Source organism: Streptomyces sp. NEAU-YJ-81, from assembly GCF_017592595.1.
In the GTDB taxonomy this organism is placed as follows: domain Bacteria; phylum Actinomycetota; class Actinomycetes; order Streptomycetales; family Streptomycetaceae; genus Streptomyces; species Streptomyces hygroscopicus_B.
This window is the reverse complement of sequence record NZ_JAGFNO010000033.1, coordinates 1-109076: the sequence shown is the minus strand read 5'-3', so window position 1 is coordinate 109076 and position 109076 is coordinate 1. Positions and strand designations below refer to the sequence as shown.

Sequence of the window (109076 nt, the reverse complement as noted above, 5' to 3'; positions counted from 1 at the left end):
GGTTCAGTTTCATAGTGTTTCGGTGGTCATAGCGTTAGGGAAACGCCCGGTTACATTTCGAACCCGGAAGCTAAGCCTTTCAGCGCCGATGGTACTGCAGGGGGGACCCTGTGGGAGAGTAGGACACCGCCGAACAATCTTTAGCCTCGGTCCCGAGCATTCAGTGCTCGGGACCGAGGCTTTTTTGCGTTCGCTTCGATATTCGCCTCGTTGTTCGCCGCGATATTCGTCCCCACCTGCGCACGAAAGAGAGGCCCCGATAAGCACCATCGGATGATGTGCCGACGGCCTCGCGACCGCTTCCGGCTGACGCGAGTCGTCTTCGTCGGCTACGAGCGGGTGTGCCGGGGGCCCGGGAACCCAGGGTGGTCATGGCATACCCGAGGTGTCCCGGCAGCGATCACCCCGTGGCGGCCTCGCGGAGCTTACGAAAGAACTTCCTTACGTCGCCGACCAGCAGCTCCGGCTGCTCCATGGCCGCGAAGTGCCCGCCTTGGTCATACTGCGTCCACTGCACGATGTTGTTCGTGCGATCCGCGATGTGCCGCAGCGGGATGAAGTTGTCCCGTGGGAAGTCGGCCAGCGCGGTCGGCGTTGCAGAGGGTTCGGGGGGTGTGCCCCAGTAGTCGGCGTGCGCTCGCTCGTAGTAGATGCGGGCGGACGAGCCGGCCGTGTGGGTCAGCCAGTACAGCATCACGTTGGTGAGCATCTGGTCGCGGTCGACGGCATCTTCCGGGTACTCCCGTGAGTCGGTCCACTCCTTGAACTTCTCTGCGATCCAGGCCAGTTGGCCCACGGGTGAGTCGGTCAGGGCGTAGGCGAGGGTCTGCGGGCGTGTGGCCTGGATGTCGGCATAGCCCTGGCGGTCACGGTTCCACTGCTGCATGCGTGCCCAGGAGGCCAGCGTGCGCTTGCGCTCCATCGGGCTCAGCGCGTCCAGCTCGTCCGCGTCGGGCTCCTGTGTCGCAGCCGAGTTCGGCAGCAGGTTCAGGTGGACGCCGATGACCTGGTCGGGCCGAGTTCGGCCCATCTCCCGGGAAATGCCCGCTCCCCAGTCACCGCCCTGCACTCCGTATCGCTGATAGCCGAGGCGCTCCATCAACTCGGCGAACGCGGCGGCCGCCCGGCGGAACTCCCAGCCGGTCTCCCTGGTCGGGCCGGACAGTCCGAAGCCGGGGATGCTCGGCAGCACCAAGTGGAACGCATCGGCCGGGTCGCCGCCATGGGGGCGGGGGTCGGTGAGCGGACCGACGACCTTCGCGAACTCGACGATCGAGCCCGGCCAGCCGTGCGTCATGACCAATGGGGTTGCCTCCGGCTCCGGCGACCGTATGTGCGCGAAGTGGATGTTCGCCCCGTCGATCGTGGTGGTGAACTGCGGCCACTCGTTCAGCGCGGCCTCCGCGGCACGCCAGTGGTACTCGTACCGCCAGTACTGCACCAACTCTTTGAGGTAGTCCCGGGGGATCCCATAGGCCCAGCCCACTCCGGGCAGTTCGTCCGGCCACCGGGTGCGGTCAAGACGCTCGTGCAGATCGTCCAGCTCGCCTTGCGGGGTGCAAATACGGAACGGATGGATGCTCTTGTCAGCCAACGTTGTCATGTCGGCGCGTGTTACGTCCGGGTGCCCACCAGCAGATGCCCCGGTCCCCTCCGCGCCGGCCACGCTGCGTGAGACCCGTACTGGTCGTCCTTGGGGAACGTGAACTGGCCGCCGACATCAGCCGTCCATGACCAGGCCGGTGCCGGCGGGGCAGCCGTCGACCAGGTCTGGGCGGTAGTGGATCTGCTTGAGCCTGCGCCTCACGGCCCTGGTGATCTGTCTCAGGTCGGCTGCGGCGAGGTTGCCGATGTCGCGTTTGGCCATCGACCAGATGCCCTCCTGAGGGTTGAGGTCGGGTGCGTACGAGGGCAGCTGGAACACGGTGAGCCAGCGGCCATACCTCCCTCTTCCGCAGCTCCACGGCCGCCTCGTCGCGCTCGACCGCCCGCCGGGCTGCTGCCACGACCAGCCGTGCCGCCCGCGCGGCCCCCGGCATCGGTCAACCCACCGCCCCGTGCGTATCTCACACCCATAGGGCTAACGGACCGACTTGCCCTCGTCGGGCGAACGGGCCCGACATCACCCAATCAAGTTCAGTAGCCCGACTACTGGCCCACCAGGGAGCGGTGGGGCCAGCGGGCTCGTGCTTGTTCCTGGGAGCGCATCAGGGCCAGTGTGGGCAGGCCCTGGGCCGCGCCCTGGGTGAGGAGATCGGGGAGCGCCGGGAGCGGGGCTACGGCGCCGACGTCGTCCAGGACGAGGGTCAGTGGTGGGTCGAGCCGACCGGAGGATGACCGTTCGGCCATGCGCCGGCCGTGCTCGACCACGTCTGAGGCGAGTGCGGTCAAGAGGGGCATCGCACCCGGATGGGCTCGGGGGTCCTCGATGGACTCACCCATCAGATACAGCGTTCCCCCTTCGGCGACGAATGACTCCAGTGCGAGCGTGTCGGCGCGGCCCGGATTGCAGGCGTCCCGGATGTGGATCGAGGACAGTGCGCCGAGGGCACGGGCGGTCAGCTCCTGGGCCATATCGCGGCGTTCACGGTGTGCGGTGAGATTGGCCTCCAGCTCGCCGGCCGCGCCGCCCGCCGCCTTGGGATGCGTACGGAGGATCTTCACGGGCTCGTGGGCCGAGCTGCCCTGCGCCCAGCGGTGCACATGGCGGAAGGGCCGGCCGTCCACCGCGGCGGCATGCAGCCAGCAGCGGAGCATCGTCTCCGCGGCTTCCGCCATGGGCCGGTCCATGGCGTGCATGGGCCGTACGGGGGCGAGGAGGGCGGCGGCGCGGGCGGCCGCGATATCGCGGGAGCCACAGTCCGACGCCGGGTTCCAGCGCAGCCGGGCGGGGGTGTCGAGCAGATGGGACGGATCGAAGACGTGGGTGGGGCCCAGCTTGGCGCGGGCGTCCTTGGTCGTGGACCAGAGCTCGGGATCGCTGGTGACGACCAGGACGGGGCCGACGGCCTCCAGGACGGTGTGGGCCGCGGACTCGCCGCGCTGGGCACCGAAGAGGACACGGGACTGGGCCAATTCGCCGTCGGGAAGGCCGGCTGCCGTCAGCGGGTCGGTGCGGGGAGTGGGGAGCGGTTGAGCGGACACCGGGTCGGGGCCGAGCGGGGCGTACAGGCCGTCGTGGGCGGGCGGTGTGCTCGCGCCGTCCGTGGGGGCGCCCTGCGCGCGGGCTCTCTGCTCGGCGATGTGGGGATGCGGCTGGTGGCCCGTCCCGGTGGCCGCCTCAGCGGCGACGGCCTCGGCCTCGTGGGGGTGACCGGCGACGGGTGCGACGAGGCCGTTGCCGGGAACCGCCTCGGCCGGTGCCGGGGGCCCGACGGAGTGGCCTGGAGCGGCGCTCTCGGGCCAGGAGGCCGAGGCGCCCTCAGAGGGTCTGGCGGCGGGGCCGGAGGCGGCTCCTGCGGCCGCTGGGCCGCTTCCGGGGACCGGTGCGGGCGGGGGTGGCGCCTCGGTGCCTGGGGTCGGCTCCCTCCTCGTACCGTTGCCGGTTCCGAAGCCGTCCTTGGCGGCGCCCGCGCCCGTAAGGCCGAGTCGTTTCGCCTCCGCCGCCTCCGCAGCCTCCGCGCGGGCGGTCGCGCGGTCGGCGCGGCGCTGGGTACGGACCGTCCGGTAGCGGGCCAGTGTGCCGATCACGAAGATCGTCAGCACGATCAGCACCATCAGCTCACTGATGAAGACGCCCCAGAACAGCCCGTACCCCGACAGCTGGTCCTTCGGGGTGCTGGGCCATGCCGCCGCCAGGTCCTGGGGCTCCTGCACCAGATGGCGCAGCGCCACCGGTGTCCGCATGAAGGTCAGGTTGTCCGGCCAGGCGCCGCGGGCGAAGAGCCCGGCCAGCCCGGTCGCCGACCACATCAGGCCGAGCGTGCCCAGCAGGAGGCCGATGGCGCCGATCAGCAGACCGTCCGGAATGCCGCCTTCCGTGGACGGAGGTCTTCCGTGCTCCGCGGACCCGCCGTGGTTCTGTCCCGCTGCCATCTCACGCCACCGTGGATCCGTACGACGGCCCGCCGTAGGTTTCCGCCTCGACCGCCGCGGCGGCTCGCTCCTCGGCCTCCGCCTCGGCCGCCATCTGCACGGCCAGCCCGTCCTCCGTCATCGCCCGGTCGGTGTAGACCAGGGGCCTCTCGGCCTCGGTGATCAGGTGTTTGACGACCTGTACGTTGCCGTTGACGTCCCATACGGCGATACCGGGGGAGAGCGTCGGGATGATCTCGACAGCCCAGCGGGGCAGGCCCAGGACGCGGCCGGTGGCCCGTGCCTCGTCCGCCTTCTGGGCGTAGATCGTCCGTGTGGAGGCCATCTTGAGGATGGCCGCGGCTTCCCGGGCCGCCGCGCCGTCGACCACGTCGGAGAGATGGTGGACGACGGCGACGAAGGAAAGGCCGAGCCGTCGCCCGAACTTCAGCAGCCGCTGGAAGAGCTGGGCGACGAAGGGGGAGTTGATGATGTGCCACGCCTCTTCGACCAGGAAGATGCGCTTCCTACGGTCGGGACGGATCCAGGTGTGCTCCAGCCAGACGCCCACGATGGCCATCAGGATCGGCATCGCGATCGAGTTGCGATCGATATGGGACAGGTCGAAGACGATCAGGGGTGAGTCCAGATCGATTCCGGCCGTGGTGGGGCCGTCGAACATACCGCGCAGATCGCCGTCGACCAGCCGGTCCAGCACCAGGGCGACATCGAGGCCCCAGGCCCGTACATCGTCTATATCGACGTTCATCGCCGCCGCCGAATCCTCCTCGGGGTGGCGCAGCTGCTCCACGATGTCGGTCAGCACCGGCTGGCGGTCGACGATGGTCTCGTTGACGTAGGCGTGCGCGACCTTCAGGGCGAACCCGGAGCGTTCGTCGAGCCCGTGCCCCATCGCGACCTCGATGATCGTGCGGAGCAGGGCGAGCTGACCGGTCGTGGTGATCGCCGGATCCAGGGGGTTCAGGCGGATACCGCCGTCCAGGGCCGCCATGGGGTCGAGCCGGATAGGCGTTATCCCCAGCTCCTGGGCGATGAGATTCCATTCGCCGACCCCGTCCTCACCCTGGGCGTCCAGCACCACCACCTGGCGGTCGCGGAACCGCAGCTGACGCAGGACGTAGGTCTTCTCCAGGGCCGACTTTCCGTTTCCGGACTCGCCGAGCACCAGCCAGTGAGGGGCCGGCAGCTGCTGGCCGTAGAGCTGGAAGGGGTCGTAGATATAGCCCTTGCCGGAGTAGACCTCGCGGCCGATGATCACGCCGGAGTCGCCGAGGCCGGGGGCCGCGGTGGGCAGATAGACGGCCTGCGCCTGGCCGGTGGAGGTGCGCACGGGCAGCCGCGTCGTCTCCACCTTTCCGAACAGAAAGCTGGTGAACGCATCGGTGACGGCGCTCATCGGATCGGCCACTGCGGAGCCCCTATCGTCCCTGTCGTCCCAGTCGTCTCTATCGGCGGATGCCGGTCGCGAACGGCAACGTGTTCACAAAAGCCCGGTGGTGCTCGCGGTCACACCACTCCAGCTTGAGATAGCTCTTCCCCGCCGAGGCCCGGATGGTCCGCTTGTCGCGCGCGAGGGCCTCCGGGGACCGGGAGGACACGGTGATGTAGCCGACGAGGTTGACGCCCGCGGCGCCGCTGGCGAGATCCTCGCCGCGCTGGTCGAGCCGGCCGTGGGCGGCGATGTCGCGCGGGTCGACGGTGCGGTTCATCTTCGCGGCGCGGCTGGCCTCGGCCTCGTCGTTGGTCTTCTCGGTGAGCATCCGCTCGATGGCGACCTCGGTGGGCTCGAGGTCCATACAGACGGCGACCGTACGGATGACATCGGGGGTGTGGACGAGCAGCGGGGCCAGGAAGTTGACCCCGACGGGCGTCATGGGCCACTCCTTCACCCAGGCCGTGGAGTGGCACCAGGGCTCGCGGGTGCTCGACTCGCGCGTCTTGGCCTGGAGGTATGTGGGCTCCATGGCGTCCAGCTCGGCGGGCCAGGCGTTCCGCTTGGTCATCGCCTGGATGTGGTCGATGGGGTGGTCCGGGTCGTACATGGAGTGGACGAGCGACGCCAGCCGCCCCTGCCCCAGGGGCTGCCGCACCCGGATGTCGGCCTCGGCGAGCCGGGCACAGATGTCGGTGAGCTCACGGGCCATCACCACGGCGAGGCCCGCGTCCTTGTCGAGGCGGCGGCCCGCGCCGCTGTGGCGCGCGGCGCGCGCGATGGCCTGGGCCTCGGCGGCGAGGTCACGGGTGTAGTGCATACAGGCGACGAGATAGGCGCGGTGCTGCTCGGAGGAGGTGGAGACCATGGACTGCAGTTGGTCGTAGGAGTCCTTGAGCCAGTTGGGGGCCTGGTGGTCGCCGCGCCGCTCGACGTCCTTGGCGTGCGCGTCGGGGTCGGCGGGGAGGGTGCGGGCCAGGATCTGCAGACGGGTCACGAAACCGTCGCCGTTGGCCACATGCTTGAGCAGGGTGCCGAACCGGTCCACGAGGGCTTCCTGGTCCTCGCTGTCGCGCAGTCCGACGCCGGGGCCCTCGATCTCGATGGCGGCGGTGACGGTGCGGCGGTCGGCGTGCAGGAGCACGGCGATCTCGTCGGGGCCGAAGGGGGCCGCCAGCCAGTTGATCCGGCCGATGCCGGGGGGCGGGCCGACCTCGATCTCCCGGCCGTCGAGGCGGGTGCCGGCCTCCGTGGCGCCGGAGCGGTAGGCGGTGGTGCCCTTACGGACGCTGCGCTTGTAGGAGCGGTTGATCTCGAACCACCGGTAGAACGTCCGCCCGTTGTACGGGACGTACACGGCGGCGAGGGCGAGGGTGGGGAAGCCGACCAGGGCGACGATGCGGAACATCAGCACCTGCACCAGCAGGCCGCACATCATTCCGATGAAGGCTCCCCCGATGATCAGTGCGATCTCGCCGGTCTCGCGGTTCTTGCCGACGACCGCGTTCGGGCGGGGGCGCCCGATCAGATATGTGCGACGGGGCGCGATGGGGTGCGACTGGGCGTCGATCGTCACCGTCGGTCACCTCCCGAGTTGTTGCCGGAGCCGCGGTTAGTGGCGGAGCCGCCGCGAGAGCCTCCGGTGTGGCCGGTGCGGCTGGCGGACGCGGGGCCGCCGCCCCCGCCGCCCGAGGCTCCGCCTCCGCCGCTGGTGCGGGTGCTGTGGGCCGCCACGCCGCCGGAGACGGGGTTGGCGGGCTTGGCCTGCCCCGGGGCGCCGCCGCCCCCACCGGTCTCGCCTCCGCCGCGGGCGCTGTGGGCGTTGATGCCCTGCTTCACCAGGGCGGCGGGGGACGTGATGACGGCGGCGGCCTGGCGAGACGCGGGGTCGGAGCTGGCGCTGCGGGCCTTGACGATCTCGTCGCCGAAGCCGGGTACGAAGCGGTAGATCATCGCGCTGGCGAAGATGGCGAGGATGATGATGGACAGGCCGGAGACGACGGCCGAGAAGGCGTCGGGCTTGTCACCGGAGGTGGAGAGCGCGCCGGCGAGGGCCAGCACGATCATGATCACCGGCTTGACGAGGATCACGGCGATCATGATCCCGGCCCAGCGGCGCACATGCCCCCACATGTTCTTGTCGACGAGGCCCGAGTAGACGGCGGTGCCGAGCAGCGCGCCCACGTAGAGGAGGGCGGCGCGGATGACGAGCTCGAGGCAGAGGACGCCGGCGGCGAGGATCGTCACGAGCGAGACGACGATGAGCATGATCGGGCCGCCGCCGATGTCCTCGTCCCGCTTGAGCGCCTGGGCGAAGGAGCCGAAGAAGGCGTCGTTGTCCGCACCGGTGCCGGAGGCGATGGCTTCGGTGACGGCGTCGGTCGCGGTGACGACCGTATAGAGGATGAGAGGGGTGAACGCGGAGGCCAGGACCGTCAGCCAGAGGAAGCCAATGGCTTCGGAGAGCGCCTCGCCGAGGGGGACGCCGCGGATGGCGCGCTTGGCGACGGCGAGGAGCCAGAGAATGAGGGTGAGGACGGTGGAGGCGGCGAAGACGACGGCGTACTGGCGGAGAAAGGCCTCGTTGGTGAAGTCGACGGTGGCCGTCTCCTTGACCAGCTTGGAGAGCTTGCCGACGAGCCAGGAGGCGGCGTCGGCGCAGCCGCGGGCGAGGGAGGCGGCGGGGTCCAGGGGGTTGGAGGGGTCGGGGGGGCCGCTGGAGCCGCCGGAATCCTTACCGCAGGGTGCGGGGCCGATGATGTCGCCGCAGTGACCGTCGTCCGACGGGGTCGGGGTGGGGCTCGGTGCCGCCGCGGCGCGGCCGGCCAGGAGGATGGCGGCCGTCTGCACGGAAGCCAGGGCTCCGGCGAGGGTGAGAGCGCGTCGGCGGGGGCTAGCGGGCATAGGTGAACCCTCCGTACTGCTCGACTGCCTTGGCGATCTCATCGGCCGTGGACGCGGTGCGGTCGCTGTTGACCGGTGCCGGACCGGCCTTCTGCGAGTAGCTCTCGGCCTTCCAGTCGTTGTTCACCCACCGCAGTTTGAGCGTCAGGGTGAACCAGTCGTTGGTGACCGGGTTCTTCGATCCCTCTCCGGCCGTGCCGAATACGCCGGTGCACCAGACCGCGACGGTCGCGCTGGTGTCCGAGACTTTGCCGACTTTCGTGCCCACGGGGGCGGTACGCGAGACGTAGGTCATGCCGTCGGGCGCCTTACCGTTCGCGTCCAGGCCGATTCTCTCCAGGGATGCCTCGGAGTAGGCCTTGTCGAGCCTGCTCTGGAGCCGGTCGGCGGCAGCGCTGGTGAAGATCTGGGGGACGATCTCATGGCGTCGGTCGCGGTTGTACATATCGGCGGACCCCAGCGCCACCGCATAGTTCGCCGCCGCGCTCTCGGCTCCCTGTTCCGACTTGGCGAAGCCCGAGGCGATGCCCGTGGTGTTGTTCTTGCCGTCGACCGGGCGCTCGCCCGTGGGGGCGGTGGGGCGGGCTTCGGTGCCGGTGCCGCCGGTGTCGTCGCTGCTGGAGTCGCCGTCCTTGCCGCCGCCGCGGTTGACGAAGGCGATGGCCGCGAGGAGCAGGACGACGACGCTGACCACGGTGATCAGGTTGCGGCTGGGCTTGCCGGCGCGGCCGGGGGCTCGGCGGGGTGGGCCGTAGGGGTCGCCGTCGCCCTCGGGCAGGCGGGTGCGCGTCAGGTGATCTCCAGGGGCCGCGCCGCGGCCGCGGCGCGCCTCATGGCCCTCGTAGTCACCGCCGTATCCGTCGTCGCCGCCGAGACTCATCCTGCGTACGCCCCTTCACCCGTGCCGAGCCTGCCGAGACTGCTGATCCCGCCGAGCCTGCCGATCGTGCCGGCCGCGTCATCCATGGTCCCTCTTCCGTCACCCGCATACGACGGTAACGGCGAGGACTGACGCTCGGGCGCGCTGGTGTGAGTGGACATCAAGCTGACACGTCCTCAGCGTGGTGAGCGGGAGCGGGCATCAGGGAGCAGCCTCGGGTACGGGGTGGGGGACCGGTAGGGGGAATCGGGAGCGGGGGCTTGCGGCCAGGGGTGTGCGCCCCGCGCAGGGGGGGGCGGCTCGGAGGCGGGCGGGGGCGCGGCTAGATGGCCATGCCGTACACGATCGTGAAGAGGGTGCCCAGTGATCCGATGATGAACACACCGGTCAGGCCGGCGACGATCAGCCCCTTGCCCTGTTCCGCGCTGAAGGTGTCCCGCAGGGCCGTCGCGCCGATCCGCTGCTTGGCCGCGCCCCAGATGGCGATGCCGAAGCACAGCAGCAGTGCGACCGCCATCACGACCTCGATCATGACGCGGGCCTCGCTGCCCAGACTGCCGAACGGGCCCCAGTCTGGGGCGATTCCACCGATGATGGTGTTGATGTCGCCCTTTTCGGCCGCTAGGAACATGATGAACTCACCGCCCCTTGTGGGTTGTTGTGTCCCCCCGCCGGTATGGCGTGGGTCAGCCTCTATCTTCGCTGATGAATCCGCTTCCGCATGTCGACTTGGCGGCATTTCTTGGCGGATCTCGTGCGTGTTGTGGGACACGGCCGTCTGGCGGACGTGTGAGGCGTGTCAATGGAGGGTCGTATGGTCACTCTGTGTATCACGCGGGTGAGCGTCGGGCAACGATCGGTAAGGGCCGGCGGTGAGGGCCGGCGGTGAGGACCGGCGGTGAAGGCCGTCAGTGAGAGCCAGAGGGGCATCGGTGAAGGGCCATCAGACGCTCACTTCCCCGCGGGCTCGTCGGCCTCCGCGAGGTCGGCGAAGTCGTCGAACTCGCCCGCCTTGACGCCCTTGATGAACGCCTCCCACTTGGTCCGGGTCGTGACGACGACGGTCTCCGGGTCGTTGCTCTCGCGCATCAGGATCTGGTCGTCGGGGCCCACGGCCACCTCGAGGTAGGCGCGACCCTCCTCGCTGTCGGCGGGTGCGGCCCGCTGCCAGTCGAGCTCTTGCCAGTCGCGCCGTGTCATCTGCGGTCCCCAGGGTCGTGGTGCTCGGACGGCTGGACTCTACGCGTTGCGCGACCCCGCGAGAGGCGGCCTGGGCGGAGCGGTGAGGCGCGCGGGGCGGGTGGGCGGCGCATAAGGGGGCGCGCGTCGGCGGCCGCCGTATGGTTTCGGCTGGGGAGCGGCTGATTTTCGCCGTGGGGACGTAAACGCGTTCGCATCGCGGGCGGATGGGGGAGGATGGCCGGGTGCGTAAGGTCTGGCTGGGTGTCAGTGTCGGTATCGGAGTCTCCTTTTCCTTCGTCGCGCTGCTCGTCGTCGGCACCTATATGGTCGCGGCGGATCTCATCGGCGGTGCGGGCGGTAAGGCCGTCGGGCTGGCGAAGGGCTCCGTTCCCTCCTCGTACGAACCGCTGATCCAGCAGTACGGGAACTCCTGCCCCGCCATCAATCCCGCTCTCCTCGCCGCGCAGCTCTACCAGGAGAGCGGCTGGAACGCGAAGGCGCAGAGCCCGGCCAACGCCAAGGGGATAGCGCAGTTCATCCCCGCCACCTGGGCCTCGCACGGGGTCGACGGCAATAAGGACGGCGTCAGGGACATCTGGGACCCGCAGGACGCGATCCCGTCGGCGGCGGCCTATGACTGCTCGCTCGCCAAGTACGTCAAGGATGTGCCGGGCAATCAGACGCACAACATGCTGGCCTCGTACAACGCGGGCGCCTATGCCGTGATCAAGTACGGCGGGGTGCCGCCTTACCGCGAGACCCAGAACTACGTGAAGACCATCACCACCCTCGCCAAGAGCTTCGAGGCGCCGATCCAGAAGGTCCAGCCCTCCCAGCAGTCGGCCGGGGCGATCTACTTCGCGCAGAAGCAGCTCGGCAAGCCCTATCTGTGGGGCGGGAACGGCACGCCGGAGGAGGGCGGGCGGTTCGACTGCTCGGGGCTGACGAAGGCGGCGTACAAGACGGTCGGGATCGACCTGCCGCGCGTCGCCAACGACCAGTGGAACGCCGGACCCCACCCCAAGCGGAACGAGCTGCTCCCCGGGGATCTGGTCTTCTTCGCCTATGACCTCGACGACCCGAGATCGATCCACCACGTGGGGATGTATGTGGGCGGCGGTTACATGATCAACGCGCCCTACACCGGTGCGGTGATCCGTTTTGACAAGATCGACTCGCCGGACTACATCGGTGCTACACGGGTGACTCAAGATGGCGCGAAAGCGCTGCCGCGGGCGAACTCCGCGTAAGGATTCCCCCTGAGCTGCGACGATCGGTCACCCTTCGATAACGTCCCGGTGATCGTTGGGTGGAGTACGGAACCCCCGGCGAGAAGAGGGAGTTCCCTGGAGGTGGATCGGAGCGTGGATCAGCGTGGATCGACGGCGGACTCTCCGGCGCCGGTCGCGATGCCACGGATCGCAAGGCATTACGGGGGGTCGGCAGCTGCACGTAGTGACAGGCAAGAGATAAGGGGCTACGGCACATGGCTGGACTCGCACTGGACGGGTCGAACCCCGATGTCAGCCTTCTCTACGACATCAACGGGCTGGCGAAGGACGCCCCCCACTGGTTCGACCGCGTCATGGAGTTCGTCGGCGAGTACGGGATCATCATCGGGCTCGCCCTGGTGACCCTGGCCGCCTGGTGGAGCGTGCGGAAGCGGCCGCAGGAGGCGCCGTCCGCCGTCGCCGGGCTGGTGTGGGCCCCGCTGGCCGCCGGGCTGGCGCTGATCGCCAACATCCCGATCCGGGGCTTCGTCGAGCGGCCGAGGCCCTTCATGGACCACCAGGGGCTCGACGTCCTGGTGGCGGGCAAGACCGACTTCTCGTTCGTCAGCGACCACGCGACGCTGACCATGGCGGTCGCCGTCGGCGTCTTCATGGCCCACCGCGCCTACGGGGTGGCCGCGATAGGGCTCGCGCTGCTGGAAGGGTTCTGCCGCGTCTATATGGGGGTCCACTACCCGACCGATGTGATCGGCGGGTTCGCCCTGGGGACGGCGGTCACGCTGCTGCTGGCGCCGCTCGCGATGATGCTGCTGACACCGCTGACCACCGCGATCGCGAGTTCGCGCGTCGGCAGGCTGATACGGGCCGAGCCCGCCGCCGACCAGGGCGCGGACGAGGCATGTGCGGAACTCTCCGAGTCCCGCTCAGCGGGCGGCGACCACGGGAACAAGGATCTGGCGGCTTAGCGGCTCCCTTACGGATACGCCTGACGGCCTCCTTACGGATGCGACGAAGGCCCGGCGGCTGCCGGGCCTTCTGTCATCTCCGGCTCCCCTCGTCGGCGAACGGCCTCACAGCGCCTGCGGGAAGTCGAAGAGCCGGTCCGGGTCGTAACGCTTCTTCAGCCGCGTCAGCTTGTCGGCGGCCGAGCCGTAGTAGGCCGAGCGCCAGTCCTTCAGCGACGCGTCCGTGTAGTTCTGGTACGCCGCTCCGGAGGCGTACCGCCGCATCGCCGTATGGGCCCCGTCCAGCCAGGCGTTGCCCGCGGTGCCCGAGCCGCTCGCCGCCCAGGACGCGGTGTACTGCGCGAGGAACCGCGAGCGGCGGTGGACGAAGGACGTGGTCGTGGGCGAGACCCGGTTGACCGCCCCGCCGAGCGCGGTCAGCGCGATGCTCACCGCGCCCCCGCCGTCGGTGCGCCGGCCGTAGCGCTCCACCTGGTCGAGCATCGCCCGTACGCCCGCCTGGCTCAGCGAGCGGTCGTAGAAGTCCGAGCGCGCCGCGTAGGTCTCGCGATTCAGCACCCCGGACGTGCTGTGGCCGGGCTTGTCGCCCGGCAGATGGCAGTTGGTCGTCGAGGTGTCGCCGCAGCCCGCGTACATCCGCATGGCGTCGACGTAGCCGCGGCGGCGCAGGCTGACCTGTGTGGCCGGGCCGGGGCCGCCCGGTCCGTCGGCGAGCCGGTCCACCGCGTTCTGCAGCGCGCTGTAGGTGCCGAGCGAGAAGCAGCTGATGGAGACGGTGGGGGTGCCCCCGGGGGCGGCGGACAGATGCAGCGCCGACCAGATCTCGTCCGGCTGGTCCGGGCCCCACTTCTGCCAGGCGCTCAGCACCTTCGCGGCCTTAGACCATGGCCATGACATATAGCAAGTCACGCCGTCGGCCGCCTCATGCGTACGGAACCGCAGTTCGGTGACGACGCCGAAGTTGCCGTTGCCCGCGCCGCGCAGCGCCCAGAACAGATCGGCCTCGCGGTTCTTGGAGACTTCGAGGGCCTTACCGTCCGCGGTGACGATCGTCGCGCCCGTAAGGCTGTCGGCGGTCAGCCCGTACGCCCGGGAGACCACACCGTGGCCGCCGCCGAGGGTCAGCCCCGATATGCCGACGCTCGGGCAGGAACCGCCGGGGACGGTGACCCCGCGGGCGCCGAGTGAGGTGTAGACGTCGATGAGCTTGGCACCGCCACCGATCCGCGCCTCCCCGGAGGTCGTACGGATCGACGAGAGCGCGGAGACGTCGATGACGAGACGGCCGTCGCCGCTCGACCACCCGGCGTAGGAGTGACCGCCGTTGCGGATGGCGACAGGGGCGCCATGGCGGCGGGCGAAGTCCAGACAGGCGGAGATGTCCGAGGTGTTCTCTATATAGGCGACGGCGGCGGGGCGCAGATGGTCGAACCGGGTGTTGTAGAGCCGGCTGGCGGAGGTGTAGTCGGAGTCGCCGGGGCGCACCAGGTCGCCCTGCAGGTCCTTGCCGAGCGCGCTCCAGTCGGCGGACTTCGGCTTGCCGTCGACGGCGCCGCGCCTGCCGCTCGCGGAAGCCGAATGGGCGTCCGGCGCCGAGGAGGAGGCGGAGTCGGCGGAGGTCCCGTCACCGCCGGCCTTTCCCGCGTCGTCGTCGCACGCGGTGGCCCATGTGGCGGTGGCCGTCAGCCCCGTGCCCGCTGCCAGCAGTGTCCGCCGGTTCATGGCGGTGTCCCCTCCCTGTCGACGCTGTTCTCAACCGTCGACCGGGCCACCGCGAAGCCGGCCCGGTCCCTGGGTCAGAGGGAGGGACCGGGGGATGTGGTTCCGCTCGTTGCCGAAGTGTTGTCGGGGGACGGACAAGCCCCACTAATCGGACGAGTCCGATGAATCGCTTGTGTCGGACGGGGAGTGACGGGCCGTCGCATGAGCCGCCGCGTCGTCGCGGGCGGTGCCTCTGGCGCGACGGGCCGGACCGTACCAGCCGCAGGTGCAGCGGGCGGTGGAGAAGGAGCCCTTCTCCACGGTGGTGGTGCGGTCCTGGCCGGGGCCTATGTCGCCTGAGTCGAGCACATGACCACGCTACCGGGCCGTGACGGGCCACCGGTCCTGATCGTTAAACGAACAAGTATCAAGCGTGGACGAGCGTGGCCAGGGGGTCGGCGGTCGATGGAGTTCCAGCAGCGCGGGCTCGGCGTACGGAGACGACTGAGAGCGGTCGCCGGTGTCGTGTCGGGCGGCCTGCTGGCCGTGTCGCTGGCGACCGTCAGCGGCTGTTCCACCGAGACCGCGGCCGATGAACGCCCCGGCGGCACGGCGCGGGAGAGCGCGGTCACGGTGCTGCACCGGGCCGCGGACGTGCTGGTCAGATCGGGCAGCTCACGGGTCCGCACCACCATGGAGACGGCGACGGGCGGCACCCGCGTGTCCATCCGCGGCAGCGGTGCGTACGACTTCGAGAAGCGGCTGGGTCGGCTGCGGCTGCTGCTGCCGAGGGACGCGATGGGGGCCGCCGAGCATGCGCCGATCACCGAACTCCTGGCCTCCGGGGCGCTTTTCATGCGCAATCGCGGAGCGGGCATTCCCCGCGATAAGTGGGTGCGGGTGGATACGACGGACATTCCCGACGGCAATCTCGTCACCGGCGGGGCCACGGATCCGCTGACCGCCGCCGAACTGCTGCGCGGGGTGCGCAAGGCCAGCCTGGTCGGCGAGGAGGGGCTCGGCGGGGATCTGGTGCGCCATTATCGCGGCATCACCGACATCGGCCGGGCGGCCCGGGTCGCGTCGGAGGGCGCGCGGGGGTCGCTGGTGGCCGCGGCGAGGGGGTTCGACGAGAACACGGTGACCTTCGACGCGTATCTCGACGGGCTCGGCCGGCTGCGCGAGGTGCGGCACCGGTTCACGGTGAGCAGCCGGACCGACGGCCAGGAGGCGACGGCGGGGCCGGACACCGCCGGGCGGCGCGGTGCGGTGGGAGTCGCCTCGACGACGGAGCTGTACGACTTCGGGGCGCCGGCCGTGGTCGAGCTCCCCAAGCCCACGGATATCTACACAGGAAAGGTCGGATCACCTCAGAAGTAGTCGGAGGGGCCCGCTTTGCCCTTCGAAATGGCCCATCCGTGCCATGCGCGGAGTGTGTACCGATCCCTACGCTGGGAAGCCGCTGCTCGAAAGTGCTCGCAGGTGCTCGCTGGAGGAGGTGAAACACGTGGTTGCGCGTCGCGGCTCGTCGGGCCCGGACCCCGTGGCCCTCGTCGAAATCGATCTCTATGGTGACTTGATGATCGCTGCGTCGAGCGCGGACGAGGACAGGCTCAGTACGGACCGTATCGACGAGGTGCTCCGGGTGCAGGCCGACCGATCAGATTCGGCCGAGGGAGCCAAGGGGTCCAAGGGTGCTAATGGCGCCAAGCGGACCAAGGGTGCCAATAACGCTGACCGCGCCGAGGGCGCAAGGGGTGCCGAGGAATCGACGGGCGCCCCGGAGGCCGGGGTCCCGGACGCTCCGTAGCGGAGTCGCCGTCTCGCCGGCGGGTGCCCAGCGGCCCCGTCCGGCGAGCGGCCCTGCCTGCGCCCGACTGCGGTCATACCCCCGCCCGGGACGGGCCGTGCCGGTGGTGCGAGCTCAGGTCCGCAGCAGCCGGGCGATGGCCGCCGTGGCCTCGGCCACCTTGGCGTCGACCTCGCTCGTGCCCTCCGTCTCGCCCTGGGCCGCGCTCTCCACGGCCGCGCTGGCGACGCAGTGGCGCAGATGCTCCTCGAGCAGCTGGAGGGCGAAGGACTGGAGCGCCTTGGTGCCGGCCGAGACCTGGGTGAGTATGTCGATGCAGTAGACGTCTTCCTCGACCATCCGCTGCAGTCCCCTGATCTGGCCCTCGATCCGGCGCAAACGCTTGAGGTGCTGATCCTTTTGTTTGGCGTATCCATGGCCACCGTGGGGTACGGACTCCTGGGCGGAAGTATGCCCGGACGTCTGGCCCCGCTCGTCGCCGTCGGTGGGCGCGGTGGTGTCGGCTGCCGTGGTCGTCATGGCGTCCTCCCGTTGATTACGCAATGTCCGCATATACCCCCAGTGGGTATATGGTACCGGCTTTTCTGGTCGAACCGGGCCCCCGTGCTGAGCACTCTGCCCGATGGGCGACACTGGGATCGCCGGTTACCGTGGCCGGAAGATGCGCCTAGCATCGACGAGTCCCCATCCGCTGCATCCGAGGATCCCCAGTGCGCTTTCGTCTGACCCCCAGGGAGACGAGCTTTTACGATATGTTCGCCGCGTCCGCGGACAACATCGTGACTGGCTCCAAGCTCCTGATGGAACTGCTCGGGGCGGACTCCTCCGCTCGTGCCGAGATCGCGGAGCGGATGAGGGCCGCGGAGCACGCGGGGGACGACGCCACACACGCGATCTTCCACCAGCTGAACTCCTCCTTCATCACGCCGTTCGACCGTGAGGACATCTACCGCCTGGCCTCGAACCTCGACGACATCATGGACTTCATGGAGGAGGCCGTCGACCTGGTCGTCCTCTACCAGGTCGACGAGCTGCCCAAGGGGGTCGAGCAGCAGATCGAGGTGCTGGCGCGGGCGGCCGAACTGACCGCCGAGGCGATGCCGAATCTGCGCACCATGACCAACCTCACCGAGTACTGGATCGAGGTCAACCGGCTGGAGAACCAGGCGGACCAGATCCACCGCAAGCTCCTGGCCCACCTCTTCAACGGTAAGTACGACGCCATAGAGGTGCTCAAGCTCAAGCAGATCGTCGATGTGCTGGAGGAAGCGGCCGACGCCTTCGAGCACGTGGCCAACACGGTCGAGACCATCGCCGTCAAGGAGTCCTGAGCCCGGGCATGGACACCTTCGCGCTTGTCGTGACCATCGCGGTCGCGCTCTTCTTCACCTATACCAACGGCTTCCACGACTCGGCCAACGCCATCGCGACCTCGGTCTCCACCCGGGCGCTGACCCCCAGGGCGGCGCTCGCGATGGCTGCCGTGATGAACCTCGCGGGTGCCTTCCTCGGCAGCGGTGTCGCCAAGACCGTCAGTGAGGGCCTGATCGCCACCCCCACCGGCGACCAAGGCATGATGATCTTGTTCGCTGGGCTGGTCGGCGCGATCACCTGGAACATGGTGACCTGGTACTACGGTCTGCCGTCCTCCTCCTCGCACGCGCTGTTCGGCGGGCTGGTCGGCGCGGCGCTGGCGGGGGCGAGCACGGTCCACTGGGATGGGGTGCTGGAGAAGGTCGTCATCCCGATGATCCTCTCTCCCATCGTCGGCCTGGTACTGGGCTACTTCGTGATGGTGATCATCCTCTGGCTGTTCCGTGGCGCGAACCCGCACAAGGCCAAGCGCGGCTTCCGGATAGCGCAGACCGTCTCGGCGGCGGGCATGGCGCTCGGCCACGGTCTCCAGGACGCCCAGAAGACCATGGGTGTAGTGGTGATGGCCCTGGTCATCGGGGGTGTCGAGGACGAAGGCGACGCGATTCCGGTGTGGGTGAAGATCTCCTGCGCCGCGATGCTGTCGCTCGGCACCTACGCGGGCGGCTGGCGCATCATGCGCACGCTGGGACGGCGGATCATCGAGCTGGACCCGCCGCAGGGGTTCGCGGCGGAGACCACGGCGGCCGGGGTCATGTACACAGCGTCGTTCATGTTCCAGGCACCCATCTCGACCACCCATGTGATCACCTCGGCGATCATGGGCGTGGGGGCGACCAAGCGGGTGAGCGCGGTCCGCTGGGGGGTCGCGAAGAACATCATCCTCGGCTGGTTCATCACCATGCCCGCGGCGGCCGGAGTCGCCGCGCTCAGCTACTGGATCGTCAACCTGGCCTTCGGCTGACCGCCGCAAGCGCTCCGGCCGACCGCCGTACGCGGATACACGAAGCGGATACACGAAGCAGATCCACGAAGCAGATCCACGAAGCAGATCCACGAAGCAGATCCACGAAGCAGACACACGAAAGCGGGCCCGCCCCCGGGAGCCAGGGGCGGGCCCTTCGTCTTGCGGTGGCACCGCCATGCAGCACCGCAGGACGTTCTGTCCTCGCCCACAGTGGGGCGAGGAGCCTGGTCAGCCGAAGCGGCCCGAGATGTAGTCCTCGGTCGCCTGCACCGACGGGTTGGAGAAGATCCGCTCGGTCTCGTCGATCTCGATGAGCTTGCCGGGCTGGCCGACGCCGGCCAGGTTGAAGAAGGCCGTACGGTCCGAGACGCGCGCCGCCTGCTGCATGTTGTGCGTCACGATGACGATCGTGAAGCGCTCCTTGAGCTCACCGATCAGGTCCTCGATGGCGAGCGTCGATATCGGGTCGAGCGCCGAGCAGGGCTCGTCCATCAGCAGCACATCGGGCTCGACCGCGATGGCGCGGGCGATGCACAGCCGCTGCTGCTGACCACCGGAGAGCCCGGCGCCCGGCTTGTTCAGCCGGTCCTTGACCTCGTTCCACAGGTTGGCGCCCTTGAGGGACTTCTCGACGACGGCCTCGAGCTCGCTCTTACGGTACGAGCCGTTGAGCTTCAGCCCGGCGGCGACGTTCTCGAAGATGGACATCGTCGGGAACGGGTTGGGGCGCTGGAAGACCATGCCGACCGTGCGCCGCACGGAGACCGGGTCCACGCCCGAGCCGTAGAGGTTCTCGTCGTCGAGCATCACCTTGCCCTCGACCCGGCCGCCGGGGGTGACCTCGTGCATCCGGTTGAGGGTGCGCAGGAAGGTCGACTTGCCACAGCCCGAGGGGCCGATGAAGGCGGTCACCGAGCGGGGCTCGACCGTCATCGAGATGTCCTCGATGGCTTTGTGGGTGCCGTAGTAGGCCGTAAGCCCGCTGACGTCGATGCGCTTGGCCATGTGAATCACTTCTCTTCTTCTTGGCCTCAGCGGCCGGACTTCGGGGCCTTCCAGCGGGCGATGCCGCGGGCCACCAGGTTCAGGATCATGACGAAGGCGATGAGCACGAGCGCCGCGGCCCAGGCCCGGTTGAAGGAGGCATCGTTGCCGAGCTGCCACTGCTCGTAGATGTAGTACGGCAGCGACGACTGGGCGCCTTCGAACGGGTTGTTGTTGATCCCGGCGGCACCGAAGACCAGCAGCACGATGGGGGCGGACTCGCCGGCGATACGGGCGACCGCGAGCATCACACCCGTGGTGATTCCGCCGATCGCGGTGGGCAGCACCACCTTGAGGATGGTGCGCCACTTGGGCACGCCGAGCGCGAGGGACGCCTCACGCAGCTCGTCCGGGACGAGCTTGAGCATTTCCTCGGTCGAGCGGACGACGATCGGCATCATCAGGATGGCCAGCGCCATGGCACCGGCGAAGCCCGAGTAGCTGAAGTCGAGAATGATGATCCAGAAGCTGAGGATGAACAGACCGGCGACGATCGAGGGGATACCCGTCATCACGTCGACGAAGAAGGTGACGGCCTTGGCGAGCCGGCCGCGGCCGTACTCCACCAGGTAGATGGCGGTCAGCAGGCCGATCGGAACGGCGATGAGCGTGGCGAGGCCGACCTGCTCCAGGGTGCCGATGATCGCGTGGTACGCGCCACCGCCGGGCAGGATCGTCTGCACACCCTCCATGGAGTGGCCCAGGAAGTAGCCGTCGAGCACGGTCCGGCCCCGGTCGATGGTCTCCCAGAGCAGGGAGAGCAGCGGGATGACGGCGAGCAGGAAGCAGACCCAGACCAGGCTGGTGGCCAGCCGGTCCCTGGCCTGCCGGCCTCCCTCGACCACGGCGCCGAGGATGTACGTGGCGATGATGAACACCAGGGCGGCGAACAGGCCCCACTGGAGCGGATTGCCCATTCCCAGGGCGGTGCCGATGCCCGCTCCCACCGCCGCCGAGCCGACGACCAGGGCGTACGGGGTCCACCGCGGCAGACGGGCCTGCTGGAGGCTCGAAGCGCGGTGCGAGCCTTTGCTAACGACTGCGTTACTCATGCCGTGCCCCTTACATTCGCTCCGCTGCGCCAGCAGCTGATGTGACTGTCGCCCGCGCGGCGCAGAGGTGCGGCTTTCGTCGTCTTCTGCGGCCCGGTGGCCGCGCGTGCGTCGCTCATGCCGCGGTCCCCGAGTACTCCTTGCGGCGGGCGATGATCATTCGCGCGGCGCCGTTCACCAGCAGGGTGATGACGAACAGCACGAGACCGGAGGCGATCAGCGCGTCGCGGCCGTCGTTACCGGCTTCCTTGAAGCGGCTGGCGATGTTCTGGGCGAAGGTGCCGCCGCCCGGGTCCAGCAGGCTGGTCTCGATCAGGAAGTTGGGGGACAGCACGGTGGCGACCGCCATGGTCTCGCCCAGCGCACGGCCCAGGCCCAGCATCGAGGCGCTGATGATGCCGGAGCGGCCGAAGGGGAGGACCGACATCCGGATGACCTCCCAGCGGGTCGCGCCGAGCGCCAGCGCCGCCTCCTCGTGCATCTTCGGGACCTGCCGGAACACCTCGCGGCTCACGCTGGTGACGATCGGCAGAATCATGATCGCCAGCAGGATGCCCACGGTGAACAGGGAGCGCGCGGCGCCGCCCTGGTAGCTGAGGATCCCGGTCCAGCCCAGGTAGTCGTCGAACCAGGTGTACAGCCCGGTCAGATGCGGGACCAGGAAGAGCGCGCCCCACAGGCCGTAGACGATGCTGGGGACCGCGGCGAGCAGGTCGATGACGTAGGCGACCGGAGTGGCCAGCCGGCGCGGGGCGTAGTGCGAGATGAACAGCGCGATGCCCACCGCGACCGGGACCGCGATGACCATGGCGATGATCGAGCTGACGACCGTGCCGTAGGCGAGGACGGCGATGCCGAACCGCATCGGCGAGGAGCCGGTGTTCCACTCGAAGTACGTGAGGAAGTTGGCCTCGTCCTTGGAGATCGCGATGACGGCGCGGTAGGTGAGGAAGGCCGCGATGGCCGCCATGATCACCAGCAGAGCGATACCGGAACCCCGCGAGAGGCCGAGGAAGATCTTGTCACCGGCGCGGCCGGTGGAGCGGGTCCTGACCTTGGGTGGAGACCCGGCGGCTGATGATGTGGGTTCTATATCCGTTTTCATGAGTTCTCCGGTCTGCGGAGCCTGATGCGGATGAGGCTCCTGGTGCGGCGGTGCACCGGACAATGCGGCTGACTCCGCCGCGGCGATTGCCGCGGCGGAGTCAGCCGCACTCGGGTCAGGAGAGGCTCTTGACGCTCTCGCGGACCTTGTTGGCGATCTCGGTCGGCAGCGGGGCGTAGCCCAGCTCCTTGAGGGAGGTCTGGCCGTCCTCGCTGGCGACGTAGGTCAGGAAGGACTTGGTCGCGGCGAGGGTGCTCGCCTTGTTGCCCTTGTCACAGGCGATCTCGTAGGTGACCAGGGTGATCGGGTAAGCGCCGTCCGCCTTGGTGTCGTACGCCAGGTCGAGGGCCAGGTCGCTGCCGGTGCCCTTGATCTTGGCCTCGGAGATGGCCTTGGAGGCGTTCTCGACGGTGGCCTGGACCGGGGCGGAGGCGCCGGTGTTCAGGTCGACGGTCTTGATGCTGTTCGCGGTCGCGTAGGACAGCTCGAAGTACGAGATGGCGCCCGAGACCTGCTTGACCTGCGAGGAGACACCGGAGGAGCCGTCGGCCGACTGGCCGCCCTCGCCCTCCCACGCCTTGCCCGGCTCGTGCGGCCACGCCTTCGGGGCGGCGGCCTTGAGGTACTTGGTGAAGTTGTCCGTGGTGCCCGACTCGTCGGAGCGGTGGAACGCCTGGATCTTGAGGCTCGGGAGCTTCGCGTCCTTGTTCAGCGCCTTGATCGCGGGGTCGTCCCACTTCTTGATCTCGGAGTTGAAGATCTTGCCGAGGACATCGGCGTTCAGCGTCAGCTTGTCGACGCCGGGCACGTTGAAGCCCACGGCGATCGGGCCACCGACCATCGGCAGGTCAATGGCCTTGCCGCCCTTGCAGATCTTCTCGGAGGACTTGACCTCTTCGGGCTTCAGCGCCGAGTCGGAGCCGGCGAAGGCGGTCTTGCCCTGCATGAACTCCTGGATGCCCGCGCCCGAGCCGGTGGCCTTGTAGTTGAGCTTGGTGTCCTTGCAGGCCTCGCCGTAGGTCTTGATCCACAGGTCCATGGCGTTCTTCTGCGCGGACGAGCCGGAGGCCAGCAGCTGCCCCTTGCCGTCGCATTTGATGTTGGAGGCGGCCTTGGAGCCGCCGCCGCCCGAGTCACTGTTGTCGTCGGAACCGCACGCCGTAAGGACAAGGACGCCGGAGACAGCAAGGGCACCGGCGGTGATGGCGCGAAGCCGGTTCTTGCGCTGAAGCTTCACTTTCAGGAGTTCCTTCCAGGAGCCGCCGGTTGGGGGACGGCGCGCGAGATTGGGTGGAGCGCACTTGGTGCGGCGTGCGCCGGAGCCGTACTCGGCTCACGCTCAGTAGGGCCGAAAGTAGGCAGATCAGGTGAAGCGGCCTGAGGGGGTGAGTTAACGGATGGTGAACCTCGGCCGTCAGTGTGGTGGCCATGTCACGGCCAGGTCACGGCCTGATCCCGAGCCGGGCGACGTCCTTGCGGAGGTCGCGCCGGGTCCGTCCGACACCTGTGCGACACCCGTCCGGTGAACCGGTTCGGGGTGGCTGCCGGCGTAACCACCGCGTGTCTCTGTCGAATTGCGGTACGGCATGTCACTATCCGTCCCTACGTGCCGGTACGTCAGGTCTGGCGCGCGAGAGGGACAGGAGCGCGCCCGGCCGGAACGGAACGAGAGGAGACCGCGGGTGAGGCGGGACGGGAGAGGGAGGGGTGTGAGCGTCGCCGCGGCCACCGCGCTGGTCTGTGCGCTGGGACTGTCGGCCGTGCCGGAGACGGCGTACGCCGCGCCCGGCGAGCCGGGACCGGCTCCGGGGCCGGGCGGCGGGGCGGATGGCGGCGCGACCGGAGGCCAGAGCCTGGAGGAGGTCCATCAGGAGGTCGACGGGCTCTACCGCAAGGCGGAGTCCGCCACGGACGCGTACAACCTGGCGCGGGAGAAACAGGCCCGTCAGGAGAAGGCCATCCTGAAGATCGCCCGAGCCGTGGTGAAGGCCCAGAAGGAGATGGCCGGGCTGCGCAAGCGGGCCGGGGCGATGGCCCGGGCGCAGTACCGGGGCGGCGGGATGCCGGCGGAGGCGCGGCTGCTCCTCAACGGCGATCCGGGCGAGTTCCTCGACGGTGTGACGCTCGCCCGCAAGGGTGAAAAGGCGACCCACGGCCTGATCGGCCGTCTGGAGCGCACCCAGGTGGCGCTCGACCGCTACGCCGACTCGGCATCCCTGGAGTGGGAGCGGCTGGACCGGAGCCGGGCGAAGAAGGCGGCGGCGAAGAAGGAGATCCTGCGCAAGCTGGCCCGGGCGCAGCGGCTGGAGTCGCGGCTGGCGAAGGACGAACGGGAGCGGCTGCGCCGGCTGGAGGAGGACAAGGCCCGTGGCGCGCAGGCGAAGTGGCTGGACACCGGGATACTGCGGGAGCTCGGCAGCGGCGCCACCGCGATGGGCGGGCGCGCGGTCGACTTCGCGCGGGCCCAGCTCGGCAAGAACTATGTGTGGGGCGCGGTGGGCCCGGACACCTATGACTGCTCGGGGCTGACCCAGCGGGCGTGGTCGGCGGCCGGCCGGGCGATCCCGCGGACCTCGCAGGAGCAGTGGAGGCTGCTGCCGAAGGTGAGCACGAAGGCCATGCGCCCGGGTGATCTGATCATCTACTTCAGGGACGCGAGCCATGTGGGGATGTACGTGGGCAGCGGCGCGATGATCCACGCCCCCCGCCCCGGCCGTCAGGTCACGGTCGCGGGCGCGGGCTCGATGCCCATCCTGGGTGTGGTCCGGCCGGACGCGAGGTAGTACGGACGCGGGGGAGTGCGGCGGGGCCCGGTCCGCTGGTGCGGGCCGGGGTCCGCCCGGTCGCCTCAGGCCGGCGGAAGCCCGTTCAGGACCGTCTCGAAGGCGTCGTACGCGCGCTGGTCGAAGAGGACGAAGCGGGCCTCGGTGACCGCGGCGTCCGCAGCGCGGACGGTGGTGAGCGCGATCCGGGCCGCGTCGTCCAGGGGCCAGCGGTAGGCGCCGGTGGAGACGGCCGGGAAGGCGACCGTACGGGCGCCCAGCTCATCGGCGACCCGCAGTGACTCCCGGTAGCAGGAGGCGAGCGTGGCCGAGCGGTCGTCGGTAGTGGAGAAGACCGGTCCGACCGTATGGATCACCCAGCGGGCGGGCAGTCGGCCGGCTGTCGTGGCGACCGCCTGTCCGGCCGGAAGGCCCTTGCCATAACGCGACGCACGCAGATCGCGGCATTCATCCAGAATGTCGGATCCGCCCCGTCGATGGATGGCTCCATCGACGCCACCCCCTCCCAACAGGGAGGAGTTGGCCGCGTTCACGACCGCGTCGACGCTCTGCTCCGTGATGTCCCCCAGCGCCAGCGTGATGTTCGTCATCCCGGGATTGTCTCCCGGGCCACCAAGTGCCGCATGACGTGCGGCATATGACAAAAGTCGGTGCCTGGAGGTCATTCCATGAAACGGCCGCCTAGCGCTAAGGTCGCCTGGCAATATCCGGTACCCGCGCTCTGGGGTCGCTGAAACCGACCAGTCGGTGTGCGTACCGGAATCCCACTGCGCTCCACCGGTCGGCGGTGCGCGCCCTCGGGGGGAGGGAAGGAATCGAGCGATGTCCGTACCCGTGCCGAGGCAACGGGAGGCACCGGCCCCGCAGGCCGGTCCCGCCGCCCTGCCCGACAACGGGCTCACCCTGCTGGTGATCGAGGACGATCCGTCCGGTGCCTTCAACGTTCCCGAGATGCTGGATACCGAGGGTAACCGAGTCCGTATCCGTACGGCGCGGAATCTCACCGAGGCCAGCCGGCTGCTCACCGACGGGGTGCAGTGCATCCTCCTGGCCCTCCCGGGCCCAGGCCGCGACGGCGCGGACTCGCTGGCCGCGCTGCACGAGGTGCTGCGGCTCGCGCCCTTGCACGCCGTCCTCGTCCTGACCGCGGAGGACGACGCCGAGCGCGCCGCCGAGGCGGTGCGGGTGGGCGCCCAGGACTTCCTCTTCCGCGGCGAGCTGGACGGCCGGATCCTCAGCCGCGCCATCCGCTACGCCGTCGAGCGCAAACGCTCCGACCTCGCCCAGCGCCAGCTCACCGAGTCGCGGCTGCGCGCCCAGGAGAACGCCCGGCTGGAGCGCGGACTGCTGCCCACCCCGCTGCTGGACGGCTCGGGGTTGCGGTTCGCCGCCCGCTACCGGCCCGGCCGCAGCCGGGCCCTGCTCGGCGGCGACTTCTACGACACCGTCCGCACCCCGGACGGCACGGTCCACGCGATGATCGGCGACGTCTGCGGCCACGGCCCGGACGAGGCCGCCCTCGGGGTGGAGCTGCGCATCGCCTGGCGCGCCCTGACCTTCGCCGGGCTCTGCGGCGATCAGCTACTCGGCACCCTTCAGCAAGTGCTGGAGAACGAACGCGCCGACGATGAGATCTTCGCCACACTGTGCACCGTCGACATCGCGCCGGACGGCCGCCGGGCCGGGGTCTGCCTGGCCGGGCACCCCTCACCACTGGCGATCCGCCCGAGCATGGCGCCCCGGCTGCTGCCCACCGACGAGAACGGCCCAGCGCTCGGCCTGCTGCCGAACGCCCGCTGGCCGCGCCGCGAGGTCGAGCTCGGCGGGGCATGGAGCCTGATGATGTATACCGACGGGCTGATCGAGGGTCGCGTCGGAGCAGGGGTGCAGCGGCTCGGCCAGGAGGGAATGGTCGAGATCGTCGCCCGTCAGGTCGCGGAGGGGCGGCGCGGCGAGGAGCTGCTGGACGCGACCGTCACCGAGGTGCGGTCGCTGAACGGCGGGGAGCTGACCGACGATCTGGCGGTGCTCCTGCTGGACCGCGGCTGATCGGCCGCGGCCCGTTCCGCTGTCTGCCGCCCGGCGCCCGGTGCCTGTCTCCCGCGCCGCTTGCAGGCCGTTCGGCCCGTCCTAGTGGCCGTTGAAGGGTCCGTAAGGGCCGTCGGAGCTGGAGCCGCGGCCGCGCGGCCAGCGGCGGCCACCGCCGGAGACCTGCCGCAGCGCGGGCCGGACGTCGACGATGTACACGATCGTCGCGATGAGCCCGATGATCGGCAAGAAGTCCAGGATTCCCATGAAGAAGTTCACCGCGGCGGCGAGGCCAAGGATGATCAGCCAGAACGCCTTGGTCTGCTTGTCCGCCGCCCGGTACGCGTCATCCCGGCGGATCGCCGAGTCGACGAAGGCGAAGAGGCTGAAGAGGAGCAGGGCCCAGGAGACCCAGTACATCAGCTTGCCGAAGCCTTCAACCAGCACGCCATCCACCGCCTAGAAGATATGTATGGGAAGCGTCTCTGCGGGCCACCGTACCCGCACACCGGGCCGGGCACGCAGGGCGTACCCGGCGTACCCGGCCCGGTCGTGGACGTGCGCTCGTCAGCCGGCCGACTTCGGCTCCGGCCGCTTGGCGGGGGTGGCGGGCTTGTTGCCGCGCGCCGGGGCCTTCTTGGCCTGGGAGGACGAAGAGGCCGCGGACGTCTGCGCGCCGGAGTGGCCCGACTGGCCGGAGTGACCCGACTGGCCCGAGTTGCTCGACGGGGCCGGGGTGGCCGGCTTGGCCGCCGACTTCGGCGCCTCCTTGGACGAGTCCATGGAGACCGACTGCGACGGAGCCTTCGACCCGGCCGCCGCGTGGCCGTCCCGCCCCTCGTGGGGCTCGATCGCACCGGCGATGTCGACGACCTCGTCGGCCGCGTCACCGCGCCAGGTCCGCACGACCTCCTGGCCGTGCTCGGCCACCTCGTCGTACCGCTCCCGCGCCTTCACGGCGAGCTCGGCGGCCCGGCCCACACCCTGCAGGGCGAGGTCCTGCGCCGTGTCGCGCAGCCGCTTGATGTCGGTGTCGAGCGAGCCCAGCACCTCGTTGAGCTTGCCCTGGGCCTCCTTGGCCTGCTGGGAGACCCGCTCCTGCACGACCTTGGGGTCGGTGTTGCGCACCGAGTTCAGGCGCTCCGGGGCCTCGGCGACGATCTTCTCGACGAGCGACGGCACCTCCTTGAGCTTCTGGGCGGCCAGATCGGCGGTGCCCGCCATGAAGTACAGCGGGGTCGGGTCGGTCAGGGTCTTGCGTACGTCGTCGGTGATGGCCATGGTGATGGTCCTCCCGGATCAGTTCGAGGGTGTGGCGACGTCGGCGCCGGTGCCGAAGGTGTCGGAGGGAGCGGAGATGTCGTCCGAGGCGGTCTGGAGCCCGTTCTCCTTGCGGAAGGACTCGTAGATCTGGAGCAGTACCTGCTTCTGCCGCTCGTTGATCGAGGGGTCGGCGAGTATCACGCTGCGCACCTCGGTCTCTTCGCGGTCCCGCTCGTCGAGGATCCCCGCCTGTACGTACAGGGTCTCGGCGGATATCCGCAGCGCCTTCGCCAGCTGCTGCAGGATCTCGGCGCTCGGCTTGCGCAGCCCGCGCTCGATCTGGCTGAGGTACGGATTGGACACCCCGGCCGCATCGGCCAGCTGCCGCAGTGACAGCTGCGCACTGCGCCGCTGCTCGCGCAGGAACTCGCCGAGGTTGCCGACGTTGAGTGATGCCATACCTCGATGCTGCAACAGGAGTGCTAACTATTGCAAGCATTTGCTTGCAATAGTGGCGCGTGTCATGGCGGGGCCGGGGCGGTACGGCCTCGGCGAAAAAAATCTGGTGGGGTCTGTCGATCCGGGCGGCGCCCGTTCGACGCAGGGGTGAGAGGAGGGGAAGCCCCCGGCCTCCGTCCCGAATCTCGCTTCGTCTGTCGAATGAGGAGTCACCATGCCGCGCTATCTGTCGATGATCCGCGTCGATGAGCAGAACGCCCCCGCCGAGGGCCCCAGCCCCGAGCTCATGGAGCGGATGGGTGCGCTGATCGAGGAGATGACCAAGGCCGGGGTCATGCTGGACACGGCCGGGCTCACCCCGACCTCCGAGGGCACCCGGGTCACCTGGTCCGGCGGGAAGATGAGCTGCACCGACGGCCCCTTCACCGAGAGCAAGGAGGTCATCGGCGGCTACTCCATCGTCGAGGCCAAGGACAAGGCCGAGGCCGTGGAGTGGGCCAAGCGGTTCCTGCGGACCCATGAGGAGTTCTGGACCATCACCGTCGAGGTCCGCGAGATCGTCGCGGGCTGAGTCGGCAGTGCTTGCTCCGTCCCCGTACGGCTGCTCTGATAGGGGCCGTGACGGCAGCAAGCCCGGCCGATGCGGCGAAAGCGGCTCAAGTAGACGAGACGGCTGAAACCACTGAAATCGCCGCAACGGTCGAAACGGTCTTCAGGATCGAGTCCGCGCGGATCATCGCAGGCGTCGCCCGCATCGTGCGGGACGTTGGGCTGGCCGAGGAACTCGCGCAGGACGCCCTGGTCACCGCGCTGGAGCGGTGGCCGGAGTCGGGAGTGCCGGACAATCCGGGCGCCTGGCTCATGGCCACCGCCAAGCACCGTGCGATCGATCTCGTACGCCGTAAGGAGACCTACGCACGCAAGCTGGCGGAGGTCGGCCGGGCCCTGGAGGACGTCTCACCGCCCGACCCGGCGGATCTCGCCCGCACCGCCGAGGACATCGACGACGATCTGCTGCGGCTGATCTTCACCGCCTGCCATCCCGTGCTGTCCACCCAGGCCCGGGTCGCGCTCACCCTGCGGCTGCTGGGCGGGCTGACGACGGAGGAGATCGCCCGCGCGTTCCTGGTCCCGGAGCCCACGGTCGCCCAGCGCATCGTCCGGGCCAAACGGACGCTCGCCCAGGCCGACGTCCCCTTCGAAGTGCCGTACGGCGACGACCGGACCGCCCGGCTCTCCTCGGTCCTGGAGGTCATCTACCTCGTCTTCAACGAGGGCTACTCCGCGACCACGGGCGACGATCTGGTGCGCCCGGCCCTGTGCGAGGACGCGCTGCGGCTGGCGCGGGTCCTGGCCGGGCTGCTGCCCCAGGAGCCCGAAGTCCACGGACTGGCCGCACTGCTGGAGTTCCAGTCCTCCCGTATCGCGGCGCGCACCGGCCCCGGCGGTGAGCCGGTGCTGCTCGCCGACCAGAACCGCACCAAGTGGAACCGCCTGCTCATCCGTCGGGGCGTCGAGGCCCTGCAGCGCGCGGGCCATGGCCCGTACTCCCTCCAGGCCGCCATCGCCGCCTGCCACGCAGGGGCGATCCGCTACGAGGACACTGACTGGACGGCCATCGCCGCCCTCTACGGCCGGCTGATGGCGCTGGCCCCGTCCCCGGTGGTGGAGCTCAACCGGGCGGTCGCCGTCGCGATGGCGGAAGGGCCCGCGGCCGGTCTGAAGCTGGTCGAGGCGCTGGCGGAGGAACCGGCCCTCAAGGACTACCACCTGCTGCCGAGCGTCCGCGGGGATCTGCTGGAGCGCCTGGGGCGGCATGAGGAGGCCCGGGCGGAGTTCGCCCGGGCGGCGGCCCTGACTCGTAACGCCCGTGAGCGGGCGCTGCTGCTGGAGCGGTCCTCGGGCTGATCCGATCTTGTGGTCGGGGCGAAAAGGTGCGCATGCTGCCCCATGAACTCATCCTCCGCATCCCCCTCATCTCCGTCCTTGTTCTCTCACTCCTCGTCACCGGCCGATCGGCTCGGTTTCGGCGCGATGCAGCTGCCGGGGCGGTGGGCCGGTCCCGCCGTCGAGCGTGCGACGGCCGTGGCGGTCGCACGGCGGGCCGTGGAGCTGGGCGCCCGTCATATCGACACCGCCGCCTTCTACTTCTCCGCCACCGAGCGGGCCAACGACATCCTGCGTGAGGCCCTGCATCCGTACCCCGAGGACGTCACCATCGCCACCAAGGTCGGGCCGCTGCGCACCGCGACCGGCGAGATGTACGCGGAGGCGCGGCCTGAGCAGCTGCGGGGTCTGGTCGAGGAGAACCTGCGGCAGCTCGGCGTCGACGCGCTCGACCTGGTCTACCTGCGGGTGGGGCGGCTCAAGGCGGTGGGCGGGGTGCCGCTCGGGGAGCGGTTCGCCGCGCTGGCCGCACTGCGGGAGGAAGGGCTGGTGCGGCGGCTCGGGGTGAGCAATGTGAGCGCTGAGCAGCTGGCCGAGGCCCGCGCGATCGCGCCCGTCGCGGCGGTGCAGAACCGGTTCGGGGTGCTCGATCAGGCCGATGGGGCGCTGGTGGACGAGTGCGCCGGGGCCGGGATCGCCTATATGCCGTTCTTCGCGCTGGGCGGCGGCCACACCGCCCTGGAGAGCGGGAACCTGCGTACGGTCGCGGAGCGGCACGGCGCGACCGCGCATCAGATCGCCCTCGCCTGGGGGCTCGCCCGCTCGCCCGCGATCATCCAGATCCCCGGCACCAGCTCACTGGCCCACCTTGAGGAGAACATGGCGGCGGCGCGGATCGCCCTCGACGAGGACGACCTGGCGCTGCTGGAGCCGGTGGCGGATTGACGCCGGGCCGGGCGGACCGGCGCCGGGCTGGGCGGACCGGCGCCGGGCTGGGCGGGCTGACGCCGGGCCGGGCGGGCAGAGGCCGGGCCGGGCCGGGGCCTGGGCGCGGCGCCGTTGTCGTACCCCCGTGGTCGAATGGACGGCAACGCGGGCGCAGGGTGTGCTGACGGCGGGAGGCGGCGGATGTCCGGTGGGGCGAGCGGGGTGCGGGTGCGGCTCGAGCCGTGGGAGGACAGCGCGTCCTGCCTCGAGCTGCTGCGTGGCGTCAACAGTCCGGAGATGACGAGCCACCTGGGCGGACCGGAGAGCGAGGAGCAGATCCTGGTCCGCCATCGGCGGTATGCGGAGCTGACGGGGCCGGGCGCCGGGCGGATGTACCGGATCGTGCTGGTGCCGGAGGAGGAGTCGGTCGGCAGCATCGGGTACTGGGAGCGGGAGTGGCGGGGCGAGTCGGTGTACGAGACCGGCTGGGCCGTGCTGCCGCCGTTCCAGGGGCGGGGGATCGCCGCCGCGGCCGCGGGGGAGGTCGCCCGGGCGGCCGCGGCACAGCGGACCCATCGGTATCTGCACGCGTATCCGTCCGTCGGCCACCCCGCGTCGAACGGGGTGTGCCGTAAGGCCGGGTTCGCCCTGGTCGGCGAGTACGAGGTCGAGTACCCGCTGGGGACGATGATGCGGTGCAACGACTGGCGGCTGGCGTTGAGCTTGCCCTCCTAGTCGCTCAAGGCGCCCTGGGCGCGCGGGGCATGGGGCCATGCGTAGTGCACGGAGAGACCGGTCCGGCCCGGCAGGACATCGGGCCGGAGCACCAGGCGCTCGTCGTAGTCTCCGCCGTTCTGCCGGCGGAACGGGATCGGCTCCTCTGTCGGCAGCGCTGCCAGCCGCTTCCGCAGCCCGGCGGCATGGGCGTCGTACGCCTCGTCCGGTACCCGGTCCGCGCCGTAGACCACATGTGGTGGCAGCACGGACATCCCGCTGTACCAGAAGGTGCCGTGGTGCAGCGGGAAGAGCAGATCGCCGATGTCGCCGTTGACGCCCCGCGGCCCCATCGTGTCCTCGGGCGCCCCCGCGGTCAGGACCACCATGGCGCGCTTACCGGCCAGTTTGCCGTCCCCGTAGCGCAGGGTGCGTCCGTCCGGCCCCCTGACCCCGTAGGCGAAACCCTTGACGAAGACGCGGTCGAACCAACCCTTGAGGATGGCGGGCATGCCGTACCACCAGAGCGGGAACTGCACGATCAGCGCGTCGGCCCAGGCGATCTTCTCCTGTTCGGCGCGGATGTCCTCGCTCAGCGTCCCCGCGTCGTAGGCGCGCCGCGAGGCGGCCCCGACGATGAGGCGTTCGCTCGCGTCATGGCGGAAGTCAGCACCGTCGACCACGGGGTTCCAGCGCATCGCGTAGAGATCGGACAGCCGGTGGTCATGGCCCGCCTCCCGCAGGGCGCGCAGACCTTCGTCGCGCAACGCGCCGCTGAGGGACCGCTGTTCGGGGTGGGCGAAAATCCACAGCACATTCATGACCACCATGCTGGGAAACGGGCCCCGGGCCGACGAGTGGCCGAATGGCCAGGATGTGCAAATATCTGGCCAGGCCCTGACGGTCAGGGGCCGGCGGCAGATGCGGCGCGGGTGCGGGGCTCCAGGGCCCAGACGGTCAGCTCCGCGCGCTGACCAGCGCCTCCACCCCGTCGAGAATCCGCTCCAGGCCGAAGACGAACTCGTCGTCCGGGCCGCCCGGTGCGCCGAACTCCCCCGTCCGCAGCGCCGCCGTCACCGCGGGGAAGCGCTCGGCGTCGGTCACCCTCTCCAGCAGCCGGGCCCAGGCCGCCATCGAGGTTTCGAGGCTGTCTCCGGTGCGTCGGTTGGCTGCCTGGAGGTCGGTGGTCAGCCGTGCCTCGTTGCGGACGAAGCCGCTGACCAGCATCAGTACGGAGACCTTCTCGCCCTCGCTGAGGCTGGTGCGGTGGAGGCAGGCCAGTCCGCGCTCCATCCAGGCCACCGAGTTGGGTGTCGAGGGCGGGGTGCTGATCGGGATGCGCACCACCCAGGGGTGACGGGCGAGGGCGGTGCGCAGCCCCCAGGCCCAGTCGGTGAACCCGGCCCGCCAGTCCTCCGCCGGGTCGCCGGGCGGCGGTGGCCCGTAGGCCGCGTCCTCCATCAGCACCAGCAGTTCGTCCTTGGCCGAGACATAGCGGTACAGGGACATCGTGGAGACACCGAGTTCGGCCGCGACCCGGCTCATGGAGACCGCGCCGAGGCCGTCCGCCGAGGCGATCCCGACGGCGGCGTCGACGATCCGGCCCAGGGTCAGCCCGGGGCGGGGCCCCTTGCCCGGGCGTTCCCGCAGCCCCCAGGCGGCCTCGATGCTCGCCGGCAGGCCGGTGCCGTTCTCCTCGGTGGCCATGCCTCGGGACCTCCATGCGTGCGTGTGCTCATGTCCGCTCGGTTGACCGCCATCCTAGAGATGTGTATACCCTACGCAGTAGAGTGTATGCCATACGCAGAAGAGGAAACGGGGGAACCATGGCCCATCAACCAGCCGCCATTGAGGCAAGTGGCCTCGAGAAGTCCTACGGGGCGGTGAAGGTGCTCAGGGGCGTCGATCTGTCGGTCGCACGCGGCAGCGTCTTCGCGCTGCTCGGCCCGAACGGGGCGGGCAAGACCACGACCGTGCGGATCCTGTCCACGCTGACACCGCCGGACGCCGGGCGGGCCCGCGTCGCGGGCTTCGACGTCATCACCGACCGCCGCCGCGTCCGCCGCGCCATCAGCCTCACCGGTCAGTACGCCGCGGTGGACGAGATGCAGACCGGCGAGGAGAACCTGCTGATGATGGGGCGGCTGACCCGGCTCGGCCGCACCGAGGCCCGCGGCCGCGCACGGGAACTGCTGGAGCGCTTCGACCTCACCGGCGCCGCCCGCCGCACCGTGGGCACCTACTCCGGCGGGATGCGCCGCCGGCTCGACCTCGCCGCGGGCCTGGTCGGCCACCCCGAGGTGATCTTCCTCGACGAGCCGACCACCGGACTCGACCCGCGCAGCCGGCAGGCCATGTGGGACGTGGTCAAGGGGCTGGTGACGGACGGGGTGACGGTCTTCCTCACCACCCAGTACCTGGACGAGGCCGACCAACTCGCCGACCGCATCGCCGTGGTGGACGGCGGCCGGGTGGTGGCCGAGGGCACCTCGGCCGAACTCAAGGAGCGCGTCGCCGGGCGGCGGCTGGACCTGGTGTTCTGCGACGTCGCCGGGTACGAGAGGGCCGCGCGCCAACTGGGCGTACGGCTCGTATGGAGCGACGCCGACCGGTTGACGCTGGGCGTCGCGACGGACGGCAGCGCCGCCCAAGTGCGGGCCCTGCTCGACGAGATCGACCCCGAGCGCCGCGCCGTGGACCGCTTCACCGTGCACAGCGCCACACTCGACGACGCCTTCATGGCCCTGACCGGCCACACCGCGGAGGGCGAGAGCCGTACCGCCACGGGCGAGAGCACCGCCGAGGGAGCGAAGGAGGCGGCCGGTGTCTGACGCGATCGTTCTGACCGGCCGCGCGACCCGGCTGACCAGGCGCAATCTCGACGCGGTCGTCACCGCCATGCTGCTGCCGATCATGCTGATGCTGGTCTTCGTCTACTTCTTCGGCGGCGCCATCCACACCGGCACCGAGTACGTCACCTATGTCGTCCCCGGGGTGATGCTGCTGTGCGCGGGCTTCGGCTCGGCCAACACGGCGGTCACCGTCACCCATGACATGACCGGCGGCATCATCGATCGCTTCCGGTCGCTGGACATCGGCGGCACCCCGATCCTGGCGGGCCATGTGGCCGCGAGCGTGCTGCGCAACGCGGTCGCGACCGCGATCGTCTTCGGGGTGGCCTTCCTCATCGGCTTCCGGCCGGACGCCGGTCCGCTCGACTGGCTGGCCGTGGCGGGCATCCTGCTGATGTTCATCCTCGCGATCTCCTGGCTGTCGGCCTGCTTCGGCCTGATCGCCAGGTCACCGGAGGCGGCGGGCGGGTTCACGTTCCTGATGATGTTCCTGCCGTATCCCAGCAGCGCGTTCGTGCCGATCGACACCATGCCGGGCTGGCTGCACGGGTTCGCGGAGCACCAGCCGGTGACCCCGGTCATCGAGGCGCTGCGGGCGCTGCTGCTGGACCGGCCGGTCGGTGACAGTGCCTGGCAGGCCCTGGTGTGGTGCGGCGGAATCCTGGCGGTGGCGGCCGGGGCGTCGGGGGTGCTCTTCCGTCGCCGCACCGCCTGAGCCACGGCCCGGCGGCGCCGCGACGGGGGTCGGCGCCGCCGGTGCCGTCAGGTGCCGTACGGGTGGGTGGTGCGGGCGGTGCGCAGGGCCCGTGCCCACCAGGCGAGCTGGTTGAGCATCGCCCCGGCGGCGGTGTCCGGACCCTCGGAGTCCTTCAGCCGGCCGTCCTCCTCGAAGAGCCCGTGCGCGTTGTGGAAGCTGACCGTGTCCCGGACGGTCACGGCGTGGACCTCGGCGAACACCGGCCGCAGATGCTCGACCGCGCGCAGGCCCCCGGAGATGCCGCCGTAGGAGACGAAGCCGATCGGCTTGGCCTGCCACTGGGTGAAGTGCCAGTCGATCGCGTTCTTCAGGGAGGCGGGGTAGCTGTGGTTGTACTCGGGCGTGACCACGGCGAACGCGTCGGCCGCGTCCAGCCGGGGCGTCACGGCCTCCAGGGCCGCGAGGTCATCGGGGCCGGGCCGGTGGGTGAGGTCCATGGGTAGCGGGGTCTCGGCAAGGTCGATGACATCGACGGTCATATCGGAGCGGAGCGTCGCATGGCCGGCGAACCATTCCGCGACCTTCGGCGCGAAGCGGCCGTCGCGGGTGCTGCCGACGATGACGGCGAGCCGGATGGGGGAGTCGGTGTCGGTAGGGGCTGCGGCCGTGGATACGGCGGTGTCAGTAGCCATGGGAAGAGCCTCGGACTTAAACAAAGGTTGAAGTCAAGCTACCCTCGGCCCTATGACGCAATTGACCTGGAAGACCCATGAGCTCACGGTCGGCGAGCTCTCGCAGCGGAGCGGAGTGCCCGCCTCCGCGCTGCGCTTCTATGAGCGCGAGGGGTTGATCCACAGCCGCCGCACCTCCGGCAATCAGCGCCGCTACACCCGCGATACGCTCCGCCGGGTCGCCTTCGTCCGTTCCTCGCAGCGCGTCGGCATCCCGCTGGGGAGAATCCGGGAGGTGCTCGCGCTCTTCCCCGAGGACCACGTCCTCACCAAGGACGACTGGGCCCGGATCTCGGAATGCTGGCACGCGGACATCACCGAGCGCATCGAACAGCTGGAGAACCTCCGCGACCACCTCACCGACTGCATCGGCTGCGGCTGTCTGTCGATCGACAAATGCGCGCTGGCCAACCCGTACGACAGGCTCGGTGAGCAGGGCGCGGGCGCGCGCCGACTGCTCAAGTCCTGCTGCTGAGCGCCGACCGCCCAGCGCCGACCGCCCAGCGCCGACCGCCCAGCGCCGACCGCCCAGCGCCGGTCGGGCGGGCGCCGGCCACCGGGCCCGGACGCTCCCCGCAACCTCAGAAGCCATCGGGGCACCAAGGGCGTCGCGGCGTCCGGAGCAGCCGGTCCGCCAGGGCGGCGGCGCCCGGGCGCTCCTCGGCTATCCGGCCCAGCGAGGCGAGCCGGACCGCCGACTCGTCGCCCAGCCACAGGGTGCCCAACTCGCCGATGTCCATGGTCAGATCGGCCGGGCGGCCCGTGGTCGCACACGCCGCGCCGTCGGGGCCCGCCTCCAGGAAATAGCGGCCACCGGCCAGCCCGGCGCCGTCGTGCAGCTCGAGCACCAGCGAGCCCTCGACCGGGTACGTACGGGTCTCCAGAAGCTGGGGCACATCCAGCGGGCGCAGCCACAGCCAGTCGGCGTGCTGGGTGACCTGGGCGGCGCGGGGGTCGCCGAGCAGCAGCGGAAGCAGATCGTCCGGGGCGCGCCGGCCGGTGTTGACCCGGGTCACCCAGTCGACCGAGAGCAGGAAGTGCCACAGCGCCCGCTCGGCGGCCGGGGTGACTCCGGTCAGCTCGAGCACGGTGGCCGTGTTGTGCGGCCGCTTGTTGCCCTCCCAGCGGTCGTCCGCCGTATAGGCGAGCAGTCCGTCCACCGAGCCGTCGGGGGAGCGGTAGAGGACATAGAACGGCTCGGTCCAGGGGCGGTTGGGGAACCGCCGCTGACCGGTGCTGATCCGCCACCAGCTGTCCGGGCGGTCGATGACGCCGTGCTGCTGGGTGCGCAGCCGCTCATGCAGTGCGGGGCCCAGCTTCCGCACCTCGTCGGCGTCGGCGAAGTCGACCCGGCCGCCGTCCACCGGAGCCGAATGGCGCGGGTCGAGACCGGCGCGGGGAACGTCCACCTGCCATTCGGTGATCCAGGTGCCCGGGCCGAAGCCGTACCGCCCATAGATCGGGTATTCGGCCGCGATCAGGGTGGCCACCGCGTCGCCCCGCTCCTTGGCGGCGCGCAGATCGTGCTCCATCATCCGGCTGAGCAGCCCCCGGCGGCGGTGGGTGGGCGACACCGCGACATTGCTGACCGCGTCGGCGGGCACGTCCGCCCCGCCGACCGCCGTCAGCCGCTGCGCGAAGCTGCGGAAGGTGGCGACGCAGCGGTCCCCGTCGAAGACCCCCTGCGTACGGGACAGATCTATCTGCTCCCGCCGCAGCTCCACCTCCTCCTTCGGCGCCTCCGGCGGACGCAGAAAGCCGGTGTTGAGCGCGACGGTCCAGCTGGTCAGATCGGAATCGGAGAGCGAGGTGCGGAGTTCGACGGCCATGCGCACACGCTAGGCGTCCGCCGCCACCGGCCGCACGCCGATTTCCCCAGCCTGTGGACCAGGTCCTTTCATCACACCGCACCCTGTGGACCGCTCTGCGAGCACCTGGTGGACGGCTCCCCCGAGCACCCCGCGAACGGCTCCCCGAGCACCCTCCGAGCACCCCGCCGACGCCTACGCCAGCAGGTCGTCCACCTGCGCCTCCCCCTCGCGGTACCGGCGGGCGATCTCCGCGCTGCAGCCGTCCGCCGTCCGCTGCAGCTCCTGCCGCCGCCGCGACACCTGCTGCTCATGGCCGACGAGGCGGGCCATCGCGCCGCGCAGCTCCTCGTCCGTACGGGCCCGCAGATCGGAGAGGCCCACCTCGGCCAGCATCTCTTCGGCCAGCCGCTCGTACTCGGCGCCCTGTGGCGTCCCGAGCGTGACATGGCGGGCCGAGGAGCGGTGCCGTGAGGGGAGGTCCGCGAGGATCTCCGGCAGCCGGTCCACCAGCGCGGCGGACGGCTGTGCCGCGGCCGCCGCGGGCGCCGGGTCACGGCGATGGCCCAGCTCGGCGCGGAGGATGTCGATCCGGCCCTGCAGCAGTCTGCGCAGATAGCTCAGATCCGCCTCCTCGCCCTGTGCCGCGCGGCGCAGCGCCCGCAGCTCCGGCAGCCGCAGTGCGTGCAGAGCGCTCGCCGCCGCGGACGTGGGAGCCACGGTCGGCGCCGTCACGGCGGCGGAATCGGCCAGCCGCCCGCCGCGCTGACTCGGCGGCCGTGGCGGCAGCAGGCCCTCGGTGGCCATGGGCTGGCCGGTGCCCGGTGTGGTCATTGGTGTCCGTCCCCTCCAGCGATGCGTCATTCCCGCAGTTCCTGCCCGCTTGCACCGCCTGCACGCATCGTGCCACCAGTGATGCTCCCTGTGCAGCGGCTCTCCACCCGATCGGCCCCGGATGGACGCACGGCATGATGGTCGGTATGCGTGCTGTGGTACAGAGAGTGGACGGGGCAAACGTCGTCGTGGACGGCGAGACGGTCGGCGAGATCGTCGGCCAGGGGCTGTGCGTGCTGGTCGGGGTGACGCATGACGACACTCCGGAGAAGGCGGCCCAGCTCGCGCGCAAGCTGTGGTCCGTAAGGATCCTCCAGGGCGAGAAGTCCTGCTCGGACACGGCCGCCCCGCTGCTGGTCATCAGCCAGTTCACGCTCTACGGCGACGCCCGTAAGGGGCGCCGCCCCACCTGGAACGCGGCGGCGCCCGGCGGGGTCGCCGAACCGCTCGTCGACGAGGTGGTGGCCCAGCTGCGGAAGCTGGGCGCGCATGTGGAAACGGGCCGGTTCGGAGCGGACATGAAGGTCTCGCTCACGAACGACGGCCCGTTCACGGTGTTGATCGAGGTCTAGCGCGACCTCACCTGGGGGTCTGGTGCGACCGCACCGGTCTCACGGCTCCACGACCGTCTCCTGTGCGGCGGCCGTGGAGTCGGCGATCAGCTCCGCGTCCACCGGCACATTGCGCTTGACCAGCGCGAGCGCGATCGGTCCCAGCTCGTGGTGGCGGGCCGAGGAGGTGATGAACCCGAGCTGGCGGCCCTCCTCGCCCTCCGAGGCCAGTCGTATGGGCGCGCCGTGGGAGGGCAGCGTCACCTCGCTGCCGTCGAGGTGGAGGAAGACCAGCCGGCGCGGTGGCTTCCCCAGGTTCTGCACCCGGGCGACGGTCTCCTGGCCGCGGTAGCAGCCCTTCTGCAGATGGACGGCGGAGCCGATCCACCCCAGCTCATGCGGGATGGTGCGGTGGTCGGTCTCCAGGCCGACCCGCGGCCGGTGGGCCTCGACCCGCAGCGCCTCGTACGCCAGCACCCCGATCGCCGGCCCGCTCGCCTCGGCGAAGTCGGTGAGCCGCACACGCGGCAGGAAGAGATCCCGGCCGTACGGGGTCTCGCGGACGACGGTGTCCTCGGCGGCCTCGGTGATGCTGCCCGCCGGGAGGTGGACGACCGCGCAGTCGTCGGTGCGGTCCGCGATGTCGACCCGGTAGAAGAACTTCATGCTCTCCAGGTAGGCGATCAGATCGCCCTGGCTGTCGGGCTCCACATGGGCCCAGGTCGTTTCGCCGTCGTCGACGAGATAGAGCGCGTGTTCGATATGGCCGTGGGCGGAGAGGATCAGGGCTTCGGTGGCCTGGCCCGGCGGGAGTTCGCTGACGTGCTGAGTGATCAGCAGATGCAGCCAGCTCAGCCGGTCGGCACCGCTTACCGTGACCACTCCGCGGTGCGAGAGGTCCACGAAGCCGGTGCCGTCGGCGAGCGCGCGCTGCTCGCGGAACAGGTCGCCGTAGTGGGCGGCGACGCCTTCGTCGGGGCCCTCGCCGGGGACGGCGCCGGGCAGCGACAGCAAAGGGCTCTTCATGAACTCAGCCTACGACCTGCGGGCTCGGCCCTCACCGGAGCCGTTTTGGCCGTCGTCTCCACGGCGCTGTCGGGCGGAGCACGCGGCACACCGGCCGAAGATCGCGAAGTGCTTCAGATCGGTCTCGAAGCCGAAGTCCGCCCGGAGCTGCCGGGTGAAGGCGTCGGCCACGGAGACATCGGCCTCGATCACATCCGTGCAGTCGCGGCACACCATATGGATGTGATGGTGCCGGTCGGCCAGGTGGTACGTGGGGGCGCCATGGCCGAGATGGGCATGGCTGACCAGGCCCAGCTCCTCCAGCAGCTCCAGCGTGCGGTAGACCGTGGAGATGTTGACGCCGCTCGCGGTGCGGCGCACCTCGGTGAGGATCTCGTCCGGAGTGGCGTGCTCCAGATGATCGACGGCTTCGAGCACGAGCTGGCGCTGCGGGGTCAGCCGGTAGCCGCGCTCCCGCAGATCGCTCTTCCAGTCGGTGGTCGCCACGGTGCAAGTGTAGGCGGGCACGCGGTCACCGGCCGGACGCGCAGGGCAGAACCGGCCGCGGCACGGAAGAGCCGGGCCCGGCGGCAGGTGGAACGGCCCGGACGTGCTCCGAGGCGGAACAGCCCGGAAGCACTCAGCGGAAGAAGGCGATCCCGTCGTCCGGGAGGTCCTTGAGGTCCTTGGCCCACTCCCGGGGGTCGACGACCTTCTTCAGATGCGCGGACATGTACGGGCGCAGCTCGACCTCGGGGGTGGCCTTCTCGCCGACCCACATCAGATCGCTGTTGACGTAGCCGTACAGCCGCTTGCCGCCCGCGTACGGGGCCGCGTGCGCGGTGCGCGCCACCGCGTCCGTCGCCAGGTCGATCTGCGGCTTGCCCTCCGCGAGCTCGCCGTACCAGACCTCGACGATGCCCTGGTCCCGGCTCATCACGACCTCGACCTTGCGGTCCTTGTCGATCCGCCAGTAGCCGGACTCGGTCTCCAGGGGGCGCACCTTCTTGCCCTCGGAGTCCAGCACCCAGGTGTGCGAGACGTACTCGATGAAGTCGCGGCCGTCGTGCGTGAAGGTGGCCTCCTGGCCGAAGTTGCACTTCTCGGCCCCGGGGAAGTCCGATACGCCCGCGCCTTCCCAGTTGCCCAGGAGGAAGGCGAGCGGTACGAGGTCCGGGTGGAGGTCGGAGGGAATCTGGATCATGAATTCAGGCGATCTGTCGAGAGTCGAGCCGTGACGGCCGGGCGGGAGGGGGTCAGCGCTGGCCCTGGTACAGCTTCTTCCAGGTCAGCGCGGCGAAGCCGAGCGTGGCCACGGCGACCAGGATCATCAGGGTGGTGAAGAAAGCCTCAAGCACGAGCGCGCTCCTCGGAACAGATGACGGACGGCACCGAGTCTAGTCGGCGCCAGGGCGGCCGGTGGAGACAGGTCGCCGTGCGGCGCCCGGCCCACCGTGCCGACCCTAAGGTTGGCGTATGGCGAAGAAGCTGGTGATCAAGGTGACGGCGGGCGCGGACGCTCCCGAGCGGTGCTCCCAGGCGTTCACGGTGGCGGCGGTGGCCGCGGCGAGCGGGGTCGAGGTCTCGCTCTGGCTGACCGGGGAGTCGACGTGGTTCGCGCTGCCGGGCCGGGCGGCGGAGTTCGAACTGCCGCATGCGGCGCCGCTGCCGGATCTGATCGACGGCATCCTTACGGGCGGCGGCATGATCACGGTGTGCACCCAGTGCGCGGCGCGCCGGGAGATCGAGGAGAAGGATCTGATCGAGGGTGCCCGGATCGCGGGTGCTCAGGTCTTCGTGAGCGAGATCATGCCCGACGGCGTCCAGGCGCTCGTGTACTAGGGCGGTCCTGGGCGCCCCGGCTACTAGGGCGGTCCCGAACACCCCGGGCTACCAGGGCGGTCCTGGGCGCCCCGGCCGGGGCCCGGTCAGTGGCCCCTGCCGGGCCCCGATCGGCCGGGGCGGTTGTGCTGGTGGTCAATGCCGGTGGTTGTGCTCGTCCAGCTCCCGCCACCACCGGTCGGATTCCTCGTCTCCCGACTCATCCCACCATCGGTCGTCCGGGCCCCGGCGATTGGCCACTATGGCGGCCAGGGGCGGGATCACCATGGCGACGATGCACATCGCGACCGCGGCGGGTACGGACCACAAGCGCACAAAGGCCCACGCCGAGATGAAGAGCGTCAGACACGCGCCCATCAGGAAAAAATATGCGTGGCGGCGTCGCGCGTACATATGTCCAGCGTACGTCCGGGACCGCCGCGCCGACAGATGAAGGACCCGCGCCGATAGAGGACGGGCCCCGCGCAGACAGACGGAGGGCCGCACCCCGCCGAGGCGTCCAACCCCGGGGTGCGGCCCTCCGGCCGTGTGTCACGACGCGCCGTCACGCGTCAGACGGCGATGGCGACCTCCGCCAGCCCGCCCTTCTGGGCGACAACAGTGCGGTCCGCGGTGCCGCCGGGAACCAGGGCACGCAGCGTCCAGGTGCCCTCCGCGGCGTAGAAACGGAACTGTCCGGTCGCGGAGGTGGGGACCTCGGCGGTGAACTCGCCGGTGCTGTCCAGCAGCCGGACGTAGCCGGTGACGGGCTCGCCGTCGCGGGTCACCGAACCCTGGATGGTGGTCTCACCGGGCTTGATCGTCGAGGCGTCGGGGCCGCCGGCCTTGGCTCCACACATGGATGTCTGTCCTTACCTTCGGGGGCGCGTTCGGGGGAGAGGGGTCAGCTGTCGGCGCCGAGCTCGACCGGCACGCCGACCAGCGAGCCGTACTCGGTCCAGGAGCCGTCGTAGTTCTTGACGTTGGTCTGGCCCAGGAGCTCGTGCAGGACGAACCAGGTGTGAGCGGAGCGCTCACCGATACGGCAGTAGGCGATGGTGTCCTTCGCCAGGTCGACGCCCGCGCTCTCGTAGATCTCCTTGAGCTCGTCGTCGGACCGGAAGGTGCCGTCGTCGTTGGCCGACTTCGACCAGGGGATGTTGCGGGCGCTCGGGACGTGGCCCGGACGCTGCGACTGCTCCTGGGGGAGGTGGGCCGGGGCGAGCAGCTTGCCGGAGAACTCGTCGGGGGAGCGCACGTCGACGAGGTTCAGCGAGCCGATGGCCTCCACGACCTCGTCGCGGAAGGCGCGGATGGAGGCGTCCTGCGGCTTGGCCTTGTACTCGGTCGCCGCGCGGGTCGGCACCTCGGCGACCAGGTCGCGGGAGTCGAGCTCCCACTTCTTGCGGCCGCCGTCGAGGAGCTTCACGTCCTGGTGGCCGTAGAGCTTGAAGTACCAGTAGGCGTACGCCGCGAACCAGTTGTTGTTGCCGCCGTAGAGGACGACCGTGTCGTCGTTGGCGATGCCCTTCTCCGACAGGAGCTTCTCGAAGCCGGCCTGGTCGACGAAGTCACGGCGCACCGGGTCCTGGAGGTCCTGCTTCCAGTCGATCCGTACGGCGTTCTTGATGTGGTTCTTGTCGTAGGCCGACGTGTCCTCGTCCACCTCGACGATGACCGTCTTGGGGTCGTCGATCCGGGCCTGGACCCACTCGGCGTCCACCAGGACGTCACTGCGGCTCATGTTCTCTCCTCCGGGGCAGTTGCGGCGGTACGGGCACGCTCGCGACGCGGCGCCGCACGGGGCGTGCGGCGAGCGTACGAGCGAAAGTGCGGGAAGGCCCGGCTGACGGGCCGAGGAGGGGGCCGGTCCGAGGCGTGCCGGACCGCGTCCCGTTCAGACGGGGCGACAGAGCATGGCGGCGACGCGGCACAGGTCGACTGCCCGCCGCTTCGTGAGATCCGCCTGTCGCTTCATGGGTCCGATCGTAGGGACGGACAGGCGGGCATGTCACCGGCGTGTCGAATGGTGAGACATTATCGTCCGGGGAGTGAGATGAGAGAGGGGTGAAGGCCCCGGAGGCGGGGCCGCCCGGGCAGGCGAAGGCCACGGGCGGTCATGTATGCGGACGAGATCGTCTCAGTGAATGGACCTGGGGCGAGATCGGGCGCCCCTGGTGCTGATCGCGTCAGCCCGTCAGTTGGACGTTATTACCCGTGACCGAGACGTCTATGCCGTCCTTGGTGGTCTCCACCTTGTCGAGCCGCATGCCGGTGGGCAGTCCCTCGATCTTCCGCTCGATGTCGGCCTTCTCGCGCACCTTGTCCTCCCACTGGGGGATGCTGCCGCCCGGGATGGACTCGGCGTGCAGCCGGATGGTGGTCCCGTTCACGATGGTGACCTGGGAGTGGGCGGTGAGGGTGAGGCCCAGCAGACTGCCGGTGATCTTGACCTTGTTGCTCCCCGACGGGTCGTAGCCGACGGTCACCCCCGGACCGGCGGCCTGCGAGAGGTCCGCGTAGCTGATGTGGGCCGAGCCGGTGGCGCGGTCGGCGCTGGCCGAGGAGAAGCTGCCCGAGATGCGGACGTTGTGCAGCTTCGCGTCGAGCTCGGTGACCCGGACGCTGCGGCCGTCCCCCGTGGCCGTGGTCAGCCCGTCCACACCGACGTCGACCTCGTCCAGCTCCTTGCCCGCGACCTGGGTGAGGAAGGGGAAGCCCTTGATCGAGACATTGGGCGTGGTGGTCAGGCCCTGCGAACTCTTGATCTTGTCTGCGGCCTTCGACTCCGCGACGTACACCGCGATGCGGTCGGCGGCCACGAAGAGGCCGCCGAGTATCACGACGACGATCAAGGTGATGCGTAGTGCGCGCATGTGCGTGGGTCCCCCAGGCTCTTGCTCAGGCCCTCGCCTGAGGCTGCGAGCCTATCCGGAGCGGCCGAGCGGGAGCCGGGGAGTCAGCCCAGTGCGCGGCCGATCACATAGACCACGGGGGCGGCGGCCGCGAGCGGCAGCGCCACGCCGGCCGTCATATGGACGAAGCGCGAGGGGTAGTCGTAGCTGGCGACCCGGTGGCCGATCAGCGCACACGCCCCGGCCGCGAACCCGAGCAGGGCGGCGGTGGAGGTGCCCGTTCCGGTGAGCTGCCCGGCCCCGACCCCGGCGCCCGTGGCGGCCGCCAGCGCGACCACGACGGCGGCGGCGGTCGGCAGCGGCAGCGCCCGGACGAGCACGGCCACGGCGACGGCGGCCGCCCCCACCACGACGGCGTCCGAGGACTCGGCGACGGCGGCCAGATGGCCGGCCGCGAGCACCGTAAGGGCCGTCGACGCCACAGCGGCCGTCAGCCCGTACAGCCGCTCGTCCGCGGAGGCGTGGCTGCGTAGCTGGAGGATCACCACCAGCAGCAGCCAGACGCCGATGGTGCCGATGAGGACCGTCGGGGCGTGCGCGGGCTCGGTGGCGAGCAGGCCGATGCTGGCGGCCAGACCGCCCGCGTAGGCGAGGGCGATGCCCTGCCGGGCGGGCCACATGCCGTTCAGCCGGAACCAGCCCGCCGCCGTGACCGCCTGCAACACCGCCACCACGACGGCGACCGCCGGGCGGCCCAGCGGCGCGGTGGCCGCGAGCAGGCCGGCGAGCACGGCGGTCAGCGCGGCGGGGACGAGCCCCGGGGGGAGGATCTGCGGACGGCCCTCGGCGCGGGCCTTCTCGGCGGCGGTGAGCGGCCGGTCCGGCTGCGGGGCGGGCGGCTCGGCGGTCGCGGTTGCGGTTGCCGTCGCGGGGGCGGGCGCGGCCTGGGGCTGCTGGGCCTGAGGCTGCTCGGATTGTGCGTGCTGGGCCTGCGTCGCGGTGCGGGGCTGGGCCGGGTGCGGAGGCTGGGCAGGGTGCTGGGCGGCGGGCTGGTACGGGTGCTGCTGCTGATCCCAGCCCTGGGCGTACTGCCCCTGATGGGCCTGGTAGCCCTGGTTCGGGTGCTGGCCCTGGTGCGCCTGGTGTCCCTGGTGCCCCTGCTGGGCGGCGTAAGGATCCGCGTATGGCTGCTGCTGGTACTGCTGCTGCGGGTGCTGGTACTGCTGCGGCTGGGCCTGGGCGTACCCCTGCTGCTGCGGATAGCCCTCGTACCCCGGCCAGTCGGCCGGCTGCTGGGCGCCCTGACCGTGGCCGCCGTTGCTGCCCGGGCCGCCGTTGCCGCCATTGCCGCCGTAAGGATGCGCGCTCTGGTCGTATCCGCCGTAAGGAGCCTCGTACGACCCGTACGGGGGATACGGCTGCTGGTACTGCTGCGGGTTCTGCGGGTTCTGTTGGTGAGGCTCTTGGGGCTCGTTGGGCTGGTGCGGCTGATTGCTCATGAGCTCGGGGTTCACCCTCCTGCGAACGGCGGGAGCACCTCGACCGTGCCGCCCTCGGCGAGTTGGATCGTCTTGTGGTCGCGGGTGCCGACCGGGGTTCCGTCGACCAGGAACGAACAGCGCAGCAGCACGCGCGCGAACTCCGGCCGTGCGGTGTGCCGCTCCCGGGCCGCCTCGAGCGCCTCCGCCAGTGTCCGCGCGGCGTACGGCTCCTCCGCGGTACCGGCCGCGGCGCGGGCGGCGGCCCAGTACCGGATGGTCCCGGCGGGCGTGTTCTTCATCGCCATCGCGATCCCTTTCCCGTCATCTGCCGCCTCCATGATGACGGGTGCGGGCCCGCGCCATGGACCACGCGCGGTTCGTCGAAAATACGGCCGGTTCGGGGCGTGCGTCACTTAAGGTTTCGGTGTGCTGGTACGACTGATACGGGCATATCTGAGGCCCTATACCCGAACGATCACGCTGATCGTTTTATTGCAGCTGGTGCAGACCCTCGCCACCCTCTACCTCCCCGCGCTGAACGCGGACATCATCGACGGCGGAGTGGTGAAGGGCGACACCGGCTACATCGTCCGTGTCGGCGGGCTGATGATCGCCGTCACGTTTGTTCAGATCGTGTGCGCCGCGGGAGCCGTCTACTTCAGCGCCCGTACGTCCATGGCGCTCGGCCGCGATGTGCGCGCCGCCGTCTTCGACCGGGTGCAGTCCTTCTCCGCCCGTGAGATGGGCCACTTCGGGGCGCCGTCCCTGATCACCCGCACCACCAACGATGTGCAGCAGGTGCAGATGCTGTGCCTGATGGCGTTCACGCTGATGGTCTCGGCGCCGATCATGTGCGTCGGCGGTGTGGTCATGGCGCTCAACCAGGACGTTCCGCTGTCGGGGCTGCTCCTGCTCATCGTTCCGGTCCTGGGCGTGGTCGTCACGTTCATCGTCCGCCGGATGCGGCCGCTGTTCCGCCATGTCCAGGACCGCATCGACACCGTCAATCGGGTGCTGCGCGAGCAGATCACCGGTATCCGCGTCATTCGCGCCTTCGTCCGCGACACCCATGAGCGCGACCGCTTCACCGCCGCCAACACCGGGCTGATGGACGTCTCGCTGCGGGCCGGACGGCTGATGTCGCTGATGTTCCCCGCCGTGATGCTGGTGGTGAACGTCTCCAGCGTGGCCGTCGTCTGGTTCGGCGGGCACCGGATCGACAGCGGCGGGATGCAGATCGGCGCGCTGACCGCGTTCCTCAGCTATCTGGCGCAGATTCTGTCGTCCGTGATGATGGCCACCTTCATGTTCATGATGGTGCCGAGGGCCGAGGTGTGCGCCGAGCGCGTACAGGAGGTGCTGGACACCGAGACCAGTGTCGTACCGCCCCTCGTGCCCGTCACGGCCGCGCCCTCCGACGCCGGACGAGGGCTGCTGGAGCTGCGGGGCGTGGAGTTCCGCTTCCCCGGCGCCGACGAGCCGGTGCTGCGCGACATCTCGCTGATCGCCCGGCCCGGCCGGACCACCGCCGTCATCGGCTCCACCGGCAGCGGCAAGTCGACCCTGCTCGGGTTGGTGCCGCGGCTGTTCGACGCGACCGACGGCAGCGTCCACCTCGACGGGGTGGATGTGCGCGACCTCGACCCGGAGGTGATGACCCGGAACATCGGGCTCGTTCCGCAGAAGCCGTATCTCTTCGCCGGCACCGTCGCCTCGAACCTGCGGTACGGCAATCCCGACGCCACCGACGCAGAGCTGTGGCGGGCCCTGGAGACCGCCCAGGCACGGGAGTTCGTGGAGTCCATGGAGGCCGGCCTCGACGCCCCGATCGCCCAGGGCGGGACCAATGTGTCCGGCGGTCAGCGGCAGCGGCTGGCGATTGCCCGGGCCCTGGTCCGCAGGCCGTCCGTCTATCTCTTCGACGACTCCTTCTCCGCACTCGACTACGCCACCGACGCCCGGCTGAGGGCGGCGCTCGTGGACGAGACGGAGAACGCGACGGTCGTCATCGTCGCCCAGCGGGTGTCCACCATCCGGGGCGCGGATCTGATCGTGGTGCTCGACGCGGGGCGGATCGTCGGCACCGGTACCCACGGCGAGCTGATGGCCGGCAACGAGACCTACCGCGAGATCGTGCTCTCCCAGCTCACCGAACAGGAGGCGGCATGAGCGGCACCTCGGCACCCCGCAGGGGCCCGGCGCCCGCCGCCGGACCCGGCCGCTTCATGGGCGGGCAGCCGACCGAGCGGTCCCTGGACTTCCGCGGCTCCGGCCGCCGGCTGCTGGCCCGGCTCCGCCCCGAGCGCGGTATCGCGCTGCTGGTGCTCGCGCTGGGCACGGGCAGCGTCGCGCTCGCGGTGGCGGGTCCGAAGATCCTCGGCGAGGCGACCGACCTGATCTTCGCGGGCCTCATCGGACGGCAGCTGCCCGAGGGGGCGAACAAGGAGCAGGCCGTCCAGTGGCTGCGCGACAGGGACCAGGGCACGGTCGCCGACATGGTGGCCTCGATGGACGTCACCCCCGGCCAGGGCATCGACTTCCACGCGGTCGCCATCGTGCTGCTGTGGGCCACGGCGCTGTACGTCATCGCCTCGCTCCTGGGCCTGGTGCAGGCGCGGGTGGCCACGCGCATCGTCCAGCGGGCGGTCTTCCGGCTGCGCGAGGACGTGGAGCACAAGCTGGCGCGGCTGCCGCTGTCGTACTTCGACAAGCAGTCGCGCGGCGAGGTGCTCTCGCGCGCCACCAACGACATCGACAACATCCAGCAGACGCTGCAGCAGACCCTCAGCCAGATCATGGCCTCGCTGCTGACGATCGTGGGCGTGCTGTCGATGATGTTCTGGATCTCGCCGCTGCTGGCGCTGGTGGCGCTGATCACCGTCCCGGTCTCGGTGTGGGTGACGACGCGCATCGGCAAGCGCGCCCAGCCGCAGTTCGTCGCCCAGTGGAAGACCACGGGCAAGCTCAACGCCCATATCGAGGAGATGTACACCGGCCACTCGCTGGTGAAGGTCTTCGGGCGGGAGAAGGAGTCCGCGGAGCTGTTCCGGGAGCAGAACGACAAGCTCTACGCGGCGGGCTTCAAGGCTCAGTCCATCTCCGGGCTGATCCAGCCCGCGATGATGTTCATCGGGAACCTCAACTATGTGCTGGTGGCCGTGGTCGGCGGGCTCCGGGTGGCCTCCGGCGCGCTGTCGATCGGCGATGTCCAGGCGTTCGTCCAGTACTCCCGGCAGTTCAGCCAGCCGCTCACCCAGGTGGCCTCCATGGCCAACATGGTGCAGTCGGGCGTGGCCTCCGCCGAGCGGGTCTTCGAGCTGCTGGACGCGCCCGAGCAGAGCGCCGAGCCGGTGGACCCGCGGCGGCCGGAGGCGGTGCGGGGGCAGGTCGCGTTCGAGGAGGTCTCCTTCCGCTACCAGCCGGACACGCCGCTCATCGACGGCCTGTCGCTGTCAGTGCGGCCCGGGCAGACCGTGGCCATCGTCGGCCCGACCGGCGCCGGGAAGACCACGCTGGTCAATCTGCTGATGCGGTTCTACGAGGTCAGCGGCGGGCGGATCACGCTGGACGGGGTGGACATCGCCGAGATGTCGCGGGAGGAGCTGCGCTCCCATATCGGGATGGTGCTGCAGGACACCTGGCTGTTCGGCGGGACGATCGCCGAGAACATCGCGTACGGCGCGCAAGGGGCGACCTTCGAGAAGATCGTCGAGGCGGCGAAGGCCACCTATGTGGACCGCTTCGTGCGGACCCTGCCGGACGGCTACGACTCGGTGATCGACGAGGAGGGCTCCAATGTCAGCGCCGGGGAGAAGCAGCTCATCACGATCGCCCGGGCGTTCCTCTCCGAGCCGTCGATCCTGGTGCTGGACGAGGCCACCAGCTCGGTCGACACCCGTACCGAGGTCCTCATCCAGCGGGCGATGGCCTCGCTGCGGAGCGGCCGTACCAGCTTCGTGATCGCGCACCGGCTGTCGACCATCCGGGACGCGGACGTGATCCTGGTGATGGAGTCGGGGCGGATCGTGGAGCAGGGCTCACATGACGCGCTGCTCGCGGCGGGCGGTGCGTATGCCCGGCTGTACGCGTCCCAGTTCGCGGAGCCGGTGGCGGAGGCCGAATAAGAGGCCGAATAAGTGGGGCCGCCTCCTCAGACGTGGGTCGCCGCCCAGTCGGCGATGCGGCCCAGCAGGGCGGGGGAGGCGGCGGTCTCGGCGTGGCCGAAGCCCGGTTCGATCCACAGCTCCGAGGCGGACGGGTCCGCCGCCGACGCCAGCATCCGCGGATGGTCCAGCGGGAAGTACGGATCCCGGTCGCCGTGCACGATCAGCAGCGGCGTCGGCGCGATCAGCGGCGCCGCGGCCACCGGGGACAGCGGATCGACGTCCCAGCCGCGCGGGTCGATCCGGGTGCGCAGCCCGTAGCGGGAGACCAGCCGGCCCGTCGGCCGGGTGATCGCCCAGTGGACCCGCCGCATGGGCGCGGTGCCCCGGTAGTACCAGCGGGCGGGTGCGCTCACCGCGACCACGGCATCGGGCGCCGCGCCGTCGGCCGCCGTGTCAGGCGCGCTGGCCGCGGGGTCCGTGCGCCCCGGTGAGCGCCCTGTGCGCTCCCCATCGTGTGCAATGTGCACCGGCTGAAATTCTTCGTTCTTCCCGTACAGCGCCGCCTGCCGGATCACCACCGACCCGCCCATCGAGAAGCCGACCGTGACGACCCGCCGATGCCCGAGGCGACGCGCCCAGCGCACGGCGGCGGCCAGGTCCAGCACCTCGCGATCGCCGACCGTGGACCGTCCGCCGGACCGGCCATGGCCCCGGAACGAGAACGTGATCACGGCCGTACGCTGGCGAAACGCCGACGCCACCCGGCGCAGCGCGGGGCGCTCCAAGGCGCCGGTGAACCCATGCCCCACCACCAGCACGAGATGGTCGGAGGGTTCGGTGCCGGGCACCGGGGAAGGCTCGTACAGTGCCTCGATCGAGACGCCGTCATCGGTCAGCAGCGTGGCCCGCCGCTCCCCCGTAATGACCTTGGAAGGACAACGGGGAGCAGATTGAGCCTCTCGGGCACATGTCATGTGGGTTATTCTGTCGTGAAGAGGATCCGGGCAACGTAGCCCCCGGGTCCTTTTGCGCTTTCAGGGCGGGGTGCGCGTATGAGCGCACCGTCGCTCCAAGGGCGCGGGGCGTGACTGTACGAAGTAGTAGCCGCATACTCCCCCGGGCACGGCCCGGGAGGTGCCCCTCTCGCAAGGGACCGAGGAGGAACCGACGTAATGGGCGAGCGAAGCGTGCACAACCTCGAGAACATGGCCGGGGCGGGTGGTGGACGATGAGTTCCCTCCTGCTGCTGACAAACGCACTCCAGCCCTCGACGGAGGTGCTTCCCGCCCTCGGCCTTCTGCTGCACGGCGTGCGGGTGGCTCCCGCCGAAGGCCCGGCCCTGGTGGACACGCCGGGAGCCGATGCCATCCTGATCGACGGCCGCCGCGATCTGCCGCAGGTGCGCAGCCTGTGCCAGCTGCTGCGGTCCACCGGCCCCGGCTGCCCGCTGATCCTGGTGGTGACCGAGGGCGGGCTGGCCGCCGTCACCGCCGACTGGGGCATCGACGACGTCCTGCTGGACACCGCGGGCCCGGCGGAGGTCGAGGCCCGGCTGCGGCTGGCCATGGGCCGCCAGCAGATCACCACCGACGACAGCCCGATGGAGATCCGCAACGGCGATCTGTCGGTCGACGAGGCCACCTACAGCGCCAAGCTCAAGGGGCGTGTGCTCGATCTCACATTCAAGGAGTTCGAGCTGCTGAAGTATCTCGCCCAGCACCCCGGCCGGGTCTTCACCCGGGCGCAGCTCCTGCAGGAGGTCTGGGGCTACGACTACTTCGGCGGCACCCGCACCGTGGACGTCCACGTCCGGCGGCTGCGCGCCAAGTTGGGCCCGGAGCACGAGTCTCTGATCGGCACCGTGCGGAATGTGGGCTACCGCTTCGTCGCGCCGGAGAAGGTCGAGCGCGCCGCCGAGGAGGCCCGGGCCAAGGCCGCGGCGCGGGGCGCCGCGGCGGGCGACACGGCGCGGGGCGAGCACCCCGGCGGGGCGCCCGGCTCCGCGGCGAGGCCCGCTGTCGCACGACCGGCCAACAGCTAGCTGGACCCGCGTAGACTTCGCGCGTGGCCAAGGTGACGCGGGATGATGTGGCAAGGCTTGCGGGGACTTCGACCGCGGTCGTCAGTTACGTCATCAATAACGGACCCCGGCCGGTCGCCCCGGCCACGCGCGAGCGGGTGCTTGCCGCGATCAAGGAGCTCGGCTACCGGCCGGACCGCGTCGCGCAGGCGATGGCGAGCCGCCGGACCGATCTCATAGGGCTGATCGTTCCGGACGCCCGGCAGCCGTTCTTCGCGGAGATGGCGCACGCCGTCGAGCAGGCGGCCGCCGAGCGCGGAAAGATGGTGCTGGTCGGCAACTCCGACTACCTCGACGAGCGCGAAGTGCACTATCTGCGCGCCTTCCTGGGGATGCGGGTGTCCGGGCTGATCCTCATCAGCCAGGGCCCGAGCGAGAACGCGGCGGCCGAGATCGAGGCGTGGGACGCCCGGGTGGTGCTGCTGCACGAGCGGCCCGAGGCGATCGACGACGTGGCGGTGGTGCTGGACGACGTCGGGGGCGCGCAGCTCGCGGTGCGGCATCTGCTGGAGCACGGCCATGACTACGTGGCGTGCCTCGGCGGCACCGAGATAACCCCGACCGTCGGCGACCCCGTCACCGACCACGTCGAGGGCTGGCGCCGCGCGATGCACGAGGCGGGGCGCCCCACGGAGGGGCGGCTCTTCCAGGCCCCGTACAACCGGTACGACGCCTATAAGGTCGCCCTCGATCTGCTGGCCGGCCCCGACCGGCCCCCGGCCATCTTCTGCGCCACCGACGACCAGGCGTTCGGGGTGCTGCGGGCGGCGCGTGAGCTGCGGATCGAGGTACCGCAGGAACTGGCGGTGGCCGGCTTCGACGACGTGAAGGAAGCCCACCTCACCGACCCCCCGCTGACCACGGTCGGCTCCGACCGCCCCGCGATGGCGCGCGCCGCGGTCGATCTGGTGCTGGACGACGGCGTCCGCCTGGCCAGCTCCCGCCGCGAGCGGGTCAAGCAGTTCCCTTCGGCACTGGTGGTCCGCCACTCGTGCGGCTGCGCGTAGCGCAACCGCGCGCCTGCCCGGGTCGGGGCCCTGGGGCCCCGACGGCCCCCTCTCGTTTTCGCCGTCCGGCGGGATTTGTGCCGCGCGGGAGGCGCCTGCCTTGCGGTGTGCGTCGATGTGGAGGCCCGTTCTGGGATCGGCGTCCGCCGCGCCTTGTGGGCTGCTTTCCCGGCGGGCCGCGCCCGCGCGCTGTGGGGCCCCGCGCCCCCGCGAACGGACGCCATGCGTGGCGCGCGCCCGACCAGCGGCCTCCCCGGCGGGGAGATTCCGCGCCTGGCGAGGCTTGTGATCCCGGCGTTCCTCGGCTGGGTCCCGGTGTTCGCGGAGGCGCCGTGCCCTGTGGGCGCCGTGCTCCTCCGGGGCGGAGTGTCCGCCTTACGGCGAGGGCCGGCGCGGCGGACCGCGCCTGCGTGCCGGTGGCGGCGCGACGTCCACGTTCTGCGGACGGACTTCGCTGACCTGCGGTGCGGCCGAGGGGGTTCGGGGGCGGCGGGGCCCGAGGGTTACGGCGTTCCTCGGCGCCCGGAGTCGCGCCCCTGCCTGCCGCCTTATGTCGGGCATACCGACTTCTGGTGGGGTTCTCAGCGGGCGCTCAGGGGACTCTCATACTTCGGTCGCACAGTCATAGACATGACGGACAGCACACGCCGTAGCGGCGCAGACGAGCCCTATCCCTTCTCGTACGGCGGTGGTGCGGGGTATCCCGATCCGCCCGCGTATGAGCCTCAGCAGGCGGTCACCACGCCGTCCGGGGTCACCGTGTGGCCGAGTGGTGGCAGTGGTGCTGGGGGCGGGGTCGGGGAGGAGGGCGGGGCGTTCGCGGGTGAGGGGGCGCATGGTGGTGGAGGGCGGCGCAGGGCGCGGGCGTCGCGTCCGATCGCGCTGATCGCGGCCGTGGCGGCGGTTGCGGCGCTCGTGGGCGGTGGGGCCGCCGCGCTGGTCACCAACGCCACCCAGAAGTCCGACACCACGGTCTCCACCCCCGTGGTCAACGCCAACTCCGCCAGCCGCAGCGGGGTTTCGGCCGTCGCGGCGGCCGTCAGCCCCAGCATCGTGGAGGTCAGCGCGAGTGGCACCAGCGGTCAGTCCACCGGCTCCGGCGTGGTCATCACCAGCGGCGGCGAGGTCATCACCAACAACCATGTGGTCTCCGGCGCGGACTCGATCAAGGTGACCTTCAGTGACGGCAGTAAGAAGACCGCGACGGTCGTCGGCACCGACAGCAAGAAGGACCTCGCGCTGATCAAGGTGGAGGGCGCGAGCGGGCTCAAGGCCGCGGCCCTCGGCGACTCCAGCAAGGTCACCGTGGGCGACCAGGTCGTGGCCATCGGCTCGCCGGAGGGCCTTACCGGCACCGTCACCAGCGGCATCGTCTCCGCGCTCGACCGTGAGGTCACCGTCTCCACGGACCAGAGCCAGGGTCAGGGGCAAGGCGGTCAGGGGCAGGGTGGCGGCGGCGGTCAGTGGCCCTTCGAGTTCGGCGGCGGCCGGTACAACGGCGACGTCGGCGAGTCGACCACCACCTACAAGGCCCTCCAGACCGATGCCTCGCTCAACCCCGGCAACTCCGGCGGTGCGCTGATCAACATGAGCGGCCAGGTCATCGGCATCAACTCCGCGATGTACTCCGCGGCCTCGGGCCAGAGCTCCAGCAGCGCGGGCAGCGTCGGCCTCGGCTTCTCGATCCCGATCAACACGGTCAAGTCCGATCTCGCCTCCCTGCGCTCGGGCGGCAGTGACGGCAACGCCTGACCGACCCACGTGCGAGGCTGGCAGCAGCGCGGCGGAGCAGCGACGGAGCCATTCCCGCGGAGCGGCTCGCTCGGCAGCGCGGCCACCTCCCCGCCCACCGTCATCGTGATCGTGAAGGAAACCGACCCATGAGCCCCGCCGACCACGGCGATCAGCCCGCCCGCATCCTGATCGTCGACGACGAGCCGGCCGTCCGGGAAGCCCTGCAGCGCAGCCTCGTCTTCGAGGGCTACGCGACCGAGACCGCCGTGGACGGACTGGACGCGCTGGACAAGGTCGGCTCCTACGACCCCGAGCTGATCGTGCTCGATGTGCTGATGCCCCGGATGGACGGGCTGACCGCCGCGCGGCGGCTGCGCGCCACCGGGGTGACGCTGCCCATCCTCATGCTCACCGCGCGGGACACGGTCGGCGACCGGGTCACCGGGCTCGACGCGGGCGCGGATGACTACCTCGTCAAACCCTTCGAACTGGACGAACTGCTGGCCCGCATCCGCGCCCTGCTGCGCCGCAGCTCCTACGCGGGGCAGCAGGGCGCGGCGCTCCCCGAAGGCGACGTGATGGCCTTCGGCGATCTGCGGATGGACCTGACCACCCGCGACGTCACCCGGGGCGGGCGCCGCGTCGAGCTGACGCGTACCGAGTTCACCCTGCTGGAGATGTTCCTGGCGCATCCCCGTCAGGTGCTCACCCGTGAGCAGATCCTGAAGGCGGTGTGGGGCTTCGACTTCGAGCCGTCGTCCAACTCGCTGGACGTGTACGTGATGTATCTGCGCCGTAAGACCGAGGCGGCCGGTGAGCCGCGGCTCGTGCACACCGTGCGCGGGGTGGGGTATGTGCTGCGGCCCGCGGAGGGCGATCCCTCGTGAGGTTCCACAGGCTGCCGCTGCGCTCGCGGCTGGCCCTGCTGACCGCGGTGGCCGTCGCGGTGGCGGTGGCGGTGTCCGCGTTCGCGTCCTGGCTGATCGTCCGGGAGCAGCTCAGCGCTCAACTCGACTCCTCCCTGCGCAACGTCAAGGTGGACGAGCGCAATGTCCTGAGCATCCTGGAGGCGTGCCAGAGCCCCGGGGGCGCCGACGGCCACACCCCGCGCGCCCTCGGCTCGTACTCCGTGCAGATCGTGCTGGCCGACGGAAGCCGCTGCACCCAGCCCGGGGCCACTCAGCTCCCGGTGACCACCGCCGATGTGGAGGTGGCCGTCGGACAGCGGCCGAGCGCGCTGCATGACGCGACGGGCGCGGGCGGTGGCGGGGACATGCGGGTGTACACCTACCGGCCGACCGAAGGCCCGGGCAGCCCGCTGCCGCGGGGGATCGCCGTCTCCATGGCCCGCCCGCTGAGCGAGGTCGAGCATCCGCTGGGCACGCTCACCCTGGTACTCGCGCTTGTCGCCGGGGTCGGCGTCGTCGGCGCGGGCGCCGCGGGCCTGTGGATCGCCAGGACCGGGCTCAAGCCCGTGGACCGGCTGACCGAGGCGGTCGAACATGTGGCCCGCACCGAGGATCTGGCCGTGCGCATCCCGGCGGAGGGCGATGACGAGATCGCCCGGCTGTCCCGGTCGTTCAACTCCATGACGGCGGCCCTCACCTCCTCCCGCGACCGTCAGCAGCAGCTCATCGCGGACGCCGGACATGAGCTGCGCACCCCGCTCACCTCGCTCCGGACCAATATCGAACTGCTCGCCCGCAGCGAGGAGACCGGCCGCGCGCTGCCGCCCGCCGACCGTAAGGCGCTCATGGGGAGCGTCAAGGCGCAGATGACCGAGCTGGCCGCGCTGATCGGCGATCTGCAGGAGCTGTCCCGGCCCGACGCCCTGCCCGGCAGCGGCCCCCCGCAGGTGATCGCCCTGCACGAGGTGGCGCGGACGGCCCTGGAGCGAGCCCGGCTGCGCGGTGCGCATCTCACGATCAACGCCTCGATCGAGCCCTGGTACGTCCGCGGCGAGGCGGCCACGCTGGAGCGGTCGCTGGTCAATCTCCTCGACAACGCCGTGAAGTTCAGCCCTTCGGGTGGTGTGATCGACGTCGTCCTCAGAAGCGGAGAGGTAAGGGTGCGGGACCATGGCCCCGGCATCCCCGCCGAGGAACTGCCGCATGTCTTCGAGCGCTTCTGGCGCTCCCCGTCCGCCCGCAGCATGCCCGGTTCGGGCCTCGGCCTGTCGATCGTGGCCCGGACGGTCCAGCAGGCGGGCGGCCAGGTGGGACTGGAGGCGGCCCCGGGCGGCGGCACGGTCGCCTGGATCAGGCTCCCGGGCGCGCCTACGGCTCCGCCGGGGATCGACGTCGACTGAGCCCGGCTCCGGCGCGGCCCGGCCCGACGCGGGCTTGGCTCGGCCTGGCCTGGCCCTGGCCTGGCCCGGCGGGGTCCGGCTCGGCTCGGTCCGGCGGGGTCCGGCTCGGCTCGGTCCGGCGGGGTCCGGCTCGGCCCGGTCCGGCGGGGGTTCGGCTCAGCCCGGTCCGGTCTGACCCAGCGCGGGTCCGGCCCGGCCTGGCGCGGCCCGGCCCGGCGCGGCGGGGGTCCGGCTCGGCTCGGTCGGCGCGGGTCCACCCGGCCCGGCCCACCCGGCCCGGCCCACCCGGCCCGGTCCGCTCGGTCCGGTCCACCCGGCGCGGCCCACCCGGCCCGGTCCGGTCCGCCCGGCCCGGTCCGCTCGGTCCGGTCCGCTCGGTCCGGCTGGGCTCGGCGAGCCCAGTCCGCCCCCCGTCAGATCGGCCCGAGCCGGAGCGTCGGCTGAGGCCCGGTGCCGGTGCCGGTGGGGGAGCCGTTCAGAGTGCCGTCCAACGAGTGGCCCTCCAGGGGGCCTTCCAGAGCGCCGTTCCCGGAGCCGTGCAGCCGGGCGTACGTGCCGTTCAGCGCCAGCAGTTCGCGATGGGTGCCGGTCTCCACCACCCGCCCGTGGTCCAGCACCAGGATGCGGTCCGCGTCCGGGGCCAGGTTCAGATCGTGGGTGATCATGAGCGTGGTGCGGCCGGATATCAGTCGCCGCAGCGGCCGGACGACCCGCCGCGCCGCCAGCGCGTCCAGACCGGTGGTGGGCTCGTCCAGGACGAGGACGGGCGCGTCGCGCAGCATCGCGCGGGCGATGGCGATGCGCTGCAACTGGCCGCCGGACAGCCGTGCCGTATGCGGGTCGATCCGGGTGTCGTAGCCCTCGGGCAGCGCCGCGATGAAGTCGTGCGCGGCGGCGTCCCGCGCCGCTCGGACGATTTCGTGCTCGGCGGCCCCGGGGCGGCCGCAGGCGATGTTCTCGCGGATGGTGTCGTGCAGGATCAGGGTCTCCTGCGGCAGCAGCGTCACGTTCGCCCGCAGAAAGCCCAGCGGCATCGCGTACAGCGGGACGCCGTCCAGTCGCACATATCCCTCCGCCGGGTCGTAGAAGCGCGTCAGCAGCTTGGAGACGGTGGACTTGCCCGCCCCGCTCGCCCCGGTGATCAGCACGAACTCACCCGGCCGGGCGGTGAACGAGACACCGGCCAGGGTGCGCCGGTCGCCCCCGGGGTAGCGGAAGCCGACCCGGTCGAACTCCACCGTGCCGTGCACCCGCCACGGCCCCACCGCGGCCCCGGGCGGCGGATCGCTCACGGCGGGCTCGGCGTCGAGGATCTCCAGCAGCCGCTCGGCGCCCGCGGTCGCGGCCGTAAGGGTGAGGCCGAGCTGTCCGAGGTTGCGGATCGGCGGGTAGAGGTAGCCGAGGAAGGCGGCGAAGGCCAGCAACTGCCCGATGGTCATCCGGTCCTGGGAGATCTCCCAGGCGCCGAGCCCGATCACGGCGAGGACGCACAGCGTCTCGATGACCTCGACCAGTTGCTCGTACAGCTCGCTCATCCGGGCACCGGCCACCGACGCCCGCATCCACGCACGGGCCTCCCGGCCCAGCCGCCGCTCCTCGGCGTCCTTACGGTTGTACGCCTGCGTCAGCATGACGTTGCCGAGCGACTCCTCGACGACGGAGGTGATCGCGCCGTCCGCGACCCGCTCGTCCCTCGCCACCGAGCTGATCCGCCCGGAGAAGCGCCGCGCGGCCAGCCAGAAGAGCGGTGCCAGGACGAAGGTGACCAGCGCCAGATCCCAGCGCAACTGGAAGGCGGCGACGGAGAAGAAGACCGTGCTGAAGAGGGCGGAGACGGTGCTCACCACCCCGGAGACCACCATCTGCTCGATGGACTCCACGTCCCCGGTGAGGCGTTCGACCAGATCGCCCTGGCGGTGGCGCTGGAAGAAGTGCGGCGGCAGATCCTGCACATGCGCGAAGACCCGGGCCCGCAGCCGCAGCACGAACCGCTCGGCGGTCCATACGGCGAGCGAGTTGCCCGTATAGCCGACGGCCGCGCCGAGCACCGCGACCGCGAGCCACTGCGCGGCGGGGACCCAGAAGGCGCCGAGCGAGCCCTGCCGCAGGGCGTTGTCGGTCAGATCGGAGAACAGCAGGATCGCGGCGGTCTCGGCGAGCGCCGCGGCGACGACACAGGCGCAGATGAGCACCAGCCAACGCCGGTCGCCCTTGGCGAGCGGCCAGAACCGGCGGAACGCCTGCCGCGCGGGCAGCCGCGGAGCGGTCCCCTCGGCGCCGGGCTCGCCGTCCTCTACGTCTACGGGCAGGTACTCCTCGGGGAGCTGCGGGGCCGCCTTCGGCTGATGACGACCGTAAGGGCGCGGCCGCCCGGTGCGCCGATGCCGGCCGAGGCCGGAGGCCGGGTCGGCCCCGAGCGCGCGAAGCTGCATGGTGGGCTGGTCTTCGTACGAGGTCACGGTCGGTCTCTCCCGCTCGGCTCCGGACATGGCCGAGGCGGGCCCGCGGCGCGATGCCGCGGACCCGCCTCCGGGGTATGGGTCAGCCGCCGATGGGGCGACGGTGGGGCTTCTTCGGGCCCTTCTTCGGGTCCGGCTTCGGGGCGTGGTGCTTCTTCTTCGGCTCGGCCTTGCGGGCGGGCTTGACCGGGACAATCTTGTGGAAGCTCATGATTCTGCCTCTCGGAATTCGGTGTTTCTTTTCCTTTGCCGGAGCCGTTCGGCTTCGACACGGAAGACATTAGGAGCGATATCCGTGAGGAGGATCGGGCTGAGCTGTGCGTTTACCAAGAACGGTTTCAAGGAATTCTCATGCCGATTGGGGAACCGCACCGCCTACGGTCCGGAGAGTGCGGCCCGGGGTGCGAGCCGGGCCGCGCGTACGGCGGGCCACAGGCCGGCGAGCGCGCCGATCGCCATGGTGGCGCCGACTCCCACACCCAGTGCCCAGGGCGGGACGACCACCTGCCAGTTCTGGGAGAGTGCGTATCCCGCCGACGCTCCCGCGCCGAGGGCGGCGCCGCTGATGCCGCCGAGGGCGGAGAGCATGACCGACTCGGTGAGGAACTGGGTGCGGATCTGGCCACGGGTGGCGCCGAGCGCACGGCGCAGGCCGATCTCGCCACGCCGTTCGAGGACGGCGATGACCATGGTGTTGGCCACGCCGACACCACCGACCAGCAGGGCGATGGCGCCGATGCCGACGAGCAGGCTGGTGAAGGCCCGGTTGGCGGCCTGCTTGGCGCTCAGCGCGTCGGAGGGCCGCGAGACCGTGACCTCGTTGGGCGCCTCGGGGTTGACGGTGGCGGCGAGGACTCCGCGTACCTGGTCGACCTTGCTGTCGGCGGTGCGGGTGTAGATCATCGTCGGGCGGCCGTCGAAACCCAGGTGGGTCTTGGCCGCGTCCCAGCCGATGAGCGCCGCCGAGTCCAGCTCGGGGGCGAGCGGCGCCTTCTGGAGGATTCCGGTGACGGTGAACCACTGCTCCCCGAGCCAGATTTGGGCACCGGGGGTGGTGATACCCAGATTCTCGGCCGCGGTGGTGCCGAGGACGACGGCCGGGTAGCGGCTCTGGGCGCCGTTGAGCCACGTTCCAGCGGCCATGTGGAGCCCCACGGTCCTGGGCAGGTCGAGTCCGGCCCCGAGGACGCCGATGCCTCTGCTGGCGGCCTTGGGAATGCGGTCGTTGCGGTAGACCTTGGTGTCCTTGACGCTGCCGGTGGCCGCGGCGTTCTCGACCGGGGCGATGTGCCTGACCATTTCGGCGGCGTTTTCGGGCAGTGGCGCGGGGTCGCCGACGAAGTCCTTTCCGGGCGTCACGGTGAGCATGTTCGTACCCACCGAGGCGAGTTGGGCGTTGAACGCGGCCTGGCTGGAAGCGGATACGGCGACCACCGCGACCATCGCGGCGATACCGATCGCGATACCCAGCGCCGACAGCAGCACTCGGGTGGGGCGGGTGCGCAGTCCCACGCTGCCCACCCGCAGAGTGTCGGCCAGGCTGAGCCTGCGGGGGGTGAGACGGGTCGCGGTGAGGCGCCGCGGGTCGAGGCGGCGGCTCACCGCAGTACCCCTTCGGTGATCCTGCCGTCGCGTACGCGGATGCGGCGGGGCAGTGCGGCGGCCAGTTCCTGGTCGTGGGTGATGATCAGCACGGTCGTGCCGGCCGCGTTGAGTTCCCGCAGAAGTTCCACCACGGACGCTCCGGACGTGGTGTCGAGCGCTCCGGTGGGCTCGTCGGCCAGCAGCAGCGGCGGGTCTGCGACCACCGCGCGGGCGATGGCGACGCGCTGTTTCTCGCCGCCCGACAGTTCGTTCGGGCGGTGGTCGAGGCGGTGCCCGAGGCCGACCCGGCGCAGAACCTTTTCGGCCCGCGCGCGGCGTTCCTTGCGGGGGACGCCCAGGTAGAGGAGTCCGTCGGCGACGTTGTCCAACGCGCTGACCCCGTCGGCCAGGAAGAACTGCTGGAAGACGAAGCCGATGGACCGGGCCCGCAGCGCGGACAGCCTGTTCTCGCTCAGGCCGGCGATGTCGTGACCGTCGATGCGTACGGTGCCGGACGTCGCCACGTCCAGCGTGCCGATCAGGTTGAGCAGGGTGGATTTGCCGGAGCCCGACGGGCCGACGACGGCGAGGAGTTCGCCCCGATCGACGCGGAAGGACACCTGATGGAGCACCTGTACCCCGCCCGGATACACATGGTCGACGTCTTCGAGTTCCACCAGCGGCGTGTCTGTTGGCGCGGGCCCGGTCGGCCCGGGCCCCGCCAGTGTCTGCGTCATGCGGCGACCCCGACCCTGGTGCCGGCCGTAAGGCCGCTGCCGCTGACCTCGACCCTGCCGCTCGCGAACATGCCGAGCTTCACGGCGCTGACCGTGCCCTTACCGTCGGCGCCGATGACCTCGACGCCGTAGCCGCCCTCACGGAGCGCGAGCAGTGCGGTGATCGGCACGGTCAGGACGTTCTCCTTCTTCTCGCTCTGGAGCCCGACGGTGACCGGCGCCTCGGTGATGTCCGCGACGTCGTCGTCCAGCTCGATGTCGACCCCGATGGTGGATTTGTCCGCGGCGCCGTCCGTGCCCGGCGTCTTCTTCACCGTCGTACCGACACTGATGATCGTGCCCTTGACCGTTTTGCCGTCGGGGAGGGTGACGGTGGTCTTGCCGTCCTTCTTCGCCAGCGACCGGTCACTGATGTCCAGGTCGACATGGACCTGGCGCTTGGACGAGGTGCCGGTCAGCACGGGTCCGCCCGGCCGGACGTCCGAGCCGACCGGGGCCTTGTGCGCGCCGATCCTTAAGGGCCCGGAGGCGAACACGACCCGGCCGTCCTCCACCTTCCCGGTCTGGAGAAGACCGAGAGCCTTCTGCCAGCGTTTGACCGCCTGCGCGGTGAGGTCGGTGAATTCGCTGTCGGGGGTGAAGCCGCGGTAGCCGAGGGCCTGGAGGTTCTCCTCGAGCTGACGTACGTCCTCGCCCTTGTCGCCACTCTTCATGTCCCGGTACGCGGGCGACTTCCCGTACAGCAGGACCACGGGTTTTCCGTCCACGCCGTAGAGCTGCTCGCCGCGCGAGACGGTGCTGCCGATGCCCGGCTGGCCGGTGACGGTCCCGGCCAGCCTGCCCATGACCGAGGTGCTGCCCTTGAAGCCGAGCGTTCCGTCGACCTGCTTGCTGTTGATGAGCGTCTGGCGGGTGACCTTGTCCGTGTGCTGCGTCGGCTTGTCCGAGCCCGCCGCCGGGGCGGTGCCCGTGCCGCAGGTCGCGTAGTACACGCCGCCGACGGCCGCCGCGACCAGGACTGCGGCGATGATCCAGTGGCCGCGGCGCCGACGACCGCGTGGCCGGTGGCGCGGGGCGGCGTCGGGGGAGCCGTCCCCGCTCTCTTCGCTCTGCGGCACGGTGCCGCTCTCCGTGGCGGCGGTCACTGGCCGGTCTTACCGCTGGACATGGCGCCGCATGCCTTGAGGGCGTCCTGCGTCTTCTTCGACCCACCGTCCGGGATGTTCATCCTCCCCTCGTCGGTCGGGTCCTCGGCCTCGACTCCCTTGTCGCGCAGGCACTTGGCCAGCTTCACGTCCTTCGCCTTCTGCTCAGGGGTGTACTTCGGGGCCTGGCCGTCCGCGTTCGGCATGAACTGCTTGCACTGTTCGAGCGCCGCCTGGAACTTCTTCGGGTCGGAGGGCTGGACGAATTTCGCCCCGTCGGCGTCCGGGTCGGGCATGTCGATGCCCTGTTCGCGCATGCAGGCCGCGTACTTCAGCCGGGCCTTCTGCATCTCCTCCGGGCTCTTCGGCTTCTGGGAGGCGCTCGCGGACGGCTTCTTCTCGCCGCCGGCGCTGGCGACATCGTTATCACCGCCGCCTCCGCCACAGGCCGACAGGACGAGGACCATGCCCAGGGCGGCCGAGGCCAGGGCACAGTGCTTACGCAGAGAGAGGACAGGCATGGGGACCTCACGGTTGGGGTAAGAGCCGGTACTTGCTCCATGAGAGAACCAGCCGACCGTGCGCAGGGAGGTAAGCGCGGGAGGCCGTCGCGCCCCGCCACGCTTATCCCTCTGCAATCGCCTCCCTGCTTGCATGGCTGGGCCGGGGTCCGATCCACCCGGTTTGTTACCTTCAGTAACTGCCGCGTACCACCCCGAGGAAGCTCCCCCATGAGGGTCCTGATCGCCGAAGACCACCACATCCTGGCCCGTACGATCGCCACCGGCCTGCGCCGCGAGGCCATCGCGGTCGACCTGGCCGGCTCCGGGGACGTGGCCGAGCGGATGTGCCTGCTCAACGCCTACGACATCATCGTCCTGGACCGGGATCTGCCCGTCATGAGCGGCGACGAGGTGTGCCTGCGCCTGCGCGCGCTCGAGGACCCGCCCCGCATCCTCATGCTCACCGCCGCCGGTTCGGTGGAGGACCGGGTGTCCGGGCTCGATCTCGGCGCCGACGACTACCTGGCCAAGCCCTTCGACTTCGCCGAACTCATCGCACGGATCCGAGCGTTGAGCCGACGCGTACCCACACCCCCGCTGATGATCCTGCGGCACGGCGGCATCGAGCTGGACCGGGGCCGTCGCGAAGTCCGCATCGACGGGCGGCCGGTGGAGCTGAGCCCGAAGGAATTCGCCGTCCTTCAGCTCCTGATGGAGGCGCGCGGCGAAGCCGTGACCCACCGTGCCCTTCTGGACCGTGTGTGGGACGAGCACATGGACTCGCGCACCAGCGCCGTACGCGCCACCGTCAGCCGGCTGCGTGGCAAACTCGGCCGCTCCGACGCGATCTCCGTGGACGACGGCAAAGGTTACCGGCTGTGCTGAATCCCCTGTCCCTCGTCAGCCCGCGGGCCCTGCGGGCCGCGCTGCGCGACCGTCTGACCTTCCGCGCCAAACTCGCCGCCGCTTTCACCGCGCTGTTCTTCTGCGCCGGAGCCGCACTACTGATCTTCGTCACGGTGCTGGCCCGGCAGGGAACCATGGAGCAGTTCGCAAGCATCACGACGGACCCCACCGGCGGGCCAACCGCTCCCCAACCCACCTCGTCGGCCACCGCGGGCCCGACGAGTCCCGACCCCACCGGCTCGACGTGGCTTCGAGAACAGGCCGAGGACGCCCGGCTGGCCAGGATGGAAGTCACCAACAGGCTCCAGGAGACCGCCGTACGGCAGATGGTGGTGTGGTCGGCGGTCGGCCTGGCCGTCATGGCCGTACTGTCCGGCGCCATGGGCTGGTGGCTGGCCGGCCGGGCCCTGCGCCCGGTACGCAAAGTGATCCTCGCGGCCCGCCGGATGAGCGAGGAGAACCTCCACGAACGCCTGCAACTCACCGGACCACAAGACGAGTTGCGGGAACTGGGCGACACCTACGACACCATGCTGGACCGCCTGGAGAGGTCCTTCACCAGCCAGCGCCGGTTCGTCGCCAACGCTTCCCACGAACTGCGCACCCCCCTGGCCGCCCAGCGCACCAGCATCGAAGTCGGCCTCGCCGAGCCGCTGCCCGCCCACCTGATCCCGGTCCGCGAGGACCTGCTCACCACCAACCGCGAGGCCGAACACCTCATCGCCGCACTCCTGCTGCTCGCCCGCAGCGACCGCGGGCTCGACGAGACCAAGGACACCGACCTCGCCGAGCTCACCCGGCAGGCCGCCGACGAACTCAGCTCCCTCGCCGCCGAGCACACCGTCGTCACGGCGGTGCACACCACGCCCCTGTCCGTGAACGGAGACCCGGTGCTCCTCAAGCATCTGGCTTCCAACCTGGTACGCAACGCCATCCAGTACAACCACCCGCAGGGCACGGTCACCGTGCGCATCGACGATGCCCGCCGACTGACCGTGACCAACACCGGCCCCCGCATCGACCCCACCCGCGTGGACAGCCTGTTCGAACCCTTTCGCCGCCTCGACCGCGATCGCACCGCCGTTCACGGCCACGGCCTGGGCCTGTCCATCGTCCGCTCCATCGCCACCGCCCACGGCGGCACGGTCACCGCCGCCCCGGGCCCTGCGGGCGGTCTCCGCATCGAGGTACGGCTGCCGACGACGCGGTGACTCACGGCGCCGGGACCGGTCGCAGCTTTGCGTCCGACCGCGTCCGCGACCAGGTGCTAGCGGGTCTTCCCGAATGACAGCCCCGCGCCGGTCAGATCGGCCCGAATCCCCTCCGGGGAGACACCGATGTTCGCCAGCTTGATGCCCTTGGCCTTTCGGGGCAGCTGGAAGGAGAGCTCCAGCTTGTCCGTCAGCTCCGGCACCTTCATCCGCGTCAGCGCCGCGGCCACCGTCGGGTCGATGCCGAGCTTCCTGGCCAACTGGGGATGCTCGTTGGCCGCCTGGACGAGGTTGACCGCGAGCAGCGCGGGCACGAAGCGCGGCGACCCCGTGATCCGGTCCAGCATCCGGTCGTCGTTCCGCGCCTGCCCCGCCTCCGCCGGCGACACCCCGAGCTTCTCCGCCACCGAGGGGATCGACAGCAGCGCCCGCGCCTTCTCGGAGTCCTCGCTGATCTGCTTCGCCGCCTTCTTGTGCAGATACAGCCCGGCGCGCGGCTCGGGGCCGGGCCGGTAGGTGGCGATCCCGGGGATGTCCAGCCGCATATCGGTGACGCTGGTGGAGATCCCACGGTCTCCCTGGCGCCGGATTTGTGCCTGGGCGTGCAGCGACACCTGCTGGCCGGCGACCGGAAGCTTCCCGTCCGCGCGCACCGAGCTGGGCCCCAGCGCCTGGAACCGCACCTGGGAGGCGCCCAGTTCACGGCTGAGGTCCTCGAAGGACAGCAGCACATCGCCCTTCATCCGGCCCACCGTCGCGCCCCGGAAGGAGCTGGGCAGATCCCCCACGATCCGGATGTCCTGGGCCTGGGCGCGCACCTCGGCGAGCGATACCCGGTCGGCCGCCACGTCCGGGACGGCGATGTCGACCTGCTGCAGATCCTTGCCGAGCACCTGGGTGAGGAACGGGAAGCCGTGGATCGTCACATTCGGCGCCGTGGCCAGATCCAGCCTCTTCTGCAGCTCCTGCTCGGCCTTGCGCTCGCTGTACATCACGGCACAGCGGTCGCCCAGCACCAGCAGCAGGCCCAGCACGAGCAGCCCGATCAGCGCCTTCGCGGTGAGCGGTATCCCCCTGAAGCGCCCGCGCCGACGCCGGGACGAACGGCGGTGGTTGGGCGGTGACCACGCCGCGCCGTCGTCCCCGGAGCCCGAGCCGGACCCCGAGCCGGACCCCGAGCCGACCGGCTCACCCCTGCGCCCGCCGCCGTCGGCGTCGTCGTCATCCGACGCCAGGCCGAGGCCCAGGGGGTCGTCCGGATCGTACGGATCGGCAAGCTCGGCGAGTTCCTCGTAAGGGTTGCTGTAATGAACGCCGGGTGAACCGTCGTGAGGATGTGAGGGCCGCGGTGAAGATATGCGTGTGGGGGATCGCATTAAGCCATACCACCACGCCACACTGCTCCACCCGCAAGTCCTAGCGGCGATACGTGGCGAACCGCACGTTCCGATTTCGCCCTCCGTACACGTGCCGTTTCTCAGCGCGTGCCGCGTGAGACCGCCCTCGCCTCGGTGACGGTGACGGCCCTGCCGTCCATCTCCGTGCCGTCGAGCTGGGCCATCGCCTTCTCCGCGGCCGTCTCGTCCATCTCCACGAACCCGAACCCCCGCGAGCGGCCGCTCTCCCGGTCGGTGATCACGGTGACGTCCAGCACCTCGCCGAACTGCCCGAACAGGGTCGCCAGGTCCCTTGTCGTCGTCTGGTAGCTCAAGTTGCCCACATGCAGTCGTTTGGACATGACCGGCTCTCCTTGTTCTCCGTGGTCCCCAGTGCAGCGAACCGTGTCAATCCTCTCAGCGAGGTACGAAACGGGCCATCCGCATGGGCTGAACCGGTCATACGGCTCAGTGCAGCGTGCCGAGCTGTTCCTTGGAGAAGGGCACCAGCTCCGCCGTACGCCCGCTGAGCACCTTCGCGGCCCACTCGGGGTCGGCGAGCAGGGCGCGGCCGACGGCGACGAGATCGAACTCGTCCCGCTCCAGCCGGTCCAGCAGATTCTCGATGTCCGCCACCTGGGTCTGCTCACTGCCGGTCCCGAGGACGAACGTCGGCAGGAAGTCCTGGTTGAGCCCAACCGAGCCGACCGTGATCGTGGACTTCCCGGTGAGCTTCTTCGTCCACCCCGCGAGGTTCAGATCCGAGCCCTCGAACTCCGGTGTCCAGTAGCGCCGGGTGGAGGAGTGGAAGACATCCACCCCCGCCTCCACCAGCGGGGTGAGCAGCGCCTCCAGCTCCTGCGGGGTCTCGGCCATCCGCACGTCGTAGTGGTCCTGCTTCCACTGCGAGGTACGGAAGATGATCGGGAACTCGGCGGAGACGGCCTTACGGCAGGCGGCCACGAGCTCGGCCGCGAAGCGGACCCGGGACGCCGGGTCGCCGCCGTAGTCATCACTGCGCCGGTTCGTCGCGCCCCACAGGAACTGGTCGATCAAATAGCCATGGGCGCCATGCAGTTCGACCCCGTCGAAACCGATCCGCTCCGCGTTGGCCGCCGCGTCCGCGAAGGCGGCGATCACCGCGTCCACGTCGTCCTGCGTCATCGCCCGCCCGACCGGCTCACCGTTCAGCCCGATCCCCGACGGGCTCAGCACGGGCGCCTCGGGGTGCGGCGGCGCGCCCTCCTCCCGCGACACCCCCACATGCCAGATCTGCGGCGCGATCCGCCCACCCGCGAGATGCACCTGCTTCACGACCTCGGCCCACCCCGCGAGGGCGTCCTCCCCGTAGAAGCGCGGCACGCTGTCGCTCAGCCCCGCCGAGGGGTGCTCGATGTAGGTCCCCTCCGTAATGATCAGCCCCACGCCGGCGGCGGCCCGGCGCGCGTAGTACGCCACCACATCCGCGTTGGGCACGCCCCCGGGCGAGAACATGCGGGTCATCGGCGCCATGGCGATCCGGTTGGGCACGGTCATCCCGCCCACGGTGAACGGCCGGGACAGAACCTGGGCCGCGCGCTCAGCACTCCCGTTTATGGACACGTTGATACTCCTTGACCGGACGTCGTCACAGTGCGGAATCGCGCTGCCCGGCCAAACTAAAACCTGACGTCAACGTGAGGGTCAAATACCGGAGGCCGCCTCCGGCCAGCCCCTGCCGGGGTGCAGGCGCACGGCGGCACAGTCTGCCTCCGATGGGTGCCTACGCGCCCTCCCGTCAGCCGGCAGGCAGGCCCACACTGGCCGCTTGACCAATGATGCGAGGGGGCCCGACATGGGAACGCACGGCAAGTGACCGACCTGGAACGGCTACACACGCGGGCGGCCGAGGCGCTCGACATCACCGAGCCGTGGGTACGGCGGGCGTTCGAGGCCGTCCCGCGACACGAGTTCGTCCCCGGCACCGTATGGGTGGTGGACGACGGTGTGTACCGGCCGCTCCGACGAGCGGACGACCCGGACCGGTGGGCCCGCATGGTGTACGACCCCGCGCAGGCCATTACCACCCAGGTGGACGACGGGGCCCCTGCCCCTGCCGGCGGCGATGTGCCCACCAGCTCCATCTCCGCGCCGACCGCCGTCGTGACCATGCTCGCCAAACTGGATCTGCGGCCGGGGCACGGGGTGCTGGAGATCGGGGCGGGCACCGGGTACAACGCGGCGCTGATGGCCGAGCGGACGGGTGTGGGGCGGGTGACCACGCTGGAGATCGACCCCGACGTGGCCGACGGCGCACGGGCCGCGCTGCACCGGGCCGGGTACGGCGGAGTGACCGTGCTGGAAGCGGACGGCGAGCAGGGCTGGCGGCTTGGCGCGCCGTACGACCGGTTGGTGGCGACGGCCTCGGTGACTTCGATCCCGTGGGCATGGGTGGAGCAGGTGCGGCCCGGCGGCCTGATCCTGGCCCCCTTCCGAACCGCGTTCTGCTCGCACGGACTCGCGCGGCTGACCGTCTCGGACGGCTGCGCCGAGGGCCGGTTCGCGGGCGCGGTGACATTCATGGCGGTGCGAGGCCAGCGGGCGCGTCCACGCATCGATGGGCTCTTCTCCACGGAGGCGTGGGAAGAGAGCCGCGAGAGCAAGGCCGACCTGGACGTCACGGTGCTTGGCGGCGCGCACGCCGAATTCGCGGTCGGCTTGAGGATGGCGGACGTGGCGCACTGGCCGCAGGACGGCGGGCACTGGTGGTGCAGCCGGGACTCGTGGGCGTACGCGGCGGATGGCGCGGTACGTCAGTGGGGTCCGCGAAACCTGGCCGACGAGACTGCCCAGGCCCTCGCCTGGTGGGAGGGCGCCGGGCGGCCTGAGCTGTTCGACTTCGGGCTGACGGCCACGGCCGACGGCCACCACCGGGTATGGCTCGGCGATCCCTCGGCGGCGTGGCCCCTGCCCGCCGCGTAGCCGGTACCCCTGGCCGCCGCGTAGCCGGAGCGCCGTCCCGCTTGCCCGACGGGCCGCCTTCGCCGGGGGTGCCGCATCGGTCGGGTACGGCGCATGGGCCGGGTGCGGCGCCGTCTCGCGCGCTTCGCGCGATTGAGCAGCGGGGCAGGGGGCGGGGGGCGCGGGCCGACCGCCGACCGCCGGGCCGGTGGGAGCGACCGCCGGTGGCGGCATCCGTGTACAGGGGGCGAGGCCCGTCGCCGGACCGCCGGACTCCGCATCCACTGCGACGCTGGACCACCCATCAGTCGTGCCTGGACGATCCACCGTCGCACTCGACGCCGCAGGGGGTACCCCCTGCGAAAACTCTTGACAAGGTAGTTGCTTCAGATCAAGCGTTTTTTTGGGGGGGTACCCGGAGGGGCTGCCCCACCGGGCCGCGCTCCGGATCGGCATCGGCCCCCGGGCGCGGTTGCCGTCACCGCGCGGGCTCCCACCGGCCCGACGGCCGGCAACGCGCCCTGCGCCCCCGCCCCCTGCCCCGCTGCTCAATCGCGCGAAGCGCGCGAGACGATGCCCGCACCTGACATCCGGCCTGCGCTCAGAGGGTGCGATCGAGTCGGCCGACCTTCACGGCACGTATGAGGGCGCCGAGCGCGGCTGAGGTCGTACGGACCACCGTTTCGGGCTCGTCGCTTTCGCGTATGTGGATGTCGTCGTGTGCGGCAGCGAGTTCCACGCAGTTCGGCCCCGCGCCGTCGCTGAACGAGGACTTTTGCCAGGTGAGATCGGACATGACGCCCTTCGCTTAGTAGGTGTACAGGATGTGCTGGATCAGACCCCATGAGTCGCGCTTCTCGTGACGATCCGGGGATCCGTCTGTCACCACCCCTGGCAGCGCGCTCTTACTCAGACCTTCGAACGTTTTGCCGTAGTGGGCAATCGATTTGTCGTCGTCCAGGCGCAAAGACTCCACCGGATGCTCGAGAACGACCGTCTCCAACCCGGACACGCCCGGCCCGAGGATCAGGAATGGCGTCCCGAACCAGGCTCGCGCTCCACTCTCGAACGGCAGGATCTGGATGTCCGTGCCTGGACGCTCCGCTGCGCGAATGAGATGCGCGAGCTGTCCTCGCATGACGTGAGGACCGCCGACCGAGATGCGCAGAGCGGCCTCATGGATCACAGCGTGGAAAGTGATCGATGCGGACGCGAGGATTTCCTGGCGCGCCAGCCGGAAGCGCACTGCTGTCTCGATCTCGTCCTCGGACGCATCGGGCAGCGAGCTGAGGAAGAGGGCGCGCATGTACGACTCGGTCTGCAGCAGCCCGGGGATCAGCAGTGTCTCGTGGCTCTGCAGGTGGGCCGCGCGCGATTCCAGCTCAGCTAGATCGAGCGTGAACTGCGGAAAGGACTTGCGGTACGTGGACCACCACCCTTTGCCACCGCTCTCGGCCATGCTGACAAGCTCGTCAACGTACGGCTCATTCTTGCACCCGTATGCGTCGACCAGCTCGCGAAGCCGGTCCGTTGCGATGGCCGTCCGCCCCGCCTCGATGTGGCTCAGGTGCGGCGCGCCCATGCCGATCCGCTTGCCGCCCTCGGCGATCGACAACTCCGCCTGCAGTCGTAACTTCTTGAGCTCTGCGCCAAGTCGGCGTTGCCGTTCGGTGATGAGCGTTCGCAGCGCCACGGCCGGCCCTCCAGGGGAATCGGTGTCAGTGTGCCCCGCGTGGGTGGGGCAGTCCAATCATCTTCGTGGATCGGTTGCAACATTGCTGAGCTCTGCCATACCTTGGGTGTTGTCTTGCTCACACAGGGTATTGAGCTACGAGCGCCACGGAGGCGTCGCATGGGAGCACCCGCACACCCGGAACATCCGCACCGCTACACCCTCTCCGCCCCCGCCCTCCCCATCTCTCCACGCCTGTGCCGCGACTTCGTGCGCGGGATCTTCGCGGCTTCAGGACATTCCCAACTCGCCGAGGCGGCAGCCCTCTGCACGTCCGAGTTAGTGACCAACGTCCACCGGCACGGCAAGGGCGATGTGCGGATGGCCGCCACTATCCGGCACGACCGCATCCGGGTGACCGTCCACGACGACAGCCCCGAACTGCCCTCGCCCCGCCGCGCGGCCTTCGATGAGACCAACGGGCGTGGCCTCTTCCTGGTCACGGCGCTCTCCGACGTCTGCGGCATGACCTATGACGAACCAGCCGAAGGCACCGGCAAATCGGTGTGGTTCGAGTTCAATGTCCCGCCCGCGAACACGAAAAGCACCGCATGAACCCCACCCCCGCCGAGCGGGTCGCCGAAATCCTCCGCGACGAGTTCGCCGCCCACGGCGTACGGCTCCCCGACGTACGGGCCGACCTCACCGACCCCCGGCAACCCCGGCTGGAGCTCGGCACCGTCCCTCTCGGCACCGGCTTCGCGCTGCTGCGCGTGCTCACGGACTACCAGCGCCTGCTGAAGGCCGAGCGGAGGCGGGAAAGGCCGTCACCGTGACGCCGGAGAGTGACTCGCCACCGCTGATCTCTGCGGCGTTCACGGTGACGCTCTCCAGGTCGGGGAGAGCGGCGAGCGGGGACAGATCGATGGAGCGGTCGGCGCCATGGGGAAAGAGGATGTTCAGGTGACGAAGGCGGGGGAATGCCGAGGGCATCCAGGTGGTGTCCAGGAACTCGTGCAGAACATGCAGATCCAACCAGGTGATGCTGGGTGGGAAGTCGCGCTCCATACTTGCGTGTCCGATCGTGACCTTCAGCCGCTCCAGTGCTGTGAGCTTCTCCAGGCCATAGGGCACGACGCCCACGCCTGACAGGCCCGGCGTTTCGACGACCAAGGTGCGTAGGGGGAGGTCGGACAGGCCGGTGAGGAAGAGGGCCCCACCAAGACAGTCGGTCAGATAGAGCGTTTCGAGGTTCGCCAGGTGGCCGATCGCGGCGCCGAGGTCTTCGACCACGTGGTTACGGTTAAGCCGGAGCCGAGTCACCTCCTCCCCATCGAGGCTGTCCCTGATCTCGTCTTCGGTGAAATCACCACGCAGGATCAGCCAAGGACGCGGCCCCGTGCCCAGAAGCAACCGCAATTCCTCCATGGACTCGGCCACGAAGTACAACCCGTCCGGGTCCATGCGGAGGATCACCTCACGGAAGTACCGCTCGGTTTCGTACCGCCCCCAGCACGAGGCGAGCTGCCGACGAACTTCGAGCGCCGAATGGTTGGTGAATTGGGCCAGATACGGGATTGCCGCGTCCACCGGTATGCGTGAGGCGGTCACCACACAGCAGTGCGCCTGCTCGTCGGTCAGCCCCTCCGGCGGAGGCAGGAGCTCCAGCACCAGCGGGCCCACCGTGGCCAGCTCCCGCGCTCGTGGGATATCCAGGGGCGGGATGAACCCCAGGGCGTGCCGCGTGACCTCCTCCCGTATCTCCGGGTCCAGATCGGGCGCGTGCTCCAGGCAGGCCATGGCCAGCAGGAACAGACGAAGCGCCGAGTCGGCGCTGTCCTTGTGCCGGGCCAGCTCCAGCAGCTTGTTCAGCAGCTCCGCCCGCTCACGCGGCCGCGCATGCGCGACCGCCATGCGGATGACGTCCTCCCACTGCGCGTCATGCGCGTTGCGGATCAGCAGACCCACATCCCATGCCTCCACCGCCGCCTTCGCGCCCAAGTAGTCCTGGAAGGTGCGGTGGATGAAGTCCACCGTGCTCACCGACGGCTCGCGCAACAGCCCGCTGCGCAGCAGCAGATGGCGCAGGATGGCCGGGGCGTCGCCCAGGTCCCGGGCGTCGGGGACGGAGGGGAGGGCCTCCTCGATGAGGCGCTCCGCGCGGTCGCGGTCCAGCTCGGCCTCGCCGTTGCGGATCAGGTAATAGGCGAGCCGCTGGAGGAGCTGGATCTGCGGCTCCTCGTCGAGCTGGATGTCACCCTGCGCGTAGATGTGGCGCTCGGTGTCGCGCCGCGTCAGCAGCATCGACAGCGCCGCGTCGTACAGCGCCTTGCGGCGCAGCGGCAGATAGCCGCGCCGGGCGCGGTGCAGGGCGCAGATCAGCCCGCACATCAGCGGGTTCGTGGCGAGGCGGCTCAGGTCCTGCTTGGTGCGGACGGCGGTGTGGAGGGCCGACTGGTACGCGTCCAGCGTCGCCCGCTCCTCCTCCGTACGGCAGGTCTGGCGGGCCGCTTCATGCCAGCGGTCGATGAACGCCGCCATGTCCTCGCGGCTCATCGGGGACAGCGTGAACTCGGCGAAGTCCTGAGCCCCCAGCCAGTCGTCGGCCACGGCCGAGGGGCGGGAGGTGACCAGCCACAGGTTGTCCGGATAGGCGATGAGGAGATCGGACAGCCAGGCCCGGGTGCGCTCGCGGTCGTGCTCGGGGATCTCGTCGATGCCGTCGATCAGCAGCAGCCCGCGGCCGGCGTTCAGGACGCGGTCGGCCCAGCCGGGCGGCTGGGCGCCGTCCAGCGGATTGTGGACCGAGGCCAGGAACGAGGCCGGGGAGGGCAGGGATTCCTGGCGGGCGATCGTACGCAGCGGGAGAACAAAGGGGACGCGGCCGATGAGCTGCTCCAGGCCGCGCAGCGACTCCTGCCGTGCGGTGCATACGGCGAGCCACTGGACGAGCGTGGTCTTGCCGGAGCCCGCGACCCCGCGCAGCAGCACCCGCTGATGACCGGAGAGCGCCCGGTCGGCGGGCAGGGTCGCGGGAAGCGCGGCGTGCTGCTCGGCGGCGGGTGACTCACCGGACTCACCGACGAGCTCACCGCCGAACGCGCCCAGCGAGCGCTCCTCGCCGGAGGAGGAGACCGCCTCCAGGCTGAGATACGCCGCGTCCAGCGGCCACGTGGCCTCAGCGTGGCTGAGGTCGATCCCGACGATCGTCAGCGTGGAGTGCTTGCCGATCATGTACTCGGCGTACCGGCGCTCGAACCCCGCGTCCTGCGCGGTCTGGGACGGAATCCGCTCGATCAGGATGTCGATCTTGGTGATCAGCTCGCCGAGCTGGCCGCTCTGTTCGACGAGGGTGCGAGGGACGAAGGCCGAGCGCTGAGTGAAGAAGTGCAGGATGTGCAGACAGGCGGTGTCCAGCAGGCGCTCGTAGAGCAGCGTGCCGCCCTGGCTGAGGTGCTGCGCGCCTCGTCCCCTTCCCCGCGTGCGGGTGGCGTGGGCCAGTTCGTAGGCCAGTCCTTGGTGGCCGAGCTGCACCGCCTGGACGTCGTTCATATCGAGGTCGCCGAGCGCGTACAGCGTGGTGGCCAACTGCTCGGCCACGAGCTCGTCCTCGTCGGCGGGGCACGGCCGCTCGCCGGGGCCGGCGTGCCGGGTGGCCTGGGCGACCAGTTCGGCGGCGAGTTTGTCGAGATCCTTCTCGGTCAGCGTGCGCTTCTCGCCGCGGAACGAGACGAGGGAGGAAATACGGACCGGCTGGTTCACCAGCCCGGCGCCCGGCCCCTCCTTGACGAACAGCTTCTTGATGAGCGGTGCGACGACGCTCGACGCCAGGCGCGCGCCGATGACTGCGGGATCCACGTCCCATTCCCCCCGGTAGTTGTGTGTCCCTGGCCGGACAGCGTACAGCGGGGTAAGGACTTTGGTCCCGAATCGGACATCCGAAAGTCCCTGCGAAGGTGACTTCTCGCACAGGCCCTTCGGCGTCTACTACGGTAAATAGGGGATCTCGCAGGTCAGGGGTGTGATGGGGGTTTCCGGGAATTTCGCGCGGGAAACGCTTCACATAACCAATTCGCTACGTAGCCACTTAGTAGAAGAACGCCTTGGCCTATTCACGAGAACGGGATAACAAGAGGCGTCCAAAGACGCTTCTGGAGGTACTTCCCATGGCCCCGCGCGCCACAAACCGCCGTTTCTCGCTTACGTCCGTATCCAAGGGGCGCGCCGCTGTGGTCGCCGTCGGCCTGGGCGCCTCGCTCGCGCTGGGCGCCGGAACGGCGTTCGCCGTGGGGGCGGGCGATGCCCCCGCCGCCCCGTCCGTCAAGCAGGTCGCCGCGAAGGCCCCGGCGAAGAAGGCCCCGGCGAAGAAGGCCCCGGCCAAGAAGGCCCCCGCGAAGGACTGGCAGACCCCGGTCGACAAGTTCTCGATAGGCGCCGCCTTCGGCCTGGCGGGCAACCTGTGGTCGCACAACCACAGCGGCCAGGACTTCGTCGTGCCGACCGGCACCCCGGTGCACGCGGCCCACGAGGGTGTCGTCGTCAAGGCGGGCCCGAACGGCGGCGGTGACGGTCCCGCGTACGGCAACGCGATCGTGATCAAGCATGACAACGCGACGTACTCGCAGTACGCCCACCTGTCCCGGATCGATGTCCGGATCGGCCAGACCGTGACCGAGGGCCAGCAGATCGGCCTGTCCGGCAGCACCGGCAACTCGACCGGCCCGCACCTGCACTTCGAGATCCGTACGACGCCGAACTACGGCACCGCGGTCGAGCCGCTCAAGTTCCTCCGCGACCACGGCGTCAAGGTCTGACGCGACCACGGCGTCAAGGTCTGACGCAATTCATGCGCTTTGTGCGCATATCAGCCATGCGTCGATGACGCATGAGCCTGCTTCACCAGATCGAGGGCGACCTCCAGGGCGGCATCGCGCTTGTCCTCGGGGGTGCCCTCGATCGCCTGCAGCGCGAACATCCGCGCATGCATGCTGAACAGGGCGATGACGCTCCGGACCTGGTCGGCCATGGGCGCCTCCGGGTCCCGGATCATGGCGGACATCGCGAGCATCCGATTCTTGAAGATCTGGCCGATGCTCAGCTCGCGCACCGTCGCCTGGTTCTCCTGCATGAAGCGCATCAGCGGCTCGGCGATGTCCAGGGCCGCGCTGTAGCGGCGCAGCAGCTCCTGCTTGGTCTCCAGGCTGCGCGGCTGCTGCTCGCCCCAGGCGATCAGCTCGTCGAGCGGCCGGCCCAGGTCCTGGAACAGGCTGAGGACGATGTCTTCCTTGGTCTTGAAGTGGTAGTAGAGCGCTGCCTTGGTGACCTCGAGATGCTCGGCGATCTCGCGCAGTGACGTTTTCTCGTAACCCTGCTCCGCGAAGAGTTCCAGGGCCACGTCCTGGATGCGCTGACGGGTGTCTCCCCGCCGCGGTGTGTTGCCCATGGGTCTCTCCTGTGCTGGTGGTCTGGCTGCCGTCGGCAGGCCGAACGTAACTTACTTGACGCCCGGCTAGTTGGCGCCTTACCGTCTCCACTGTACTGAACTAGCCGGGCGGCAAGTAAGTGGGCGTCAGGGCTCTCATCATCCAGGGGGAGACGGAGAACATGGTCCGTAAACAATCAGACGACGAAGCGCCATCCGCTTCGATATCGGCTCAAGCCCCGGGGGCGGCCGAGAAGCCCGCCAAGGCCGAGCCGAAGCAGCGCAGCACCAGCGTGGTGATCTTCGCGCTGATGATCGCGATGCTGCTCGCGATGCTCGACAACATGATCGTGGGCACCGCGATGCCGACCATCGTCGGCGAGCTGGGGGGCCTCGAACACCTCTCCTGGGTGGTGACCGCGTACACCCTGGCCACCGCCGCCTCGACCCCCATCTGGGGCAAGCTCGGCGACATGTACGGCCGTAAGGGCGTCTTCCTCACCTCCATCGTGGTCTTCCTCGGCGGCTCGGCCCTGTCCGGCATGGCGCAGAGCATGAATGAGCTGATCGGCTTCCGGGCCATCCAGGGCCTGGGCGCGGGTGGCCTGATGGTCGGCGTGATGGCGATCATCGGTGACCTGGTGCCGCCCCGGGAGCGTGGCCGCTACCAGGGCATCATGGCCGGTGTGATGGCCGTGGCCATGATCGGTGGCCCGCTGGTCGGCGGTACCCTCACCGACCACCTCGGCTGGCGCTGGATCTTCTACATCAACCTTCCGCTCGGCGCCATCGCCCTCGCGGCGATCACCGCCGTGCTGCACCTGCCGAAGAAGCGCGCCCAGGGACGGATCGACTACACCGGTGCGGCCCTGCTGACCGTGGGCATCACCGCGCTCGTGCTGATCACCACCTGGGGCGGCAACGAGTACGCCTGGGGTTCGGCCCAGATCCTCGGGCTCGGGGCGCTCGGTGTCCTCTCGCTCGTCGCGTTCGTCTTCGTCGAGCAGCGGGTCGCCGAGCCCGTGCTGCCGCTGCACATCTTCCGTAACGCCAACTTCACGCTGGTCACCGCCATCGGCTTCCTCGTCGGCTTCGTGATGTTCGGCTCCACCACCTTCCTGCCGCTCTACCAGCAGACCGTCCAGGGCGCCACGGCCACCAACTCCGGGCTGCTGCTGCTCCCGATGCTGCTGGGCATGCTGGTCGTCTCGCTGGTCTCGGGCCGGGTCACCACCCAGACCGGCAAGTACAAGATCTTCCCGATCATCGGCGGCGTCCTGATCACTGTCGGGATGTTCCTGCTGTCCACCATGGACACCGAGACCACCCGGTTCACCTCCGGCCTCTACATGGCGGTGCTCGGTATGGGCATGGGCTGCCTGATGCAGACGACCATGCTCGTGGCGCAGAACAGCGTCGAGATGAAGGACATGGGCGTCGGCAGCTCCTCCGCCACCCTCTTCCGCACCCTGGGCGGCTCCTTCGGTGTCGCCATCCTCGGCGCCCTGTTCACCAGCCAGGTGAACGACACCATGGCCGAGCGGGGCGGCGACAAGGCCGCGGCCATCACTTCCGGGAGCGCCCAGCTCGACCCGGCCAGCCTCAAGGAGCTGCCGCTGCCCATCAGGGACGCGTACACCCACGCGGTGGCCAGCGGTGCGCATCAGGTGTTCCTGTGGGGCGCACTGATCAGCATCATCGGTGCCGTCGCCGCTTGGTTCGTCAAGGAGGTCCCGCTGCGCGGGGCCGCCCCCAAGTCCGCCGACGGGGACCAGGCCCCGGCCGACGCGGCACCGGTCGCCGAGACCGTCTGACCAACGGCCTCTCAGGGACCACCTCCCTGTCAGTGGGGCATGACAGCATCGGCCCCATGGTGACCTCGCCGGACGAGGCGCGGCTGGCGCATCTGCGCCGGCTGCGCCTCGCGAAGGACGTGATGGACCGCGACTGGGCCGAGCCGCTCGACCTGGACGCGGTCGCCGCGCATGCCGGCTATTCGCGCTATCACTTCATCCGCGCCTTCAAGGGCGCCTACGGATCCACGCCCGGCCAGTATCTGACCCGGCGCCGCATCGAGCGGGCCGAGGAGCTGCTGCGCTCGGCCAATCTCTCGGTCACCGAGATCTGCTCGCTCGTCGGCTTCAGCAGCCTCGGCACATTCTCGACGAGCTTCAAGAAGCAGACCGGGCTCACCCCCAGCGCCTACCGGGACCGGTACGTCGGCCGGGCCGCGGGGGTCATACCGGGGTGTTACGCCATGCTGTGGTACGGCGGGCGCGACGCCCCCGCGATCCGCTCCCAGGCCGGTGGCCCCGCGGCCGGTGGCGCCGAGGACAGCAATTCTTGAGAAGCGGGCCGGACCCCCCGCTGCCTACGGTGGCGATGTCGCGACGACGCGCGATCCATCCCGATACCTCCGGAGGCAGCAATGATCAAGGGGATGTCCATCGTCACCGTCTGGGTCCTCGACCAGGACCGGGCCAAGGAGTTCTACACCGAGAAGCTGGGCTTCGAGGTCCGCACCGACATGAGCATCGGCGGGGATGGCGAGGGCGGCGGTATGCGCTGGCTGACGGTCGGCGCCAAGGATCAGCCGGATGTGCAGCTCACCCTGATGGTGCCCAGCTCGCCGGGGCTGGACCCGGAGTCCGCCGAGGCCCTCAGGACGCTGGTCGCCAAGGGCGTGCTCGGGGCCGGGGTGTTCACCACCGATGACATCCACCGGGACTACGAGGCGCTCAAGGCCAAGGGCGTGGAGTTCGTCCAGGAGCCCCAGGAGCGTCCGTACGGCACCGAGGCGCTCTTCCGCGACGACTCCGGCAACTGGTTCTCGTTCACCCAGCCCCGCGAGGAGATGGACTTCAGTAAGCCCTGGGACGGCTGCGTCTCGGACTGAGCGCTCAGTCCGGCACCTCGATGATCGGGAAGCTGCCGGTGTTGGTGGGCGCGGACTCCGGCAGCCAGAGCACGGCGACCGCGCCCCGGCACTCGCCGTCCGTGCCGTCCGGCCCGTCCAGCACCGGATCGGCGTTGCGGAACGTCAGCCGGGCGCCCAGTACCCGCGCCTGGCCCGCGGCTATGGTCAGCCCCAGGCCGTGCCCGGTGCCCGCGCGGTCCTTGCTGCCGGTGCGGAACCGGCTCGGCCCGTCCTTCAGCAGCTCCTCCGGGAAGCCGGGGCCGTGGTCGCGGACGCGCAGCACCCGTCCCTCGACGGTGACCTCGAAGGGCGGCTTGCCGTGCCGGGCGGCGTTGGCGAGCAGATTGCCCATGATCCGCTCCAGCCGCCGGGGGTCGGTGGAGACATGGGCGTCACGCGCCACGTTGATCACCGCGTCGGGGGCCACCGCCCGGACCCGGCGGGCGATGAACTCGGCCACGGCTATCTCCTGGAGCTCCGCGCGCTCCGCGAAGCCGTCCAGCCGCGCGACCTCCAGGACGTCCTCGACCAAGGTGCGCATCGCCTGCGCCCGGTCCCGTACCAGCTCGGTGGGGCGGCCCGGCGGCAGCAGTTCGGCGGCCGTGAGCAGCCCGGTGACCGGGGTGCGCAGCTCATGCGCGATATCGGCGGTGACCCGGCGCTCCGCCTCCAGCCGCTGCTGCAGCGCCTCGGCCATGCCGTCGACCGCGCGCGCCAGATCGTCGGTCTCATCGCGCACCCGGCCGCCGATCGCCTCGCGCACCCGGACCTCGGAGTCGCCCTCGGCCAGCTTGCGGGCGGCGGTGGCCGCCTTGCGCAGCCGCCGGGAGAGCTGGTCGCCGACGAGCACACCGAGTGCGATACCGCCCATCACCACCGCCACCGAGCCGATGAGCAGCACCCGATCGAGGTCGTTGAGGACGGCGAAGCGGTCCTGGAACTTGGTGTGGACGGACAGCACCTTGCCGTTCCGCAGCGGCACCGAGGCCCACACCTCGGGGGTGCCGGTGCCGGAGTCCTCCAGATAGGTGGCGCGCTGGCCGCGCCACGCCTCCTTCTTGAGCTGCTCGGGCAGCTTGGGGTCGTCCAGCTTGGCGCCGAAGCCCAGCACCCGGGACTGCTCGTACCACCTCTGGGCGACCTTCACCCGCTCGTCCATCACGGTGCGGCTGTTGTCGAGCATCGAGACGCGGGCCGCGTTGTGGACGACGAGGCTCAGCACGACCGCGACGAGCGTACTCACCGCCGCGATGGCGAGACTGACCTTCCACCGCAGGCCACTGCGCAGCGCGAATCGCCCCAACGCCGCTCAGCCCTTGAGCTTGTAGCCGAAGCCGCGGACCGTCTCGATCCGGTCCTGGCCTATCTTGCCGCGCAGCCGCTGCACATGGACGTCCACGACCCGGGTGTCCCCGCCCCAGCCGTACTCCCAGACCCGCTCCAGCAGCCGGTCACGGGAGAGCACGGTGCCGGGCGCGGCCGAGAACTCCAGCAGCAGCCGCATCTCGGTCGGGGTGAGCGCGACCTGCCGGCCGCCCTTGCGGACCTCCATGCCCTCGGGGTCCACCTCCAGATCGCCGAAGCACAGCACCCCGCCGTCGGGCTCCTCGGGGACGGCCTCCGCGCCCCGCCCGCCGGGGCCGCTGGCATGGCCGAAGCGGCGCAGCACGGCCCGGATGCGGGCGACCAGCACGGCGCCGTCGAAGGGCTTGGTCACATAGTCGTCGGCGCCGGCTTCGAGGCCGAGCACCACATCGATCGAGTCGGCGCGCGCGGAGAGCATGATCACGGGCACGGTGGACTCATCGCGGATCCGGCGGCACAGGCTGACCCCGTCCAGGCCCGGAACCATCACATCGAGCAGCGCGATATCGGGGCGGTCGGCGCGGAAGCGCTCAAGACCGGTCAACCCGTCGGGTGCGGCCGTCACGAGAAAGCCATCGCGCTCCAGGGCGAGCTGCGTGGCTTCACGGATGACATCGTCGTCCTCGACGAAGAGCACATGGGTTTCGGCCACAGCCTCGGTTCAGCCTTCCGTTCCGTCGTCGGCGCTCACGGACGGCGCCGGGGTCGCCTCTTCCGTGGGCACATTCTTGCTGTAGTCGGTGCGCTTGCGGGACAGCACGTCGAACGTCCTGTCCGCCTCGGTCCAGCGGTAGGTGATCACGGCCTCGCTCGAAGGGCAGCAGACCGAGTCACCGGAGGTGTAGGCGAGCTTGGTCACCCGCAGCTCGTCCTTGGCGATGTCGGCGTAGACGGGCGGCTGCTCGTCGCTGAACACGTTCTCGTACCGGTCGCCCGCCTTGCGGTACACATACGAGCCGATGCCGAAGCCATCGCCGCAGGTCATCACGTTGATGACCAGGTCGGAGGCGTTGGAGCCGGTCAGCTTGCCGTACGTCACGTCCACCGGGTAGCCCTTGATCTGCTGCTTGCCCTCGGGCTCCTTGCCCTTGGGGCAGGGCTTGAGGTTCGCCTTCAGATCGTCGCTGACGTTCGGATCCGTCTTGACCAGCTTGATCGCGTCGACCTTCTGCCCGGCCGGTGACGGCCGGCCCGAGGCGTGGCCACCCGCGTACGAGCCCGGGTCCGCGGCGGCCCACTCGGTGCGCGCCGGTCCCTCCTTGCGCACACCCTCGCTCGCGGCGCCGCATCCGGCCAGCATCCAGCCGCCGGCGGCCGCGAGGCCCACGACCGCACCGCCGGTGATTATGACTGTCCTGCTGGGAGAGGCCCTGGTCAGGCCGCGCACCGTTCCTGCCCCCGCTCCTGGCGGCCGCGCCGGACCCGACCCGTGTGCTGCCGGACGTTCCCGGTCCGCTTGCCTTCCTCGTCCCGACGGCCGAGCGCGCGGGCGTCCAGATCGCGGCTCTCCAGCTCCTGCCGCAGCCGGGCCAGCGCCCGGTGCAGCGTGCTCTTGACCGTTCCGGTCGACATTCCGAGCGCCTCCGCGGTCTCTTCCGTCGTCATCTGCTCCCAGTGTCGCAGCACCACGACACTGCGCTGCTTGGGAGCCAGCACCGAGAGTATGTCCATCAGCAGGGCGCGGTCCGCGTGCTGCTCGGTGCTGTCCTCGACACTCGCCTCGGGAAGCTGCTCGGTGGGCACCTCGTCCAGCTTGCGGGCGCGCCACCACTCGGTACGGGTGTTGATCATCACGCGCCGGAGATAGGCGTCGGCGAGCGATTTGTCGGCTATGCCGTCCCAGCGGCCGTAGGTGCGCACCAAGGCGGTCTGGAGCAGGTCCTGTGCCTCGACCGGGTCCGGAATCAGCCGACGGGCGCTGCGCAGCAGCGCGTCCTGCCGATTCCGCACGTACTCCTCAAAGTCCAGAACATTGCTGCCCATGATGCAGCCTCCATCCCGCTGTCTTCCCCGCCGTTGATGTGCCGCCCTGTCGGTCGGCGCGAGAAGGACGCTACGGAGGCGCTGTTGCGGCGCCATGCGCATCCGGGCCTCGGCGAACGCACAGCTACCCATAGGTTGTGTAACAACGGAACCCGGTTCGACCGAGTGTCAGAACCGGGTCCTGGGTGTGTCACAGGTCTGTCACAGACAGGGCCGTGACGAGGAATTTTCTCAGGTCAGCGGCAGTCGGTAGAGGCCGCCCGAGAGCGGTTCCACCAGCCCGTCGGAGACCAGCCCGTCGAGCGCGCGGGCCCGCTGCACCGGCTCGTCCCACACCTGGTCCAGCGTCGCCTGCGGTACGGGTGTCACCGTCCCCCGCAACACCGCCAGCAGCTTGCCGCGCACCTGACGGTCCGTACCGGCGTAGGTCTGGCCGCGCCGCGGCGGTCCGTCGTGCTCCGGGGAACCGGCCTGGCGCCAGGCGCAGAGCGCGGCGATCGGGCAGCGGGCGCAGTCGGGGGTGCGGGCCGTGCAGACCAGCGCGCCCAGCTCCATCGTGGCGGCCGCCCAGCGTGCCGCGGTCGGCTCGTCGCCGGGGAGCAGGGTGCGGGCCAGCTTGCGCTCGGCGGCGGTCGTGGCGTTCGGCGGGTACTGCGCACCGCCGACCGCGCGCGCGAACACCCGGCGGACATTGGTGTCCAGGACCGGATGGCGCTGGCCGTACGCGAACGAGGCCACGGCCGCCGCCGTGTACTCACCCACCCCCGGCAGCGCCAGCAACTGGGCGTGGTCGCGCGGTACGTCACCGCCGTGCCGCTCCCTTATGGCGGCCGCGGCGCCGTGCAGCCGCAGCGCCCGGCGCGGATAGCCGAGCCGGCCCCAGGCGCGGACCGCCTCACCGGGCGGTTCCGCGGCCAGGTCGGCCGGGCGCGGCCAGCGGGCGAGCCACTGCTCGTACACCGGCAGCACCCGGTTCACCGGGGTCTGCTGGAGCATGAACTCGCTCACCATCACGCCCCAGGCACCGGCCTCGGGGCGACGCCAGGGGAGGTCGCGCGCGTGCGCGTCGAACCAGTCGATGACGGGCCGGTGCAGCACGGCTCCGTCGGGGTCGGGGGATGCGGCGGCCGGGACGGCGGAAGCGGAAATGGCAGTCATCGCTCTCGATCCTGGCACGACGGGACGGTTTGCGGGCGCGCTGGGCGCGGGCGTTCGGGTCGAGCCGCGCCAGTCGTTGCCAAATCGTGCAATACGGGCGTCCGCGCGGGAACGGATGGCCGCTTTCCGCGCCCGGGTGCGGTCTTTCTGCCCCCTCAGGGTGGCCGCAGGGCGACTCAGGGGCGTCCGGAGGGCGTCTTGGGGCGACTCGTGGCGGCCTGGTGGCGGACTTATGGCGGTCTCATGTGCGGGATCCGGTCGGATCATGAGAAAAGAAGGGAACGGGGCCGGGGTTATTGGCCGGTAGAGCTCCCGATCTCTCGTAGAGTTTCCGCGTGGGATCTCTGCGCAATCCGATCGGGCCGCTTCCCTCCTCCATTTACTGGCGGCGGAGGATCGTTGGGCTGGCCCTGTTCGTCGTCATCGTGCTCCTGGTCATCTGGGCCTTCGGCTGGGGTGGTTCGGGCGGTGGCGGAAGTGACGAGGGCAAGGGATCGGGCGGCGGGGGACCCGCGAGCACGATCACCCCGGGGCCCTCCTCATCCGGGCCGGTGAACAGCGAACGGCCGGGCGGGCGCGACGAGTCGGACAACGGCGGCTCGGGCTCCGGCGACTCCGGCGGCAGCGGCGGTGGCTCGGACGACGGCGGTACGGACGCGGGCGGCGGGGGCGGCAGCGGCTCCGGCGGCGCGGGTGGCGCCGGGGGCTCCTCGGGCGGCGGCGCGGGCGGTGGCATCGGCACCGGGACCGGACCGGGTCTGCCCGCCGGGTCGAGCCTGCCGGACTGCCGCCCCGGCGACGCGGAGTTGACGGTGCGCAGCGTCAAGGACTCCAAGGTCAAGAACACCTGGGCACCGGGAGAGAAGCCCACCTTCGAGATCGTCGTGAAGAACACCAAGCCGAACTCCTGCAAGGTCGACTTCGGGCGCGCGGCGGCCTCGCTGACCATCACGGACGCCAAGAACGCCCACGTCTGGGCCTCCGGCGACTGCCCGGAGGGCAGCGCCACCGCGCTGGTCGAGGTGAAGGGCTCCGGCCAGACCAAGCGCACCGTGGAGTGGGACCGCAAGCGCAGCGCCGAGCACTGCGCCACCCCGTCGGGCAGCGCGTCGGCCAAGCCCGGCACCTATCTGGTCGAGGTGAAGGTGGACGGCCTCGGCACGGCCAAGGTGTCGTTCGTCCTCGAGAAGGACTGAGCGGCGGCTACGAGGACTGCGGCGCGGCGACAGCCATATAACACCTCGCAGAGGCGATGGGCTCAGGTGACCGGCAGTTCGTTGTTCTCCCGTCGGGAGGCTGTGCCGAGCAATGTACGTGCGACGTCTTCCAGTGATCCGAGCAGCGGGTTGGGGTCGTCAGCGCGTGTGACGAGCACGACCTCGCAGGGATCGATGTCGATGACGGGCACCAGGGCGATGTCCTCGCGCACCGCAGCGCGTCGATCGCCGGCAGGGAAGATCGCGACACAGTGGCCGGTGGCGATGAGTTCCAGCTTGTCCTCGTAGCTGTCGTCGATCGCGGGCGGGGGTGGTGCCGGGCGGTCGCCGACCGGCTTGGGCGTGCTCCAGACAACCGGAGTGCTGACGCAGGTCACCAGTTCCTCGTCCGATAGAGCCCGCCGGCTGACGGCCTTCTCGTTCGCCAGATGATGACTCGCCGACGTGACGAGTACCCGCGACTCCTCATGGAGCTTGGTCACCCGGAAGCCGTCCGTGGGGAAGGGCAGGGGCCGGTACGCAATGAGGGCGTCGACCCGCCGCTCGGCGAGGGCGAGCGTGTCCCGCCAGTCGAGGTGCCGGGTGCGGACCTGGCCGTCGGGGTGCCGGCGGCGCAGTTCCTGCATACAGGCGGTGATGACCAGTCCTTCGGCGCAGCCGACGGTGACGGTACGGGGCTGGACGGCGGCTCTGGCCGTGCGGGCGGCTTGCTCGGCCTCCTGGAGCAGTATCCGGGCCCTGGGAAGGTATGCCCGACCGGCGTCGGTGAGGCTGGTGCCCTGCGGCGAGCGGTCGAAAAGCCGGACACCGAGCTCAGCCTCCAGCCGCTGGATCTGGCGGCTCAGCGACGGCTGCGCCAGGTGCAGCCTGGTGGCGGCCCGGCCGAAGTTGCCGTACTCGGCCACGACCGTGAAATAGCGCACGAGCCGCAGATCGATGTCCATTCGCCCAGGGTACGTCGCAGGCCGTCATACGCCTGGGACAAGACGGCATACGGAACAGGTCTTGGACAGGGTGTGCGGGTGGATATTTGGCTTGAGGGCATGACCACTTATGACGGCAAGAAGATCGTGATCACGGGCGGAAGCAGCGGTATCGGCCTGACTACGGCCCGGTTGTTCGCGGACGGTGGGGCGCACGTACTGATCACCGGCCGCACCCGATCCACCCTGGACGCCGCGCTGGAGCAGTTGGGGGACAAGGCGGTCGCCGTCCGCAGCGACGCCGCGTCCTTGAAGGACATCAAGGCGCTGGCCGGCACGGTCCAAGAGCGGTTCGGCGCGGTGGACGCGCTGTTCGTCAACGCCGGTGCCACTGCGTCCGCACCGTTCGACTCGACGACGGAGGAGATGTACGACGCGCTGTTCGGCATCAACACCAAGGGCCCGTACTTCACGGTGCAGGCGTTGGCGCCGCTGCTGCGCGAGGGAAGCGGCGTGGTCCTCACCACGTCGGTGGTGAACGTCCTGGGCCTCGACGCGCTCAGTGTCTACTCGGCGAGCAAGGCAGCCCTGCGGTCGATGACGCGCACCCTGGCCCGCGAGCTGCTGCCGCGCAAGGTGCGCGTCAATGCCGTGAGCCCCGGCCCGACCGACACGGGCATCCTGGACCGCTCCTTCCCCGCCGACGTCATCGAGACGATGAAGGACACCTACCGGAGCACCAACCCGATGCAGCGGCTGGGGACGTCCGAGGAAGTGGCCGCCGCGGTGGCGTACTTGGCGTTCGGTGCGACCTTCTCGACGGGAGCGGAGTTCCCCGTCGACGGAGGGGCCACGCAACTCTAGGTGCTCTGACCGCATAGGTTCGCCGGGTCGTTCAGGCCGTTCAGGCCGCGGTGGCGAGGGGGCGTCCGCCCCAGCGGATGCTCTTCTCGCCGCGGATGCGGCGCTGGAACGCCAGCGGTTACGGGGGCGCCGGGGCGTGGCGGCGCCCGGTCGACCGTACGCGGCGGAACGTGGCGGCGCCCCGCGCACGTACGCGCCGGAACGCGCCGACGCCCCGTCGGACCTACGCGCCGCTCCTCAGACGTACCGCTCCAGGATGGACGACTCGGCCAACCGTGACAGGCCCTCGCGGACCGAGCGCGCCCGGGCCTCGCCCACGCCGTCCACCATCTGCAGATCGTCCACGCTCGCCGCCAACAGCTTCTGCAGGCCCCCGAAATGCTCCACCAGCCGCTCGATGATGGCGCCCGGAAGCCGCGGCACCTTCGCCAGCAGCCGGAAACCGCGTGGCGAGACCGCCGAGTCGAGGGTCTCGGGCGAGCCGGTGTACCCCAGCGCCCGGGCCACGATGGGCAGTTCGAGCAGCTCGGTGTGGGTCAGCCGGTCCAGCTCGGCGAGCGCGTCGGCCACCGTACGGGTGCGCTTGGCGGTCGGCTCGGGGACGTAGTCACGCACCACCAGCTCACGCTCGGGCTCGACACCCGCGATCAGCTCGTCGAGCTGGAGGGAGAGCAGCCGGCCGTCGGTGCCCAGCTCGACCACGTACTCCGCGATCTCGGTGGCGATGCGCCGGACCATCTCCAGCCGCTGTGCGACCGCGCTCACATCCCGGACGGTGACCAGGTCCTCGATCTCCAGGGCCGAGAGCGTGCCCGCGACCTCGTCGAGGCGGAGCTTGTACCGCTCCAGGGTGGCCAGCGCCTGGTTGGCGCGGGAGAGGATCGCCGCCGAGTCCTCCAGGACCCGCCGCTGGCCGTCCACATACAGCGCGATCAGCCGCATCGACTGGCTGACGGAGACCACCGGGAACCCGGTCTGGATGGAGACGCGCTGCGCGGTGCGGTGCCGGGTGCCGGTCTCCTCGGTGGCGATCGCCGCGTCCGGAACCAGCTGCACCCCCGCCCGCACGATCTTGGTGATGTCCTTGTCGAGAACCAGCGCGCCGTCCAGCTTGCACAGCTCGCGCAGCCGGGTCGCGGTGAACTCGACGTCGATGACGAAGCCGCCGGTGCACAGCGACTCGACGGTCTTGTCGGTGCCGAGCACGATCAGCCCGCCGGTGTTTCCCCGGAGGACGCGCTCGAGGCCGTCGCGCAACGCCGTGCCGGGCGCGACCGCGCTCAGGGAGGCACGCATCAGACCGTCGACCTTGCCGGGTGCCGTTGCCCGGTCGCCTGCTGCCACTGCACTCCTCCGTCGCAAGGTCTGTCGGTGCCGCGAGTCGCCCTGCCATGCCGGTGTGCGAGGCCACGTATGGGCGAGACCAGGGCAAAGTCTACCGGCGGCCACCGGCCTCCCGTGGGGTCTCCCGGCGTACGCCCGTAGGTGTGAAACGGAGTACGGCTCTCCCTGTGCCGCGCACCACCCGGCTCACCGCCCCCTTGCGTACCCCCTCACCAGCACACACCGCAGCCCACGGCCTATCACCTCAGCCGCGGTCCTCCGCGTCCGCCCGCGTCTTTTCGCCCCGCTCGCGGCGCCGCGGCAGCACCCGCAGCGCGTCCCCGATGTCCGCGACCTCCAGCACCCGCATCCCGTCCGGGGTCCGGCCCGGGTCGCTCGGCACCAGGGCGTGGGTGAAGCCGAGGCGGGCCGCCTCCGACAGCCGCCGTTGCACTCCGGTGACCCGCCGGACCTCGCCCGCGAGACCCACCTCGCCGATCGCCACCAGGTTCTTGGGCAGCGGGGTGTCACTGGCGGCGCTGGCCAGCGCGAGCGCCACCGCGAGGTCCGCGGCGGGCTCGGACAGCTTCACCCCGCCCACCGTGGCGCTGTAGATATCCCGCTTGCCCAGCGCGCTGATCCGGCCGCGCTGCTCCAGAACGGCGAGCATCATCGAGACCCGGGAGGTCTCCAGACCGGAGGTGGTGCGGCGCGGGGAGGGGATCTGGGAGTCGACCGTGAGCGCCTGCACCTCGGCCACCAGCGGCCGGCGGCCCTCCAGGGTGACCGTCAGACAGGTGCCCGGCACCGGCTCGTCGCGGCGGGTGAGGAACAGCCCGGAGGGGTCGGCGAGCCCGGTGATGCCCTCGTCGTGCAGCTCGAAGCAGCCGACCTCGTCCGTCGCCCCGTAGCGGTTCTTCACCCCGCGGACCAGCCGCAGCCGGGCGTGCCGGTCGCCCTCGAACTGCAGGACCACATCGACCAGATGCTCCAGCAGCCGGGGCCCCGCGATGGCGCCGTCCTTGGTGACATGGCCCACCAGCAGCGTGGACATACCGCGCTCCTTGGACGCGCGGATGAGCGCCCCGGCCACCTCGCGCACCTGCGCCATCCCGCCCGGCGCGCCGTCGATCTCGGGCGAGGCGACGGTCTGCACCGAGTCCAGGACGAGCAGCGAGGGCTTGACCGAGTCGAGATGGCCGAGGACCGCGGACAGGTCGGTCTCGGCGGCGAGGTAGAGATGCTCGCTCAGCGCGCCGATGCGGTCGGCGCGCAGCCGCACCTGACTCGCCGACTCCTCACCGGTGATGTAGAGCGTGCGGTGCTCCTCGGAGGCGGCCTTGGCCGCCACGTCCAGCAGCAGCGTGGACTTGCCGACCCCGGGCTCCCCGGCGAGCAGCACGACCGCGCCGGGGACCAGCCCGCCGCCGAGCACCCGGTCCAGCTCGTCCACGCCCGTGCCCCGCGCGGTGGCCTGACGGCCGTCGACCTGGCCGATGGGCAGGGCGGCCGAGGTGACCCGGCCGGGCGCGGTGGTGCGCACCGCGGGCGTGCCGTACTCCTCGACCGTGCCCCACGCCTGGCACTCCGGGCAGCGGCCGAGCCACTTGGCGGTGGTCCAGCCGCACTCCGTACAGCGGTAGGAGGGGCGGTCCTTGGCGGATGAGCGGGAGGAGCTACGGGCAGCCATGCCGTAACGCTAGCGTCGGCCACCGACAGAGCCGAACGGCGGTGGTGACGGCCCCTTCACGGGCCCCGGCACGGGCCCTTTTCCGGCCCCCCCACCCGCCCTTCCCCGGCCCCCGCACCGGCCCCTCATCGGCCTCGCCGGAGGGCGCCAGGCGCATAGCAGGTTACGGCCACCGGAGGGGGACACCTGTCCCCTTATGAGGGAGATGGTCACCCGTAAGGGTTAAAACAGCGCAAGTGGCGCGAGGAAGTCTGCATCATCCGCCTACCGTCGCCGGGTGATGAGCAGCAGGTCCGAGCACTCGACACAGACCACCGGCGCACAGCGGGTGCGGCGCCGTGCGCCCAGCTCCACCACCACCCGCCCCCAGCGCCCTCCCGAACGCTACGAGCCGTATCTCGACGGCCTGTTCACCTACTGCCTGTCGGCGCTGTGCGAGCACGACGCGGCGGCCGTCGCGGTGGGCGACGTGCTGGCGGTGGCCGAGCGCCGCTCCGGCCGGGGGCGGGGCCGGGTCACCGCGGAGGGCGAGCTGTCCCGCCCCTGGCTCTACGCGGTCGCCCGCTGGGCCTGTCTGCGCAAGCTGGCCGAGCGCCGCGGCCGTACGGGGACGGACACCCCGGGCGACGGCGCCGGGGCCGAACTGCCCGAGCCCATCGCCGCCCAGCGCCGTCGCGAACTGGCCGCGCTGGCCTGGCCGGAGGCCGCCGGGACCACCGCCGAGCAGCGCGAGGCGCTCGAGCTCGCGGTGCGCCATCGGCTGGGCCCCTCCGAGGTGGCCGCCGTGCTCGGCAAGGACCAGGAGGAGACCCGCGCCCTGCTCTCCAGCGCCGCCTGCGAGGTGGAGCGCACCCGCGCCGCCCTCGCCGTCGTCGAGCTGGGCCACTGCCCGGTCGTCGCGCGGCTCGCGGGCGACACCCAGGTGCTGCTCTCCGCCGCCCTCCGCCGCGAGCTGGTGCGCCATGTGGACGACTGCCGCGAGTGCCGCCGGATGGCCGAGCGGGCCACGGCCGACGGACCCTGGCCCGGTACGGCGGCCGCGCCCGCCGCGCTGCCGGTGGTGGAGGGCCCCCGCGCCGCCGTGCACGCCGCGCTGCTGAGCGCGCTCAGCGGACGCCCCGCCCGCGCGGGCGCCGGGCCCCGGTTCGACCGGCGCGGCTTCCCGCTGGAGCCCCAGGACCGGGCCGCCCGCCGCAGCCGGATGCGCAGCCGCGCGCTGACGACGACGGTGGTGGCGGCGGTCGTCGCGGCCCCGGTGCTCGCGCTGTGGGCCGCCTACCGGGGCGCCCCGCTCGCCGGTGACGAGCGCGACACGGACTCGGTGGCCGCCGCCGAGGTGGACGGCACCGACCAGGCCCCGGCCGGTCAGGACCGGCCCGCCCGTCGCTCGTACGAGCGCGGCGGCAGCGCGCAGGACCGTTCCGGCACGCAGATCGGCTCCGGCCCGCGGAGCGCCAAGGCGGGCCGCGGGGCGTCGGATGTGTCGGTCGAGGTCATCGGCGTGGACGGCGCGGTGGAGCGGCCGGGGCACAAGGGCAAGGGCGGCGAAGCGTCCCGCCCGGACGGCTCTCCGGCCGGTGGCGGCCGCCCCGGAGACGGCTCAGGACCATCGCGGCCCGCCCCCGGCCCGGGACGGCTCACGGTCACGGCACACCCCGAGGGCGAGGTGACGGTCATCACGCTCACCGCGTCCGGCGGCTCACCGGTGCACTGGTCGGCCTCCGCCGGGGCGTCCTGGCTCCGGCTGAACCACACGGGCGGGGTGCTGCGGCCCGGCGACTCCACGACCATCACGGTCTCGGTGGACCACGGCCGGGAGCCGGCCGGTCACTGGAGCGCACGGGTCTCGGTGGACCCGGCGGGCGCGGTGGTGCTGATCGAGGGCCGGGGCGCGTCCCCGGAGCCCACCCCCACCCCCACGGACCCCTCCGGCAACCCGACGCCGACCCCGACCGACCCGTCCCCTACGCCCTCCGGCCCAGCCGCCGCGAAGCGCTGACGCGAGGCCCGGACACGTCAGCCGCCGGGCGGTCCCGGAGGCGCCGACCGGCGGGGAGCCAATCCAGCCTCTCCGGCGTTTGAGGAGCGGGGTCCTGGGGCGGAGCCCCGGCCGGGGCCTGGCCCCGGATTCGGAAAGGGGCGGGGAGGGGAAAGATCCGCCGGACACCCCGTAAATCGCCCGTGTCAGCCCGTCGGGGCCGCCGGATCCGCCGGATGCGGGGCCACCATCGGCAGCGAGGACGCCAGGCGCTGCTCGCACAGCTCGGCCAGCCGGTCGTATCCGGGCTTGCCCATCAGCTCCGTGAGCTCCGGCCGGTACGACCGGAACACCGGCTCCCCGGCCCCGTGCGCCGAGGTGGCCGACGTGCACCACCAGTGCAGATCGTGGCCGCCCGGCCCCCAGCCGCGCCGGTCGTACTCGGCGATGGTGACCCGCAGCACGCGGGTGTCGTCCGGCCGGTCGATCCAGTCGTAGGACCGGCGCACCGGTAGCTGCCAGCACACGTCCGGCTTGGTCTCCAGCGGCTCGCGCCCCTCCCGCAGCGCCAGAATGTGCAGGGCGCAGCCCGCTCCGCCTGCGAACCCCGGCCGGTTCTGGAAGATGCACGAGCCCTTGTGGCGCCGGGTCTGCCGCTCGCCGTCGTCGTCCTCCTGCACCCACCCCGAGGCGTGCCCCACGTCGTGGAACTGCCAGATCTCCGGGGTCAGCCGGGCCATATGGCGGCCGACCCGCTCCTCGTCCTCCTCGTCGGAGAAGTGCGCGCCCAGCGTGCAGCAGCCATCGCTGGCCCGCCCCGCCTGGATGCCCTGGCAGCCCTGGCCGAAGATGCAGGTCCACCGGGAGGTCAGCCAGGTCAGATCGCATCGGAAGAACTGCTCGTCGTCGGCCGGATCGGGGAATTCGACCCATGCGCGGGCGAAGTCCAGACCGACCTCGTCCTCGGCGGCCGCGGCGGCCTCGGCCCCGGACGGCGTCGGCTCCTCGGCCGCCCACTCCGGGGCGGTCTTCCGGCTTTTGCCCTGCTTCGCCTTTTTCGTCTTTGCCACGGTGCAAGGGTAGGCCCCTCGGCCAAAAGCCGGAGGTGGGGACCGCACACGGCCCGGCGGCGCGGCCCGGGTCCGGGATCGGCCGCCGATCGGCCGCCCGGGCGCGCGATCGTGGGGGACCTGTGCATGACACCGAGGGGGGAGCAGTAGCGTTCACGTTATGAGACTCGGTGTCCTCGACGTGGGTTCGAATACGGTTCATCTGCTTGTGATGGACGCCCACCCCGGCGCGCGCCCGCTGCCCGCGCATTCGCACAAGGCCGAGCTGCGGCTGGCCGAACTCCTCGACGGCGCCGGGGCCATCGGCCCCGAAGGCGTCGACCGCCTGATCGCGGTGGTCAAGGAGGCGCTGGAGGCGGCCGAGGACAAGGGCGTCGAGGACGTCCTGCCGTTCGCGACCTCCGCCGTCCGTGAGGCGACCAACGCCGATGAGGTCCTGGCCCGGGTCGCCGAGGCGACCGGCGTGCGGCTCCAGGTGCTCAGCGGCGCGGACGAGGCGCGGCTCACCTTTCTGGCCGCCCGCCGCTGGTTCGGCTGGTCCGCGGGGAAGCTGCTGGTCCTGGACATCGGCGGCGGTTCGCTGGAGATCGCGTACGGCATGGACGAGGAGCCCGACACGGCGGTCTCGCTGCCGCTGGGGGCCGGCCGGCTGACCGGTTCCTGGCTGCTCGGCGACCCGCCCGACGCGGCGGAGGTACGGGCCCTGCGGCGCCATGTGCGGGCCGAGATCGCCCGGACCGTCGGCGACTTCAGCCGTCATGGGGCGCCGGACCATGTGGTGGCCACCTCCAAGACCTTCAAGCAGCTCGCCAGGATCACCGGCGCCGCGCGCTCCGCCGACGGGCCGTACGTGGAGCGCCGCCTCACCCGCCGGGCGCTGGTGGAGTGGGTGCCGAAACTGGCCGCCATGACCACCGAGGAACGGGCCGGGCTGCCCGGGGTCTCCGAGGGCCGGGCCGGGCAGCTTCCGGCCGGGGCGCTGGTGGCGGAGGCCGCGCTGGATCTGTTCGGCGTGGAGCAGCTTGAGATCTGCCCGTGGGCGCTGCGCGAGGGCGTCATCCTGCGCCGCCTGGACCACCTGCCCACGTGACCACACAGCGTCACCGGGGCCGGGGGCGGCGGTGGCCGGGCTGGAAAGCGGCGACGGCCGGGCGGGAAAGCCCCGGCGGCCGGGCTGGAAAGCGTCGGTGACTGGGCTGGAAAGCCCTGGTGGCCGAGCCGGAAAGCGGCGGTGGCCGGGCCGGAAAGCCCTGGTGGCCAGGCCGGAGGGCGGCGGTGGCCGGGCTGGAAAGCGGCGGTGGTTCAGCCGCAAGCGCCGCCGCGGTTCGGCTGCGGAGAGCAGCCGCCGTACGCTGTCCTTCGTGACAGAGCCAGTGGTGCGCATCCCGGATGCGAAGGTCGCGCTGTCCACAGCCTCGGTCTATCCGGAGTCGACGGCGACGGCCTTCGAGATCGCGGCACGGCTGGGCTATGACGGCGTCGAGGTCATGGTGTGGACCGATCCGGTCAGCCAGGACATCGAGGCGCTGCGTCGGCTCTCGGACTACCACCAGGTGCCGATCCTCGCCGTGCACGCTCCCTGTCTGCTGATCACCCAGCGGGTCTGGTCGACCGACCCCTGGGTCAAGCTGCAGCGGGCGAGAACGGCCGCCGAGAAGCTCGACGCGTCCACCGTCGTGGTCCACCCGCCGTTTCGATGGCAGCGGTCCTACGCCCGCGAGTTCGTCAGCGGAATCTGGCGGATGGCCGATGAGACCGATGTGCGGTTCGCGGTCGAGAACATGTACCCGTGGCGCTATCGCGATCGCGAGATGCTGGCGTACGCCCCGGGCTGGGACGTCACCCAGGACGACTACCGCCACTTCACCATCGATCTGTCGCACACGGCCACCGCCCGTACGGACGCGATGGAGATGGTGGACCGCATGGGCGACCGGCTGGCCCATCTCCACCTCGCCGACGGCCAGGGCTCCAACAAGGACGAGCACCTGGTGCCGGGGCGCGGCAGCCAGCCCTGCGCCGAGCTGCTGGAACGGCTCGCGGCCACCGGTTTCGACGGCAATGTGGTCGTCGAGGTCAACACCCGGCGGGCCATGTCCACCGCCGAGCGCGAGGCCGACCTGGCGGAGGCCCTGGCGTTCACCCGGCTGCATCTGGCCTCGCCGACCTCGGCCACCCCGCAGAGCAGGACGGTGCCCGGTTCATGACCCCCGCCTCGTCCGGGCCCGCCACGGGCCCGCGCAAGCGTGGCCGCCCGGCCCGTACGAGCGCCTCCGACGGCCCCGGCGCCCGCGACCGGATCCTGGCCGCGGCGCGCAACGAGTTCGCCGAGCGCGGCTACGACAAGACCTCGATCCGTGGCATCGCCAAGGCCGCGGAGGTGGACCCGGCGCTGGTCCACCACTACTTCGGCACCAAGGAGCAGGTCTTCGAGGCGGCCATCGAGCTGATCTTCGCGCCCGCCATGGCCGCCCCGGACGCGGTGCACGGCAGCCGGGAGGGCGCGGGCGAGCGGATGGCCCGCTTCATGTTCGGCATCTGGGAGAACCCCGTCAGCCGGCTGCCGCTGCTCGCCGTGATGCGCTCGGCGCTGACCAACGAGACCGCCTCCGTGGTGCTGCGCGGCATGATCGAGCGCCGGGTGCTGCTGCGGATGGCGGGTGAGCTGGACGTCCCGAACCCCGAGTTCCGGGCCCAGCTCGCGGCCGGGCACCTCATCGGGATCGCGATGCTGCGGTATGTGATCCGGATGGAGCCGATGGCCTCGGCCGAGGTCGACGACATCGTGGCCATGGTGGGGCCCACCCTGCAGCGCTATCTGACCGAAAGCTGATCGCGGACCGGCCAACCCTGACGGCCCGGCGCTGACCGAGCGCTGATCGGCCTGTGCCACACAGTGACCCCACCGTCTCTGGATCCGGACGGACCATCCGGATCCATGGACACAGGCGTAGGCTCAGAAGACTCCGATCCGATTCGCCGCGCGTCCCATTCGCTGGACGCACGTATCACGAGGGAGCCGAGCACCGTGCCCGAGCTGAGGTCTCGCACCGTCACCCATGGCCGCAACATGGCGGGCGCCCGCGCCCTTATGCAGGCGTCCGGCGTAGCGCGCGAGGACTTCGGCAAGCCGATCATCGCCGTGGCCAACAGCTTCACCGAGTTCGTGCCCGGCCACACCCACCTCCAGCCGGTCGGCCGGATCGTCAGCGAGGCGATCCACGCGGCGGGTGGCATTCCGCGCGAGTTCAACACCATCGCCGTGGACGACGGCATCGCCATGGGCCACGGCGGGATGCTCTACAGCCTCCCCTCCCGCGACCTGATCGCCGACTCCGTGGAGTACATGGTCGAGGCGCACTGCGCCGACGCGCTGATCTGCATCTCCAACTGCGACAAGATCACGCCCGGGATGCTGATGGCCGCGATGCGGCTCAACATCCCGACCGTCTTCGTCTCCGGCGGCCCCATGGAGGCCGGCCGGGCCACGCTCGTCGACGGCACCGTCCGCAAGCTGGACCTGATCAACGCGATCTCGGACGCGGTCAACGAGAACGTCTCGGACGAGGACATCCTCCGTATCGAGAACAACGCCTGCCCGACCTGCGGCTCCTGTTCCGGCATGTTCACCGCCAACTCGATGAACTGCCTGACCGAGGTGATGGGCCTCTCCTTGCCGGGCAACGGGTCGGTGCTGGCCACCCACACCGCCCGCAAGGCGCTCTACGAGACCGCCGGCCGTACGGTCGTGGACATCACCAAGCGCCACTACGAGCAGGACGACGAGACCGTTCTGCCGCGCTCCATCGGCACCCGCGCCGCCTTCGACAACGCCATGGCGCTCGACATCGCCATGGGCGGCTCGACCAACACGATCCTGCACCTCCTGGCCGCCGCCCAGGAGGCCGGTCTCGACTACGACCTCAACGACATCAACGAGGTCTCCCGCCGGGTGCCCTGCCTGGCCAAGGTCGCCCCGAACGTGGCCCCCGGCGGCACGTACTACATGGAGGACGTGCACCGCGCGGGCGGCATCCCGGCGATCCTCGGCGAGCTGTTCCGCGCCGGGCTGCTGAACGAGGACGTCCACTCCGTACACAGCTCCTCGCTCGCCGACTGGCTCAAGACCTGGGACGTGCGCGGCGGTTCGCCGTCCGCCGAGGCCGTCGAGCTGTGGCACGCGGCCCCCGGCTGCAAGCGCTCCGCCACCGCCTTCTCGCAGTCCGAGCGCTGGGACACGCTGGACACGGACGCCACCGGCGGCTGCATCCGCGACCTGGAGCACGCCTACTCCCAGGACGGCGGGCTGGCCGTCCTCAAGGGCAATCTGGCCGTCGACGGCTGCGTGGTGAAGACCGCGGGCGTGGACGAGTCGATCTGGACCTTCGAGGGCCCCGCCGTGGTCTGCGAATCCCAGGAGGAGGCCGTCGAGCGGATCCTGGGCAAGCAGGTCAAGGAGGGCGACGTCGTCGTCATCCGCTACGAGGGCCCCAAGGGCGGCCCCGGTATGCAGGAGATGCTCTACCCCACCTCCTTCCTCAAGGGCCGGGGCCTGGGCAAGGCATGCGCGCTGGTCACCGACGGCCGCTTCTCCGGCGGCACCTCGGGCCTGTCCATCGGCCACGCCTCGCCCGAGGCGGCGTCCGGCGGCACCATCGCCCTGGTCCAGGACGGCGACCGGATCCGCATCGACATCCCCGGCCGCACCATCGAACTCCTGGTGAGCGAGGAGGAGCTGGCGGCCCGCCGCGAGGCGCTCGGCGGTGTCTACGCCCCGAAGAACCGCGAGCGCAAGGTGTCCACCGCACTGCGCGCCTACGCGGCGATGGCCACCAGCGCGGACAAGGGCGCGGTCCGCGACATCAGCCGCCTCGGCTGACGTCGGTCCCGGCCGCCTCCACGGTGTCGTATCCGTAGACCGTAGTGAGGGCGTCACCGCTCAGCGTCAGCTCGGCGGGGACGCCACCGGGGTCCGTACGCGCCTTGCCCCGCCACAGCACCCGGCCGTCCCCGCGGTCCAGCGCGACCGTACGGCCCGCGGCGGTGGCCAGATACAGGGCGTTCCGGCGCCCGGACACGACGGGTGAGCCCAGCCACTCCACCTCCGTCGCCTCGCTCCACAGCCGCTTTCCGGCCGTGGTGACGGCGGTGACCTCGCCGTTCTGCCGGACGAAGTAGAGCGTGTCGCCCACCAGGGTGGGCCTGGTCTGCTGGGCGGAGAGCCCTCCGGGCAGCTTCACCCGGCGCGCCGGTCCGCCGTCCGGGGAGAGGAACAGCAGATCGGTGTAGTCGAAGCTGTCGTGGTCGCCCTGCTCCAGATAAAGAAGGTCGCCCGAGCGCTCGGCGAGGGATACGCCCGTATCCGGCGTGCCGATCTGCCGGGGCGCTCCCGTGGTGGGGGACAGGGCGTAGAGCCGGCTCGGAGTGTCCGGGTCGCCGCGGTCCTCCATCGGTCTGCAGTCGGCGAGGGGGCGCCCGGCCACCACATCGGGGGAGCAGGTCAGCCCGTGGCCGACCCGGCGCGACCAGAGCGTGCCGCCGGTGCGCGCGTCCACCGCCTGGAAGGTCTCCTGGTCCCAGCTCTGGGTGAGCACGGCGGGGTGGCGGCCCCGCCGGAACACCGCGCCCTGGTCCGCGCCGCCGATGTCGGTCTTCCAGACCCGCTCACCGTCGCTGGTGCGGTAGCCCTCCAGCCGGGCCGTTCCGTCCGAGAGTCCGACGGTGCCCAGGACGAGACCGTCGATCACACCGATCAGCGCGTCCGGCTTCGTCGGCCGGTGCCAGGTCACGCGCCCGCGGGCGTCCAGCCTGGTGAGGGCGATCCCGGAACCGCCGCAGTACAGATCGGTGCCCGAGGCGAGACAGCGACGGCCGCTCAGCCCGTTGACCGTCTGCGGAGTGCCTTCGAGGCGGGTCACGACGTCGTCGTCGCCGGGCTCGGTGAGCGTGCGTTGCCAGGGGCGCCATCCGGACGGGAGCGAGGCGTCCGGCGACGAGCCGGTGGCGGGGCGGGGGTCCGGCCGGTCGCCGGATCCGGCCTTGAGGACGACGACCGCCCCAACGACTGCGGCAACCAGGCCCGCGGCCGCTCCGGCGGCCACCAGGGCGCGGCGCGGGAGACGGGCGCGGCGGGGCGCGCGGCCGACCTCCGTCGGCACGGCGGCGCCGGTGCCGGCGTGCTCGGAATCGGCCTCACCTGTTCCGTGGTCGTCCGTGCCGACCTCGTCGGGCAGCGTCCGCAACCGCTCCAGCAGCTCGTCAAGACCGGGGCGCGCGGACGGCTCCTTGCTCAGGCAGTCCGCGACCGTGTCGCGCAACGGCCCGGTCACCGCGTCCAGTTCCGGCGGCTCGTGCACCACGTGATAGGCGGTCATATACGGGCTGTCCGCGTCGAACGGGCTCTGGCCGGTCGCCGCGAACACCACCACCGTCGCGAGCGAGAACACATCGGACTCCGGTCCGACCTCCCGCGGATCGCGCAGTTGCTCCGGGGACATGAACGGGGGTGTGCCCATGACCCGGCCCGTCATGGTCAGGGTCTGGTGGTCCGCCGCCCGCGAGATGCCGAAGTCGATGACGCGGGGGCCCTCTTCGGACAGCACGATGTTGGCCGGTTTGAGATCCCGGTGCACCACGCCCGCCCGATGGATGTCCCGCAACGCCTCCACCAGCCCGATCGCCAGCCGCCGCAGCTCGGCGCCGCGCAGCGGACCGTCCGCCGCGACCCGCTCGGCGAGGGTGCGGCCGGGGACGTACGAGGTCGCCATCCACGGCAGTACGGCATGGGGGTCGGCGTCCACGACGGCCGCGGTGAACGCGCCGCTGACCCGCCGGGCGGCCGCGACCTCCTGCCGGAACCGCACCCGGAACTCATCGTCGTCGGCGAACTGCTGATGCACCACCTTCAGGGCCAGCCGCCGCCCCGACTGCGACTGGGCCAGATACACCGTGCCCATCCCGCCGCGGCCGAGCCGCCGTTCGAGTGCGTAGCCTCCGATGGACTCCGGGTCCCCTGCGCGCAGTGCCATTCCTGTTCTTCCCTCACCGACCCACGATCCGGCGGTCAACGTAATCCAGCCCCTCGGGCGTTGTAATCCAGCCCCTCCGGCGGTTGAGGAGCGGGGGCCAGAGGCGGAGCCCCTGGTAGCGGGAAGGGACGGGGAGGCGAAAGCATCGATATGCGGCTCCGCCGCGTGGTCCGCCGGACACCCCGCAGCCCCGGCCCGCCCCGGGCACCGTGTCGTGGCTCACCAGCCGGCCGGATTCCGTCCGTCCACCGCGAACAGCGTGCCGTCCGGGGCCGTCGCGAACACCTTGCCGTCCGCCGCCACCGGCGCGGGCATCAGGTCCAGAAAGCCGCGACCGGCCGCGCCCCCGCGCGAGCGGGTCTCGCCGATCACCTCGCCCCGCTCGGCGTCCACGGCCAGCAGCCGTCCGTCCGCCGCCGAGAAGTACAGCCGGCCGTCCGCCGCCACCAGGGGCGAGGCGTTGGCCACCGAGGTCTCCAGGCGCCAGAGCCGCGCCCGCGCCACACCCTCGCGCCCGGTGTCGACGGCCACCAACCCGCCGTCCGCGCCCAGCACATACACCCGGTCGCCGCTGGTGACGGCACTGGTCGCGGACACCGGCGCGGACAGCGCGACCCGCCGCGCCGTACGCCGCTCCGGGTCGTAGCGGACGACCGCGGTGGTACGGGTCCGGGTGTCCGTCTCGGTCAGCAGCAGCACTCCGCCGGGGCCGCTCCCGGCCGGGGTGAGGTTGCCGCTGAGCGAGGCGTGCCAGCGCGTGTCGCCGCGCACCGTGTCCACCGCCGTGACCAGCGTGTGCGCGCCGTCGCCCGAGGTGGTCACGGCGTACGCCGTGCGGCCGTCGCCGTACGAGAAGAAGACGGGCCGGGCGTGGCCGGGCAGCCGATGGCTCCAACGCTCCTTGTTCGTCGCGCCGTTCACCGCCGTGACCGTGCCGTCCGGCGCGGCCAGCAGCACGGTGTCGCCCGAGGAGTAGACGCCGCCGTCGTAACGGGACACCTCGCGGCTCCAGCGGACGTCGTGGGTCGTAGGGTCGAGCGCCCGCAGCCGCCCGCCGTCCGGGGACACCGTCTGCACCAGACCGCCGGAGAACACGGGAGCGGAGATCGCCTCGCCGTCAGCGGGGCGCCCGGCCGCGGACGGCCGTGACCAGACCACCCGGCCGTCGTCCGGATCGACCCGGGCGGCCTCGATACCGCGCCGGGTGCAGTACAGCGCGCCCGCTCCGTACGAGCAGAACGCGGGCCGCGCCCCCGAGCGCGCCGCCTTTCCGACGTCCAGCCCCGTCGTCCAGGGGCGCCATGCCTCCGCGGTCGCCGCGCTGTTCCGCGGCTGCCGCCCGCCCGACGCGTCCGCGCCACCGAACGGGCGCAGCGCGACGACCGTGCCCGCGCCCAGCAGCACGAGGGCCGCGAGCCCGGACAGGGCCCACCGCCGGACCCCCCGCCGCGGCGCCACCGGCTCGTCGGCCATGGGCTCGTCCGTCACCGACTCAGGCTTGGCCTTCATGTCCTTCATGAGCCGGGGCGCGGGCTCAGCGGCCGCCTTCACATGCGTATCCCTGGCGCCGCCGTCCTGATCCCAGCGCCCGCCCGGCAGGGAGTGCGGCTCCGGCGTCCGCTGCTGCGGCACCAGCGGGACGGGGCCGCGGGGCATCGGCGGATGGGGGCCGCGGACGGCACGCAGGACCGTCATCAGGGCGTCGGGCGTGGGGCGTTCCTCGGGGTTCTTGGCCAGGCACCGCTGGATCAGCGGCAGCAGTTCATCCGGCACCCCCGCCAGATCCGCCTCGTCGTGCACCACCTGGTACGCCACGATGTACGGGCTCTCGGACTCGAACGGTCCCCGCCCGGTGGCCGCGTGCACCAGCAGCGAACCCAGCGCGAAGACATCCGCCGCCGGGCCCACCGCACGCGGCCGCTGGAACTGCTCCGGCGCCATGAACGGCGGAGTGCCGATCAACTGCCCTGTCTCGGTGCGCAGTTCGCTGTCGGACGGCCGCGAGATGCCGAAGTCGATGACCTTCGGGCCGTCCGCCGCGAGCAGCACATTGCTCGGCTTGAGATCGCGGTGCACCACGCCCACCCGGTGGATGTCCCGCAGCGCCTCCGCGAGCCCCGCGGCGAGCTGCACCGTCTCGTCCGGCGGCAACGGGCCGCTCCGCTTGACGTGTTCGGCGATGGTCGGGCCGGGGATGTAGAGGGTGGCCATCCAGGGCCTCGGCGCCTCCGGGTCGGCATCCACCACGGGCGCCGTGAACGCGCCGCTGACCCGCCGGGCGGCCGCCACCTCCTGCCGGAACCGCGCCCGGAACTCGGGGTCTTCGGCATACGCGGCATGGACGACCTTCACCGCGAGACGCCGTCCCGAGGGCGAGCGGGCCAGATGGACCACGCCCATGCCACCCGATCCGAGGCGCGCCTCGAGCCGGTATTGCCCGGCGTATTCCGGATCCTCCGCTTCCGGGCCCGTCCCGGCTCTGTGCACCGGCGGCATGCCCCACCCCCGTGAATTCGGCCGCATTCGCGACTCGGCGAGCCTAGTCGATGACACGTGCGAGCCTTGTTAGCCTCCGCATGTCGTGTCACTTCACACGACATGTGCACAACTTCGGAAAGAAGTTCAACGGGGGAGGGGCCGTCATGGCCATTGAAGAGACCGCAGAAACCGTCGCCACCACCGACACCGCGAACGCCACCGGCACAGCCAACGCCGCCGACACCGCGGACGGCACGGACGCCGTCGGGGTCGCCGCCGGAGCGATCACTTATCCGACCGCGCCCGGCTACCAGGTGAACGTCCGCAGCGGGCCCGGCACCAACCACAGAGTCGTCAAGGTGCTGCCGTACAACACCCGTGTCCCCATCCGCTGTCAGCGGCACGGCGAGAAGGTCTCCGGACCGTACGGCACCACGGACATCTGGGACAGCATCGCCCCGGGCCAGTACGTGTCCGACGCGTATGTGAGGACCGGCAGTGACGGCTTCGTCACCGTGCCCTGCGGCTGACCCACGGCCGGAGCGCAGCCGGCCCCCGGAGCCGCGAGTGCGGCGCCGGGGGCCGGATGACGGAAGGGGGCGTGTCCCCCCGAGCGGGCGTCGTTACGCCGGGACCCGCTCCTCGATGGCGGCGTCACGCTTGACCACCGCGTTGTGCCGCTCGGTCCAGGTGGCCAGCGCCATCTCACAGGCGTGGTCCACATGGCGCAGCCCGGTCAGGTCGAGCTCGACCTCCTGCTCACGGGGCAGCCCCTCCAGCTCGTCCAGCAGCTTGGGCAGTCGCAGGAAGGTCGCGTTACCGCGCACCCGGACGCGCAGGGGCTTGTCGCCGGCACCGGCCCCGGCGTCGTCGTTCTCGCGCCCGCTGACCTCGACATGCACATGCGAGGTCTCCCAGGCCGTCTTGGCCACGGCCATCAGCAGACCGATGATCACGCCCTCGAACATATTGGTGACCACGATCGCGCCGGCGGTGACGACCAGGATGATCGCCTCACCGCGGTGGGTCCGCCACAGCGGCACCAGGTCCTTGGTCGGGATCAGCTTCCAGCCCGAGTACACCAGCACACCGGCGAGCGTCGCCACCGGGATGATGCCCAGGGCCGAGGGGAAGAGCACCGCGAAGATCAGCAGCCACACACCGTGCAGCACCCGCGACGCCTTCGTCTTCGCGCCGGCCTGCACATTGGCCGCGCTCCGCACGATCACCGCGGTCATCGGGAGCGCGCCGAGGACACCGCACACCGCGTTGCCCGCGCCCTGCGCCATGAGCTCCTTGTCGTAGTCGGTGCGGGCACCGTCGTGCAGCCGGTCCACGGCCGCGGCGCTGAACAGGCTCTCGGCCGAGGCGATCAGCGTGAAGGCGAGCACGGTGCCGATGACGCCCACCTCGGCGAGCGCCTGGAACTCACTGCCGCCGGGCGGCTGGATGGCGTCCAGCAGACCCTTGACCTCGACTCGCGCGATCGGCAGGTCGAAGATCACGGTCGAGGCAGTGGCGAGCGCGACGGCCGCCAGCGGAGCGGGCAGCACCTTGGCGCCCTGGCGGAAGCGCGGCCACAGCACCAGTACCGCAATCGTGCCGACGCCCACGGCGAGCGCCTTCAAGGCGTCCCCGGAACCGGCCACGTCCCCGATGAGCTCCGGAATACCGAAGATCTTGTCGAGCCCGCTGGTCGGCGCCTTGGCGTCGGCGAGCGCGTAGAGCTGTCCGGCGATCAGCACCAGACCGATGCCCGCGAGCATGCCCTGCACCACGGCGACGGAGATCGCCCGGAACCAGCGGCCGAGGCCGAACGCGCCCATGGCCAGCTGCAGCAGTCCGGAGATCAGGACGAGGACGCCGAGTGCGGCGACGCCGTATTGCTCCACGGCCTCGTACACCAGCACGGTCAGACCGGCGGCCGGGCCGGAGACCTGCAGGCTGCTGCCCGGCAGGAAGCCGGTGACCAGCCCGCCGACGATGCCGGTGATCAGGCCGAGCTCGGCCGGAACACCCGAGGCCACCGCCACCCCCACGCACAGGGGGACGGCGACGAGGAAGACGACGAGAGAAGCGGTGAAGTCGGCGCGGAATGTTTTGGCGCCGGATGAGCCTGAGGTGCCTCCGGCACCACGGAAACGGTCAAAGAGAGAGTTTCGCATGAGGGTTGCCTCCAGTGCGCCCCGTCACCGGCTCATGGGCAGGCGGGGGCACGGCATAGCGCTACGTCAGTGGGATCGATGGAATCGGTCGCTGGCGGTTGAGATCGCTTGCTGCGAGAAGCGTGAAAGCGTGGAGAAGTGTCCGAGACGAACCGCCGGGCTACGGCGGTGTAGCTCTCAGCAGCGGAAGATCTGGAGGATGACGGGCAGCTCGCCCGATCTCGACACCGGAACGGCTTGGCGTCCGGTGACCGATGTGGAGATGGCGGTACGCGGCACCGGAACACCGGTATCGCAACCGCACACACATCCGTATTTGCCGCTCGGTGTGGGAGCGGTCAGCGGGACCCTTCCGCGGAGCCCCTTGCAGTCTTCTGTTCCGTGATCGCCGTGCGCGGAGACCCATGACTCCGTGGTCGGCCGCGGATCGGCTGAAGCGGTGACGCTGCTCGTTTCGGGATGGATGACCTGCGCGGACGCGCAATCAGCCGCGATGAAGAGGGCAAGCAACACGGCTACCGCCGTTACCAGTGCGTGAGCGGTATGCCGAATGCTCCTCACCATCGCCCCCTTCCCGTACGTATAGACACCGACCCCCATTGTGTCCATGAGACCGTGACCATTTGCAAGTCGATATGTAACCGACTTGTGAACTCGGAGTCATCGAACAGGACTGTTTGGTTCCGGGCGCCCCCATAGGCGCGGGCGCAAAGCGCCCTCCCGGTCACGCCGGATGGCGTGAAAAATTTAATTCATCGAACGACGAATAAGTAATCCATAAGAGCCAGGGGGAATGAGCCACCCGTGGGAAGATTGGCGGAGACCACACATGCAGCACAGCACGACCCGCTCAGGTATGAGGAGAGCCGCACTATGACGGAGAAGGTCGCCGTGCTCGGCACGGGAAAGATTGGCGAAGCCCTTCTCAGCGGAATGATCCGAGGTGGCTGGTCACCGTCCGACCTCCTGGTCACGGCCCGCCGCCCCGAGCGCGCCGAGGAGCTCCGCTCGCGCCACGGCGTCGAGGCCGTCTCCAACGCCGAGGCCGCCAAGTCCGCCGACACCCTCATCCTCACCGTCAAACCGCAGGACATGGGCGCCCTGCTCGATGAGCTCGCCCCACACGTCCCCGCCGACCGGCTGGTCATCTCCGGCGCCGCCGGCATCCCCACCTCCTTCTTCGAGGCGCGCCTGGCCGCCGGCACCCCGGTCGTCCGTGTGATGACCAACACCCCCGCACTGGTCGACGAGGCCATGTCCGTCATCTCGGCGGGCAGCCACGCCACCGAGGAGCACCTCACCCACACCGAGGCGATCTTCGGCGGCGTCGGCAAGACGCTGCGCGTCCCCGAGTCCCAGCAGGACGCCGCGACCGCCCTCTCCGGCTCCGGCCCGGCGTACTTCTACTTCCTCGTCGAGGCCATGACCGACGCGGGCATCCTGCTGGGCCTGCCCCGCGACAAGGCCCATGACCTGATCGTCCAGGCGGCCATCGGCGCCGCGGTGATGCTGCGCGACAGCGATCAGCACCCGGTCAAGCTGCGGGAGGCCGTGACCTCCCCGGCGGGCACCACGATCAACGCCATCCGCGAGCTCGAGAGCCACGGGGTGCGCGCCGCGCTGATCGCCGCGCTGGAGGCGGCCCGCGACCGCAGCCGCGAGCTCGCCTCCGGCAACGGCTGACGCCGACCAGCCGCTTTGCTCAGGCGGGCGGCAGCAGTCCGACCGCCGCATACGCCTCGTCCACCCGGGGCCGGGCCAGCCCGCGCGCCCGCTCGGCCCCGGCCCGCAGCACCCCGTCCATATAAGAGGAGTCGGCGCACAGCTCCGCGTGCCGGGCCTGAAGGGGCCGCAGCAGCTCCAGCACCGCCTCCGCCGTGGCCCGCTTCAGCGCCCCGTACGAGCTGAACTCCTCGGCCAGCACCTCCGGCTTTCCATCGGTGCACGAGGCGAGCACATCCAGCAGATTGGCCACCCCCGGCTGCTCCGTCCGGTCGTACCACACCTCGGTTCCGCTGTCCGTGACGGCCCGCATGATCTTCTTCCGCACCGCGTCCGGTTCGTCGAGCAGATAGACGATGCCCGAGGTCTCCGCATGCGACTTCCCCATCTTCGAGGTGGGGTCCTGTAGATCCATCACCCGCGCCGAGACCCGCGGATGCGTGGCCCGGGGCACCGTGAAGACCGGTCCGTACCGCTGGTTGAACCGCTGCGCCAGGTCCCGGGCCAGCTCGACATGTTGTGTCTGGTCCTCGCCGACGGGGACCTCATGCGTGCCATAGACGAGGATGTCGGCCGCCATCAGCGCCGGATAGGTGAGCAGCGACAGCCGTACGCTCCGCCCCCTTGCCTGTTCCCGCGCGGCCTTCTCCTTGTACTGGATCATCCGCCGCATCTCGCCGTCGGTGGCCGTGCACTCCATGAGATAGGACAGCCGCGCGTGCTCATCCACCTGGCTCTGGACGAACAGCGTGCACTGCTCGGGGTCGAGCCCCGAGGCCAGCAGCAGCGTGGCGGCCTGCCGGGTGAGCCGCCGCACCCGCGCCGGATCGTGCTCCACCGTGAGCGCGTGCAGATCGACGACGCAGAACAGCGCGTCGGCACGGTGCTGGTCCTCCTGAACCCACCGGCGTACGGCCCCGAGGTAGTTGCCGAGGGTCAGATGCCCGCTCGGTTTGATCCCACTGAAGATCCGGCGCCGTGCCGTCTTCGTCTCTGTCATCTCTCTGCCATCTCCCGCTGTGTCGGGGCCGCCGACCCGGCCGGCCGGGCTTCGCGGGGAGGGAGATACGCGAACGGCCGCCGGAGCGGCGGCCGTGGTTGCGCATGTGTTGATAGAGGCGGCCGCCGTCAGGCGGCCCACCACCGTGGGTGTACACATGCGCTCGTCATGCCCTAGACGGTACGCCCTGACGGGGCGTCCGGCCATGAGTTTGATGGTCCTCGGGGCGTCGTGTACTGTTCACCGAGTTGCCACGGAGCCCTGCGGGGAAACGCGGCAGCCACTCGAGCCGCACCGGCGGCAAACCACTTCTGCACGGTCCCTCATCGGGATGGATTTCGGTATGCCGGAATTCGGATCGGGAAGCTCGATTATGAGCTTCCGGGGGAATCCGCTAAAGTAGTGATCACGCCGGAAGGCGCGAAAGACCCCGCTCCAGCAGGGGGCCGGAAACGGAATTCGGACCGGAAACGGAACGGAAAACGGATCTGGTAAGGTGGAAACACCGAAGGGAAGCGCCCGGAGAGACCGGTGAAACGGTTTCAAAGGAAGCGTCCGTTCCTTGAGAACTCAACAGCGTGCCAAAAGTCAACGCCAGATATGTTGATACCCCGTCCATCTCGGAC

The 109076-nt window shown here is 70.6% G+C and carries 105 protein-coding genes and 1 rRNA gene; 43 read left to right on the top strand and 63 right to left on the bottom strand.

What is annotated here, in order from left to right:
- The first annotated feature begins 18 nt into the window (after nt 1–18).
- Nucleotides 19–135 (top strand): 5S ribosomal RNA (rrf, locus tag J5X86_RS42140).
- Nucleotides 136–400: 265 nt separating this feature from the next.
- Here the strand turns inward: rrf and J5X86_RS42135 are convergent.
- From J5X86_RS42135 to J5X86_RS42095, 9 genes are all read right to left on the bottom strand, one after another.
- Nucleotides 401–1603, bottom strand: a complete 1203-nt coding sequence (locus tag J5X86_RS42135) for an epoxide hydrolase family protein (protein ID WP_208521908.1) — start codon at nt 1601–1603, stop codon at nt 401–403.
- A 117-nt stretch (nt 1604–1720) separates the two neighbouring features.
- Nucleotides 1721–1924, bottom strand: a complete 204-nt coding sequence (locus J5X86_RS42130) for a transposase (RefSeq protein ID WP_208521907.1) — start codon at nt 1922–1924, stop codon at nt 1721–1723.
- Between the two features lie 224 nt (nt 1925–2148).
- The gene (locus J5X86_RS42125) at nt 2149–4035 is read right to left on the bottom strand and encodes a type IV secretory system conjugative DNA transfer family protein (RefSeq protein WP_208521906.1); all 1887 of its coding nucleotides are present in this window, start codon (nt 4033–4035) and stop codon (nt 2149–2151) included.
- 1 nt (nt 4036) lies between these two features.
- Complete coding sequence (locus tag J5X86_RS42120; RefSeq protein WP_243982882.1) at nt 4037–5431, bottom strand: ATP-binding protein; 1395 nt, start codon at nt 5429–5431, stop codon at nt 4037–4039.
- Nucleotides 5432–5480: 49 nt separating this feature from the next.
- Entirely contained in the window at nt 5481–7037 is a 1557-nt protein-coding gene (locus J5X86_RS42115) for an SCO6880 family protein (RefSeq protein ID WP_208521916.1), read from the bottom strand.
- 2 nt (nt 7038–7039) lie between these two features.
- Nucleotides 7040–8371, bottom strand: coding sequence for a hypothetical protein (locus J5X86_RS42110; protein WP_208521905.1), 1332 nt, complete (start codon nt 8369–8371; stop codon nt 7040–7042).
- Entirely contained in the window at nt 8361–9251 is an 891-nt protein-coding gene (locus J5X86_RS42105) for a hypothetical protein (protein WP_208521904.1), read from the bottom strand. The genes J5X86_RS42110 and J5X86_RS42105 overlap by 11 nt, the downstream gene beginning before the upstream one ends.
- 322 nt (nt 9252–9573) lie before the next feature.
- Nucleotides 9574–9882, bottom strand: a complete 309-nt coding sequence (locus J5X86_RS42100) for a hypothetical protein (protein ID WP_009716148.1) — start codon at nt 9880–9882, stop codon at nt 9574–9576.
- 320 nt (nt 9883–10202) lie between these two features.
- The gene (locus J5X86_RS42095) at nt 10203–10451 is read right to left on the bottom strand and encodes a DUF397 domain-containing protein (RefSeq protein WP_014053890.1); all 249 of its coding nucleotides are present in this window, start codon (nt 10449–10451) and stop codon (nt 10203–10205) included.
- 224 nt (nt 10452–10675) lie between these two features.
- On the opposite strand from J5X86_RS42095, the gene J5X86_RS42090 reads away from it, so the two are divergent.
- Nucleotides 10676–11683: a bifunctional lytic transglycosylase/C40 family peptidase gene (locus J5X86_RS42090; RefSeq protein ID WP_014053891.1), complete on the top strand. Its 1008-nt coding sequence runs from the start codon at nt 10676–10678 to the stop codon at nt 11681–11683.
- Between the two features lie 236 nt (nt 11684–11919).
- Nucleotides 11920–12630, top strand: a complete 711-nt coding sequence (locus J5X86_RS42085; protein WP_208521903.1) for a phosphatase PAP2 family protein — start codon at nt 11920–11922, stop codon at nt 12628–12630.
- Between the two features lie 105 nt (nt 12631–12735).
- Here J5X86_RS42085 and J5X86_RS42080 read toward each other — a convergent pair whose 3' ends face one another.
- A complete protein-coding gene (locus J5X86_RS42080) occupies nt 12736–14352 on the bottom strand; it encodes an FAD-binding oxidoreductase (RefSeq protein ID WP_208521902.1) in 1617 nt (538 codons plus the stop codon).
- A gap of 144 nt (nt 14353–14496) precedes the next feature.
- The gene (locus tag J5X86_RS42075; protein ID WP_208521901.1) at nt 14497–14700 is read right to left on the bottom strand and encodes a hypothetical protein; all 204 of its coding nucleotides are present in this window, start codon (nt 14698–14700) and stop codon (nt 14497–14499) included.
- A gap of 96 nt (nt 14701–14796) precedes the next feature.
- Between J5X86_RS42075 and J5X86_RS42070 the strand changes: the two genes are divergently transcribed.
- Both J5X86_RS42070 and J5X86_RS42065 read left to right on the top strand, forming a co-directional pair.
- Nucleotides 14797–15711, top strand: a complete 915-nt coding sequence (locus J5X86_RS42070; RefSeq protein ID WP_208521900.1) for a hypothetical protein — start codon at nt 14797–14799, stop codon at nt 15709–15711.
- A 199-nt stretch (nt 15712–15910) separates the two neighbouring features.
- Complete coding sequence (locus J5X86_RS42065) at nt 15911–16141, top strand: hypothetical protein (RefSeq protein WP_208521917.1); 231 nt, start codon at nt 15911–15913, stop codon at nt 16139–16141.
- 114 nt (nt 16142–16255) lie between these two features.
- On the opposite strand, the gene J5X86_RS42060 is transcribed toward J5X86_RS42065, so the two are convergent.
- On the bottom strand, nt 16256–16660 hold the full coding sequence (locus J5X86_RS42060; RefSeq protein ID WP_059145907.1) for a metal-sensitive transcriptional regulator: 405 nt from the start codon (nt 16658–16660) through the stop codon (nt 16256–16258).
- Nucleotides 16661–16851: 191 nt separating this feature from the next.
- Between J5X86_RS42060 and J5X86_RS42055 the strand changes: the two genes are divergently transcribed.
- Nucleotides 16852–17472 (top strand): DUF47 domain-containing protein, encoded by a 621-nt coding sequence (locus tag J5X86_RS42055; RefSeq protein WP_208521899.1) that lies wholly within the window; start codon nt 16852–16854, stop codon nt 17470–17472.
- 8 nt (nt 17473–17480) lie between these two features.
- On the top strand, nt 17481–18479 hold the full coding sequence (locus J5X86_RS42050; RefSeq protein ID WP_208521898.1) for an inorganic phosphate transporter: 999 nt from the start codon (nt 17481–17483) through the stop codon (nt 18477–18479).
- A gap of 231 nt (nt 18480–18710) precedes the next feature.
- On the opposite strand, the gene pstB is transcribed toward J5X86_RS42050, so the two are convergent.
- The 4 genes from pstB to pstS all read right to left on the bottom strand — a co-directional run bounded on the left by pstB (nt 18711) and on the right by pstS (nt 22920).
- The gene (pstB, locus tag J5X86_RS42045; protein WP_093463590.1) at nt 18711–19487 is read right to left on the bottom strand and encodes a phosphate ABC transporter ATP-binding protein PstB; all 777 of its coding nucleotides are present in this window, start codon (nt 19485–19487) and stop codon (nt 18711–18713) included.
- 26 nt (nt 19488–19513) lie between these two features.
- Nucleotides 19514–20578 (bottom strand): phosphate ABC transporter permease PstA, encoded by a 1065-nt coding sequence (pstA, locus tag J5X86_RS42040; protein WP_208521897.1) that lies wholly within the window; start codon nt 20576–20578, stop codon nt 19514–19516.
- A 115-nt stretch (nt 20579–20693) separates the two neighbouring features.
- A complete protein-coding gene (pstC, locus tag J5X86_RS42035; protein WP_208521896.1) occupies nt 20694–21683 on the bottom strand; it encodes a phosphate ABC transporter permease subunit PstC in 990 nt (329 codons plus the stop codon).
- A 115-nt stretch (nt 21684–21798) separates the two neighbouring features.
- Nucleotides 21799–22920 carry a phosphate ABC transporter substrate-binding protein PstS gene (pstS, locus tag J5X86_RS42030; RefSeq protein ID WP_208521895.1) on the bottom strand — a complete coding sequence of 374 codons (1122 nt, stop codon included), beginning with the start codon at nt 22918–22920 and terminating at the stop codon, nt 21799–21801.
- Nucleotides 22921–23365: 445 nt separating this feature from the next.
- Between pstS and J5X86_RS42025 the strand changes: the two genes are divergently transcribed.
- Entirely contained in the window at nt 23366–24466 is a 1101-nt protein-coding gene (locus J5X86_RS42025; RefSeq protein WP_208521894.1) for a C40 family peptidase, read from the top strand.
- Nucleotides 24467–24531: 65 nt separating this feature from the next.
- Here J5X86_RS42025 and J5X86_RS42020 read toward each other — a convergent pair whose 3' ends face one another.
- Nucleotides 24532–25056 carry an O-acetyl-ADP-ribose deacetylase gene (locus J5X86_RS42020; RefSeq protein WP_208521893.1) on the bottom strand — a complete coding sequence of 175 codons (525 nt, stop codon included), beginning with the start codon at nt 25054–25056 and terminating at the stop codon, nt 24532–24534.
- A gap of 232 nt (nt 25057–25288) precedes the next feature.
- On the opposite strand from J5X86_RS42020, the gene J5X86_RS42015 reads away from it, so the two are divergent.
- A complete protein-coding gene (locus J5X86_RS42015) occupies nt 25289–26515 on the top strand; it encodes a PP2C family protein-serine/threonine phosphatase (protein WP_014053905.1) in 1227 nt (408 codons plus the stop codon).
- Nucleotides 26516–26596: 81 nt separating this feature from the next.
- On the opposite strand, the gene J5X86_RS42010 is transcribed toward J5X86_RS42015, so the two are convergent.
- The 3 genes from J5X86_RS42010 to J5X86_RS42000 form a co-directional block, all read right to left on the bottom strand.
- Nucleotides 26597–26941: a DUF2516 family protein gene (locus tag J5X86_RS42010; RefSeq protein WP_237299075.1), complete on the bottom strand. Its 345-nt coding sequence runs from the start codon at nt 26939–26941 to the stop codon at nt 26597–26599.
- 120 nt (nt 26942–27061) lie between these two features.
- Nucleotides 27062–27775 carry a hypothetical protein gene (locus J5X86_RS42005; protein WP_208521892.1) on the bottom strand — a complete coding sequence of 238 codons (714 nt, stop codon included), beginning with the start codon at nt 27773–27775 and terminating at the stop codon, nt 27062–27064.
- 18 nt (nt 27776–27793) lie between these two features.
- Complete coding sequence (locus J5X86_RS42000) at nt 27794–28216, bottom strand: helix-turn-helix transcriptional regulator (RefSeq protein WP_208521891.1); 423 nt, start codon at nt 28214–28216, stop codon at nt 27794–27796.
- 214 nt (nt 28217–28430) lie between these two features.
- Here J5X86_RS42000 and J5X86_RS41995 point away from each other — a divergent pair, with 214 nt between their 5' ends.
- The 4 genes from J5X86_RS41995 (at nt 28431) to J5X86_RS41980 (ending at nt 31765) form a co-directional block, all read left to right on the top strand.
- Nucleotides 28431–28787, top strand: a complete 357-nt coding sequence (locus tag J5X86_RS41995) for a YciI family protein (protein WP_208521890.1) — start codon at nt 28431–28433, stop codon at nt 28785–28787.
- A gap of 116 nt (nt 28788–28903) precedes the next feature.
- Entirely contained in the window at nt 28904–30124 is a 1221-nt protein-coding gene (locus tag J5X86_RS41990) for an RNA polymerase sigma factor (protein WP_208521915.1), read from the top strand.
- Nucleotides 30125–30166: 42 nt separating this feature from the next.
- The gene (locus J5X86_RS41985; RefSeq protein WP_208521889.1) at nt 30167–31048 is read left to right on the top strand and encodes an aldo/keto reductase; all 882 of its coding nucleotides are present in this window, start codon (nt 30167–30169) and stop codon (nt 31046–31048) included.
- A 183-nt stretch (nt 31049–31231) separates the two neighbouring features.
- Nucleotides 31232–31765, top strand: a complete 534-nt coding sequence (locus J5X86_RS41980; RefSeq protein ID WP_208521888.1) for a GNAT family N-acetyltransferase — start codon at nt 31232–31234, stop codon at nt 31763–31765.
- Here J5X86_RS41980 and J5X86_RS41975 read toward each other — a convergent pair.
- Nucleotides 31762–32565, bottom strand: coding sequence for an NAD(P)H-dependent oxidoreductase (locus J5X86_RS41975; RefSeq protein ID WP_208521887.1), 804 nt, complete (start codon nt 32563–32565; stop codon nt 31762–31764). The two genes, J5X86_RS41980 and J5X86_RS41975, sit on opposite strands and share 4 nt — an antisense overlap.
- 136 nt (nt 32566–32701) lie before the next feature.
- On the bottom strand, nt 32702–33451 hold the full coding sequence (locus J5X86_RS41970; protein ID WP_208521886.1) for a TetR/AcrR family transcriptional regulator: 750 nt from the start codon (nt 33449–33451) through the stop codon (nt 32702–32704).
- A gap of 119 nt (nt 33452–33570) precedes the next feature.
- On the opposite strand from J5X86_RS41970, the gene J5X86_RS41965 reads away from it, so the two are divergent.
- Both J5X86_RS41965 and J5X86_RS41960 read left to right on the top strand, forming a co-directional pair.
- Nucleotides 33571–34575, top strand: a complete 1005-nt coding sequence (locus J5X86_RS41965; protein WP_208521885.1) for an ATP-binding cassette domain-containing protein — start codon at nt 33571–33573, stop codon at nt 34573–34575.
- Nucleotides 34568–35311, top strand: a complete 744-nt coding sequence (locus J5X86_RS41960; RefSeq protein ID WP_208521884.1) for an ABC transporter permease — start codon at nt 34568–34570, stop codon at nt 35309–35311. Before J5X86_RS41965 ends, J5X86_RS41960 begins: the two co-directional genes overlap by 8 nt.
- 47 nt (nt 35312–35358) lie before the next feature.
- Here the strand turns inward: J5X86_RS41960 and J5X86_RS41955 are convergent, their stop codons facing one another.
- Complete coding sequence (locus tag J5X86_RS41955) at nt 35359–35985, bottom strand: NADPH-dependent FMN reductase (protein ID WP_208521883.1); 627 nt, start codon at nt 35983–35985, stop codon at nt 35359–35361.
- Nucleotides 35986–36037: 52 nt separating this feature from the next.
- Between J5X86_RS41955 and soxR the strand changes: the two genes are divergently transcribed.
- Nucleotides 36038–36499, top strand: coding sequence for a redox-sensitive transcriptional activator SoxR (soxR, locus tag J5X86_RS41950; protein ID WP_208521882.1), 462 nt, complete (start codon nt 36038–36040; stop codon nt 36497–36499).
- Between the two features lie 106 nt (nt 36500–36605).
- Here the strand turns inward: soxR and J5X86_RS41945 are convergent, their stop codons facing one another.
- Together J5X86_RS41945 and J5X86_RS41940 are read right to left on the bottom strand one after the other, a co-directional pair.
- Nucleotides 36606–37853, bottom strand: a complete 1248-nt coding sequence (locus J5X86_RS41945; RefSeq protein ID WP_208521881.1) for a GNAT family N-acetyltransferase — start codon at nt 37851–37853, stop codon at nt 36606–36608.
- 174 nt (nt 37854–38027) lie between these two features.
- On the bottom strand, nt 38028–38666 hold the full coding sequence (locus J5X86_RS41940; protein ID WP_208521880.1) for an ABC transporter substrate-binding protein: 639 nt from the start codon (nt 38664–38666) through the stop codon (nt 38028–38030).
- Between the two features lie 146 nt (nt 38667–38812).
- Here J5X86_RS41940 and dtd point away from each other — a divergent pair, with 146 nt between their 5' ends.
- The gene (gene dtd, locus J5X86_RS41935) at nt 38813–39238 is read left to right on the top strand and encodes a D-aminoacyl-tRNA deacylase (RefSeq protein WP_043237681.1); all 426 of its coding nucleotides are present in this window, start codon (nt 38813–38815) and stop codon (nt 39236–39238) included.
- A gap of 39 nt (nt 39239–39277) precedes the next feature.
- Here dtd and J5X86_RS41930 read toward each other — a convergent pair whose 3' ends face one another.
- The 3 genes from J5X86_RS41930 to J5X86_RS41920 form a co-directional block, all read right to left on the bottom strand.
- Nucleotides 39278–40243, bottom strand: coding sequence for a folate-binding protein YgfZ (locus tag J5X86_RS41930; protein WP_208521879.1), 966 nt, complete (start codon nt 40241–40243; stop codon nt 39278–39280).
- A gap of 9 nt (nt 40244–40252) precedes the next feature.
- Nucleotides 40253–40729 (bottom strand): Fur family transcriptional regulator, encoded by a 477-nt coding sequence (locus J5X86_RS41925; RefSeq protein WP_208521878.1) that lies wholly within the window; start codon nt 40727–40729, stop codon nt 40253–40255.
- Nucleotides 40730–40862: 133 nt separating this feature from the next.
- Nucleotides 40863–41426: an FABP family protein gene (locus J5X86_RS41920; protein ID WP_078642748.1), complete on the bottom strand. Its 564-nt coding sequence runs from the start codon at nt 41424–41426 to the stop codon at nt 40863–40865.
- A 272-nt stretch (nt 41427–41698) separates the two neighbouring features.
- On the opposite strand from J5X86_RS41920, the gene J5X86_RS41915 reads away from it, so the two are divergent.
- Nucleotides 41699–42064, top strand: coding sequence for a DsrE family protein (locus tag J5X86_RS41915; protein WP_208521877.1), 366 nt, complete (start codon nt 41699–41701; stop codon nt 42062–42064).
- A gap of 135 nt (nt 42065–42199) precedes the next feature.
- Here the strand turns inward: J5X86_RS41915 and J5X86_RS41910 are convergent, their stop codons facing one another.
- The 7 genes from J5X86_RS41910 to J5X86_RS41885 all read right to left on the bottom strand — a co-directional run bounded on the left by J5X86_RS41910 (nt 42200) and on the right by J5X86_RS41885 (nt 46684).
- Nucleotides 42200–42457 carry a DUF3099 domain-containing protein gene (locus J5X86_RS41910; protein ID WP_014053929.1) on the bottom strand — a complete coding sequence of 86 codons (258 nt, stop codon included), beginning with the start codon at nt 42455–42457 and terminating at the stop codon, nt 42200–42202.
- Between the two features lie 158 nt (nt 42458–42615).
- Nucleotides 42616–42903 carry a DUF1416 domain-containing protein gene (locus J5X86_RS41905; RefSeq protein WP_028814639.1) on the bottom strand — a complete coding sequence of 96 codons (288 nt, stop codon included), beginning with the start codon at nt 42901–42903 and terminating at the stop codon, nt 42616–42618.
- A 44-nt stretch (nt 42904–42947) separates the two neighbouring features.
- Nucleotides 42948–43787 (bottom strand): sulfurtransferase, encoded by an 840-nt coding sequence (locus tag J5X86_RS41900; protein WP_078642749.1) that lies wholly within the window; start codon nt 43785–43787, stop codon nt 42948–42950.
- 153 nt (nt 43788–43940) lie between these two features.
- Nucleotides 43941–44021, bottom strand: coding sequence for an Ms5788A family Cys-rich leader peptide (locus tag J5X86_RS53070; RefSeq protein WP_351229977.1), 81 nt, complete (start codon nt 44019–44021; stop codon nt 43941–43943).
- A 211-nt stretch (nt 44022–44232) separates the two neighbouring features.
- Nucleotides 44233–44919 (bottom strand): DUF2993 domain-containing protein, encoded by a 687-nt coding sequence (locus tag J5X86_RS41895; RefSeq protein ID WP_208521876.1) that lies wholly within the window; start codon nt 44917–44919, stop codon nt 44233–44235.
- Between the two features lie 83 nt (nt 44920–45002).
- Complete coding sequence (locus J5X86_RS41890) at nt 45003–46397, bottom strand: hypothetical protein (protein ID WP_208521875.1); 1395 nt, start codon at nt 46395–46397, stop codon at nt 45003–45005.
- Between the two features lie 11 nt (nt 46398–46408).
- Entirely contained in the window at nt 46409–46684 is a 276-nt protein-coding gene (locus J5X86_RS41885) for a MoaD/ThiS family protein (RefSeq protein WP_208521874.1), read from the bottom strand.
- Between the two features lie 121 nt (nt 46685–46805).
- Between J5X86_RS41885 and J5X86_RS41880 the strand changes: the two genes are divergently transcribed.
- Complete coding sequence (locus J5X86_RS41880) at nt 46806–48548, top strand: ABC transporter ATP-binding protein (RefSeq protein WP_208521873.1); 1743 nt, start codon at nt 46806–46808, stop codon at nt 48546–48548.
- On the top strand, nt 48545–50503 hold the full coding sequence (locus tag J5X86_RS41875; protein ID WP_279595702.1) for an ABC transporter ATP-binding protein: 1959 nt from the start codon (nt 48545–48547) through the stop codon (nt 50501–50503). The genes J5X86_RS41880 and J5X86_RS41875 overlap by 4 nt, the downstream gene beginning before the upstream one ends.
- A 26-nt stretch (nt 50504–50529) precedes the next feature.
- Here the strand turns inward: J5X86_RS41875 and J5X86_RS41870 are convergent, their stop codons facing one another.
- Entirely contained in the window at nt 50530–51459 is a 930-nt protein-coding gene (locus J5X86_RS41870) for an alpha/beta hydrolase (protein WP_243982847.1), read from the bottom strand.
- A 254-nt stretch (nt 51460–51713) separates the two neighbouring features.
- Between J5X86_RS41870 and J5X86_RS41865 the strand changes: the two genes are divergently transcribed.
- The 5 genes from J5X86_RS41865 (at nt 51714) to J5X86_RS41845 (ending at nt 57614) form a co-directional block, all read left to right on the top strand.
- Nucleotides 51714–52526, top strand: coding sequence for a response regulator transcription factor (locus J5X86_RS41865; protein WP_208521872.1), 813 nt, complete (start codon nt 51714–51716; stop codon nt 52524–52526).
- 23 nt (nt 52527–52549) lie between these two features.
- Nucleotides 52550–53572 carry a LacI family DNA-binding transcriptional regulator gene (locus tag J5X86_RS41860; protein ID WP_078642754.1) on the top strand — a complete coding sequence of 341 codons (1023 nt, stop codon included), beginning with the start codon at nt 52550–52552 and terminating at the stop codon, nt 53570–53572.
- Between the two features lie 630 nt (nt 53573–54202).
- Entirely contained in the window at nt 54203–55324 is a 1122-nt protein-coding gene (locus J5X86_RS41855; RefSeq protein WP_208521871.1) for a S1C family serine protease, read from the top strand.
- A 128-nt stretch (nt 55325–55452) separates the two neighbouring features.
- Nucleotides 55453–56193, top strand: coding sequence for a response regulator transcription factor (locus J5X86_RS41850; RefSeq protein ID WP_208521870.1), 741 nt, complete (start codon nt 55453–55455; stop codon nt 56191–56193).
- A complete protein-coding gene (locus J5X86_RS41845; RefSeq protein WP_208521869.1) occupies nt 56190–57614 on the top strand; it encodes a HAMP domain-containing sensor histidine kinase in 1425 nt (474 codons plus the stop codon). The genes J5X86_RS41850 and J5X86_RS41845 overlap by 4 nt, the downstream gene beginning before the upstream one ends.
- Before the next feature lie 413 nt (nt 57615–58027).
- On the opposite strand, the gene J5X86_RS41840 is transcribed toward J5X86_RS41845, so the two are convergent.
- The 6 genes from J5X86_RS41840 to J5X86_RS41820 form a co-directional block, all read right to left on the bottom strand.
- Complete coding sequence (locus J5X86_RS41840; protein WP_208521912.1) at nt 58028–60046, bottom strand: ABC transporter ATP-binding protein; 2019 nt, start codon at nt 60044–60046, stop codon at nt 58028–58030.
- 109 nt (nt 60047–60155) lie between these two features.
- Nucleotides 60156–60284, bottom strand: a complete 129-nt coding sequence (locus J5X86_RS52185; protein ID WP_014053944.1) for a hypothetical protein — start codon at nt 60282–60284, stop codon at nt 60156–60158.
- A 164-nt stretch (nt 60285–60448) separates the two neighbouring features.
- A complete protein-coding gene (locus tag J5X86_RS41835) occupies nt 60449–61675 on the bottom strand; it encodes an ABC transporter permease (RefSeq protein ID WP_208521868.1) in 1227 nt (408 codons plus the stop codon).
- Nucleotides 61672–62394 (bottom strand): ABC transporter ATP-binding protein, encoded by a 723-nt coding sequence (locus tag J5X86_RS41830; RefSeq protein ID WP_243982845.1) that lies wholly within the window; start codon nt 62392–62394, stop codon nt 61672–61674. The genes J5X86_RS41835 and J5X86_RS41830 overlap by 4 nt, the downstream gene beginning before the upstream one ends.
- Nucleotides 62391–63539 (bottom strand): peptidoglycan-binding protein, encoded by a 1149-nt coding sequence (locus tag J5X86_RS52645; protein WP_208521867.1) that lies wholly within the window; start codon nt 63537–63539, stop codon nt 62391–62393. The genes J5X86_RS41830 and J5X86_RS52645 overlap by 4 nt, the downstream gene beginning before the upstream one ends.
- Complete coding sequence (locus J5X86_RS41820; RefSeq protein WP_208521866.1) at nt 63536–64060, bottom strand: hypothetical protein; 525 nt, start codon at nt 64058–64060, stop codon at nt 63536–63538. Before J5X86_RS41820 ends, J5X86_RS52645 begins: the two co-directional genes overlap by 4 nt.
- 210 nt (nt 64061–64270) lie before the next feature.
- On the opposite strand from J5X86_RS41820, the gene J5X86_RS41815 reads away from it, so the two are divergent.
- Together J5X86_RS41815 and J5X86_RS41810 are read left to right on the top strand one after the other, a co-directional pair.
- Nucleotides 64271–64927 (top strand): response regulator transcription factor, encoded by a 657-nt coding sequence (locus J5X86_RS41815; protein WP_208521865.1) that lies wholly within the window; start codon nt 64271–64273, stop codon nt 64925–64927.
- Nucleotides 64921–66159, top strand: a complete 1239-nt coding sequence (locus tag J5X86_RS41810) for a HAMP domain-containing sensor histidine kinase (RefSeq protein WP_208521864.1) — start codon at nt 64921–64923, stop codon at nt 66157–66159. The genes J5X86_RS41815 and J5X86_RS41810 overlap by 7 nt, the downstream gene beginning before the upstream one ends.
- A 56-nt stretch (nt 66160–66215) precedes the next feature.
- On the opposite strand, the gene J5X86_RS41805 is transcribed toward J5X86_RS41810, so the two are convergent.
- The 3 genes from J5X86_RS41805 to J5X86_RS41795 all read right to left on the bottom strand — a co-directional run bounded on the left by J5X86_RS41805 (nt 66216) and on the right by J5X86_RS41795 (nt 69137).
- On the bottom strand, nt 66216–67535 hold the full coding sequence (locus tag J5X86_RS41805; RefSeq protein ID WP_208521863.1) for a DUF2993 domain-containing protein: 1320 nt from the start codon (nt 67533–67535) through the stop codon (nt 66216–66218).
- Between the two features lie 101 nt (nt 67536–67636).
- Nucleotides 67637–67897, bottom strand: coding sequence for an RNA-binding protein (locus J5X86_RS41800; RefSeq protein ID WP_078642764.1), 261 nt, complete (start codon nt 67895–67897; stop codon nt 67637–67639).
- A gap of 106 nt (nt 67898–68003) precedes the next feature.
- The gene (locus J5X86_RS41795) at nt 68004–69137 is read right to left on the bottom strand and encodes an NADH:flavin oxidoreductase (RefSeq protein ID WP_208521862.1); all 1134 of its coding nucleotides are present in this window, start codon (nt 69135–69137) and stop codon (nt 68004–68006) included.
- Nucleotides 69138–69386: 249 nt separating this feature from the next.
- Between J5X86_RS41795 and J5X86_RS41790 the strand changes: the two genes are divergently transcribed.
- Nucleotides 69387–70496, top strand: a complete 1110-nt coding sequence (locus tag J5X86_RS41790) for a methyltransferase domain-containing protein (RefSeq protein ID WP_208521861.1) — start codon at nt 69387–69389, stop codon at nt 70494–70496.
- Between the two features lie 580 nt (nt 70497–71076).
- Here the strand turns inward: J5X86_RS41790 and J5X86_RS41785 are convergent.
- Both J5X86_RS41785 and J5X86_RS41780 read right to left on the bottom strand, forming a co-directional pair.
- Nucleotides 71077–71271, bottom strand: coding sequence for a DUF397 domain-containing protein (locus J5X86_RS41785; protein WP_208521860.1), 195 nt, complete (start codon nt 71269–71271; stop codon nt 71077–71079).
- A 12-nt stretch (nt 71272–71283) separates the two neighbouring features.
- Nucleotides 71284–72168 carry a helix-turn-helix transcriptional regulator gene (locus tag J5X86_RS41780; RefSeq protein ID WP_208521859.1) on the bottom strand — a complete coding sequence of 295 codons (885 nt, stop codon included), beginning with the start codon at nt 72166–72168 and terminating at the stop codon, nt 71284–71286.
- Nucleotides 72169–72327: 159 nt separating this feature from the next.
- Here J5X86_RS41780 and J5X86_RS41775 point away from each other — a divergent pair, with 159 nt between their 5' ends.
- Both J5X86_RS41775 and J5X86_RS41770 read left to right on the top strand, forming a co-directional pair.
- Nucleotides 72328–72762 (top strand): ATP-binding protein, encoded by a 435-nt coding sequence (locus tag J5X86_RS41775; protein ID WP_208521858.1) that lies wholly within the window; start codon nt 72328–72330, stop codon nt 72760–72762.
- Nucleotides 72759–72983, top strand: a complete 225-nt coding sequence (locus J5X86_RS41770; RefSeq protein ID WP_208521857.1) for a hypothetical protein — start codon at nt 72759–72761, stop codon at nt 72981–72983. Before J5X86_RS41775 ends, J5X86_RS41770 begins: the two co-directional genes overlap by 4 nt.
- On the opposite strand, the gene J5X86_RS41765 is transcribed toward J5X86_RS41770, so the two are convergent.
- Complete coding sequence (locus tag J5X86_RS41765; RefSeq protein ID WP_208521856.1) at nt 72925–76005, bottom strand: NACHT domain-containing NTPase; 3081 nt, start codon at nt 76003–76005, stop codon at nt 72925–72927. The genes J5X86_RS41770 and J5X86_RS41765 overlap by 59 nt on opposite strands.
- Before the next feature lie 308 nt (nt 76006–76313).
- Between J5X86_RS41765 and J5X86_RS41760 the strand changes: the two genes are divergently transcribed.
- Entirely contained in the window at nt 76314–76961 is a 648-nt protein-coding gene (locus tag J5X86_RS41760) for a M23 family metallopeptidase (protein ID WP_208521855.1), read from the top strand.
- A 50-nt stretch (nt 76962–77011) separates the two neighbouring features.
- Here the strand turns inward: J5X86_RS41760 and J5X86_RS41755 are convergent, their stop codons facing one another.
- A complete protein-coding gene (locus tag J5X86_RS41755) occupies nt 77012–77590 on the bottom strand; it encodes a TetR/AcrR family transcriptional regulator (protein ID WP_208521854.1) in 579 nt (192 codons plus the stop codon).
- Between the two features lie 161 nt (nt 77591–77751).
- On the opposite strand from J5X86_RS41755, the gene J5X86_RS41750 reads away from it, so the two are divergent.
- The 3 genes from J5X86_RS41750 (at nt 77752) to J5X86_RS41740 (ending at nt 80465) form a co-directional block, all read left to right on the top strand.
- A complete protein-coding gene (locus J5X86_RS41750) occupies nt 77752–79383 on the top strand; it encodes an MDR family MFS transporter (protein WP_208521853.1) in 1632 nt (543 codons plus the stop codon).
- Between the two features lie 56 nt (nt 79384–79439).
- Nucleotides 79440–79916 (top strand): AraC family transcriptional regulator, encoded by a 477-nt coding sequence (locus J5X86_RS41745; protein ID WP_208521852.1) that lies wholly within the window; start codon nt 79440–79442, stop codon nt 79914–79916.
- Nucleotides 79917–79997: 81 nt separating this feature from the next.
- Nucleotides 79998–80465 (top strand): VOC family protein, encoded by a 468-nt coding sequence (locus J5X86_RS41740; protein ID WP_078642776.1) that lies wholly within the window; start codon nt 79998–80000, stop codon nt 80463–80465.
- A 4-nt stretch (nt 80466–80469) separates the two neighbouring features.
- On the opposite strand, the gene cseC is transcribed toward J5X86_RS41740, so the two are convergent.
- The 5 genes from cseC to J5X86_RS41715 form a co-directional block, all read right to left on the bottom strand.
- Nucleotides 80470–81789 carry a two-component system sensor histidine kinase CseC gene (gene cseC / locus J5X86_RS41735; protein ID WP_208521851.1) on the bottom strand — a complete coding sequence of 440 codons (1320 nt, stop codon included), beginning with the start codon at nt 81787–81789 and terminating at the stop codon, nt 80470–80472.
- Between the two features lie 6 nt (nt 81790–81795).
- On the bottom strand, nt 81796–82503 hold the full coding sequence (cseB, locus tag J5X86_RS41730) for a two-component system response regulator CseB (protein WP_078642778.1): 708 nt from the start codon (nt 82501–82503) through the stop codon (nt 81796–81798).
- 9 nt (nt 82504–82512) lie between these two features.
- Nucleotides 82513–83178: a hypothetical protein gene (locus J5X86_RS41725; protein WP_308124878.1), complete on the bottom strand. Its 666-nt coding sequence runs from the start codon at nt 83176–83178 to the stop codon at nt 82513–82515.
- Nucleotides 83179–83225: 47 nt separating this feature from the next.
- Complete coding sequence (locus tag J5X86_RS41720; RefSeq protein WP_014053968.1) at nt 83226–83834, bottom strand: SigE family RNA polymerase sigma factor; 609 nt, start codon at nt 83832–83834, stop codon at nt 83226–83228.
- 231 nt (nt 83835–84065) lie between these two features.
- The gene (locus J5X86_RS41715; protein WP_243982843.1) at nt 84066–84992 is read right to left on the bottom strand and encodes an A/G-specific adenine glycosylase; all 927 of its coding nucleotides are present in this window, start codon (nt 84990–84992) and stop codon (nt 84066–84068) included.
- Between the two features lie 335 nt (nt 84993–85327).
- Between J5X86_RS41715 and J5X86_RS41710 the strand changes: the two genes are divergently transcribed.
- Nucleotides 85328–86188, top strand: a complete 861-nt coding sequence (locus J5X86_RS41710) for a hypothetical protein (protein ID WP_208521850.1) — start codon at nt 85328–85330, stop codon at nt 86186–86188.
- A gap of 62 nt (nt 86189–86250) precedes the next feature.
- Here the strand turns inward: J5X86_RS41710 and J5X86_RS41705 are convergent, their stop codons facing one another.
- The gene (locus J5X86_RS41705) at nt 86251–87153 is read right to left on the bottom strand and encodes a LysR family transcriptional regulator (RefSeq protein WP_208521849.1); all 903 of its coding nucleotides are present in this window, start codon (nt 87151–87153) and stop codon (nt 86251–86253) included.
- Nucleotides 87154–87252: 99 nt separating this feature from the next.
- On the opposite strand from J5X86_RS41705, the gene J5X86_RS41700 reads away from it, so the two are divergent.
- Nucleotides 87253–87996, top strand: a complete 744-nt coding sequence (locus J5X86_RS41700; RefSeq protein WP_208521848.1) for an SDR family oxidoreductase — start codon at nt 87253–87255, stop codon at nt 87994–87996.
- A 237-nt stretch (nt 87997–88233) separates the two neighbouring features.
- On the opposite strand, the gene disA is transcribed toward J5X86_RS41700, so the two are convergent.
- Both disA and radA read right to left on the bottom strand, forming a co-directional pair.
- The gene (disA, locus tag J5X86_RS41695) at nt 88234–89292 is read right to left on the bottom strand and encodes a DNA integrity scanning diadenylate cyclase DisA (protein WP_050993876.1); all 1059 of its coding nucleotides are present in this window, start codon (nt 89290–89292) and stop codon (nt 88234–88236) included.
- 292 nt (nt 89293–89584) lie between these two features.
- The gene (gene radA, locus J5X86_RS41690; protein WP_208521847.1) at nt 89585–91009 is read right to left on the bottom strand and encodes a DNA repair protein RadA; all 1425 of its coding nucleotides are present in this window, start codon (nt 91007–91009) and stop codon (nt 89585–89587) included.
- 280 nt (nt 91010–91289) lie between these two features.
- Between radA and J5X86_RS41685 the strand changes: the two genes are divergently transcribed.
- Complete coding sequence (locus J5X86_RS41685) at nt 91290–93008, top strand: sigma-70 family RNA polymerase sigma factor (RefSeq protein WP_208521846.1); 1719 nt, start codon at nt 91290–91292, stop codon at nt 93006–93008.
- Nucleotides 93009–93193: 185 nt separating this feature from the next.
- Here J5X86_RS41685 and J5X86_RS41680 read toward each other — a convergent pair whose 3' ends face one another.
- Nucleotides 93194–94057: a hypothetical protein gene (locus tag J5X86_RS41680; protein WP_208521845.1), complete on the bottom strand. Its 864-nt coding sequence runs from the start codon at nt 94055–94057 to the stop codon at nt 93194–93196.
- Between the two features lie 160 nt (nt 94058–94217).
- Between J5X86_RS41680 and J5X86_RS41675 the strand changes: the two genes are divergently transcribed.
- From J5X86_RS41675 to ilvD, 4 genes are all read left to right on the top strand, one after another.
- The gene (locus tag J5X86_RS41675; protein WP_208521844.1) at nt 94218–95147 is read left to right on the top strand and encodes a Ppx/GppA phosphatase family protein; all 930 of its coding nucleotides are present in this window, start codon (nt 94218–94220) and stop codon (nt 95145–95147) included.
- A 271-nt stretch (nt 95148–95418) separates the two neighbouring features.
- The gene (locus J5X86_RS41670) at nt 95419–96264 is read left to right on the top strand and encodes a sugar phosphate isomerase/epimerase (RefSeq protein ID WP_208521843.1); all 846 of its coding nucleotides are present in this window, start codon (nt 95419–95421) and stop codon (nt 96262–96264) included.
- Nucleotides 96261–96890 carry a TetR family transcriptional regulator gene (locus J5X86_RS41665; protein WP_208521842.1) on the top strand — a complete coding sequence of 210 codons (630 nt, stop codon included), beginning with the start codon at nt 96261–96263 and terminating at the stop codon, nt 96888–96890. The genes J5X86_RS41670 and J5X86_RS41665 overlap by 4 nt, the downstream gene beginning before the upstream one ends.
- Nucleotides 96891–97085: 195 nt before the next feature.
- Complete coding sequence (ilvD, locus tag J5X86_RS41660) at nt 97086–98936, top strand: dihydroxy-acid dehydratase (protein ID WP_208521841.1); 1851 nt, start codon at nt 97086–97088, stop codon at nt 98934–98936.
- On the opposite strand, the gene J5X86_RS41655 is transcribed toward ilvD, so the two are convergent.
- Together J5X86_RS41655 and J5X86_RS41650 are read right to left on the bottom strand one after the other, a co-directional pair.
- Entirely contained in the window at nt 98920–101085 is a 2166-nt protein-coding gene (locus tag J5X86_RS41655) for a protein kinase (protein WP_208521840.1), read from the bottom strand. The two genes, ilvD and J5X86_RS41655, sit on opposite strands and share 17 nt — an antisense overlap.
- A 219-nt stretch (nt 101086–101304) precedes the next feature.
- Nucleotides 101305–103581 carry a serine/threonine-protein kinase gene (locus tag J5X86_RS41650; protein ID WP_208521839.1) on the bottom strand — a complete coding sequence of 759 codons (2277 nt, stop codon included), beginning with the start codon at nt 103579–103581 and terminating at the stop codon, nt 101305–101307.
- A 146-nt stretch (nt 103582–103727) separates the two neighbouring features.
- Between J5X86_RS41650 and J5X86_RS41645 the strand changes: the two genes are divergently transcribed.
- Nucleotides 103728–104093, top strand: coding sequence for an SH3 domain-containing protein (locus J5X86_RS41645; RefSeq protein ID WP_208521838.1), 366 nt, complete (start codon nt 103728–103730; stop codon nt 104091–104093).
- 93 nt (nt 104094–104186) lie between these two features.
- Here the strand turns inward: J5X86_RS41645 and J5X86_RS41640 are convergent, their stop codons facing one another.
- Nucleotides 104187–105728 carry a SulP family inorganic anion transporter gene (locus J5X86_RS41640; protein WP_208521837.1) on the bottom strand — a complete coding sequence of 514 codons (1542 nt, stop codon included), beginning with the start codon at nt 105726–105728 and terminating at the stop codon, nt 104187–104189.
- Between the two features lie 873 nt (nt 105729–106601).
- Here J5X86_RS41640 and proC point away from each other — a divergent pair.
- Nucleotides 106602–107411 carry a pyrroline-5-carboxylate reductase gene (gene proC, locus J5X86_RS41635; protein ID WP_208521836.1) on the top strand — a complete coding sequence of 270 codons (810 nt, stop codon included), beginning with the start codon at nt 106602–106604 and terminating at the stop codon, nt 107409–107411.
- Between the two features lie 19 nt (nt 107412–107430).
- On the opposite strand, the gene trpS is transcribed toward proC, so the two are convergent.
- On the bottom strand, nt 107431–108450 hold the full coding sequence (trpS, locus tag J5X86_RS41630) for a tryptophan--tRNA ligase (protein ID WP_208521835.1): 1020 nt from the start codon (nt 108448–108450) through the stop codon (nt 107431–107433).
- Nucleotides 108451–108856: 406 nt separating this feature from the next.
- Nucleotides 108857–109076: hypothetical protein (locus J5X86_RS41625; protein WP_208521834.1), on the bottom strand; the 220-nt coding region annotated here is incomplete at its 5' end.

Coding starts and splice junctions, on each gene's coding strand:
- J5X86_RS41800 (WP_078642764.1), bottom strand. CDS start 67,897: ATGTCCAAACGACTGCATGTGGGCAACTTGAGCTACCAGACGACGACA.
- J5X86_RS41975 (WP_208521887.1), bottom strand. CDS start 32,565: ATGAATGTGCTGTGGATTTTCGCCCACCCCGAACAGCGGTCCCTCAGC.
- J5X86_RS41755 (WP_208521854.1), bottom strand. CDS start 77,590: ATGGGCAACACACCGCGGCGGGGAGACACCCGTCAGCGCATCCAGGAC.
- J5X86_RS41920 (WP_078642748.1), bottom strand. CDS start 41,426: ATGATCCAGATTCCCTCCGACCTCCACCCGGACCTCGTACCGCTCGCC.
- J5X86_RS41890 (WP_208521875.1), bottom strand. CDS start 46,397: ATGAGCAATCAGCCGCACCAGCCCAACGAGCCCCAAGAGCCTCACCAA.
- proC (WP_208521836.1), top strand. CDS start 106,602: ATGACGGAGAAGGTCGCCGTGCTCGGCACGGGAAAGATTGGCGAAGCC.
- J5X86_RS42080 (WP_208521902.1), bottom strand. CDS start 14,352: ATGAACCGGCGGACACTGCTGGCAGCGGGCACGGGGCTGACGGCCACC.
- J5X86_RS41760 (WP_208521855.1), top strand. CDS start 76,314: ATGGCCCCGCGCGCCACAAACCGCCGTTTCTCGCTTACGTCCGTATCC.
- J5X86_RS42005 (WP_208521892.1), bottom strand. CDS start 27,775: ATGGCCATCACCGACGACGTACGCAAGACCCTGACCGACCCGACCCCG.
- J5X86_RS41865 (WP_208521872.1), top strand. CDS start 51,714: ATGAGTTCCCTCCTGCTGCTGACAAACGCACTCCAGCCCTCGACGGAG.
- J5X86_RS42125 (WP_208521906.1), bottom strand. CDS start 4,035: ATGGCAGCGGGACAGAACCACGGCGGGTCCGCGGAGCACGGAAGACCT.
- J5X86_RS41715 (WP_243982843.1), bottom strand. CDS start 84,992: ATGACTGCCATTTCCGCTTCCGCCGTCCCGGCCGCCGCATCCCCCGAC.
- J5X86_RS41930 (WP_208521879.1), bottom strand. CDS start 40,243: ATGAAGAGCCCTTTGCTGTCGCTGCCCGGCGCCGTCCCCGGCGAGGGC.
- J5X86_RS41855 (WP_208521871.1), top strand. CDS start 54,203: ATGACGGACAGCACACGCCGTAGCGGCGCAGACGAGCCCTATCCCTTC.
- J5X86_RS41655 (WP_208521840.1), bottom strand. CDS start 101,085: ATGGCACTGCGCGCAGGGGACCCGGAGTCCATCGGAGGCTACGCACTC.
- J5X86_RS41900 (WP_078642749.1), bottom strand. CDS start 43,787: ATGAGCCGCAGTGACGTCCTGGTGGACGCCGAGTGGGTCCAGGCCCGG.
- J5X86_RS41965 (WP_208521885.1), top strand. CDS start 33,571: ATGGCCCATCAACCAGCCGCCATTGAGGCAAGTGGCCTCGAGAAGTCC.
- J5X86_RS42135 (WP_208521908.1), bottom strand. CDS start 1,603: ATGACAACGTTGGCTGACAAGAGCATCCATCCGTTCCGTATTTGCACC.
- J5X86_RS41895 (WP_208521876.1), bottom strand. CDS start 44,919: ATGCGCGCACTACGCATCACCTTGATCGTCGTCGTGATACTCGGCGGC.
- J5X86_RS53070 (WP_351229977.1), bottom strand. CDS start 44,021: ATGAAGCGACAGGCGGATCTCACGAAGCGGCGGGCAGTCGACCTGTGC.
- J5X86_RS41980 (WP_208521888.1), top strand. CDS start 31,232: ATGTCCGGTGGGGCGAGCGGGGTGCGGGTGCGGCTCGAGCCGTGGGAG.
- J5X86_RS41995 (WP_208521890.1), top strand. CDS start 28,431: ATGCCGCGCTATCTGTCGATGATCCGCGTCGATGAGCAGAACGCCCCC.
- J5X86_RS41875 (WP_279595702.1), top strand. CDS start 48,545: ATGAGCGGCACCTCGGCACCCCGCAGGGGCCCGGCGCCCGCCGCCGGA.
- J5X86_RS41915 (WP_208521877.1), top strand. CDS start 41,699: ATGGCGAAGAAGCTGGTGATCAAGGTGACGGCGGGCGCGGACGCTCCC.
- J5X86_RS41985 (WP_208521889.1), top strand. CDS start 30,167: ATGAACTCATCCTCCGCATCCCCCTCATCTCCGTCCTTGTTCTCTCAC.
- J5X86_RS41700 (WP_208521848.1), top strand. CDS start 87,253: ATGACCACTTATGACGGCAAGAAGATCGTGATCACGGGCGGAAGCAGC.
- J5X86_RS42050 (WP_208521898.1), top strand. CDS start 17,481: ATGGACACCTTCGCGCTTGTCGTGACCATCGCGGTCGCGCTCTTCTTC.
- J5X86_RS52185 (WP_014053944.1), bottom strand. CDS start 60,284: ATGAGCTTCCACAAGATTGTCCCGGTCAAGCCCGCCCGCAAGGCCGAG.
- pstA (WP_208521897.1), bottom strand. CDS start 20,578: ATGAGTAACGCAGTCGTTAGCAAAGGCTCGCACCGCGCTTCGAGCCTC.
- dtd (WP_043237681.1), top strand. CDS start 38,813: ATGCGTGCTGTGGTACAGAGAGTGGACGGGGCAAACGTCGTCGTGGAC.
- J5X86_RS41745 (WP_208521852.1), top strand. CDS start 79,440: ATGGTGACCTCGCCGGACGAGGCGCGGCTGGCGCATCTGCGCCGGCTG.
- J5X86_RS41905 (WP_028814639.1), bottom strand. CDS start 42,903: ATGTGTGGAGCCAAGGCCGGCGGCCCCGACGCCTCGACGATCAAGCCC.
- J5X86_RS42120 (WP_243982882.1), bottom strand. CDS start 5,431: ATGAGCGCCGTCACCGATGCGTTCACCAGCTTTCTGTTCGGAAAGGTG.
- J5X86_RS42060 (WP_059145907.1), bottom strand. CDS start 16,660: ATGACGACCACGGCAGCCGACACCACCGCGCCCACCGACGGCGACGAG.
- pstC (WP_208521896.1), bottom strand. CDS start 21,683: ATGAAAACGGATATAGAACCCACATCATCAGCCGCCGGGTCTCCACCC.
- soxR (WP_208521882.1), top strand. CDS start 36,038: ATGACGCAATTGACCTGGAAGACCCATGAGCTCACGGTCGGCGAGCTC.
- J5X86_RS41940 (WP_208521880.1), bottom strand. CDS start 38,666: ATGACCACACCGGGCACCGGCCAGCCCATGGCCACCGAGGGCCTGCTG.
- J5X86_RS41945 (WP_208521881.1), bottom strand. CDS start 37,853: ATGGCCGTCGAACTCCGCACCTCGCTCTCCGATTCCGATCTGACCAGC.
- J5X86_RS41870 (WP_243982847.1), bottom strand. CDS start 51,459: ATGACATGTGCCCGAGAGGCTCAATCTGCTCCCCGTTGTCCTTCCAAG.
- J5X86_RS42070 (WP_208521900.1), top strand. CDS start 14,797: ATGGAGTTCCAGCAGCGCGGGCTCGGCGTACGGAGACGACTGAGAGCG.
- J5X86_RS41970 (WP_208521886.1), bottom strand. CDS start 33,451: ATGGCCACCGAGGAGAACGGCACCGGCCTGCCGGCGAGCATCGAGGCC.
- radA (WP_208521847.1), bottom strand. CDS start 91,009: ATGGCTGCCCGTAGCTCCTCCCGCTCATCCGCCAAGGACCGCCCCTCC.
- J5X86_RS42105 (WP_208521904.1), bottom strand. CDS start 9,251: ATGAGTCTCGGCGGCGACGACGGATACGGCGGTGACTACGAGGGCCAT.
- J5X86_RS42085 (WP_208521903.1), top strand. CDS start 11,920: ATGGCTGGACTCGCACTGGACGGGTCGAACCCCGATGTCAGCCTTCTC.
- J5X86_RS42100 (WP_009716148.1), bottom strand. CDS start 9,882: ATGTTCCTAGCGGCCGAAAAGGGCGACATCAACACCATCATCGGTGGA.
- J5X86_RS41770 (WP_208521857.1), top strand. CDS start 72,759: ATGAACCCCACCCCCGCCGAGCGGGTCGCCGAAATCCTCCGCGACGAG.
- J5X86_RS41705 (WP_208521849.1), bottom strand. CDS start 87,153: ATGGACATCGATCTGCGGCTCGTGCGCTATTTCACGGTCGTGGCCGAG.
- J5X86_RS42020 (WP_208521893.1), bottom strand. CDS start 25,056: ATGACGAACATCACGCTGGCGCTGGGGGACATCACGGAGCAGAGCGTC.
- J5X86_RS41650 (WP_208521839.1), bottom strand. CDS start 103,581: ATGCCGCCGGTGCACAGAGCCGGGACGGGCCCGGAAGCGGAGGATCCG.
- J5X86_RS42065 (WP_208521917.1), top strand. CDS start 15,911: ATGATCGCTGCGTCGAGCGCGGACGAGGACAGGCTCAGTACGGACCGT.
- J5X86_RS41840 (WP_208521912.1), bottom strand. CDS start 60,046: ATGCAGCTTCGCGCGCTCGGGGCCGACCCGGCCTCCGGCCTCGGCCGG.
- disA (WP_050993876.1), bottom strand. CDS start 89,292: ATGCGTGCCTCCCTGAGCGCGGTCGCGCCCGGCACGGCGTTGCGCGAC.
- J5X86_RS41820 (WP_208521866.1), bottom strand. CDS start 64,060: ATGCCTGTCCTCTCTCTGCGTAAGCACTGTGCCCTGGCCTCGGCCGCC.
- J5X86_RS42095 (WP_014053890.1), bottom strand. CDS start 10,451: ATGACACGGCGCGACTGGCAAGAGCTCGACTGGCAGCGGGCCGCACCC.
- J5X86_RS41740 (WP_078642776.1), top strand. CDS start 79,998: ATGATCAAGGGGATGTCCATCGTCACCGTCTGGGTCCTCGACCAGGAC.
- J5X86_RS41805 (WP_208521863.1), bottom strand. CDS start 67,535: ATGCGATCCCCCACACGCATATCTTCACCGCGGCCCTCACATCCTCAC.
- J5X86_RS42110 (WP_208521905.1), bottom strand. CDS start 8,371: ATGCCCGCTAGCCCCCGCCGACGCGCTCTCACCCTCGCCGGAGCCCTG.
- J5X86_RS41640 (WP_208521837.1), bottom strand. CDS start 105,728: ATGCGAAACTCTCTCTTTGACCGTTTCCGTGGTGCCGGAGGCACCTCA.
- J5X86_RS41910 (WP_014053929.1), bottom strand. CDS start 42,457: ATGTACGCGCGACGCCGCCACGCATATTTTTTCCTGATGGGCGCGTGT.
- J5X86_RS41830 (WP_243982845.1), bottom strand. CDS start 62,394: ATGACGCAGACACTGGCGGGGCCCGGGCCGACCGGGCCCGCGCCAACA.
- J5X86_RS41675 (WP_208521844.1), top strand. CDS start 94,218: ATGAGACTCGGTGTCCTCGACGTGGGTTCGAATACGGTTCATCTGCTT.
- J5X86_RS41665 (WP_208521842.1), top strand. CDS start 96,261: ATGACCCCCGCCTCGTCCGGGCCCGCCACGGGCCCGCGCAAGCGTGGC.
- J5X86_RS41815 (WP_208521865.1), top strand. CDS start 64,271: ATGAGGGTCCTGATCGCCGAAGACCACCACATCCTGGCCCGTACGATC.
- J5X86_RS41720 (WP_014053968.1), bottom strand. CDS start 83,834: ATGGGCAGCAATGTTCTGGACTTTGAGGAGTACGTGCGGAATCGGCAG.
- J5X86_RS42015 (WP_014053905.1), top strand. CDS start 25,289: ATGTCCGTACCCGTGCCGAGGCAACGGGAGGCACCGGCCCCGCAGGCC.
- trpS (WP_208521835.1), bottom strand. CDS start 108,450: ATGACAGAGACGAAGACGGCACGGCGCCGGATCTTCAGTGGGATCAAA.
- J5X86_RS42000 (WP_208521891.1), bottom strand. CDS start 28,216: ATGGCATCACTCAACGTCGGCAACCTCGGCGAGTTCCTGCGCGAGCAG.
- J5X86_RS41750 (WP_208521853.1), top strand. CDS start 77,752: ATGGTCCGTAAACAATCAGACGACGAAGCGCCATCCGCTTCGATATCG.
- J5X86_RS41885 (WP_208521874.1), bottom strand. CDS start 46,684: ATGGCGATGAAGAACACGCCCGCCGGGACCATCCGGTACTGGGCCGCC.
- J5X86_RS41955 (WP_208521883.1), bottom strand. CDS start 35,985: ATGGCTACTGACACCGCCGTATCCACGGCCGCAGCCCCTACCGACACC.
- J5X86_RS41685 (WP_208521846.1), top strand. CDS start 91,290: ATGAGCAGCAGGTCCGAGCACTCGACACAGACCACCGGCGCACAGCGG.
- J5X86_RS41775 (WP_208521858.1), top strand. CDS start 72,328: ATGGGAGCACCCGCACACCCGGAACATCCGCACCGCTACACCCTCTCC.
- pstB (WP_093463590.1), bottom strand. CDS start 19,487: ATGGCCAAGCGCATCGACGTCAGCGGGCTTACGGCCTACTACGGCACC.
- J5X86_RS41785 (WP_208521860.1), bottom strand. CDS start 71,271: ATGTCCGATCTCACCTGGCAAAAGTCCTCGTTCAGCGACGGCGCGGGG.
- J5X86_RS41645 (WP_208521838.1), top strand. CDS start 103,728: ATGGCCATTGAAGAGACCGCAGAAACCGTCGCCACCACCGACACCGCG.
- J5X86_RS41850 (WP_208521870.1), top strand. CDS start 55,453: ATGAGCCCCGCCGACCACGGCGATCAGCCCGCCCGCATCCTGATCGTC.